Consider the following 104,733-nt stretch of genomic DNA (forward strand, 5'->3'; position numbering starts at 1 on the left):
GCTAAGGGGTTGACAACGCACTGCCGAACCCCGAAAACATACTGTAAACACTGAATTTCAATTTTTCACCAAAGTCGCCACGCGTTGGCAATCCCTCTTGAGCCGTTTGTTAGGCCAACCGATTGACAATGATACTTTCAAAACCAAGGAACAGGGCTTTTTACAAACTTTAAGCAAACTAAACGATTCATTTATAAACCAAAATTTCAAATCAGCAAAGAAACAAAAAAACTCAAATTGAGCGGTTTAGAAGAAAAGTGACGAGCGTAGCATGCTCGGCGGACGTTTGGATGCTGAAGGTTATTTCACCGCTAAACTCACAACGAAAAGCAACTCAACGCGATCAAGAAACAACAAATATGTGATGATTATTTATTGCTTAACTTAAGCCAGAAAACATGGAATTTACCGCTCAATTCCAACTCGATTTAGCTGATAAAAACTCACTTTGCCTAACGCCCGGCTAAGGGGTTGACAACGCACCACCGAACTCAAAAAACACACTGTAAACACTAAACTTCAATTTTGTACTAAAGTCGCCACGCGTTGGCAATCCCTCTTGAGCCGTTTGTTAGGCCAACCAATTGACAACGATACTTTCAAAACCAAAGAGCAAGGCTTGTTTGAAAACTGAAAACCAACTAAGCGATTCATTTATAAACCAAAATTTCAAATCAGCAAAGAAACCAAAAAACTCAAATTTAACGGTTTGGAAGAAAAGTGACGAGCGTAGCATGCTCGGCGGACGTTTGGATGCTGAAGGTTATTTTGCCGCTGAATTCACAACGCTAAACAACCCAACGCGATCAAGAAATAGCAAATATGTGATGATTATTTATTGCTTAAGTTAAGCCAGAAAACATGGAATTTACCGTTAAATTTCAACTCGATTTAGCTGATAAAAACTCACTTTGCCTAACGCCCAATTAAGGGGTGAGCAACGCTACCACCCAACCTAACGCATTGTACCGTAAACAATAAAATTGAAGTAGAAGCAAAATGCCAAGCGTTGGGAATCCCTCTTAAATTGTTTGTTATGTAGTACTTTACACCTTTATATACGAACCATATTTTCGTTTTACTTCTGCGAATCTTTTTTCAGCATCTTTTATCCTGTTATCGTATTCATCAATTTCAGACTGTTTGTCTTTCAAAAGTAAAGCCAGTTTTGCTTCTGCTAACTCCAAAGATCGATCTTCGATTGTGCGCTCTAATCTCGATTCTTTATTGCTCAACGATCTTTCATACTGATCAAGTTTAAATTGCCTTTGTTCTAGTGCTTTACCGTTGTCCTCAAGCCGAAGTTGCAAAGAAGACAGCCTAATGTCTTCCGCGTCAAGCTCACTCTCTCGTTTGTTATTGGACGCTACAACAGCCTCGTGCCATATAACATGTTGCCTTTGATTTTCTTCAAACATATAAACTTTTTGAAGCGCTGAATTATGCTGTTCAATGTTGCTTTCACAATCTACAAGTACAGACTTAGCCTGCTGAACCTTATGGTTGATTTGTTTTAACTGTCTATTTGTATACTCATTTTTGGCTTGTGCGGAACTTTCAGAGTTTGTAAGCACTTGGATGTTACTTTGTAAAGTCGCGAGTTGACTTTGGAACTTGGTTTTTTCGGTTTTATATCGTTTATGCAACTCTGAAATTTGATGCCTGTTATGGTTATTGATTTTTGAAGCATAATTGCCAGTTGGAGCTACTGAAATCCAAGAACTCTCGGCACTATTAATCATTTCTCTTAGCTCATTCTTAGAAACAAACTCTCCTGCCACCTTATATCCTGACATATCTATTTCAAGGCAATTTTTATTACTTAATTTATAATCTCGTACTTTTGAGCTATCACATGAATGAGTAACAGCGACTTCAATATAAAACTCTTCACCGTCAAGTTCCGCAACAACGTCTGGTATGCGATTTCCCTGCCTGACTTCTAATATGACTTTATCAAACTTAATTAACTCCGTCTTAGGTTCAATTGTTCCGATTGGAACTAATAGACACTTGTCTTCTGCAATGATCTCTTTTGCTATTATATGAACCTCCGTTTCCGGAGCCCAAGAACAGTCTGATTTAAATTTGCTATTTGGGTCATGCGAAAAGTGAGCTGCACGATCCTCACCCTTTCTAGCTATTAAGGATGAGTTACATCCTAAACACGTGCAATTACAATTTTTGCCTCTTAATACATCGTCAATACCCACAATATTGCCAAATACATCGAATGCTCTAGACATTTTGACTCTTGTCATATCGTACCTCGAAGTTGACCGTGCTACATAACGCCCGGCTAAGGGGTTGACAACGCATAGCCGAACTAAAAAAACACACTATAAACACTGAACTTCAATTTTGCACTAAAGCCGCCACGCGTTGGCAATCCCTCTTGAGCCGCTTGTTAGCTGCTGCACTTTAGCCGGAGATTGACTACCCAACGGCCTAATTTAAAACACATTATTGTTTTCAAGCGACAAAGTAAAACGGACAACTGAGAAACTAAAACCTAATCCACGAAACGCACTTGGCAAAGAAGAAATAACAGTAAAACTTGACGAGCTTCTAGAACTTAAATTTACAAAGAATTCTTTCGAAAAAGCCAACGACCAAGTGCGCGAAATCCATTTAAGCGCGAAAGAGCCTCAAAACCAAAGAAGCCACACCAAAGAAATAAACAAACACACCACATCCCGTAAACAGACTTCGGTTAGTTCAACCACTTCACGAACAGTGCCACTGGCGAGATACACGGAAAAGTGCTGACTTTCAGGTGTAAAGCTAGAGCCTCAGACTAAGAAAAATAAACACGTAATTTGATGATTTTTCTTAACCTCAGCTAACGCCGCATTAAGGTGTGAGCGACGCTTGGCTATACTTGAGCGAAGCGAAACTGCCAAGCGTTGCGAATCACTCTTAAATGCTTTGTTATAGCTCAATTTTTACACACGTAATTATAATTTTCATTCTCACCGTTACTATATTGTTTTTTAAATGGCTCTAGATGAGAGTGGTATTTATACAATCCTCGATTAATCCCCTCGGAATAATCAAACACATCAAGTTTTCTATAAGATAGTACTTCTTCGACTACCGTATTCAACGTAATGATAAATCGGTCTTGATCATCGTTGTCTATTGGGATTTTGGCACCAGTAAAAGTGACAATATAGTCGCACTCATTGATACGATAGTTAAAGCAATACTCGTAACTTACTTCTCGCGCATAATCAACAAGAGTCTCATATATGGTGCTACATTTTTCTAAGTTACCCTCTAGTTTTGTTGAGCTAGCGAACATTTTTTGTTGCGCTAAAACTGCCTCTATTTGCTTCGTACAGGCTTTTGTTCTTTTTTCATAGCGTTCAAACATCTCATTGTATGCGCTTAAATCTGAATAAAGCTTATTTCTGCTAAAAAAAACTATGTCATGAGCACGTTCAAGACTGTCCAAAAGTGCAAAAAAGTGCTCTTTATCAGCTAAATTCTTTTGCATAACTATTTGATACTGAGATGCCTTAGCCGAGTTCCAAGCTCCAAACGCAGCGATCGCTGTCAATGAAGCCGTGATAATCGAAACTAAATCTCCAATACCCAAATCTACCACTTTTGATACTGCGGCTAGCAATAAAACAATTAGCGAGATTAGATATATAATCAATACTGGTACGAGAAGTTTATTGGGGTTTTTCAACTTGATTCCTATGTATACAAATTTATTGAGCTATAACGCTATCTATACAACAAAATGCGACCTAATTTACCACGCTACCGCCACTTATCATGAACTTTGATAATTAGAAATCTATCATATAAATCTTTTTTATCAGATAGTTAGTTGAATAAAAACTGCGTCAGACTTCACATTAGACGACTTTATGCAACTTAGTTTGTTGACTAAACCAAAAACAATAATACTGTATATAAAAACAGGCAATTTTGTTGGGAAAATATGAAATCACAATTTATTTTAAGCATTAAAGAGTATATGCAAGCGCGACACTATGCAAAGAAAACTATAGAGGCATATTTGCACTGGATAACACGATTCATCTACTTCAATAACAAAACACATCCAATGAGAATGGGTAGTAAAGAAGTTGAGATGTTTTTAACTGACTTAGCTGTTAATGGGAAAGTAGCCGCGAAAACACAAGCGTTAGCGCTAAACTCTCTCCATTTTCTGTACCGTGAAATCATTAAAGAACCGCTATCAATTAGCATGAATTTCAAGAAATCTCAACTTGCTCAAAAATTACCAGTAGTGATGACAAGAACTGAAATTAAGCGGTTTTTAGAACATATTGAGCCACGATATCAATTGCAAATTATGCTCTTATACGGATCAGGGCTGCGGCTGATGGAATGTGTCAGACTCCGAATACAGGACATTGATTTAGATTATGGTGCGGTTCGGGTATGGCAAGGAAAAGGAGAAAAAAACCGCACCGTCACACTTGCTAAGGAGCTTTATCCACAGCTAGCTGAGCAACAAGCATTAGCTAAGCGTTACTATGATAAAGATATGCAAACCAAAGGTTATGGAGGAGTCTGGTTACCCAATGCGTTGAGAGAAAAATATCCTTCAGCTCCTTATGAGTTTAATTGGCACTACTTGTTTCCATCTAATTTACTTACCTTAGATGAGAATAGTGGGTTGAAACGAAGGCACCATATTAATGAGTCGGCATTGCAGCGAGCAGTTCGGAAAACCGCTCATGATGCTGAGATACAAAAGTCAGTTTCATGTCATACGCTAAGGCATAGCTTTGCGACACACTTGCTAGAAGCGGGAGCGGACATCAGAACAGTACAAGAACAATTAGGGCATAGTGATGTAAAAACAACTCAGATTTACACTCACGTACTGGATAGAGGCGCCAGCGGTGTATTAAGCCCACTGTCGCGCTTATAAATAAGCGCAATAAAAAAGGAGAGCATACTTGCCCTCCTTTTCTTTAAACCTTCACTGCTAAATTAAAGAGCAGTTTTTGCTTTTTCAACAAGCACTGCAAATGCAGCTTTGTCGAATACCGCGATATCAGCAAGGATCTTACGATCGATCTCAATAGATGCTTTCTTAAGACCGTTAATGAAACGGCTGTAAGATAGACCATTTTGACGAGATGCTGCGTTAATACGCGCAATCCATAGCTGACGGAACTGACGCTTTTTAGTGCGACGGTCACGGTAAGCGTATTGACCAGCTTTGGTTACAGCTTGGAAAGCTACGCGGTAAACACGTGAACGTGCTCCGTAGTAACCTTTAGCTTGTTTTAGAACTTTCTTATGACGTGCACGAGCTTGTACACCACGTTTTACGCGAGGCATTATGCTTCTCCTAAACTAAACGATAAATAAACTAAAAAGAATTAAGCGTATGGCAACATGCGCATAACACCAGCCACTTCACATTTTGGAAGGATTGAGTTAGGGCGTAGTTGACGCTTGTTCTTAGTAGTACGCTTAGTCAGGATATGACGTTTTGTAGCGTGCTTAAATTTAATACCGCCAGCAGTTTTCTTAAAACGCTTAGCTGCACCTTTGTTGGTTTTCATCTTAGGCATGATGAATAACTCCGCATTGTAGTAGTTTAAATAACATGTAATTAAGGCGAATAACACCCCACCGTCTTTCAACGGCGAGGTCTCATTACTTGTAAGCCGTTAATTACTTCTTTTTAGGGGCAAGCATCATGATCATCTGGCGTGCTTCAATTCGACTCGGGAAAGACTCAACTACTGCAATTTCAGCAGTATCCTCTTTCAAACGATGAAGAACATCGACACCGATGTCTTGGTGCGCCATCTCACGGCCACGGAAGCGAATAGTAACTTTCACTTTGTTGCCTTCTTCTAGGAAACGGGTCAGGTTGCGTAGTTTTACCTGATAGTCTCCAATATCAGTCCCAGGACGGAATTTAATTTCCTTAATCTGGATCTGTTTTTGCTTCTTCTTCTGCTCTTTAGCAGTCTTGCTCTTTTCAAAGAGGAACTTGCCATAGTCCATCACACGACAAACTGGTGGCTCGGCGTTAGGGCTGATCTCTACAAGATCCATACCAGCTTCTACAGCAGCTTCTAATGCTTCGTTGATTGATACAACACCAACGGATTCACCATCTGCGCCAGTTAAACGAACTTCACGAACGCCACGAATTTCACCGTTTAAACGGTGCTGGTTTGGTTTGGCCGGCTGTTGGCCACGTCTTCCGCCTTTAATAGTTTATTCCTCCAGATTGAGCTTACGGCTAGAAACTTCGGCTTGGATATACGCAATAAAGCCATCCAATTTAAATTTACCTAAGTCCTTGCCCCTGCGGGTACGTACTGCGATCTCTCCGGCTTCCATCTCTTGGTCACCACAAACAAGCATATACGGTACACGCTTTAAAGTGTGTTCGCGGATTTTAAAGCCAATCTTCTCATTTCTCAAGTCTGCTTTGGCTCTAATTCCACATTTTTGTAGTTTTTGTGCTACTTCCTGAGCGTAAACTGACTGTTTATCAGTAATGTTCATAATTACCGCTTGTTCCGGCGCTAACCACGTAGGGAAGAAACCTGCATACTCTTCGATAAGGATACCGATAAAGCGCTCAAGTGAACCCAAAATTGCACGGTGAATCATAACCGGAACAAGACGCTCGTTACTTTCGCCAACATATGTCGCGCCTAGACGAGCAGGTAAATTGAAATCCAGCTGCACTGTACCACATTGCCACGCACGATCTAAGCAATCATGCAAAGTAAATTCAATTTTAGGGCCGTAGAATGCGCCTTCACCTTCTTGAATTTCAAATGGGATATCCATTGCCTGCAGTGAAAGCTTTAATGCTTCTTCCGATTTATCCCAAATTTCATCACTACCAACACGTTTTTCTGGGCGTGTAGACAGCTTAACAACGATGTTATCAAAACCGAACGTCGTGTAGGTGTCGTAGACCATCTTGATACAAGATGTCACTTCTTGTTGAATTTGATCTTCGGTACAGAAAATATGGGCGTCATCTTGAGTAAAGCCACGAACACGCATAATACCATGTAATGAACCTGATGGTTCATTGCGGTGGCAAGATCCAAACTCAGCCATACGCAATGGCAGATCACGGTATGATTTCAAACCTTGATTAAATATTTGAACGTGGCCTGGGCAGTTCATCGGTTTAATTGCATATTCACGGTTTTCAGATGACGTCGTGAACATGGCATCCGCATATTTATCCCAGTGACCAGAACGCTCCCATAGAACTCGGTCCATCATTAATGGACCTTTTACTTCTTGGTAGTCGTACTCACTGAGTTTTTGGCGAATGAACACTTCAAGATCACGGAATATAGACCAACCGTTATGGTGCCAGAATACCATCCCTGGAGCTTCTTGCTGCATATGGAATAGATCGAGTTGCTTACCAATTTTACGATGGTCACGTTTAGCCGCTTCTTCTAAACGCGTTAAATGGGCTTGAAGTGCTTTCTTGTCATGGAATGCCGTACCATAGATGCGCTGTAGCATCTTGTTATCACTGTTACCACGCCAGTACGCGCCAGCAATGCTAAGCAGGGTAAAGTGTTGGCAGAAGCTCATGTTAGGTACGTGAGGACCACGACACATGTCAATGTATTCTTCATGATGGTATAGACCTGGTCTGTCATCACGAGCCACGTTCTGATCCAAGATTTCCATTTTGTATGTTTCACCGCGAGCTTCAAAAGCATCACGGGCTTCCTGCCAACTGACTTTCTTTTTGACAACTTGATATTTTGTCTTGGCAAGCTCTTTCATGCGCTTTTCGATTTGCTCTAAATCATCTTGCGTGAGTGATTGCTCAAGATCGATATCATAGTAGAAGCCGCTGTCGATCGTCGGACCAATCGCCATTTTGGCTTGTGGATAAAGTTGCTTTAATGCATGGCCAAGTAAGTGCGCACAAGAGTGGCGTACGATCTCTAAACCATCAACTTCATCTTTTGTCGTTATAATTTCAAGGCTAGCATCATTTTCGATAAGATCGCACGCATCGACGCGCACACCATCGACACGGCCTGCGATCGTTGCTTTTGCAAGACCAGGGCCGATAGAAGCTGCAACTTCCATTGTCGATACTGGGTGTTCAAAATGACGTTGACTGCCGTCAGGAAGAGTAATAATAGGCATGTATAATCCTTACAGTGGTGTTGCATACCAAGCAACACGTGTTGAGTTTGATTGAAAATAACCCATCGAAGCTCACTCGGTAACACGAATACCGGAACTTCAATGAAGTGAAGATTTTAACTAGCTCACGCTAGAAATGCAAAGATCGAATTATATAAATCAAAAGAAAAAGCCCATGATAAATATCACGGGCTTTGGAGTTTCAATAATTGATTATGCTTCAGCGCGACGAGGACGACTTAACGTACCCGCATTGGCATTAGCACTAGCATTGCCGTGACCACGTTCACCACGGAAGTTACCACGATGGTCGCCACCACGGTTGCGGTCAAAACGACGTTCACCATCACGACCAGTCGCCGCTGCACCGTCACGGTTGCCACGGAAGCCACCTTCACGGCCACCACGACCTGCGCCAGCCGCAGGAGCACCGCCTTCACGATTACGGAAGCCACCGTTTCCGCCTTCACGACGGGCACCACCACCGTTACCACCTTCACGACGACCACGAGACTCGCGGAAGTCATCAAAGTCACATACAACAGCACCGACTTCTTTTTGGCGAATACGCAGTTTACGCAATTTGCCTTCAACATCTGAAGACATTGATTTAGGAAGCTGTACGAATGTATGGCCTTGAGCAAGTTTAATTGCACCAATTGAACCTTTGGTTAAACCAAGTTCATTAGCTAAAGCACCAACGATGTCTTTCACTTGCACGCCTTGCTCACGGCCGACTTGTAACTGATAAGTATCCCAGTCATTGCTCGCAGTACCATATTCGCGGCGACCTTCGCGTCCATCACGGCTATCGCGACCGCCTTCACGGCGTTCACCACGCTCACTACCCTCTTTACGATCACGACGACGTGATTTTTCACGCTCGATCGCGTCGACCATTGGATCTGGGCCGACATAGAACAGTGGACGATTGCCTTGTTGGCGCTTCAGTAAAATGGCCGCCAGTGTTGTGGCATCAATCTCTAGGCTTTGTTGAAGTTTTTCAATGAGCTCAACAAATTTGTCTAAAGCAGTATGACCTTTGTCAGCTTCTAGCTCTGCACCCAGTTTGATGAGACGAGCTTCAGCAACTTTGTCACGCATTGGAAGTTGAATCTCTTCCATTTGAGAACGAGTTACGCGCTCAATCGTACGCAACATACGAATTTGGTTCGTGCGAACTAAAAGGATCGCTTTACCTTTGCGTCCAGCACGGCCAGTACGGCCAATACGGTGGATGTATGATTCTACATCGAATGGGATATCATAGTTGAACACGTGTGTAATACGTGGCACATCAAGACCACGAGCAACAACGTCTGTCGCAACAAGAATGTCGATTACACCCTGTTTGATATGATCAACCGTGCGCTCACGCAGTGATTGCGGAATATCACCATGAAGCGCTGCCGCTTTAAAGCCACGAGATAATAACCAATCAGCTAAACGCTCGGTGTCTTGACGAGTACGTACAAAGACGATTGACGCATCGGTTTCTTCTGTTTCAAGAAGACGAGCCATCGCTTCATCTTTTTCAACACCTTTAACAACCCAATATTGCTGCTCTACTTTCGCAACAGTTTGGTTTGAACCTGCTACGTCAACACGAGCTGGATCACGTAGGTAACGGTCAACAATCGTCTTCACCATAGGAGGCATAGTCGCAGAGAACAGCACGCGTTGAGCGGTGCCAGGTGCTTGTTCCATGATCCAAGTTACGTCATCAACGAAGCCCATTTTGAGCATTTCGTCAGCTTCATCAAGAACGAAAGTATGACATTCGTCTAAATGAAGGCGATCACGAGTGATCAAATCTTTTACACGACCAGGTGTGCCAACCACAATATGAGCACCATTTTTCAGAGCGCGCATTTGGTCAACAATAGAAGCACCGCCATAGATCTCAAGTACTTTAAGGCCTTGAATCTTTTGGCCAAGGTTTTTGATTTCTGCCGCAACTTGGATAGCAAGTTCACGAGTTGGTGCCATCACAATTGCTTGTGGCTTGTGTTGAGAAAGGTTTAATTTGTTCAGTAGAGGTAGAGAAAACGCAGCCGTTTTACCTGTACCTGTTTGTGCTTTACCTAGCGCATCTCTTCCTTCAAGAAGAAATGGAATAGCAGCAGCTTGGATAGGAGTTGGAGAAACGAAACCCATTTCATTTAGAGCAGAAAGGATTGAGTCGTTTAGGGCTAATTCACTAAATTGAATTACAGAGTCTTGCATGGAGATCCCACTAGATTAATTAACAAAAGGTCCCACGTGCTCTACCAATTCCAATACCGATCCATTAAAAAGAGCTGAGTTCCGTTCAGATGCGGATAAGTCTTAAAACGCATCAAGCCGCTAGGGACATATAAGGGACGCGGATTATTCCCTAAAAGCATAAAAAAAGCTAGTAAAAATTGAATTACATCACAAAAATTCGTCATAAATGACCATTAAGCTCATTAATTCACCCAAAACGAACACAGAAGCTGCATTTACAGCGCACTGTTAAAGCAGACTAGCAAAAATAACGCTTTCGGTAGTAATCATCCCGCTCAATGATTATAGTGTGCCCAATCGCATTTGTTAGAAAAAGAAACATGTTTCAAGATAATCCGCTCCTTGCTCAACTCAAGCAACAAATCCAAGAGAACTTGCCTAAGAAAGAAGGCACGATAAAAGCCACTGAAAAAGGCTTCGGCTTTTTAGAAGTTGACAGTAAGAACAGCTTCTTTATTCCGCCTCCGTATATGAAGAAATGCCTACACGGAGATAAAGTGGTGGCCATCATTCGCACCGAGAATGAGAAAGAAGTGGCTGAGCCTCAAGAGCTGCTTGAGCCTTCACTAACTCGCTTCATTGGCCGTGTAAAGCTGTACAAAGGTAAGCTGAATGTCACGCCCGATAACCCGCAACTAAAAAGGCAATCGCTGAAAGCCAAGGTGCAAAAAGGATTAAACCCTGAACATTTCTCTGAAGGTGATTGGGTTGTTGCACAGCTTATTAACCATCCACTGAAAGACGATAACGGTTTTATGGTTGAAATCACCCATAAAATTACGGATGCCAACGATAAGATTGCGCCTTGGTGGGTGACTTTAGCTGAAAATGACCTGCCTAACAGTGAGCCGGCTGGTATTGAACATTGGCAGTTCAAAGATGATGCCGACCTACAACGCATCGATATGACCCACCTTCCTTTCGTGACCATCGATGGGGCATCAACTAAAGATATGGATGATGCACTGTTCGCCCAAAGAACCGAGAACGGTGACTTCACATTAACCATTGCTATTGCAGACCCAACCGCATACATCACGCCAGATGACGAGATGGACAGTGTCGCGCGTGAGCGGGGTTTCACTATTTATCTCCCTGGCCGCAATATCCCAATGTTGCCACGTGATTTAGCCGATGATTTGTGTTCGTTGATGGAAAATGAAGTTCGCCCTGCCCTTTGCTGTGCCGTAACAGTGACTAAAGAAGGTGTGATTGGCGATGACATTACCTTTTTTGCGGCCAACATTAAATCGCACGCTCGATTGGTTTATGATCATGTATCAGATTGGTTAGAGACGGGCACTTCTGCCGATTGGCAACCAAGTGACCAAATCGCTTCCGTTGTGCGTGATTTGTATGATTTTTCATTAGCGCGCGCACAATGGCGCGAAACATACGCGGTCGTGTTTCCTGATCACCCTGATTATCGATTTGAACTGAGTGAAGACAACGACGTAGTGGCAATTCATGCGGATCTTCGCCGTAGTGCTAACCGTCTTGTTGAGGAAGCGATGATAACCGCGAATATCTGTGCGGGAAAAACGCTCAAAGCGCATTTTGGCCAAGGCGTGTTCAATACGCACGCGGGGTTCAAACCCGAAAAAATTGCCGATGTTGTCGAATTAGTCAACCCAACGGGTGAGCTTGAATACACTGCCGATAACTTAGCGACTCTAGAAGGCTTTGCCTCTTTACGTCGCTGGTTATGTAAGCAAGAGACCCGCTATCTGGATAATCGTATCCGCAAGTATCAAGCTTACAGTGAAATAGGAAACCAACCTCTTCCGCATTACGCAATGGGTTTGGATATCTATGCCACTTGGACTTCTCCTATCCGTAAATATGGCGATATGATCAACCATCGTATGTTGAAAGCACATATTTTAAACAAAGAGCCCGTACAAACACCGGATGAAACCGTTGGTGAAGAGTTGGCACTACACCGCAAACACCACAAAATGGCCGAACGTAACGTAGGCGACTGGCTCTATGCTAGAACGTTAGTAAACGAACCTAGCAAAGGCACCCGTTTTACGGCTGAAATCTTTGATATCAATCGCGCTGGCATGCGCGTACGTCTTTTGGAAAATGGCGCAGCCGCATTCATTCCTGGTTCTTTAATCTTAGACAACAAAGAACGTATTGAATGTAATGCGGAAAGTGGAACGCTGCTTGTCGATAAAGAAGTCGTCTTTAAGCTCGGTGATACGCTCGAAGTCGTGCTCGCAGAAGTGAATATGGAAAACCGCAGTCTGATTGCAAAACCGACTCAGGTTTTCGAACCGTTACCTATACCTTCAGAAGCTAATACCACTACCCAAGGGGAGTGATTTTAGCAGCATAGACATTTCTATCAGGCATTCTTCGGAGTGCCTTTTTATTGCTTATTGATCACCAAAAGTAAGATTTAGGATCTTTTTCAATTTCGCGGATCAACGCCGTCAAATCCGTTGTTTTAGGGAGAAAAGGATACGGCAACCAATCTTCAATTTCTTTATCGGGATCCGTATTGGGAATATACAGCGCCCATTTAGCTTCTTCCCAAATCACTTTCGCCACGATACTTGAATAGTCGCAATGCGTTGAATCTAATTTGTAATGGTGTTTGATGAAGTGCACACCGTTAACGATCGGCTCAAAACAGGATTTGCCTAATTCAACAGACACACTTTGGTTACGATTATGGCAAACAAGCTCTGCTCTTCGTTCTAGTTGACGTTGCAACAAATTCACTACCGCCATTTTACCCTCGCTCAAACACGGCTTCCTGACATCTCGACTATAGCTGACTTCGCTTATCTCTGATATGAAAAACCGTAAGGCTACAAACCACTTACCTTTGTGGTTCACAAAAGTGTCATCTATACGACATATTATGGTGGCTCAATTTTTCTAAATAACCATATTGGAGCCACTATGTTTCGAGTCGCGCTTGCTACACTGCTTTCAACTTTGCTACATACCCAGTTTGCCTTCGCAAGTGAAGTTAATATTTCTGGCTCGACCTCGGTCGCTAGGATCATGGAAGTATTCGCCGAGGACTACAATACCGCACACCCTGAAACTTATATCGCGGTTCAAGCCGTAGGTTCGAGTGCTGGCATCACATTACTGAAAAAAGGTGTCGCAGATATCGCCATGAGCTCGCGCTACCTCACAGAAAGTGAGCAAGATGAGACGATGAACACCCTACCGATTGCCTATGATGGGTTGGCTGTTGTAATCAATCGCTTAAACAGTATTGAAAATCTGACTCGTGAGCAGTTATTTGATATTTATAAAGGGAAAATAACCAACTGGAAACAAGTCGGTGGTGCTGATCAAAAAATCGCAGTTGTAACCAGAGAAGCATCATCAGGTTCCCGCTATAGCTTTGAAAGCTTATTAGGCCTGACTCGTGTGATTAATGATCGCTTAGTGTCAGACATCAGTTCCAATAACTTAGTGGTCAATAGCAATAGTATGGTTAAAACACTGATTAACCATAACCCTCAAGCGATCGGTTTTATCTCTACGGGATCGGTGGATAAATCGATTAAAGCGATAAAATTTGAGGGAGTAGAAGCCACTGCAAAAAATATTGTCACTCATGAATATAAACTTTCCATGCCATTTTTAGTGGTCTATTACCCTGAAAAAATCACTAAAGAGACTCAAGCTTTCATTGCATCTTTAAAATCAGCGGAAGCAAAGGCTCGCATAGAAGAATATGGTTATATTCCTTTGAAAAACAAATAAATACAAAACAGGAGAGTGATCGACTCTCCTGTTTCTATGCCATTTTTCTAAAATTAAAAATGGAGTTGGATCACTGACACCACGACACAGCCTGGGCGACGAATACCTTCAATCTCCACTTTAATTTCTCTCTCGATCTCCAAACCTTTTTTGATTGGCGTAACTTTCAATAGAGTACTAATGGCTCTTACTCTGTTTCCTGATTTCACTGGATATGGGAAACGAACTTCATTTAAACCGATATTCACCACCATTTTTGCGGTCGGAAATATTGGTTTGTCAGGATCAACGCTATCCGTCAATTTAGGTAACAAGGCCAAGGTCAAAAAGCCGTGCGCAATTGTGGTCCTAAATGGAGAATCAACTTCCGCTTTTTGAGGGTCGGTATGAATCCACTGCATGTCCTCGGTTACTTGACCAAACTGGTTAATGCGCTCTTGATCAACCACCAGCCATTTACCCGTATGAATGACTTCACCAATCTGAGTCTGGAGCTGTTTATACAGACGTTGCGCTTCAGGTTTGAGTATCAAGGGTTCGGCAATAGGAGCATCTTCATTCACTGCTGGTTGGTGAAAATCTCTAACCCAAGAAAACAACTGGCGACTGTTTGTTTTATGTAGAAGCTCGCCCCAGTACTCACGTACTGAAGGTGATACCCACTGCATAAGCTCAGAGGAGTACTTGTTCATTGAATCGCCACGATGCTTAAAAAGATTCTCGACTTTCATCTAAACCTCGGTGATTAGTTAGAATGCCCTTGGATTGAGGTAATTTTGAAGTACTTCACACTTAGCTGCAAACACTTTCGAGCGTACAACCGTTCCCTGAAACACACAAATTACATATAAATCAATCAAATAAAAATAAAACACCATTTTATTAGATAACTAGGTTGTAGAGTATATAGCTCATAAAATCAAGGGAAGCGGTAAAAACAGTGCTTTACTGTAACTGAAAACGTTATTGCGGTTAGCCAAACCGAGTCGATGACTCAACTTATTGCTTTACAATATTATGGTGGCTATCTATTATGCGCACCACACGGAGAGATGGCTGAGTGGTTTAAAGCACCGGTCTTGAAAACCGGCGATGGTTAATAGCTATCCTAGGGTTCAAATCCCTATCTCTCCGCCAAATATCAAGAAAAAGCCTTTGATTATCAGAGGCTTTTTCTATTTATAGCATTTGGAAACTTTAGATGATTAAAAACTCATGTGTCTGGAAGATGCAATCATGTTTGGTCATCGCCTCTTCCTCAATACATCAAGAACGAATCACACGAATACCGATAGGTAAGAAGACATAGCCCGCGCACTATTCGTTTCAATCAACCGTAGAAGAGACCGAAGCCAGCAAATCTGTTGGGCTAGTCCATGTATAAACCCACTCTTTAATATCTTGCCCACAGGGAGACCGCCATAAACGCTCTCCTTTAGGTCGACCAGCTAAGTAGTCGTAAAATTCGATGGCTTGCTTATTGTCTGCCATCACTTCCAAATACACACCGCTATTAGGGAAATACTGCTCAAACCATGCCGCCATCTCTTGAATCAACTGGCGACCAATCCCCCTTCCTCGATAATTTTCATCAATGTGCAGAGACTCGATAATGCTGCCTTTGTCAAAATCGTGGTTACCAAAGGCGCAGATAAACCCACACAGCAGCCCTCCCTCTTCAATCAGTAGGACATGTTGATTAAATGGTGGATTGATTAAGCGAGTTTGCCAAATCAGTAAACGGTCTTCTAGAACGTCGTTATCAAGGTACTCTTTGCCTAATATGCCTTGGTAGTGAGTTCGCCAACTTTGAGCGTGTAGCTGAGCAATTCTTTCAAAATCGCAATATTCAGCTGCTTTTATTTCCATATTCTAGTCCTTATTACTTCCTGTAAGGATTAACATCGTCTTTCATACTATTCGGTTCAAATAGAAAAGCAAAATATACTAGTCACAATCCCTTAAAAGAATCATTAAACCTCTTTGACTTACAGTTGTTCGCTGATATTCTAGCGAACAACTGTAAGCTCAAGGATTTTAATCATGAAATCGGCATCAAAACCACCACTTATCTGGATAAACATCGTCATTTTTAGCTTCAGCTTGGGCTTAGCGACGATTGCAGCCCCTTTGTATGGATGGCAATTTGGCTACGGCATGGAGCATTGGCTTTGGCTGATGATTTGTTTTTCCTTTTGCAACCTTTCCATTACCGCGGGCTATCACCGTTTATGGTCACATAAAGCCTATGAAGCACATTGGGCACTGAGATTATTGTTTGCATTAGGTGGGGCGTTTGCACTGCAAAACAGTGCGCTACATTGGTCTTCTGATCACCGAGTTCATCACAAGCATGTAGACAATAATGACAAAGATCCTTATTCAGCCAAACGTGGATTCTGGTTTTCACACATAGGTTGGATGCTGCGTCACTACAATAAAACCACGTACGATGACTACTCCAACTGCCGTGACCTGCAAAAAGATAAGATCGTCATGTGGCAGCATAAGTATTATGTGCCTTTGGCACTCGCAATGAACTTGGGCGTTCCTCTGATCCTTGGTTTTATTTATCACGATATACTGGGCATGTTACTGATCGTGGGTGCACTGCGTTTGGTGCTCAATCATCACACGACATTTTTCATCAATTCGCTGGCTCATATATGGGGTAGCCAGCCGTATACTGATAAAAATACAGCCCGCGATAACGGTATTTTGGCTTTCTTCACTTTTGGCGAGGGCTACCACAATTATCACCATATTTTTGAAAACGATTATCGTAATGGGATTTATTGGTGGCAATACGACCCAACAAAATGGCTGATCAAGCTGTGCTCGTGGCTTGGGTTGGCTGGTAAACTGCGCACTTCTCCTCCCCTTAAGGTAGAAAAAGCGAAAGCGTTAATGGTATTAAGCCATGCGCAAAAACAGATCGCCGCGTTGCCCAATCAGCAACTCGTTATGGCCAGCATACAACGTGAATTTGACGCTTTAGTCATGCAGTTGCAAGAGTATTATGAATTAAAGAAACAGCTGCTCGAAAGTAAAAAAAACAATATGGTTCGTAGATATGAACACTCCCTATTGATGCTGCGCTATCGACAAGTGAAGCAACAATTAGCACTACAAAAATCCAATTGGCAGCTCATTGTGCGTCAGTACTCCTAAATTCATACTTTACAGATTTGATGAAGCCATGCCTTAAGTGGCTTCATTTTTCTTAGCTTAAATCATCCCCCCCTCTAACAGAACTTCTAGCCGCATATTTGCTAAATGAATAGTTAGAACGACTAAAACATATTCAAAGTTAAAGAATTTTCAACTAGGTTATCAATTGATAATTTTATTGTTTTAGATCATCTAAAGCTCAACTTGCTCTCGTGCTACAGCATTCTTTTCGGTAAATTCCTTGTCATAAATTGATACACGTTTTTGCAATATTGTTCATAATTTCAGGAGACTTAAATGCTAGAGCTTTTAATTGGCTTGGCGGTAACAGTAGCGGTGGGTTATTTCATTGTTAAAGGTTACAAGCCAGCCGGTGTGTTACTCACCGCAGGTATCGTTTTACTGCTATTAACTGGCGCACTTGGCTATTCAGTGCTGCCAGCCAAAGTACCCTCAACCGGTAACACGGTAACGGATGCACTCGAATTCGTGAAATACATGTTGCGTTACAGTGGTGGCGGTTTAGGCATGCAAATTATGTTGCTGTGTGGTTTTGCTTCGTACATGACACACATCGGCGCCAACAATGTGGTTGTAAAACAGTTTTCTAAACCTCTTTCGGTTATTACATCCCCTTATATCTTGCTGGTTGCTGCTTACATTGTGGCATGTTTGATGTCTTTAGCGGTGAGCTCAGCAACGGGTCTTGGCGTACTGTTAATGGCCACTTTATTTCCGATGATGGTAGCGATGGGGATCTCTCGTCCGGCCGCGGTTGCGGTATGTGCATCTCCTGCTGCGATCATCCTTTCCCCGACATCCGGTGATGTGGTTATTGCGGCGGAAAAATCAGGCCTACCTTTACACGTTTTTGCCGTGGAAACGGTTCTTCCTGTTTCGATCTGCGCCATTATCGTCATGGCGATCGCGGCCTTCTTCTGGAACAAATATCTCGATAAGAAAGACAACACACCGATGGAAAAAATCGATGTTTCCGCCATCGAAGTGAAAGCACCGGCTTACTATGCGGCTCTTCCATTCTTACCTATTGTGGGTGTGTTCTTATTCAACGGAGAAACCATTCAAGGTTTGAGCCTTGATATTTACACCATTGTGGTCGGATCCATCTTCATCGGTGCATTGGTTGACTTCGTGACGAAGCGTTTTAAAGGTAAAGAGACGTTAGAAGATCTAGAATCGTGCTACGCAGGCATGGCCGAAGCATTCAAAGGCGTGGTGATGTTGTTGGTTGCTGCGGGCGTATTCGCACAAGGTTTGATGTCGATTGGAGCGATTGATAACCTGCTTCATCTTGCAGAAACCGCAGGCGCAGGCGGCATAGCCTTGATGCTGATTTTGACAGGCCTTACCGTAGCAGCCGCTATTGCGACGGGTTCAGGCAACGCTCCGTTCTACGCCTTTGTTGAGTTAGCGCCATCGTTGGCGGCTAAATTGGGCGTGAACCCAGCCTTTCTCATTATCCCGATGCTGCAAGCTTCAAACCTTGGGCGCACCATTTCTCCAGTATCAGGCGTCGTTGTAGCAACAGCTGGTATGGGCCAAATCAGTCCATTTGAAGTGGTAAAACGTACTTCCGTTCCTGTCATCCTCGGCTTAATCACGGTCATTATTGGTACAGTAATCCTTGTACCGATGACAGCATAACGTTGACAAACAATCAGGGCGTTCAACAGGACGCCCTTTTTTCAAACCGCTATTTCCAAATAGGTGTTATTTACTCTCGCTATAGCGCTCCAAGTATAAAATCGTTGCTGCCGTGCGCGATGGGACGCGTAGCTTCTTCAGCAAACTCTTCATGTGCACCTTTACTGTCGACTCAGAAATGAACAGACGATCCGCAATTTGTTTATTCCGATACCCTTTCGCGACCTCTTTTAAAATCTGAGTTTCACGGTCGGTTAATGCCTCAAAAAGATCTTCATGCGTATGACGTTCGGCAAGGTACTGAGTAACAAACTCGCTGTACGCTTTTACACCCGTCGCGGCCTGTCTAAGCAGTTCCACCAGCTCATCTGGTTCTGTATCTTTAAGAAGGTAGCCATCAGCCCCCGCTTTCACCATAGCTTCAATATCGAGCGCACTGTCTGATACGGTTAAAATAACGATGGTGGCGGTTGATTCATCCGCACGAAGCGCTGCTAACGTATCGAGCCCTGACATGCCTTTCATATTCAAATCAAGCAGAATGAGATCCGGCTCGATGTCATGCGCCAAAGCAATGGCTTCACTGCCGTTACAAGCTTCAGCAACCACTTCAAAGTCATCTTCAAAACTCAATAGCTGGTTGATACCACGTCTCATCAAAGGATGGTCATCTACCAGCATTACTCTACATCTCGTCAAAATTTGTATCCTTTGAACGTTTATATTTCAATATAACTTCACACCCAGCATTGGGTGCGGAGGTTACTGACACTGCGCCATGCAGCCGCGCCGCTCTTTCTTGCATAATGCTTAATCCATAGTGATTGAGCCTAGCACGCTGTTGATCAAAGCCAACCCCATCGTCTTTGACCGTCACCATCACCTGATCATCTAATTCATCACAGTTGACTTGAATAACATTAGCTTGAGCGTGTTTGATAGCATTGATAGTCGCTTCTCGGATCAATTGCAGTAAATGCACTTGTTGATGCGCATCTAAATCAATCGATGACAAATTATTATTAAGCACTATCTCCGCCGTAGTTTGCTCGCCAAGTTCCTCTAGCATGCCCTTGAGCGCTTGACCAAAATTGCCTTCTTTAATCGTTAGCCTAAAGGTGGTTAATAGCTCTCTTAACTGGGTGTAAGCGCCCGACAAACCTTGATCAATATCTAAAATGATTTGCTCTTTTTTCTCTGCGGCATGCGGGGTCTCTGCTCGGCCAATCACGCGCTTTAATAGTGATACTTGTATCTTCAGATACGAAAGCGATTGAGCCAACGAATCATGCAGTTCCCGTGCGATGGTGGCGCGTTCTTCCATCAAGATCAACTGCTCGGCTTGTTTCTGCGCTTGATTATAATAAATAGCACGCGACAATATTTGTACGAAGTTATCAATCAAGGCGCTATTTGGACAAGGCAAGCTGTATTGCAAATACAAGTAACCCAGTTGCATCCCATCTAAGCTCAGCAAAAGCGGAGAAAGGGAGAACCCATTGCTCTCACCTTCGGATAAGCGCGTACTTTTACCCGCGTCATCACCAATTTCTAACTGGGCAAATGTGACCCCTTCAATGGTGACCAAGTGTTGCAAAATCGCTTGGAAATTATCTTGGCTAATGCGCGACGCGGTTAACTCTTGTGAGCAGTCATACAGCACTTGCAGTGCTTGATTGGCATTTTGCAACTTATGGGTTTTCTCATTCACCGCTTGCTCTAAACCGAGGTACAACTTACCAAGATCGGTGGCCATTTTATTAAACGTGCGGGTTAAGATCCCCATTTCATTATGGCTGGTGACATTGAGCGATACATCAAATGAACGGTTTTGGATCTGCTCACTGGCGGTCACTAGCGAACGCAATGGCCCCACCACTTCCTTACGAATAAAATGCACCACAAACAATGAGATACATAACACACCACCCAACCCCATGCCGCCAAACCAAGCCAGTTGGATCAGCTTTTGTTCTGAGAAGTGCTGCAACTTAAAGACAAAACGGTCGATTTGGCTGACAAATTTCGCTACCTCATCAAGATAGCGGTCTTTGTTCTCACTATTTAACAAACTTTTCAGTTCGTGCCAACGAATGATCAACTGATAATAATCTTTGGTGATGTCGTTTGGCACAGGCCAACGCTGCAATGCTTTCATCGATGGTGAATAAAGCGAACGTTCAAAAAGATAAATGTGAGATGAATAATCCACCGAGTTACTTTGAATATCATGTGCCAATCGATAGCTTTGCATACGCATTGAACCAGCCACGTTCACCGCTTCCGCATCATTGAGTGAGGAAGCGAGTGTAAAAATGGCGTAGCCTGTGATGGCAACCGATAACAGTAAAATCGACACCATGGCTTTGGCAATGGTGCTGGTGACCGACTGTTTGGATCGTTTTCTCAAAACATCTCTCCGTGAACCTCTCCTTGCCTATTGTATCTGATTGGGCGCCGCTGTCGTTAAAGCCATTCAATATGTGATCACTCGCGCTTGAATTTATTGATCTAAAACAACATGACTAGCCAATTACCTCCTTGGGGGTATTTATAGAAATAGGACAAAAACTACAATTTGTGTATGGATAAATGAAGATTTGTTAACAAATACAGGAATGCACTTTGGTTGATCTCTCGAAAAGGCGTTTTTTTTCTCGTAATCAGGTCGATGACACCATTGTCCGCTTGCCTTGGATTGCTCACCCCCTCTCCTTTTCAGATGAGTGCACTCGCTGCGGCCGCTGCCTAGACGCGTGCGAAACAAAGATCATCACCTTAGGTGATGGCGGCTTCCCAACCATAGATTTTCATATTGATGAGTGCACCTTTTGTTATCAGTGCGCGCAGAGCTGCCCAGAGCCAATTTTCGCACCGCGCTCAACACAACCGTGGCTGGCTAAAGCAAAGATCGAAGAAAGCTGCTTGGCTAAACGCAATGTGGAGTGTCGTAGCTGCGCTGAGTCATGTGAAGTCAGCGCTATAACGTTCAATTTAGTGATCGGAAAAGTGGCGCAACCGAATGTCGATCTTGATGCCTGTAACGGATGTGGCGCGTGCGTTTCCATCTGTCCAACCTCAGCCATCCGTGTGAGCAATATTAATAATAATGAGAGATAAACATGTCACTCAATGAAGTACATATTTCAAGTTTGATCGTTCACGTCGTACCTGAACATTTAGCAGCGCTCAAAGCGACAATCGAATCGTTTGAGAACGCCGAAGTGTATGGCCAAAGCAACGAAGGGAAAATGATCGTCGTTTTGGAAACGGAAAATCAAGGCTTCGTTACTGACACCATCGATGCGATTAACAACTTACCACATGTTCTCAGCACCGCTTTGGTTTATCACCAAATAGAAAGTGGGCTGGATGACACGGATACCAACACTGGAACACAACATTCCCACATTGAGGATGACGTATGAAAATGACAAGACGCGCGTTTGTGAAAGCAAACGCAGCCGCATCCGCAGCCGCTATCGCTGGTATTACTCTACCCGCCAGCGCTACAAACTTGATTGCCAGCTCAGACCAAACAAAAATCACTTGGGATAAAGCGCCTTGTCGTTTCTGCGGTACGGGCTGTTCAGTATTAATCGGCACTCAAAACGGCAAAGTGGTTGCCACACAAGGTGACCCTGAAGCGCCCGTTAACAAAGGGTTGAACTGTATTAAAGGCTACTTCCTTTCAAAAATCATGTATGGCAAAGATCGCTTAACACAGCCACTGCTGCGCATGAAAGATGGCCAATATCATAAAGATGGAGAATTCACGCCAGTGTCGTGGGATCAGGCTTTCGATGTGATGGCTGAAAAGTGGAAACAAGCTCTAAAAGCGAAAGGGCCAACCAGTGTTGGCATGTTCGGTTCAGGCCAATGGACCGTGATGGAAGGTTACGCCGCCGTTAAACTGATGAAAGCGGGTTTTCGCTCTAATAACATTGATCCAAACGCTCGCCACTGTATGGCTTCAGCCGTTGTTGGATTTATGCGCACCTTTGGTATTGATGAACCGATGGGCTGCTATGATGATTTTGAACACGCTGATGCCTTTGTGCTTTGGGGTTCAAACATGGCTGAAATGCACCCGGTTCTTTGGACTCGTATTACCGATCGTCGTTTAAGTCACCCACACGTTAAAGTAAATGTCCTTTCGACTTATTATCATCGTTCGTTTGAGCTGGCCGACCACGGTTACATTTTCCACCCACAAAGTGACCTTGCCATCGCCAACTTCATCGCCAACTACATCATTCAAAACAATGCGGTGAACTGGGATTTCGTCAATAAACATACCCACTTCAAGCAAGCGACTACGGATATTGGTTATGGCCTGCGTGACGAGCACCCCCTGCAAGTTAAAGCGAAAAATGCCAACTCCGGTGATGTGACTGCGATTGACTTTGAAGCTTATAAAGCCTCGGTTGCACCTTATACGGTTGAAAAAGCCGCGCAAATGTCAGGCGTTGCCGAAGATAAACTGATCGCGCTTGCAAAACAGTACGCTGACCCTAACACCAAAGTGATGTCACTGTGGACTATGGGCATGAACCAACATACTCGCGGTGTTTGGATGCAAAGCTTGGTCTACAACCTGCACTTACTGACGGGCAAAATTGCCACACCTGGCAACAGTCCATTTTCATTAACAGGCCAACCATCCGCTTGCGGCACGGCACGTGAAGTCGGAACCTTTTCTCATCGCTTGCCTGCTGACATGGTGGTGGCTAACCCCAAACATCGCGCGATTGCTGAAAAGACATGGAAGCTTCCGCAAGGCACCATTCCTGAAAAACCGGGCTTTCACGCCGTACAGCAAGACCGAATGCTCAAAGATGGCAAACTCAACGCTTACTGGGTGCAGTGTAATAACAACATGCAAGCAGGCCCGAATATTAACGAAGAACGTTTACCGGGTTATCGTAACCCAGAAAACTTTATCGTCGTGTCTGACCCGTATCCAACAGCCACAGCGCAAGCGGCCGACTTAGTGCTCCCTACCGCAATGTGGGTGGAAAAAGAAGGTGCTTACGGTAATGCTGAACGCCGCACTCAAGCTTGGTATCAGCAAGTTGGTACTGTGGGCGAAGCAAAATCAGACTCATGGCAAGTGATGGAGTTCTCTAAACGCTTCAAAATGGAAGAAGTATGGCCAGAAGAATTGCTCGCCAAAGCGCCACAATATCGCGGTAAAACCCTGTTTGATGTGCTGTTCAGAAACGGACAGGTTGACCAATTCCCGCTTGAAGAAGCGCGTGAGCTGAACGATGACGCACATCACTTCGGTTTCTATGTACAAAAAGGGTTATTTGAAGAGTACGCCAGTTTCGGACGCGGTCACGGCCACGACTTAGCGCCTTATGACACATACCATAACGTTCGCGGCTTACGCTGGCCGGTTGTGGATGGCAAAGAAACGTTATGGCGCTTTAAAGAAGGCTCTGACCCTTATGCGAAAAAAGGATCTGATTGGGATTTCTACGGCAAACCGGATGGTAAAGCGTGGATCATCTCCGCTCCTTATGAAGCGCCGCCGGAATCACCTGATGCCGAATTTGATATGTGGCTGTGTACGGGCCGCGTGTTAGAACACTGGCACACCGGTACTATGACGCGGCGCGTGCCTGAACTTTATAAAGCCGTACCCGATGCGCTCTGTTACATCCACCCAGATGACGCCAAAGCGCGTGGGTTACGACGTGGTGATGAAGTATTGATTTCCAACAGACGCGGCAAAGTTCGTGTTCGTGTGGAAACGCGCGGCCGAAATCGTCCACCGCATGGTTTGGTCTTTATCCCATTCTTTGATGCTCGCATTTTGATTAACAAGCTGATTTTAGATGCCACGGACCCACTGTCGAAGCAGACAGACTTCAAAAAATGTCCGGTAAAAATCACTAAAGTAGCGTAAGCCAGTTAATGAATGCATCGGCTGCCCTATGGGGAGCCGATCTCAGAATGAGCCATTAGGCGGAGAATTTAAGATGAAAAAACTACTGATCGCCCTTTTATCTTTTGGGGCTTTATTTGGCCAAACCGTACAGGCGGAACTGAATAACCCCGGCGGCAACGGTGGGCTGGAATCGCTGCGTGGCGCAACGCAACTTGAAGAGACTCGTCCTGCAGACGACTTTAAGAAGTATCCAAGAGATCAAGCGCTTGAAAGCGAATATGTCTATCAGCCACCTTTGATCCCGCATAACATTCGTGGCTACGAAGTGTCGCTAAACGCCAATAAGTGCCTTGCTTGTCACAGTTGGAAAAATGCCAAAGAGATGGGCGCAACCAAAATCAGCGTGACCCACTATGTTAACCGTGAAGATGCGGTGCTAGCTGACGTCTCACCGCGCCGTTACTTCTGTTTACAGTGCCATGTACCGCAAGCCATTGCGAAGCCTTTGGTGGAAAATGAGTTCAAATCCGTTGATTCACTTCGCTAATCGTAGCCAGATAATAACTGAAGAGGCTATTTATGAAATTATTAAAAGCGTTTTGGAAAAGGCTCACAAGCCCAAGTAAAGCGGCCGTTGGCATCGTATTGTTCATGGGGTTTGCAGGTGGTCTGCTATTTTGGGGCGCATTTAACACCGGTATGGAAGCAACAAACTCAGAAGAATTCTGCTCAGGCTGTCATGCACCGATTGTGGCTGAGATCCAAGAGACGATTCACTATTCTAACCGTTCCGGAGTACGTGCTATCTGCTCTGACTGCCATGTTCCTCATGAGTGGACAGACAAGATTATCCGCAAAGTGCAAGCCTCCCAAGAGTTGTTTGCTCATGTGGTATTAGGCACCATTAGCACACCCGAAAAGTTTCAAGCACGTCGAGCACATCTCGCGGAGCGTGAGTGGTCACGATTGAAAAATAATGACTCATTAGAGTGCCGCAACTGCCATGAGTTCGAATACATGGATTTTTCAGAGCAAGGTCCACGCAGTGCCAAACAGCACTCTACCGCCCTTGCTAGTGGTGAAAAAACCTGTGTCGATTGCCATAAAGGTATTGCACATAAACTGCCAGACATGCAAGGCGTTGAAGGCTGGCAATAGGAGAATTAACCCATGAGTACATTAGAATCGGTGATTTGGCATATTCTTGGTTACAGCGCGATGCCTGTTATTATCTTCGGCGGCTTTGCGGTGGTTGCCGCCGTTTCACTTTGGTTGCTGTCATTGAGTAAAGATAAAGAACTCTAAATTACACTTCCTACCGTAATTTATAGTCAACTACCAATAAAAATCCGCCTGTGCATAAGGCGGATTTTTTTACTTCACTTTAAATGACATGCGCAGAAATACTAAGGCGCGGAATCCACCACCACAGGCAAGTAATGTTTAGGTTCAAGTTTCAACCACTCTGGTAACACAGTCCCGATTGAGATTGAAGACCAAGTTCCAGAAATAATACCGATGAACATTGCAATAGCAAACCCTTCAAGCGGCTCCCCGCCCATTAACCACAATGCGGAAACGGTGAGTAATGTCGTACCCGAAGTCACCATAGTGCGTGAGAAAGTCGCAATCACGGCTTGGTCGGTAATCTCTTTGGTTGGCGTACTTTGCTTGGCCACGAGCAGTTCACGAATACGGTCGGCAATGATAATGGAGTCGTTCAATGAATAACCTAATACCGCCAGTACCGCCGCAAACACGGTTAGGTTGAACTCCATCTGTGTCAGAGCAAAGAAACCGAGCACTAAAATAACGTCATGCAGCAAGGCCAACAACGAGCCGCTCGCTAAACGCCATTCAAAGCGGAAACACAAGTAACCTAAGATACACAGTAAGCAGATCATCAACGCTAAACTACCTTGCTCCACCAGATCTTGTCCCACTTGCGAGCCGACCATACTGTTGCTCACCACCGTCACATGTTCAGAGACGTCGCTGAGCAAAGTGGGAATGTTAGGCGTCTCTTGATCGCTTTCAGGAAGCGCGTAGCGGATAACCCAACGCCCTTCTTCACCTGCTTTGGTGAGCATCGTTGAATCTCCTAATGTAGGTTTCAACGCTTGCAGTAACTCTTTGTTGGTGAGGGTTTTATCGACCGTGACTTCGGTGACCATCCCACCAGTAAAATCCAAACCCATGTTGAGGCCTTTCACACCAAACGCCACTAATGAGATCAGCATCAATGTCACAGAGAGTACGCTCGTGATGTAACGAATTGGACGAATATGGTTTTTCAAATAATCAATCATGTTTATACCCTTACATCACGACGAGCATCTCGTCCCCAAATGAGATTGATAACCGCACGCGAAGCAAACACACCGCTGAACATACTGGTCATAATGCCGAGCCCTAAGGTCAGGGCAAAGCCTTGGATTGGACCATTACCGATCGAATACAGAATCACGGCGGTGATCATAGTGGTGACGTTGGCGTCAAGAATGGTGCTAAAGGCGCTGCTAAAACCTGTATCAATCGCTTGCGCAAAGCTGCGACCTTCCGCGATTTTGTCTTTGATGCGTTCAAAAATTAGCACGTTGGTATCGACGGCCATGCCAACCGTCAAAACTAGACCTGCAATCCCCGGCAAGGTCAGTACAGCACCCGGCAATAAGGCAATCAGACCAATGAGACACACCATGTTAAACAGCAACGCCGCATTCGCCACCCAACCTAAACGGCGATACCAAAGCGCCATAAAAGTCAGCGTTAATGCCATACCTAAGGCTAATGCGGCAAAACCATTTTGAATGTTTTCTGCGCCCAATGAAGCGCCGATGGTACGCTCCTCTACGATAGTCACAGGCGCGGTTAATGAACCAGCGCGCAGCAATAAAGCCAGCTGCTGTGCTTCTTCCATCGAACCTGCACCAGTGATTCTAAATTGGCTACCCAACTGCGATTGAATGGTCGCAACACTGATCACTTTTTCGCTACGCTCTGTTTCGCCACGAGCATTGGTGGTGTATTCACGGTACACGGTCGCCATCGGTTTACCGATATGCTTGGATGAAAAATCACTCATGATTTTGCCACCAGCGTGGTCAAGCGAGATGTTGACCTCAGACATTCCCACTTGGTCAATACCTGCGCGCGCATTAACAATGTGATCGCCGGTTAATACAGGGCGTTTAGTAAGTACAACATTGCGGCCATTTTCATCTTTTAGCACAATGTCTTGCGACGTAAACGCTTCACTGGGTGATTTCGCCTCATAAAAAGCCAGGCTCGCCGTCGCACCAATCACGTTTTTCGCTTGTGATGGGTCTTGCACGCCCGGTAATTCGATACGAATGCTGTGCTCGCCTTGGCGCTGAACCATGGCTTCAGTGATGCCCAGCTCTTCAATGCGATCACGCATAATCTTGAGGTTCTGTTGCAGCGTCGTTGATTGGAAATCGACTCGATTCTGTTTTGAAGGCTTGATCAGCAGTTGATCAGAAGAGCGTTGAATATCCCACCCTGAGTAAGTTTCTTTGAGGAATGCATTGATTTTATTGAGATCTTCCGCTGAATTGCTCATTACTTTGAAGCCATCAATACCTTCAGAGTTAACTTTCACGCTGCGAAGACGCTCGTCACGCAGCTTATCTTTCACGGTATCGATCATGCTGTCACGTTGCTCTTGGAACGCTTTATCCACGTCAACGTTCAGCAAAAATTGCACACCACCACGCAGGTCCAACCCTAGTTTAATCGGGTTAAAACCTAAATTTGTCAACCATGTTGGTGCAACCGAAACGTAAGAGAACGTAATACTGTCTTCTTTTTCAATCATGCCATCGAGTAATTCTCTGGCGTGTGTTTGCTGGACTTCATCAGCAAAAACTAAGGTCGTTTTCCCACCTTGCTGCTGTATGTTTTGTACCGCAATATCGTTTTTTTCGAGTAGATGAGTCAATTCCACGACTGAATTAAGCGTCTCATTTTTAGCTGAGACTTGCAGTTGAATCGACGGCTGTTCGCCATACCATGTGGGTATAGCGCTCAAGGCAAGCACAACCAAAGTGGCTGCCAATACGATATACTTCCACGCAGAATAGTGATTAATAAGACGTGCTGACGCCTTTTTATTATTTGTTTTTCTCATACCAATCCTCTCAGCAAAGCTGAGTTGTTATTACTTTAAATAAACAAGTTAAATGAACAAGCGAGTGACTTTGTCACTTGATATAAAGTAAGAAGGATCAGTACTGGCTATTTAACGCCACATACATGGCATTGGTTTCTTTCCAGCCAGAAATTCTGTGGTGAGAACTATAGGGGCGAGCTTGCCATGCCGCCAACTCAGCGACAGGAAAAAGATAAAGCCTAAAGGGAGCGACGGTGACGTCGTAATCGGGCGTGTTATCGACAAAAGTGGGACCATCGTATTCAACAACTCGAGAAGTTACCCCCCAACGAGATGCGGTGACGATTGCAGCAGAAGTGTCTGAGTGAAGCGATTTTGATACGGGTGGAGCCGTTTGTTTATCTTGTTGATCAGATATTGATTGTTGATCAGAGATAGGTTGTTGAATAGCGATAGCTTGAGGCAATGTTTGCTGGTGAACAATCGCCGTGAGCGACGTTTTTTCAGCATCACGTTGCAGGCTGACTTTAGGTTCAGCGTGGCTGTGCGTTTCACTTTCAATTAAACAGCCTAACGCTTGCGAAGGCAAAACCACCGCAAGAAACGTAAACCAGACATATTTAATAAAGTGCCAATGCATGAAAAAATCATTCCTCTCAACTCAGGCAGGCATCATATTCCTGACAACCATAAGCCTCAAGTAAAAAGATCTAAATGCTCTTACCACTTTAGCTAATGAGAAGCGTAAAATACCTCTTTGCTTTGTGTATCAAAGTAAATTTTGTTGGCTAACTTGCGGCCACCACAATACACAAAATAAACCTCACGTTCTTGATATTTGAGTGACTTAACCCAGCCACCAAGCTCTTCAAAATCTTCTGGTACGCAGGTTTCATTTTTCAGCAACTCATCGGTTTTCTGCACAAAAGCCGTTTCATAGAGTTTAAAATCATCCGAATTCGCAATGTACTGCGTGACCGTTTTACGGCGCTCCTCTGCACTGATCACCGGAGGCTGCTCCACTAAACCATCCAAAGGTATCCACTCCGCGACTTCAGGCCCGTTTTCCTTATAGACAAAATAATCGGTAATGCGGCCAAAACCTGCTTTGCGCTCCAAGATTTTAACCTTATCACCACGGTATAAAACCCGCTCAACAAACGCTTGTGCATCGGGCTTTTCTCTCACCCCGAGCTTGGCTAAATCGACATATAAATCATTAACAAGCGGTTTTGCTGGCAAGGCCGTTTTAGGGGAAGGCTCATCCGCTGGAACTTGCTCTTCATCGTTCGAACTCGACGAATCGGCCTGCAGTGCTTCTTGCTCGGGAAGATAATAAAGAAAGTAATAGCCAGCGCCTGCACCCGCCAGCCCAAGCAGCAATAATAGAAACATCAGCATTTTTTTCATCTTGCTGCTCATTCCTTTCTTGTTGTGCGCAACCTTGTTCGGCACGGCACGCTTTAATTGTTCGTTAATTATAGTTGAAATCTCCGAATGTCATTTTTACTCACTATTCGAACCCATAGCGATACTAACGACAGCCTAATCCTGAACTTGATGCTATGCGTCAATCTTCTGCAAAATCAGTCCCTTTTATTGGGTGAAGCTCCCACTATCATCATGAACCATATCATTATCAAGCTCATGAATCGTACCGATACGACAGCGCTTTTCTGGAGCTAGTTTTTCATATTCGGTGAGATAAATATCGCTATGTATATGCTCTGCAATCATTTTGACCAACAGACGATTATTAGAATACAGACCCAACGCTTCTTGACGATGAGAAAACATTACTGCTTGTTTCATATCCACAACCAACATAAAACGATGCGAGGGATAACGTTGCTCCTGCTGGTCGGAGCGAGAATATAGCTCCACTTTAGGATGTGGTACCGATAATTTATTAAAGGAAAAGGTAATGACACGAACACCTCTTTCGATAGCATCACAAATTTCTTTTTCTAATAGCTCTAGATGAAAGTCAGTATTTAGGTACACCTCCACCTGCGCGAGTGCCAGCATCTCTCTCGCTTTTTGAATGAGGTTTTCAAAACCCGTCACGTTATAAATAAACTCTTTCTCCTCTTGGAGCATCATGCGCGATAGCTCTTTTTTAAGGATCTGAATATTGTCGATCGTCTGTCTTTCTATTTGGCTGAAAATGAGTTCGGGCGATTTCGCTTCATACTCTTTTGTGTCTCCATCCGACATAAAAATACAACCATTTTTGTATAAATTATCGATTGAAGAATAAACCGATGAGCGGGACAAAGAGATATCTTTGGCAATCTTATAGCCGCTTGCTCGACCATTTTTAAGTAAATTGATGTAAACCAATGCGTCTGTCTTAGTAAATCCAAACCCCATCAATTTCGTTACCAGTTCAGTCACAGGTTCTCCTCGCTTTTTATTCACAGTTGAATTCCTAAATGTACCTACACCATTTGAGGCTGCCGATAGCTAACAAGTGAAAAAAGATCACGAGCAAACCCAACGAAAAACCTCAAATTGGATAGGTATAGAGATTATCACTCCTTACGCAGTGAATGTAGACGAATCTATTGAGATTCAGGGTGAACTAAGCTTATCGCCACCAAGCCTAAGCGGTGCCTAAGCCCAAGATGTTAAAATCGAAAGCGGTTAAATGCATAGGCTGCTCTTGCCACATAAACGAAATAGCACTATCACTGTTATTAATAAAAAACGTTTGCTCACCTCGGGAATAGGCCAATACCGAAGGATGCTCGACGGTATACCAATTAAGTGAAGGTTCATTCCAGTGTGGATGATTTTTACGCAATTCAATAAGCCACTGAATAAAGGCTTTGAAATCGAGATCTTGTTCAGATTCATCCCAAATCATACACTTCCGATTATCTTCTCTACCCATACCTTTACGCCCATCCATCCCTATTTCTCCACCATAGTAAATACAAGGTGAACCAACCTGCGTGAACATGAATAAATAGGCTAGCTTAGCTTTATGCTTATCATTGGCACATAAGCTAAGTAAACGAGTCGTATCATGGCTTTCTAGTAAATTAAACATCACTTCGTTGACGTTTTTAGGATACGCAAGATATGAACGAGTCACTGCATACATGAAGGTTTCTTTATCATAAGCCTGCAGTGCAAAATAATCCGTAGTGGCCTGAGTCAGTGGGTAATTCATTAAAGAATCGTATTGATCGCCACGTAACCAAGGCATACCCTCGTGCCAAATCTCGCCCAAAATGTAGCAATCAGGTTTTATACTTTTCACCGTGCGACGAAAATCCCGCCAAAACTCATGATCGACTTCGTTTGCAACGTCTAAGCGCCAACCATCAATGTCAAATTCTTCAACCCAATGCTGTGCCACACTCAACAGATACTGGCGACATTGTTCGTTTTCGGTATTCAATTTGGGCATTTCGATTACATTACCAAACGTTTCGTAATTGAAATCCCAAAAATCCCACTCTTCTTTCGGTGTATCTGGATAGACAGGGAAGCGGTTAATCCAAAACCAATCTGCGTAACGCGACTGAGCTCCATTTTTAACCACATCTAACCAAAATGGGTGTTGATCCCCAACGTGGTTAAACACTGCATCTAACATCACTTTCATATTGCGGCGATGTGCTTCTTTGACCAAAGCCCGAAATGCCTCATTACCACCAAAATGTGGATCCACATTAAAATAATCAACAGTGTCGTATTTGTGATTCGCATTAGCAGTAAATACTGGACAAAAATACAACCCATTCACCCCCAGTTCTTGGAGATAATCCAGTTTTTCAATCACACCCCATAGGTCGCCCCCCATAAAGTTATGCGGACTAGGCTGGCTACCCCACGGCTGAACATCGCAAGGAGAAATATCCGGCATTCCATTATGGAAACGTTCAGGAAAAATTTGATACCAAATAGTTTCTTTGACCCAATTTGGCGTGCGTAACACATCTCGCGGATTAAGGTACGGGAAACAGAAAAAATTGCTCAAGTTACTTAATTCCATTTCCGCAATATTAGGATCACGGATATCAACACATCGCTTTTCTCCAAACAGCAGTTTTTCACCTTCACGACCATGAAGAATGAAGCCATAACGACTTCGACGTTTCGGTGGCTGAAACTGTGCAAACCAATGGTCGTGATACTCCGTTTGTCCCTCAAATAACATAGGCACCGTGTTACCGCCAACCCAACCATGTGCATCACTGCCGCCTAAGTTACCGCCGTCTAAACCACCTTCAGCCCAGTGATATGGGTCACCAATCCACAAGGAAACATTATCCACCTCTCCTTTGGCCGTACGGAAACGAATATGTAAAGTTGCATTGTCATAAGCGTAGCTATCTGCACTCTTTGCGGAATGCATCAGTGAACTTTTTGTGATCATACTAAATGTACCTAAGAATTATTCTTTTACCGCGCCGCTAACAAGGCCCGTGGTGATGTGTTTTTGAGTTACTACGAAAAGCAACGTGATAGGTATCGCTACCAATAAAGATCCTGCGGCAAACAGCGTAAAGTTCTCGGCTGAGTTTGATGAAATCCAACTGAAGATCCCAATGGCTAAGGTCATTTTTTCTTCACTACGCAAAATCAACGTCGGCAAAATGAAATCCATCCAAGGCCCCGTGAATGATACCAAAGCAACGAACACTAAAATGGGGCGGGCTAATGGCAGGATGATTTCCAGAAAAATCGTCATGTGCCCTGCTCCATCAATTTTTGCCGCTTCATCTAATGAGGTTGGTAACGCATCAAAATACCCTTTTACGAGCCAAGTCATAAATGGTAACGACCCGGTTACATACACAAACAGTAACCCAGCGTAGGTGTCAATTAAGTTCATTTTTGATAATAGAATGTAAATTGCCGTCATCGATAAAAATGCGGGGAACATTTGCAGCACTAAAATCCCCATCATTACATTACGTTTACCTTTAAATCGATAACGCGAAAAAACATAAGCCGTCATGGTGACAATAATGAGTGAAATTCCCATATTGGCGGTGGCTAATATCAACGTATTGATATACCAATCTAAATAAGGTGTATCAGTAAATAACGCACGATAATGGTCCAGCGTAAACGTAATATCACTAAATGAGGTACTAAAGAGATTATTGCCACGCTTAAACGATGCGAGAATAGTCCAGGCAACCGGCCCTAACACTAACAAAGCATTCAGTAACAAGAACAGATAGACCAATAGCGTCCCTAGTTTTTCAGCAAGTCGATTCATCGTTACATCCCCACATCATCTTTAAAGGATTTCATTCTGCGGAACTGCCAAATAGCAATTACGGACAGGAATAGGAAGATTACAATCGAAATAACAGAAGCAATCTGGTATTGCTGGAAGTCCAAGGTCAATTTGTAAATCCAAGTGATCAAAATATCGGTATGTCCAGCAAAACGGTATTCAGGATTGATCGGCCCGCCTTCAGTCAACAAGAATATCGCTCCAAAATTATTGAAGTTATGAGCAAATGTCATGACTAGTGAGGGGGCGACTTGGTGCAATACCATCGGCAACGTTATCTCTTGAAACTGCTGGAATTTACTTGCCCCATCGACTTCACTGGCTTCATAGAGATCACGAGGAATGTTGGTCAATGCCCCAGCAATCAACAGCATAAAATAAGGCGCCCCAACCCAGACACTGACGGCAATTACTGTTATCTTGGCGGTAAATGGATCAGATAAAAATGCAATAGAATCGAATCCCCAACTATTTAAAGTGGCGTTTACCGGGCCAATTCCATTCAGTAATAAGCGAAACATTAGTAAGGTAACAAATGCGGGAATGGCATAAGGGAGAATAAAGACAAACCGCCAGAGTTTTTTCGCTTGAATGTTCCGATTCTCTAAGGCGAGAGCGAGCAAGAAGCCAAAACCGCAAGTACAAATTGTTGCAGCGACTGCCCATCCAACCGTCCATAAAGCAACACCAAAAAATGTATTTGACCAAATTTTCAGCTCAAACAATGTCCAAAAATTTCTTAACCCTACCCAGTCCACTAAATTCTTAGGGGGGATATGATGAGGTGCTGAATAGTTCGTAAATGAAACCAGTACCGTAATTGCGATAGGCAGAATAATAAACGCAATAGTCACTATCAAAGCGGGAGAAAGTACGATGAATGCAAAATGTTTATTATAAATGGATTGAATTTGCCCACGAATATTCAGCTTACACAATGTACAAGATTGAGCATCTTTGACGTTCAGAATATAGGTAGTAATGAAACAGAGCATCAGAATGACAGCAATAACACCTTCCACCAACATATGAATGGAGTTATCGCCTTGGATAACTTGAAAACCTTGCCGAACTTGTACCACATCGCCTAAAGAAACCAAACCTTTGAGCGCCAAAATAAGGTTAGGCAGCGCAAACAAAAACAACACATTAACCGTAAAAAGAAAGATGCCTTTCACCCAATGTTTATGTGCAAGTTGCGTTGTACCCATGATCAACATTGAACTGAGGAAATGGAGTCTATTTTGAGTTTTGGCTAACAACATGCTTACTCCTGAAATGCAATCTGCTCTTCAATTATTGCTCGAGCATGGTCCAGCACTGACTTTGGCTCTTTACCATTTACCCACATTGCGGTGATAGCACTGGCCATGGGAGACCACAAATAACCCATTTCAGGAATCGATGGCATCGCATCGGAATAGAATCCCTGAGCGATGATGGCGTAAGTGGCTTCATCTGCATCGACAATGATCTCTTCCATTAACGATTGAACGGGTGGAATGGATTTCGTCATCTCATATCGCTTCATCAGCATCTTGTCAGACGCAATGTAATCAGCAAACAGTTGCGCTGCTTTTGGGTATTCACTGTATGTCGATACCACTGCAAGCCTAACTGTTGAAAAAGTACGTAATTGCTGACCTTCTAGAGTGGGAATCGGCATGACCCCATAGTTTACGCCGCTCGCGGCATAGCCTTGAATTGCCCAAGGACCATCAATAATTGCGGCCACTTTACCCTCGGAAAATAAACCACGGCGAACTTGCGGGTTACGCATATCAATCGGGTTTGAACTATTAGCCGCTTGCAATGTTTTCATGGCCAAAAGACCTTTTTGCGCTAATTCAGAATTGATCCCGATATCTTTAGCATCTGTCCCTTTATTCCCAAATTCATAAGCGCCATAAAGGGTTAAAAACATTCGAGATTCATAATAATTTTGCACATCCCACAATAAAGCGTATTTGTTCTCTTTTACATTATTAAATATCTCGCCAAAGCGAATCAGTGCTTCAAATGTTTTGGGTGCTTCAGGTAACAAATCTTTGTTATAAAAGAGCGCCAACGTCGCATAACTGACAGGGAAACCATAACTGGCTCCACCATATTGCATTGCAGAAATAGCATTTGGCATAAAGTTATGTTTCATACGATCAACTGAAACTAAGTTTTCCATCGCCCCACCAGCAACTACTAACCTTCCTAATAAGTCATGCTCTATTTCCGCCACATCCGCAACGCGTGCGGATCCGCCGTCTTGAATCATTCGCGATGCAGCGTCTATCGGAGCTAAACCACGAAATGTAAATTTAACTTTGTAACCAAAATCTTGATTGAATTGGTCGGCGGCATATTTCATATAGTCGAGCGTCGTGTTATCTGTCCAAATCAATAATTCAGAGTCTATTTCCGGCGTAATCGTCTCAGCAGAAACAATAGAAGCTGAGCAAATCAAAGTTGCAGCTAATACTGTTTTCATCCATCTATTTCTCATATCAACACCAATGGTAGTACAAAAGATACTACTAGGTTAAATGTCGCCGATTTTAAGTCAACCACTATCATCTTCATACCACAGGAAATTGTGATTTCAATCACCAAACCTTATTTAAAAACACTTGAATGGGCGTATGCGAAAACCTAAACAAGACGTCACCAAGTAGAGCCACAAGGCAAAAACGCGTAAAGACCTCCCTTAAACTAATCGACAAAGAAGTAAATTCGTGATCTAAATCTCTATAATAAGCAATTAAAAGTGACCAACTTCTCACTTATAGAATGCTTAGGAGGAAAAATTTATTAATATGCAGAACAATATTTAGGCGTTCACAGTGAACTACTAAACATTCATCTATATTATAACTACGATTTACAACCTTAAATAGGTTGATAAGGACCTATCGTGAAAAGAACGTTACTTGCTATATCCGTAGCAACAGCAATCGCTGTTTCTACTCCCGCTTTCGCTGCCAGTGAGCATGGTTTAAACCCTGAAGATAGCTTTTTTGACCAAGCGCTTCAGTTTGGAGGCCATGTAGGAACTTCTCTTGAATACGAAGACAAAATTACCAATGGCTTTACTGGCATAGATAAAAAGGAAAAAACGACCACCCATGAAGCCTTTGGCGTGTACTACAACAATGCCAAATGGAATATGACCGCTTTGTATGCCCTTAAAATAGAAAATAGAGAGCAACATGAGGGCAGTTACCACGAAAATGAAGATGGATTAAAGCATCTATTTTCACTCAATAAGGGTTACGACTTAAGTAACGGTTGGGCGACAGGCTTAATTTATGAATTGGAATATACAGACAGCAAAGTTTATTCACCTTATGTAAGTGGTTTACGTAAAAATTTAGCAGAACACAGTTTACGACCTTATTTGACCTACTGGAATAATGAATACAGTTGGGGTTTTTATTCAAATTTGGAGTATCTCTATAGCAAAGAAGATAAAAGCGAATGGGGTGAACGAACAGAAACTGGGTATAGCATTTTATTCAGACCCTATAAACGGTTTGGTAACTGGGAACTTGGCTTGGAAATGTACTACCAAATCAAAGATAATGAGGATTACCAATCTAACGGAAATATCAATGAGATCAGTGATTTTACCGAGAAATATATTGAACCCGTCGTACAATATAGTTTTGATGACGCAGGCACGCTCTATGTAAGAGCTCGTCTCGGTGACAATGAAACCAATAATGCCAGCAACAGCGGTGGTGGGAACGCTAATGTTGACTACTTCAAAGATATTCGTAAAGCCACTTTAGGCTATGAACAAGCTGTAGGTGACAGCTGGTTAGTTAAAGGAGAATACGAATTTGCTAATGAAGTAGAAGAAAAAAGTAAACTGGCGGGTTGGGAAGCAAAAAATGAAAGCGAGCTAACACAGCACACTATTTATCTTCAAGCTCTATATCGTTTCTAATCCATTCAAAGAGGCTAAAATGATCCATGTTTCAGAAATTGCGCAGTTGATCTCCGGTAAAATTGAAGGTGATGCGTCTATATCGATTGATACAATTCGACCAGTAAATGCGCCACAGATAGCTGGCGGATTAGCGATTGTTTTTTCTAAAAAAGACATACATTCAATTTCTGAAACTACAGCAGATGTTTTAATTGGTCCGGCCGCGATTTGTAGCAGCACTGTCAAAACCAAAATTATTATTGAACATTTAGATGCAAATACTCTCAACAAACTGCTGCGTTATTATAAAGTACAGATGTATCAATTATTTGATCAAGGGAACACCGCAACCATCGACGATGTCTATATTGGAAAACATTGTCAAATTGGTGAAAACTGCCATTTCATGCCTGGTGTGAAGATTATGAATGGTGTGACTATCGGTAATAACGTCGCTATTCATGCTAATACAGTGATCAAAGAAGGCACAATTATTGGAAATAATGTCACTATCGATTCTAATAACTCTATTGGCAATTTCAGTTTTGAATATATGGCAGTGAAAGATGGAGCCTACCAACGCGTTGAAAGCATCGGCAGAGTAGTTATTCACGACAACGTAGAAATTGGTTGCAATAATACCATTGATAGAGGAACACTCGGCGATACCGTTATTGGCCAAGGAACCAAGATCGATAACCAAATCCAAATTGGGCATGACTGCCAAATAGGTAAACATTGTCTGCTCATCTCACAATCTGGATTTGCAGGGCATACCACTCTTGGTGATCACGTCGTGGTTCACGGCCAAGCGGGTACTGCTGGGCACGTCACCATTGGCAGCTACTCAGTAATTAAAGCCAAATCTGGCGTAAGTCATTCTTTTCCAGAGAAAAGTGACTTATTTGGTTATCCCGCGAAGGAGGCAAAAGCCTATTACAAGAACCTTGCGGTTCTCAATAAAATAACCCAGCACTTTGAAATTCATAAATCTAAATCAACACACCGAGGTTGGCTTTCTAAATTACTGCAAAAAAAAATCTTATGATCATCTGTCACTCAAATATTTTACATTACCAATGAAGGCATTTACGATGAAAAGCTCTCTACTTATCGCAGCAACACTGGCTGTATTGCTCGCTGGTTGTGCCAGCACCACTACCCAACAAAACGACTCAGTACAAAATGTAGACCCTAGATTCTCTCAATGTGACTTACCTACATTAGAAGAACGAGGCCCTATCCGCCCATCCATATTTGTTGTTGGAACCTTTGCTGATGGGCAATGGCTTCATATGGATAACCGCCAGATGGGTTACAAAGGTGACGGCATTTATCAAGTAGTAAGTAACGAAAAGGCAGGAAACGTGAGCTTGCAATTCGCCACAATGAGCTGGAACCCTCAATATACAGCCGCAGGATTAACGCTAACGGTAGGGCAAGTCAAAGAACTCAAGCGTGCTGGCTTTGCCAAAAATACAGTCGTCATGCTACCGAAAGATGGACAATACGTATGGACGGTACAAATAGCCGACGATAAAACACCACGTTTAGTCATGATTTCTGAATGTAAATAACTGCTTGCACAATACAATACACGGAGAAATTCATGGCTACTGTTAGCTTACGAAAAATAGAAAAAGAGTATGAGAACGGCTTTAAAGCCGTTCACGGAATTGATCTAGATATCCATGATGGCGAATTCATGGTGTTTGTTGGACCATCAGGCTGCGCAAAGTCAACCACACTCAGAATGATTGCCGGGTTAGAAGGGATTAGCGGTGGGGAGATTCGTATCGGTAACCAAATTGTTAACGATTTACCCCCTAAAGAACGTGGTATCGCTATGGTGTTTCAAAATTACGCCCTATACCCTCATAAAACAGTTTTTGACAATATGGCCTTTGGATTAAAAATGCAAAAAAGGCCTAAAGATGAAATTAAACAAAGAGTAGAAGAAGCGGCAGAAAAATTAGAAATTACCGAATTGCTCTATCGTAAACCCAAAGAAATGTCGGGTGGACAACGCCAACGAGTAGCAGTAGGGAGGGCAATCGTTCGCAAGCCTGATGTTTTTCTTTTTGACGAACCACTATCCAATTTGGACGCAAAGCTTCGGGTTTCAATGCGTGTGAAAATTGCCCAATTGCATCAATCACTCAAAGAAGAAGGCACACCCGCAACGATGATCTATGTCACTCACGATCAAACTGAAGCCTTGACGTTAGGTGATAGAATTTGCGTATTAAACCAGGGCCGGATTATGCAAGTTGATACGCCAGCCAATCTTTATAATTATCCAGCCAACAAGTTTGTGGCCAGTTTCATTGGATCACCTGCCATGAATTTAGTCGACACTGTGATTCGCTCAGAAAACGAACAGCTTTATATAGACATTGCCGCCAATGTTCGCATGTTTATTCCACATGAGAAGCAAATCGCCTTACAACAATATATCAATAAACCTGTCTGTTTTGGCATTCGCCCTGAGCATATTCATTTAGCAGCAGAACACGACACTATCAATACCGTTGAAGGCACATTGACGGTTGTTGAAAATATGGGGAACGAAAAATATCTCTATTTTACTGTGGCAGGTAAGGAGTTGATAGCAAGAGTCAACGATCAAACCATTACAACTGCTCATATTGGAAAAACAATGCGTTTTAACCTCAATACCACATTTTGCCATATTTTTGATTTCTACAGTGAACAGAATTTGACCAATATTTAAAACCCCTAATTTTAAAACATCATGGTACTTAACAATCTTTTCTCCATAGCTAACACCAGCTATTTGGCTCCTTTTAAAACAGGAGCCTTTTTTCTTAGATATGCCTAATTACAATCAAGCCACATTCCACCATTTTAACCAAACATCAGCACATCACCATGTTGAAGCACTTCTAATTTAGGACCGAGTAAATGGATGGTACCCGGCAATTCTGGGATTCGCTGACCGTCAAATTTAAGTGTTACATGCCCAAGCTCCGCAAGATTTTGGTTCGCCACACTGCCGACTGCCGTCACAACAAAACCGAGATCCCCAATTAATAAAGTGGTGTTGTGGTCAATCAATCCATACAACGAAGATCCCGAGTGTATGAAGCAATATTCTTTCACCGCATCAGGGGCGCTCGAGCCGAATAAAATCACCATATCATCATGCAGTGAGTCTTTAGCATAATCGCCAGCGGACAAAATCGTCGTTTGATACTGAAGCATATGCCCTCACTGATAAATGAAGAATGAGATAAGCCAAGCAATCAACACCGTTGGCGCACCTGTAAGAAAACGAGAGTAAAGTACCGAAGGCACACCGACCTGTACCGTTTCGGGCTTAGCTTCTGCAAGGCCAAGCCCTACAGGGATGAAATCACAAGCAGCTTGAGCATTTATGGCAAACAAAGCGGGTAATGCTAAGTGCGGTGGGATATTTCCCATACCGATCTGAGTCCCGATAAGTACACCGATCACTTGCGCAATCACCGCACCTGGTCCAAGAAAGGGTGACAGAAACGGAAATGAGCAGATCAAGGCAATCGTCAGTAAACCGATCGGGTTCCCTGCTAATGGCTCCAAAGTATGAGCAATGAAATCACCTAACCCAGACGCGAGAATAACCCCAATCAACATTGAAACAAACGCCATAAAAGGCAGAATGGTTTTAAGTACGGTATCAATGGTTTCACGCCCAGCCTGATTAAAGGTCGCCATCACCGAGCCCATACCGATCCCCACTTTAGCCAGTAAGCTATCTGTTTGTTGGCTAAGCTTCTTCGTCGTGTCAATGGATTGGGGCTGAGATAGGATTGGCTCACAAAACGTGGTTTTGTGATCATCTACCAAGGAAAAACAACCACTGCGTATGCCAGATGCATAAATATCTTCCTGAATATATTGTGCCAAAGGGCCACTTTGACCTGTAGCATGGATATTTAATGTCGGAATACCTTTTTTGGGATAAAGCCCACAACGCAATGTGCCACCACAGTCAATCACTACACAAGCGACTCGTTCATCGGGAACAAAATGTTCAAAGCCGTTAACCGCTTGCATGCCCGTCAACGCCACTATCTCATCAATAAAATGGGGACGAGTCCCTGCTGTGATGTAGATGATCTTCTTGTCAACCTCAACCGGAATGAATAGCGGGCCACCCCATCCACCCTGCCCTCGGTTTACTTTCAATACCGTCATCATTTTTCCTCAACCACGTTAAGATCGACTTTATCACTGAATACTACACCTTGTTGTCTAGCCACAAACATAGTCGTCATATCGGTTACCCAACCGCGTAAAAAGTTGGTCACTAAGCCAACCAGCAAATAGGAAATAGCGAGAGGACCGAGCGATAAGCCCTGTTGAGTGATCCCAGCGGCAATGCCTAGATAAATAAACAATTCACTAGGATTTACATGAGGGAACATACCATTCATGGTGTGGCAACTGTAGGAGGCAGAGGCATAATAAGAAGGTTTGTACTTTTCAGGTAAGAAACGCCCTAGGCTGAGCACCATGGGATTACAAAAAACAAAGGTTCCTACTGTCGGCAAGAGCAAATAGCGAGATATAGGATTAGACGCACTTTTCTGAGCTAACACTTCTATGCGCTGTTGGCCAATAAAACGGATCAGCGCATTCATGGCAACTAATAAACAGATCAGCACTGGGAGTACTTGTGCCACCATTTCGCTAAACACTTCACCGCCTTTCTCAAACAGACCAATAAACCATTCCGCTCCCTCGATTATCCAATCCATACCTTCGGCTCTTAAATTATGTGGGGATAGTTGGAGTGTTTCCGTTATTGATATGTTGAAAAAGAGGCAAAAGAGAAAAGCGTGAATTCAATCACCGATAACTTTTATTTTAAAAGTAAAAAATTGAAATCGGCGACAAAATAAAAAGAAAGCCAACTGGCCTCCTTTCATAAATGGGGTTTATGGAGTGACTTAGGAGCCAACGGTGATCACTTGGATACCTTTCTCTTCCAAATACGTCCGATCCTCTGCTGCGATAAGGTTATCTGTGACAACTATATCGATTTTATCTAGCGGAACCACCACGTTAGGACTACGACGGCCAAACTTACTTGAATCGGTCACGACAATGATCTGATTGGCTGCTTGGCACATCGCCTGGCTGACTTGATACGCTTCGTTGTAGGTTGTTGTTCCCTGCGCGAGGTCAAAACCATCAGCACCAATAAAGAGTTTATCGAAAGAAAACTGTTTAAATGCTTGCTCTGCCAGCGTGCCATGGAAAGACGCTGATTTTCGGCGATACGTTCCGCCCGGAACCAATACAGTATGTTCCGCATCCAAATTCGCTACTGCGTTTACGATGTGAATACTGTTCGTCATCAATGTCAGTGACATCACCTGTTCAAAATGCGGCACCATCTGCAGTGTGGTACTGCCACAGTCCAGAATGATCGAATCCCCATCCTTGACCAGTTGTGAAGCGGCTTTAGCGATTAAGCATTTACGTTCAAGGTTCACCGTCTGCTTTTCATCCATCGAACGGTCTTCCAAAATGACACTATTAGCGATACAAGCTTCAGCTGCTCCGTAACGGCGAATAACAAGCCCTTCTTCCTCTAACGAACGTAAATCACTGCGTATTGTAGCTCCGGATGTTTCAAAAGTATCGGCCAGATCATTCACTGACGTTTTCCCATTAACACGCAGATAATCCAGCAACTGCGCTCTTCTGTTATCTAAATTCATAGCATCAACTTCATTATTAAACTGATAGCAGTTTACAATAGTTCCCTTTCAACTTAAAAGGAAAAGGGGGAACATTCTTTCATTACTGCCTAGAAATTGCGACGTTTAACGCTTCTTGAACATTAGAATCCAGTTGAAATATGAGTGATTCAGGGATAGGTAGTGATTGACCAATGAGTTGATCTAGTGTCTTTGGTCTAGCAAATACAGAAATACCCTTCATCACTTGGGCATCTACAACATGCTGATCTTCATCTTCAACCAACACCAGTACGGTACGCGGTTTCCATCGGCTTTGGGTGCGGCCTATCTTGACTTTCCCTTTATGAGTCATAGATTGAAGCATCCGATTAAAAGATCGAATCTGCAAATAACCTAAGACGATCTGTATCATCCAAGCTCCTGCAGCAAAATAAATAAGTACAGTTGTTGAGTCCATCTCATACCTCTTGTCAAAAAGGGGCAAGCATAACGCCTGCCCAATATAAGCTGCCCTTATTCTAGGAGCATAGGGCTTAATCCATGGGGGATGGATTAGAACATTACCTGACCACCCGTGATATTGATCGATTGACCAGTACAATAGGCGGCTTCATCGCTGGCGTAAAACTTCAGTACATTAAGAACATCCTGATATTCACATCCTGCCTTAAGTGGTACTTTATCGATATAAATCTGTTCAACCTCTGATTCCGGTACACCCAATTTTTTCGCATACTGAGGTAGCAGTGATTGGAACATAGGGCTTTTCAACAAGTTACCCAACATCAAAGAATGCACCGTGATTTTGTGTTCCGCTAAATCTAACGCAAGTGACTGAGTCAGGCCAACCCCACCAAATTTGGCCGCTGAGTAACCACTGTTATGCTTTGAACCCACTTTACCCGACTTTGAGTTGATCTGAATAATGCGCCCACCACGTTGTTCACGAATCATTACTTTTGATACTTCTCGTGCACAGAGGAAATACCCCGTTAGGTTTACGTCAATCGATAGCTGCCAAGCAGTCAGTGGAAAACCGTCAATCTTGCCAGCCTGAGCTACGCCAGCGCTGTAAACCAGCAGATCAATCCGTCCAAAAAATTCATCTATTTGCCTAACCATATTCACTACACTTTGCTCTTTGGTGGCATCTACCTCCACACCCTGTGCTGTAGCCTGGCCGTATTCTTGATTAATTCTATTAGCCACCTTTTCAGCACTGCAACCATTTAAATCGGCGACCGCAACTCGGTAACCTTCATTAGCCAAACCTAAGCACAGAAATTCACCTAGAGTCTGACCACCACCAACCACTAACGCAACTTTACTCATAACTTACACCTTACTTAGAGGGTGCCCCATCGTAGGCATAGAGCACCCATACTGACTATTAATTTAAAAAGACAATTTCATCACCGCAGCGCACTTGCTGAGGTCGTTCACCATTGACATGAAGACAACCCGGATATTCAGCTTCAACTAAGGCATCAAACCGTATGGTAATGTGCCCAAGTTCTGCAAGGTTTTGATTGACCACCTCACCAACCGCTGTAATCGGATACTGATACCTTCCCAATTGCATCACACCACCGGGTTTGATATTCCCCTTGAGTGCGTCATGCGAGTGGATGAAGCAATACTCTGCCGCATCTTTTGGGGCAATATTACTGAAGATGATCATCATATCGTCTTCCAACGCACTATTGGCAAACTCACCAATGCTCTCGATCTTGACTTGATATAGTGGCGACATTGCTAACCCCCTATTGATAGATAAATAGAGACACAAACCAAGCCAGTAGAACGGTAGGTGCGCCAGTAAGGAAGCGTGAATACAGTACCGAAGGAACACCTATTTCAACGGTTCTCGGCTTAGCTTCTGCCATACCCAACCCAACCGGGATGAAATCACAAGCCGCTTGAGCATTGATGGCAAATAAAGCGGGCAACGCGAGATGTGGTGGTATATTGCCAAGACCAATTTGGGTGCCGACTAATACACCAATAACTTGAGCGATAACCGCACCGGGGCCAAGGAATGGAGAAAGCAACGGGAACGAGCAGATCAACGCGAGCGTTACTAACCCTAGTGGGTTTTGCGCCAAAGGCGTCAATACATGCGCGATCACATCGCCCAAACCAGAGGCAATGATCACCCCAATCAGCATGGAGACGAATGCCATAAACGGCAAAATCGTTTTCAAAATGGTGTCAATGGCTTCACGCCCAGCTTGGTAGAAAATCGCCATCACCGAACCCATCCCAATGCCGATCCGAGCCAACAAGCTGTCACTTTGCTGAGTTAGTTTTTTACTCGTATCGTATTTGTTTGTCGCCAGATTCTCGTTCGAGAGTTCATCTCTTAGTGGTGGTGGTTGCATTGATCCCCCCTCGCTGCCTACTAGCTGAATGTCACGCTCACGCACACCCGATACATAAATATCTTCGGTGATGAATTCAGCCAATGGTCCGCTTTTACCCGTAGCGTGAATATTAACTGTCGGTATCCGTTTTTTTGGATACAAACCGCAGCGCAATGTTCCACCACAGTCGATGACCGCAACACCAATTTCTTCATCGGACACACTAGTTTTGAAACCATCAACCGCTTCATAACCGGTAAGCTCAACAATACGGTCGACAATCGCAGGGCGAGTACCACCCGTAATGTAAAACACCTTTTTATCGGCTTCGATCGGCAACTCCAATGGGCCACCCCAACCGCCACTACCTTTCTGTATACGTAATACTTTCGTCATTTTTATTGCCCCATTAACCTACGTGAACCTGACGCTCTAACTGAACACCCTGTTGACGTTCAACCATAGTTGTAGTGAAGTCAGTGACCCACCCACGGAAGAAATTCGTCACCATACCAACCAACAAATAGCTAACCGCAAGAGGTCCAAGCGGCAGACCGAGCGTTGTCAGGCCACTAGCAATACCTAGATAGACAAACAACTCACCAGGGTTAATGTGCGGAAACAAACCATTCATCGAGTGACAGCTATATGAAGCCGCCGCGTAATAGGAAGGTTTATAACGTTCAGGTAAAAAACGACCGAGACTCAATGTCATCGGGTTACAGAAAATGAAGGTGCCGATAACTGGCAATATCAAATAGCGAGAGATTGGGTTGCCAGCACTACTCTGTGCCAGTTTCTCCACTCGTTCTTGACCCACCAATCGGATAAGCGCATTCATCGCCACCAGCAGTGTAATTAGTAAAGGTAAAATACCGGTTACCATCCCCGTAAACACCTCTCCTCCTTTTTGAAATAGTCCGATAAACCATTCCGCTCCGTGAATTATCCATTCCATAATCAAACCTCATTGTTGTTATTGGCTTAGTGTCAAAGTACGTATTTATACTTCCACTTTGTATTTCAAATTAAAAGAATTCACTTTCATTTTAATGACGGTGATCACGAAATAATTTTCACAACGAAAACAAGAACAACGAAATAACAAGGGATGAAAACGAATTAACAACCAAGAGGCATCACCCATTCCTGAGCTACTTTAAACACTAAAAATCAATAACCCCAAAATCCGAACCAAACATAACTCATTGTATTTAATAGACATTAAACACAATAAGCTTTTATTAGGCCGCATTCGACAGGTATTATCTGACCGTAAAAACGCCACGACTCATCAGTATCATGATTAAAATAACTACAGACAATCCTTAAAGCAGTTTAATCAGAGCCACGCACTAATTTTCAAACCAAAAGAAACAACAGGAATATCACAAACCTGCTTTCAGTATAAAAACCCATAAAGCAGGCTGTAAGCGCTACAGAATCACGCTTTCCATTTTTTGAGACGGTGGATCGATAACAAACAGGAAGAACCAGAGGGCAGGACAGAGTTTTGGTAGGGAAATTGATTAAAAATTTAAACTGGCCTTAACCTCTCATTGACACTACCTCAACTCGTTTTTGTCACTCTGCACACCACCAATAAAGGTGATAACAAAAAGAGGATGGACTATGGTGTTTAGCGAAGAGGATCGCCAAGCCTTATACAATGTATGGATGTCACAAAAGGCTAAAATGCATTTGACTCAGATGGAGATGGCTAAGCGACTTAACCTTACTCAACTTGAGTTCTCACATCTTTTACGAGGGGATAGCTCTTTATCGATGACGTTTATCAGTCAATTCTGTCGTCATCTACATATTGAGCCTCACAGGGTACTACCGAGTTTGAAACAGACCGCCACCAGCGAGGTAAAAGCGATCTGTTTAAAAAACCGAATAAGTGTTGATGGTGATATCCAGCATGTTTCTATAGAAGGTAATCAAGTGATCATTGAATACATTCATGATGCCTAATTATTGCTCTACAGCGACTTGTTCTTGCACTAACGGCTCAGAGCGGTAATTCTCACCGGCTAAAATATCGTAATGAATCACGGTGTCATTATTGAATTTCGAGAAATCGTAGTAGACGGTGTAGGCGTTGAATTCTTGATCTTGGCTTTTTTTCTTACCATCAATGTAGTAATAACAACCAAAACCATTTGTCCATCGATTGAACTTTTCAGAGTAATATGGCTCACAATTTTTTGCCTCGATAAAAGTACTAAATGATAAAGGCTTTTCGTTATTTTTATTAGTCTTATAAAGACGCAATTTAGCAAAACCAACTTGGTCAAAATCATTTTTTGCTTCGACTTCTATTTGGTGTAATTTCATATCACAACCCGAAGAGATAAAATTATGAAAAGGAAGCCTTAGCTCATAGCTATCATTACTTTCCGAAAAGTTATGTTCAAATAATATATCTGCTTTTCCACCTTTCCTTTTCTTACCATCCGAGGCACTCCAAGAAAATGATTTACATGTTTCACCACCGCCAAAAAATGTACCATAAGCGGTTATATGTGCATCTAACGGTTTTTTCCCTCGAATCACAATATATTGATCTTCTGAAGAGGATCCAAACGGTGGCTGACGACTTTCATACCATTCAACTAGCGGATAAACCACGTAAAACATCAGTACAAAGAATAAAATTAGTGTAAGTATGATTTTAGTCATCACTTTCACTATTTCGGCCCTTGCTCTTTATCTAACGGCTCAGAGCGGTAATTCTCACCGGCTAAAATATCGTAATGAATCACGGTGTCATTATTGAATTTCGAGAAATCATAATAAGCGCTGTAGGCGTTGAATTCTTGATCTTGACTTTTTCTCTTACCATCAATGTAGTAATAACAACCAAAACCATTTGTCCATTGATTGAACTTTTCAGAGTAATATGCGCCACAATCCTTTGCGACAATTGATAAATCAGGCTCAATTGCTCGATTATAATATTCTTTTCCTGCCTGTGAAACGCGCAACTGAGCAAAGCCAGCACTGCCAAATGAGTTATAAGCCTGAATAGAAAAATCTCTTAATTCCACTATACAATTTTGTGAATTTTTATACGTTTTAAAAGGGATCCTAAATTCATAGTTTGAATCATCTTTAGCAAAATCATGCGTAATTTTCTGGCTTATCTTTCCTCCTTTATGGGCTTTTTGACCAAATAAATCGTAGGAATAAGCCTCACACTCATCTCCTGTCACCCAAAAATGAGTCCAAACTTCTAAATAAGCATCTATAGGCTTTTTGCCTGATATAGTAATATAGGACTCATCAGGTTCATCGCCCCAAATATTCGGTTGAGAAGTCTGGTAATAATCATACCCAAGAAAAAACAATGCGATAAATAGTACAACAATTGATATTCGCTTTTTCATTGTGAGGTTATTAAATAACTTCATTGTAGTTGTTCCTTTATTTCATCAGGCAATGTTTGTTGCGCTATTAATAACTTCGCTAGAGGTAAGCGCTGAGGGTCAAAGACTATCTGCTTGAGCTCTCCTCTTATTTTATTGCGATTCTCTATTAGTTTATTTATAGAATTCATCTCATTCATCAAACGTCCGATGCTCAACGTTGGTGTAGCATTTCCTAAAGATTCAGCCCAAGTTTGTTTAACGGTGAGATAATTTTTCTGTAAAGTAGCAATTTCTTGATCGAGAGCTGATATTGCTTGTTGGTAATGCACCATTAAACTTTCATTACTTAAAGAATACATTTGTTGCCACAAATTAGGGATATAATATTCCATTCCATGTTCTGCAATTGAAGCATCGGACAAGCTATTTACCAAAGTAACAGAATCATTGCTGGCTAATTTTGCCAGATCTAGCATAGTGATTTGTGTTTGCCTTGGCGTCAGTAAAATCTGGTCAGAATCATTATAAGTTAATAACTGCGATAAATGACCATGGTGCAGATAATTATCATCATCGTTATCGGTGAGCATTTTCTTAATCAACGTTATACCGCTACTAAATACATCCCATCTATTGAATCCCTCAGTCAAATCAGTATTCGTCCAAATCATCGGTATCTGTGGTACTAGATCATGGTTATTAACGTGGCGGCAATGCTGAATATCTTGGTAGCGAGTAACAAAACTGCGCGTTCCCGTACGTGGCATTCCATATGTATATAAACGCAATACTGAAGGATGATAACGATCTTTAATCAGTGCACTTAGTAATAATGCACCAGCACCACCTAAACTATGACCACAGAGATAAAATCGTTTAGTAGAGTGATTTTTTAAAATATCATCAGCTAGTAGTGTATTTTCCCACAACGCCATCGAATATTGATAAAACCCTCGATGGACATACGTTCCACCAAACTCTTCGGGGGCGATTTGCGCAGCATCAAGGTCCGTTATAATAAGGTCTTTCATTCCTGGTGAATCGGTAGCACTTTCTATCTTATCCGCAATCACAGCCGCCATACCTGAAGCCGCTTTTATAATTTTAAATTTAGTGTTGTCAACAGGTGGTTTCTTACTCTGGAAATAAGGCTCTGTACCTCTCACACCTATAATCGCCAATTCATCGTTAAAGATGATGTAACCTTCACTGCCGACATCATCCTCAGCATAATATTGAGCACTTAAAGCTCTGCTGTATGGTATTTCTTCTAGTAGCCATTTCGCCTGTAAATCCCCAGAATAAGTTGGTCTTTCTTTGCGCTTTAACTGAGAAATTACCGTACTAATCGCACCCTGATTATCTGTTGTCTTACCATCATCCCTATTAAAATCGTTAGTCGCATAAGCAAGTTTCGACAACAACGCAAAGGTATAACTATTCACCAAACTAAATTCATCGGTATCAATAATCACTGGCATATAACTGCGCAGTGCTTTGATTTCGAAAACGTAACTTTGGTTGTGGCTAAGGCTGAACCCTGCTTTTTCCGCAGAGGCATTGGTATCTATCCCTTTATGATGCTCTTGCAAAAACTCATCTTGCGGGGCTTCATCCCAAAAATCACCTATGGTGGTGCTGTGATACCGTTTCGGGTTTTGCTCAGCAGCATCCAGCTCTGCCGATGCACGGATTTTCACTGGCGACTCTTGCCCTTCTTTACGGCTGGCATACTTTTCGACTTCGCTTAACAAAGAGGCTTGGCTGACAGAAGCGCGCCATTCACCTGCGGCAATATTTGCAAATAATACTTTACCGGCGCTGGTGGTTTGCGTGTGTGTGTTGGAGGTAATTTTGTTCGTAATGGTGACGGCAAGGCCATCAATCGGTTCATCGTTTTCACTCATGAACTCCAGTTCCAACCAGTTTTTCTCGGGGTTGCACTGCACGCAATGGTTAAATGAATCCATGATTATCCCTCATGTTGTAATTGGCGACTTAAGGCATGCAGAGCGTATTTAATCTCTTCATTTTGATTGTCTTTGATCAGTTCTATCATGCTAGGCTGAGCCAAGTATTCGTTGCCCATAATCGCCGCGATGGCCGCGTTCATCACACGATACGTTAAGGTTTGCTCAGCAGCAGAGATAAACGGTGTGAGCATGGAAGCGATATCACGCCCTTGCGTAAGATGCTGGTCCATTGCCTTGGGGAAATGCTGCCATAACCAAGATTCAAGGTTAGCTTTTAACAAAGGTAAGTTCTCTTGTTTATCAAGATGATGCGCTTTTATTACCCACCAAGAGCCTTGCTGAGCATTAAATGGCGCGTGCGAGGTGTTGTCAAACGTGACTAAGTGGCCTTGGCCACCATTATCTAATGCAGCCAATTGATTGATATTACCCAAAAACTGGTTCACTTCTGATTGGTCCATTCGCGCTAACATAGCAATAATGACCGACCTATCGTAAAAGCGAAACATCACTTCCTCGCCTTCTAATCCGGCAATTAATAAACTGCGAAGATGCTGCAAAACTTCATCACCCACGGCATGGCTTGACAGCCCAATACCCTGTTCAAGTAACGCTTCAGGGAGCGACAATACCGATTCAGAAACAGGGATTAACCATGGAGAGAGTGGCATCACCTCAGTAAACATTGCACCATAAAACAGAGGCACGGCTTCTTCAAATCCAAAGCCCCCATTTTGCTGTAAGGCCTGCTTGTGAAGCTTGCGATCAACTAACCAATAGCGATGGTTTTGCTGCTGTTGAAACCAAGAGAGGATCATGACGGTTTCCCCTGCGTAGAGCATAATCTTACGGCTGGCATATGGGCTTGCTCTGCGTTTAATAACGCTTGGTAAGAAATGGTTCGAAGAGCGGCTGACATGGTTTGGTCCTTTTTCGTGAATCGCATCGCATAATGTAATGCCTCACTAAGCAAAAGCAATGCCAGTGCTAAATCATTACATTTCAATTGGTTACATTGGGACTTTTGACTGCTTGAGCAATAAATTGCTCCGCTGGGCAAAAACTTGCTTAACCAAGCACGATCTGACCGAATTTTTGCTCGGCTCAGTACTCTCTCACCGACAAGAGATGTAACTGCACGAGCGTCGTCAATCCTAAGCCATCTCATCATTGACAGAACACGTAAAGTTCACCGCACAGCTTAGATTCCAGCCTCGCCAATTAAATGTTAACATCATCACATCTAAAACTGCGGTGGTTATCAGTAAACCTTGTTGATGATTCTCATAAACATCAATAAAAACTCTCTTCCTCCACCAGCAGAATTTTTACATTAAAAGGCAGTTTTCAAATGGTTAACAACACAATTCAATGGTTTCCGGGACACATGCATAAAGCACGTAAGGAGATCGAAGAGGTCATTCCGCAAGTTGATGTGATTATCGAAGTGTTGGACGCTCGTATCCCGTTTAGCAGCGAGAATCCACTTATCTCCCATTTGCGTGGTAATAAACCGTGTGTGAAGGTACTCAATAAACGTGACCTAGCAGACCCTGAAATGACGCAATTGTGGATCGACCATTTTGAGAAAGAACAAGGGGTGAAAGCAATGGCGGTAACCACGTCTAACCCTCAAGAAGTGCATAAGATCATGGAGCTTTGCCGTAAGTTGGCACCACATCGTGAAGAAGTGGGGAAAAATATTCGCACCATGATCATGGGTATCCCGAACGTCGGTAAATCAACCATCATCAATACGTTAGCCGGTCGCGCTGTGGCTCAAACAGGTAACCAACCCGCCGTTACTCGCCGCCAACAACGTATCAATTTGCAAAATGGCATTGTGCTGTCCGATACTCCGGGAATTTTATGGCCTAAAGTGGAAAACCCGCACAGTGGTTTTCGCCTAGCCGCAACGGGGGCAGTAAAAGATACTGCAATGGAATATGAGGATGTAGCCTTTTATACTGTTGAGTATTTAGCGCAAGCTTATCCTGAGCGTTTGCAAGAGCGTTATCAAATCGATGAGCTACCTCAATCTGATGTGGAATGGATGGAAGAAATTGGCCGCAAACGTGGTGCTCTGCGCCCCGGTGGCCGTATTGATCTGCACAAAGCTTCGGAGATCCTACTGCATGAATTGCGCCAAGGTATTCTCGGCCAAATTACTCTTGAACGCCCTGAAATGATCACCAAAGAGTTAGTGGAAGTGGAAGAACGAACGGCTAGAGAAGCCGAGGAAAAAGCAGCCAAAAAAGTAGAGCGTCGTAAACGTTATTTGCGTAATAAGCGCTAAATTCCTCTCGGATCCCTTCTACGCTACACCTCATTTCTACTATTACCATCAGGGCGGTCAATGATCGCCCTTTTCATCAGAACAGACAACTGCATGCTGTTTGCTATTTCTAGCTGACATTATCATGACAAATCAATACAGGTTTTTATGCGCTACTTCTATAGCATGAAGGAACCTTCTGATGACACTCAAGTCATACCACCATTGTTTATTTTCTCCTTGATATGGAATTGTTCATGAAAAAGCGTTGGGCCATCGCGGTAATTAGCGCCGCCTTAATCAGCGGGGGCTATTACCTAACTACCAATAGCAATGAATCTCTCTCGGCTTTCCCCACTCTGACGGTCGAACAGGGAAATATTGCCAAACAGGCAATCGCTGTTGGCCAAATCGTGCCAGCTCACTCGGTATCTATAAAATCGCAAATTGAGGGGATTGTCGGTGAAATTTATCATCGGGTCGGTGAACAAGTTACCTTGGGCACGCCTTTGATCAAAGTGCGTCCAAATCCAACACCGCAAGCGTTAACCGACGCAACCACTGCCTTAATGCAAAGTGAGGCGAGCTTAGATTCCGCCAAACAGACGCTGGCAAACTTGCAGCAGTTAGTTGAACAAAAGATTGTGCCGGAAAACTACGGTGAGCTAATCCAAGCAAAATCAGAGCTGAAATCAAAACAAGCCGAAGTGCAACAAAAAAGGCAGAACCTTGATCTGATCCGCAGCGGTGAAGCATCGGTTGGCGATTCGAAACTCACGTCCACACTCGTCGCCCCCATTGATGGCACCATTTTAAACCTAAAAGTGGAAGTAGGAGAGCCGATCATCTCCACTGCCTCAAGCCAAGCGGCAACTGAAATGATGTCGATTGCCGATATGAATGACATGATTTTCAAAGGCAGTGTCAGTGAACATGATGCGGCACAACTCGCCGCAGGGATGGCCGTCAACTTAACGTTAGCACCGTATCCAGAAGCAGAAATCAGCGGCGTATTAAGCAAAGTTGCGGTTCAATCTGATAAGTTGAATAACCCTAGTGATACTAAAACGACTAGCTTTGATAATGGATTTGAAGTGGAGATTAACCAGATTCGCTTTCCTGACAATATGGTGATTCGCTCGGGCTTTTCTGCTACCGCACAGATCACATTAAAGAGCGTGGAAAACGTCATCACCATTCCAGAACGCGCATTACGATTTAGCGGTGAAAAACCTGAAGTCTTGATCCCAGATCAGTCAGAACAAGGTTACCAAGTGCGCGCCGTAACCTTAGGTTTGTCCGATGGCATTAATGTGGAAGTGATTGCGGGTTTATCAGCGGAGGATGTGATCATCGACAACAGTTTATTCGGAGGCAAAGATGACCACTAAGCGCCCTTTTCAACGTAATGCGCTAGCAGCCGCGCTAATGACGTTCTGTGGCGCGGTGACTTTTTCAGCTCACGCCATCACTATTGAACAAGCTTGGCAAGCCGCCAAAGCTTTTGACCCTACTTATTCACAAGCACAGATCCAATCTCAAATCAGTGAAACAGAGGTCCGAAGTACCAAAAGTGCCTTGCTGCCTTCTTTTAGCCTCAGCGCGGATACCTCATGGGATGACGATGGCAACAACACTAAAGGCTATGGTGCCACATTAAATCAAACCATTTGGGATAGCGCTAATTGGGCACAGCTCGACCAATCTCAAGCAAGCTATGTGGCATCACAATTAAAAGTGAAGACTGCACATAATGAGCTGGCTGCAACATTACTGTATGCCTATCTCGATCTCGCCAGCGCACAAGGCGATCTACAACTTGCTGAGCAAAAGTTCGTAGAAGGTGCAAAACTGCTGAAGATTACCGAGCAGCGCTACAAAGCAGGAAAAATTCGATCAACGGCATTGGAAGACATGCGTGCTAACCACGTCGATGAGCAAGCCGATATACTCAGTGCGCAAGCCGCTCTAGAAGAGAAAAAGTCAGCCCTTATCGCGCTCATCAATCAAGACCCACAGCACATTGACCAAATTAAAACGACCGACCTCATTGAACCGCCAATGCAAGTCAGCAGCGAAACTGAATGGTTAAAGCTTGCGCAGAATAACAGCCCTGAGTTATTGGCTGCCCAGCAGGAAGTCGCCGCTTCTGAATTTGGCCGAGATGCAGCCAAAGCCAAATATTATCCCACCTTATCTGGCAGTGTTTCTTACCAAGACAATGATCAGGGTCGAGATGGGGATCTCAGTGCAGGTTTAAGCTTAAAAATTCCGTTGGATTTGAATGGTTCCACGCGCGCCACGGTCGATCAGGCTGCGCTGCAAGTCTTAAGCGCCAAGCAAGTACTGCGCAAGGTAGATATCGAGATTAAACGCAAAATTCAAAGTGGCTTTAGCCAAATCCATCTGGATTGGCGACAAGTGGAGATGGCTCAGTTACAAGTCCGCTCAAGAGAGCAAGCTTTAAAAAGTAAACAAACCGTTTATGAGTCAGGAATGACTGAAGCTTCTGATTTGATTGACGCCCATAACGCTCTGTTTAACAGTAAAAACAGTCTACAACGGCGATTGTACCAATATTGGAAGCAGCGGATTGGCCTGCTGCAAGCTGCTGGGCAGTTAGATGATGACGTGATCGCTTCGCTCTCTCAGGCTCTGCACTCATGATCTCAAGCCTACAACAAGTCGTGCAAACGCTGCTTGCCCATCGGCTACGCAGCGCCCTCGCGGTCATTGCTATCGTTTGGGGTATTGTGTCGGTTTTAGTGCTCGTTGCCTTAGGTGAAGGATTTTATCGCGTCAATACACAATCTTTCGCGCTGTTAATGAGTGACACACAAATGGCTTTCCCCAGTCAAACCACCAAACCATGGCAAGGCCTTGCGGCAAGACGAGCGATTACCCTTTCAGAGCCGGAAATGCGCGCTTTGGCACAGCACCCAAACATCAGTGCCTTATCAGTTATCTACGGAAAATGGGATGCTAAAGTGACGAATGTAAAAGGCCGAATGCTTCCCGGTTACGTCAGCGGGATCGACTCTCAATTTTTAGCATTGCGCAACTTGCAACTGACCGCGGGGTCACGCGGCATTCACGCCAGCGATCAGAAAAACCATTCCCGAATTGCGGTGGTTGGTTGGCAGTTGGCACAAGTTGGTCAGCTATCTATTGGTGATACGATCAAAGTCAATACCATTCCCTTCTCGGTTGTCGGTATTACTCAGCAGCAAGAAGGGGGCATTTCTATAAACAATGAAAACAGCCAAGTGATGATCCCAAGCAGCGCTTTTACTGATCTTTGGCAAAGTGAACCTGAATTTTTCCTTGTGCAGCCCGCCGCAGGGATACCAGCAGCGGTATTGCGCATGAACATCCTATCTTTCTTCGCCAAACAGAAACATTTTGATCCGAGCGATACTGAGGCCATAAACCTACCTGACTTCAGCAGCGGCGCTCAGTTTTTCAATGCCTTGTTTCGAGGTATACAGCTGTTCTTAGGGGCAAGTGGAGCGATGACGCTTGCGGTCGGCGCTTTGGGCGTCGCCAATATCATGTTCCTTTCTGTCACGGAAAGAACGCGGGAAATTGGTGTGCGTTTAGCCATTGGCGCAACACCGAAGATCATTTTGCACCAGTTTATTTTAGAAGGTGGGTTGCTAGTGGCATTAGGTGCAGTGATTGGAATGCTCCTCTCCTATCTGGTGGTGCTATTACTGAATTACATCGGCTTACCTGATTGGCTCGGCGAACCAGTCATCACTGTGCCGGCTCTAGGCTGGTCACTGCTCGTCACTACGTTGTTTGCACTGCTGGCCGCTTATTTCCCAGCAAAGCGCGCCGCCAATCTCACCCCCGTCATCGCCTTAAGTGCGAGGGCTTAATAATGATGTTACCTATCAGGCAAATTTATCAAGAGATGGCGGCCGAAAAACTACGCTTGCTACTCACTATTTTAGCGGTGGCTTGGGGCACACTTTGCATCGCCACCATGCTCGCAACAGGCGAAGGATTACGCCAAGGGCTGACACGCTCATCACAAAGTGGCAATGGCAATTTACTCTATGTGACCGGGGGTTATGCCAGCCAGACCGCCGGACGCTTTTTTGAAGGGAAAGCCCTCTCTTTGCAAGCGGATGATGTTGAGCTTGTTCGCGCACTGCCCTTTATCCAACGCGCTGAAGTCAGCGCACAATGGGATAAACGCGTCAGCAATCAAGACAATGGCACCTGGCAGCGCCCACTAGCGGTTAACCCAGAATATCAGTCCTTAACTGGTATTGAGATAGCCAAAGGAGGGCGATGGATCAACCCGCTCGATAATCAACAGCAGCGTAAAGTGGTTGTACTCGGTTATAACGCCGCAGTGCAATTGTTCAATTCTGAGGATGGTTGGAGTTGGCTGGAACCCCAGACGCTGAGCATAAACCCCGTAGGTCAATTGATAAAAATAGGTGATGAAAACTTTACCGTTATCGGCGTGATAGCGCAGACAAGTGCAGAGGTAGAACAAGGAACCCCTATTGACTACGCGGTATTTGTGCCTTTTCGCACTTGGCAACGTTTTAACCCCAACGCAGCGATTGCAGCGATCAATGTGCAGCTCAATGCCACGGTTGATCGCGAAAAAGCCGCGCAAGTGATTAAGCAAGTGATCGCCAGAAAGTACGGTGCCAGTGCTTCAGACACGCAGCTCTTGCAAGTCGAAGACATGCTATTGAGGCAAAAAAGCATGCGCCGTTTCTTATTCGGTCTACAAGGCTTTTTGGGCATTATTGGGCTTATTACCCTCGGCGTCGCAGGCATTGGTATTGCAAATGTCATGTACGCCACGGTAAAACGATCCACACGAGACATCGGTGTACGAATGGCCGTCGGAGCTACGCCAACCACCATCAAACTCCATTATTTAGTGCAAGCCTTGCTCACGATGTCGCTTGGCGGTTTAGCTGGCTTAGGATCCACTTACGGGCTGATCACCTTATTAAGATACGCTCCCTTAGAAGGCAACATGCTGTTTGAGCAATTAGGGAAACCCTTACCCGAACTGTCGTTTTCGATTGTCTTTCTTGTGATCGCGGCGCTGGCGATTGTCGGTGTGATTGCCGCGTGGTTTCCCGCCAATCGCGCGGCTAGCATTACGCCATTAGAGGCATTACAAAGTGAATAAACAAAACTTACCGAACCTTGTTCAATTGACCAATATCAGCAAGCACTATCGCAGTGGTGAAGAGTTGGTCAAAGCATTAGACGGCGTTTCGCTATCGATTCAAAAAGGCGAATTTCTCTCTATTCTAGGGCCATCAGGCTCGGGTAAATCAACCTTAATGAATATCCTCGGTTGCCTAGATGTTCCTACATCGGGTGAATATCAGTTGGACGACAAGGCGGTCGCCTCGCTCAGCAGCCATCAATTGGCTCATATTCGTAATCAAAAAATTGGCTTTGTTTTTCAAAGTTTCAACCTGCTCGAATACGCTAATGCTCTCGATAACGTCGCCCTACCCTTGGTCTATCGCGGAGTAAAATTAAAAGAGCGCCGAGCACGTGCAGCAACACTATTAGAAAAAGTGGGGCTTGGCGATCGCATGCAGCATAAGCCCAACCAGCTCTCGGGGGGGCAAAAACAGCGGGTGGCGATTGCACGCGCGTTGGTCAATGATCCGCAAATTATCTTAGCCGACGAACCGACAGGGGCGTTAGATTCAAAATCAGGCGCTGAAATTGAAGCCCTGTTCAATGAGCTTCATCAAGAAGGACGAACGCTTATTGTCGTCACTCACGACCTAGCATTAGCGAAGCGAACTCACAGAATAGTGAATATCAAAGATGGGCAGATTTTATCTGATGAACGCGTTGATCACGCAACAAGACAGCCATAAATAGCTCAACGCATTATAAGAAGTTATAAAGTGAACGAGAAAGACGAAGCCGTTCCAGTTCGCCTTTCTTAGTTCATTTTTTCTTTGTTCTTTCTTTGTTGGTTTTTTCTTTGGATCCTATTGAGAGATACCCGCCAATTTCAGCAATACCGCTTCGAGTTGATCCCATGGCATGAGCTGTGAGTCAATCACTTCTAAGCGTGATTCAAACCCTTCTAAGCTCATCTCATTCACTGAAACGACTCCTTGGTTGATGTTGAAGGCGTAGCATCCTTTATCGGTATTGACGACCGCCTTAACACGCTCAGCGGTCAGGGCACTCAGCATAGAAAAAAGCTCATCAAAATCAAAATGGTATTCAGCGCCGATTAACCAACCACAACTGAAATAACCTTGGCCCCGATTTTCTTTGCGCACAAACGCTTTACCCGGCTGTAACGCAAACTGTGGTTCTAACGAAGCATGATGATGGTGATGCGCTTCAATATGAGTAGAAGCTGCGCCGTGAAGACGTTCAATATCTAATAATTCTAAAGGCAACTCACCTTGCTTGACTAACTTGCTAAAAATCTTCGCGGGTGATTGATCAGTCACCCAGTCATTAAACGCATCCACATCAGCACTAGTGCATTGATCCACTTTATTGCCAATCACCACATCACCACTGGCCAATTGGTCATTAAAATTTTGGTTGGATGTATATTTTTCATTACGCAAGTTGCGCGGATCCACTAAAGTGATCGTGGCTTTTAAATCGACATACGGTGCATATTGATCAGAAGTTAAAGTTGCCACCACTTGCTTAGGGTGCCCAAGCCCTGTTGGCTCAATTAATAGACGATCGGGCTTTTGCCTAAGTAAGGCGTTAATTCCAACAGACATAGGAACACCCGCGGTACAGCACATACAGCCGCCCGGTACTTCTTTGATCAGCGCGCCTTGGTCAGACATCATCGCCCCATCAATACCAATTTCTCCAAACTCATTGACCAACACCGCCCACTTTTCATCAGCAGGTTTATTCTTCAATAAATTCAAAATGGCCGTCGTTTTTCCTACACCAAGAAAACCGGTAATAATGTTAGTTGGTACTTTTTTTGTCATGTCAGCACTCCTTTTGCGGCAGTATATACCGAAATAAGAAGCCAGTGCATGGTTTGCCAGTTAGAGAGGAACAATGAGCCGAGGTACATAAACGACAAAAGGCGCACTACGGTGAGCGCGCCTTTCCCCTCGTAACTCAATCGTGAGTTCGCGAATCGGGAGGACTATAGATGCAACCCGATCATAAACGAGGACATAGAATTGAAATATTGCTGATTCCATCCAAATTGTAGGTAAGGCTTGAATTCCTCCCTGTACGATATCTGAATCTGCCTTACGCTTTAACTATGGTTCATTTGGCTGGCTTAGCAAGGTTCAATCTCTGTTTTTTAACTCATTTTTAACTCAGATCTCGTTTTTAGTAGAGAATCTCTCCATCTTCCAGATATGGAAATCAACATTGCAGCTTTGACGCTATAGTTAATCACTTTGGCGCGTATAATTCTGTAACAAAATATGTTCACATTTTACCAATCGAGGCCCTTTTTTACATGACCAAAAGAGAGAGATTGAAACAGTCACTGCTTGCAAAAGTTCCAAAAGATACGATTAACCAATTTCTCTCTAAGGACAAAACACCACTCTCAATCCTTTTTCTTTCGCTCATTGTCGGTATTCTTGCTGGGATTGTTGGTACTTACTTTGAAGCCGCTGTGCACCTGGTTTCTGAAACACGCACCGAGTGGTTAAAAAGTGAGATTGGTAATATCTTACCCTTGTGGTTGGCCGCTTTTCTTATCAGTGCAGCGTTGGCGTTTATCGGTTATTTCCTTGTGCACCGGTTTGCGCCCGAAGCCGCCGGTTCTGGCATTCCTGAAATTGAAGGCGCGATGGATGGTATGCGCCCCGTTCGTTGGTGGCGAGTACTGCCTGTGAAGTTTTTTGGCGGTATGGGTGCCTTAGGTTCTGGTATGGTTTTGGGACGTGAAGGGCCCACGGTTCAAATGGGGGGAGCCATTGGCCGAATGGTGTCGGATATTTTCCGCATCAAAAATGACGATACTCGCCACTCACTCTTAGCGTCTGGCGCAGCTGGAGGCCTAGCTGCCGCATTTAATGCGCCGCTGGCGGGCATCATGTTTGTGATAGAGGAGATGCGCCCGCAGTTTCGCTATACCCTCATTTCAGTACGTGCCGTCATTGTCTCTGCGGTGGCGGCAAATATCGTCTTTCGCGTGATTAATGGCCAACATGCTGTGATCCAAATGCCGCAATATCAAGCACCAGAGCTGGCTTCACTGTGGCTGTTTCTGCTACTTGGGGGACTGTTCGGTATTTTCGGTGTGCTATTCAACCGTTTAATCACACTATCACAAGATATTTTTGCCAGAATTCATCGCAATGATCGTAAGCGATATTTACTCACGGGTTCACTATTGGGAGGCTGTTTTGGCTTAACTTTATTGTATATTCCAGAATTGACTGGGGGTGGCATCTCACTGATCCCTAATATCACCAATGGTGACTATGGTGCCGCTATCTTGCTGCTTTTGTTCATTGGCCGTATTTTTACCACCTTGATCTGCTTTGGTTCTGGTGCTCCGGGCGGGATTTTTGCGCCAATGCTGGCATTAGGCACGCTGTTTGGCTACGCCTTTGGCCTGATTGCGCAAGAACTGTTACCACAATTAGCGATTGACCCAGGAATGTTCGCCATTGCAGGCATGGGTGCACTGTTTGCCGCAACGGTTCGCGCACCCATTACAGGTATTTTATTAGTTATTGAAATGACCAATAATTATTATTTAATTTTACCGCTGATTATTACTAGCCTTGGCGCGGTTATTTTCGCTCAATTACTTGGCGGCCAACCCATTTATAGTCAGTTGCTCCATCGCACCTTGAAAAATGCCAAGCTGCAACAACAAGATCTTCCACCAAAAGAGTAATCGTGAGACTCATGAATATTGACTCCGCTGCGAATTGTTATGTCTAAGTAACAAATTAGAAGGTGAGATGTTGCACCACAACTCGATAAACTTGATAATGCGCTCGTTTGCTGGCTGCTAGAAATACATTATTCATTTTCTAGAGCAAATGATGACATGGAGTTTATCGTTGAACTGGAAAAGGTTAATTCAAGTACAAAGCACACCGCCCTCTCAAGCGGCGCTAGCATTAGGTGTGATCAGCCTCGGGCATGCGTGGGCGCTTTATATTCCCTCGGTCGGTCTCATTATTCGCCCCTATTTGGCACTGCTCGGTGCATTATTACTGCTGCCTGTCTTGCTAAAATACCTCACCAGCTTCAAGACATTCATGGAGGACATTCGCCACCCTCTTTCAGGTAGCTTGATGGCTCCAATGAGCATGACTTTACTGATCTTAAGTGATTATCTCGCTTTAATTTCACCGCTCATTGCTTATCCTATTTGGTTTACCGCGCTCTTGCTGCACTTCACCATGATGCTGCTTTTCTTTAGTTTTCAGGCCATGAACTTTAAAATCAGCCATATTGTACCAAGCTGGTTTCTTTATCCGGTTGGGTTAATCAGTAGCTCGCTCGCTGGCACGCAATTTGGCCACACTGTCTTTTCAGAAACACTCGTCTCTGTCTGTATCGCTATCTATTTTTTTATGCTGCCGTTAGTGTTATATCGTTTGGTGTTTGCTGGAATGTTACCTAAACGCGCACGCCCAACACTCGCGATTATGGCTGCACCTATTAACCTCACCCTCGCGACGTATTTGGTCAACTTCCCTCATCCTGATCCAATATTAACAGGCGCACTGGCTGGCATTGCCATCACCATGACACTGCTTATTTACCTTTGCTATATCCGTCTGCTCAGGCTCAAGTTTCAACCGTCTATTGCTGCTGTGACCTTCCCTTCTGTCATCAGTGCGATCGCCATGCATCGTTTAACCACCTTCTTTGAAGGACAGTACCCGCAATGGCACTGGTTACATCAATTTGGGTTATTTGAATTGACTATTGCTACTTTCTTAGTCGTTTGGGTTTCTATTGGTTATATAAAAATGTATTGGCCTGAATTATTTGCTAATAAATAAAAACCTAATATTTATCTTTAATTAAAAATTAATTAGGGCTGGATAAGCCTAGGCAATGACGAACAATATAAAAGACACTATACCTTAATTTGCAATAGCAGCCAAAATAATAAAAATTCACTCGTGACAATTTTAAATTAATATTCAATATATCCTTTGTCAGCTGGCATTTAATTAAAAACATATAAAGGATATAACCATGAATTCACGTAAGTGGAAACACGAACTACCGGCTTCTATACAATCTAGAATTGACTATTTTATCAATGATTTGATTAATGCAAATGCTAACGGAAAACACCTAGTCCTGGGGAAAAGGCCAACAAAAAACGATATAGTGTTACAAAGTAATGATTATTTAAGCTTGGCTGATCATCCATTAATTAAAGCACGGTTGAAAAACGCCATCGATAAAACACATGATAGTGTTTTTATGTCCGCTATTTTTCTACAAGATGAAGAGTCTAAACCTTCATTAGAAACGAAATTTGCAGAATTTGTAGGCTTTGATAGTTGCCTTCTTTCTCAATCAGGATGGAATGCTAATACAGCCTTGTTGCAAGCTGTGTGCGGGCCACAAAGTAACGTCTACATTGACTTTTTTGCTCACATGTCAATGTGGGAAGGTGCTCGTTATGCTAATGCCAATATTCACCCATTCATGCACAATAATTGTGAGCATTTACAAAAACTGATCGCTCGACACGGCCCAGGGCTCATCGTGGTTGATTCGATTTACAGCACTATCGGTACGATTGCACCACTCACCGATTTGGTCACTATCGCCAAAGAGTATGGATGCGCCATTTTAGTTGATGAGTCGCATTCACTTGGCACACATGGCGAAAAAGGTGCAGGACTTGTCAGTGAATTAGGGTTAACTGCAGAGGTTGACTTTATTACAGCTAGCCTTGCGAAAACATTCGCGTATCGCGCTGGCGCTATTTGGGCGAATAATAATGTGAATCACTGTATCCCTTTTGTGGGTTATCCCGCTATTTTTAGTTCAACTATTTTGCCTTATGAAGTCGAAGCGTTAGAAGCGACATTGGACATTATCAAATCAGCCGATTCTAAAAGAACTCAGTTGCACCGCAATGCACACACACTGCGTCGTGGACTAAATAGTATAGGGCTAAGCGTACGAAGTGAGTCCCAAATCATAGCGCTAGAAACCGGAGATGAACGAAATACAGAAAAAGTTCGCGATTATTTAGAAGAGAATCAAATATTTGGTGCTGTTTTTTGCAGGCCTGCCACTTCAAAGAATAAAAACATTATTCGGCTTTCGTTAAATAGTAATGTCACTGACTCACAAATTGACACCATATTAACCGTGTGTGAAAGGGCCCAAAATGATAGCAGTCTCTATTTCAAGTAAGTCACGCATCGACATACTAAACCAATGGTGCAATCTCAAATAAGAAGGATAAGGTAAGGAATAACCCTAGGGTTTACCTAGGGTTATTAAATCCAGTGACTTAATTTTTTTAACAATAGCGTTTTATCCGCTGGTTTTAAAACGTAATCATTCATTCCTGATGTACGGATTTTTTCTATCGTTGAAGGGCTATTGTCACCCGTGTGCCCAATAATAGGCACTTTACTGTAAGAAGCGGTGGATGAACGGATAGATAAAGTGGCCGAAATACCATCCATAATCGGCATTTCAATATCCATTAACACCAAGTCAATTGAATTATTGGCCAACATTTGTAATGCTAATTCCCCATCGCTCGCTTGCAGTACTTCATACCCTTGCTTTTCTAGCAACAGAGCGGTGAAGCTACGTAAGGAGTGGTTATCATCGACCAACAAAATTCGTTTTTCATAATCATATTGTTTTAACGGGATAACATTTTTATCGGCAATAAGCTCTTCCGTTTCAAAGAGTAGTTCATCAATAATCGCCGATCCATCCAATAACAATTTGTGCTTTTCAATTGGGTAAATGGTTAAATGACGCTCCATCGTCAGCGCGTAACGCTGATTTTGGTCATATAAATAGCAAACTTTTGCTTGTGTAAAATGCAGTTTAGGTTCCAGTTTGGTTAAGTAATCCGGCGTTTCATCCAACGTTTGCAGATCCACAAAGATCAGATCAAACTCAAATTCAAACTCTTCTCGACGCAAAGCACTCTCAGCCTCTAAGACATTAAGCTGGAAACCAAGATAGAACGATTTCTCACTGAGATAACGATTCACTATGCTCGTTTTGCCAATATAAAGCAGAGATTTCGCCTTCATTAGATCGAGTTTAATATTAGCAACGGCTTGCGAATCATACTCGGGAAACGTTAAGGTAAACTCCGTCCACTCTCCAAGTTCAGAACGGCAGATAATATCCCCTCCAAAAGCATGCATTACTTTACGGCAAAAGGGTAACCCCAGACCATAGCTGCCATTTTTACCGAAGGTATAAAAGTCTTTAAAAATATCGTCCAACAAATGAGGTTCAATACCAACACCATTGTCTTTCACTGTAATTTGGTGGCAATTCTCACTTGATTTCAAGGTGATATGGATATTAAACATATCGTTATTTTGATAGTAGAACGCATTCTTGAGTAGATTATAGAGCACGTATTTTAACAGTGTACTGCTGCCTAAAAAATCAAAGTCATCCACCACCTTAAGAGTCACTGCCTGCCTGTCTTCTGGTCTTTTATAAGAAAAACTGCGCAGTGCCTCTTCTATAACAGGCTTTACAGCATGCTTTTTAAAGGTCGATGTTGAGACCCTATTTTGATCAATCGAAGTTAACAGCAAATCAATGGTCTCATTACCGGAGCGAATGACTTCATCAGCATCTCTTAATAGCCCAGCAATCAGCTCTAAATCTTTAGACGGTAGCGTATAAGATTCTGATTTGGATGCCGTAGGATTGAGCAATACTGAACCCATTACTTCAATTGACGCTTTTAACGCACTTAATGGATTTCTCATTTCATGCGCAATCCCTGCGCCAAAAGACTTGGCAATTGATACCTTCGCTTCATGTTCAATTTGGTTACGAAAATAGAACAGGTTGCCAAAAATGTAAGTAAATAGAAAAATCGGTACGTACGGCCATTCCACCATCACTCGCAGTTCCGCGTCCATTACGCCATAAGTCACAAAGTAAGCACATGCTAATGCAATGGCGGCTTGAATCAGCATAACTTTTGTTTCGTGGACTAAGAGGATATGGAGGAAAATAGACGCCATGAACGACATCGCCCAGATCGTTGACCAATCGTTCATCAGCATCATGTAGCCAAAAAAGAATGGCAAACAAAATCCTATTGAAAACAAGTAATAGTAAGGTAAGTAGTGCTGTAAATGTTTCGGCGTTGAATTGCGAAAAATAATCCCCGCAAATAAAATGGCGCAAATCGCCCGTAACTCCATACTTTCATAAGGTTGTGGAAAGAGATAAGTCCACACGTAATAATAGAGGGGAAAACCAATGAACCCCATCCATCCCACAAGGGTGAGGTTCGGCTCAGCGTACTGGTATATTTTTTTTACTACGTCCATGCAACCTTACCAAACTGATATATTCATTTTTATAATCATCATTATGCATAACCTGGTCTTTTTAAACGTCGAAGTGAGTCACACTCGCCACGCTATGCTTATTAATAACTAGCACAAGATAACCTACATTCCCATTCATTATGCAACAAGTCTTATTGAACTGCCGTTGTTTCTCGCCACATCGACATCAATGCGTAAGGCTATTTGCTCTTTCAGCTCGCTCACGTGAGAAATGATGCCGATCGTTCGGCCTCCTTGTTGTAAGTCGACAAGGGTTTGAATCGCCAAGTCCAATGACTCAGGATCTAAACTGCCAAAACCTTCATCGATGAACAATGTATCCAGTTTAATACCGCCGCTGTATGATTGCACCACATCCGATAACCCCAGCGCTAATGACAACGCCGCCATAAAAGATTCACCACCTGACAAGGTCGCCACATCTCGCCATTTTCCGGTGTAGCCATCTTCGACCATCAGATCAAGCCCTGAACCCACATTACCTTTGGCGCGATCTTCTTTACGCTTGAGCAGGTAACGCCCCTTACTCATGATCTGCAGCCTCATTGAGGCTTGGATCAGCACATCATCTAACAGCACGCCAAGAACAAAGCGGTGTAAACTCACTTTAGCGCCTGTTTTGCCGTTGGCGATATCGCTCAAAGTCCCAAATACTTGGTACTCTTGCTCTAAGGCTTCATTTTTTATATGTAAAATAGCGATTTTTTCTTTCACACTGGTTAAGGCATCCATTTTAGACCGTAACGTGCTCCATTGATCCAATGCGCTTTGCTGTAACATGGCTACAGCCTCGACCGCGCTTGCATACTCAGCAAGATTGGGCTCACTTTTTTCACTAAGCTCACTGGCTAATGTTTGAAGCTGGGCGTTTAACGTCGTACTTCTTTCATCAAATTGTTTGATCTGCTTTTCAAGCTGCTCGATCTGCTGCGAAGATAAACGCGCCTGTAAATAGTGCTCAGTATCGTCGAACTGGCTCTCAATCAGCGCACTGTGCCACTGCTGCTGTGACTGCGTAAACGCATTTTGCCAATGTATCTGGTGTTCGACCGCCGCCGCCAACGCCGCTTTCGCACCAGAAAAATCGGCGTTCGCTTGATTGAAGCGCGCTTTGGTTTCCGCATCTAAACGGTTGAGATTAGCCAATTGCAGCTCTAACTGGGTTAAAGATTGGTGCAAATGCAAACTGTCTTGATACGACTCCGGGATCCCTTGGCTTAAGGCAGAAACTTCAGTCTGCTCTTTGGCAACCGTCAGGGTGGCTTGTTCGACTTTATGCTGCTGCGTTTCAGCATTTTGCTTAGCTTGTGCTAACTGCAATTCTAATTTTGCCAATTGTTGAGCTAATTGCTCTGGATTGAGCGATTCAAGATGAGCAATGGAATGTTCAAGATCGCTTTGAGCTTGCTGCAGTTGTACTAAACTTTGCGTATTTCCAGATAATGACTCCCTCAAACTTGCCATCTCTTGCTCAAGCCGTGCGTATTGGGTCGCTCGTTGCTGTTGCTGTTTTAGCGTTTCTTGCTCTGTGGTTAGTTTGTTTTGCTGTATCGCTCTCGCCTGCTGCACTTGCGCCTTAGTCACCGTTTCTCCGGTATAACGCGCTAATTTAGGATGATCGCAACTGCCACACACCGGGCACTCGTCGCCTTGCTCCAAGGTTCGAGCCAGCTCTGCGGCTTGATTAGTGTGCCAAATCAGCTCTAATTTATCGGCTTGCTGTTTCGCGTCCAATGTTGCGCGCTGTGCCAAATCAAACTGCTGCTGACTATGGCTCAGTGCAGCTTGCTCTGTGGCTAAACGCTGTTCAAGCTGCTGCAGCTTTAATAAGCGATCAATCTGCTGTTTGATGGTTTCAAGCTCTAAGCGCTGGCCTTTTAACTCAGCCAACTGCTGGCTAACTCTTTCGCACTCTTGACGCTTAAGCATAATTTGCTGCTCAAACTGCTCAACAGCGGTGCGCAAGTTGTGGCGATTTTGCGTCGCGAGCTCCACTTCACGTAAGGCTTGTTGCAGCGCTTTTTGATGATGTTCTCGCTCAACAAGCTTAGTTTTGATTAGGTTTAAGTCATAAATTTGTTGCATCAGATTCGGCACTATTTTGACTTTTTCTGCCGCGTCTTCTTGAGCCGCTTTAGCTTGTTGCCACTGCTGTTGTGACTGTGTAAGCGCTTGTTCTTTTTCGACTTTTACTTGGTTGGCCGCTTCTAACTGACGTTGTGACGATTGTAATTCGTAATAGGGTGAATCTAAGCGCGTAGCTTGCAAGGCTTGATGCCTTTGAGCTTTTACCGCATCGATGACTGACGATTGTGCATCGTGATCGGCTTTAAGTTGCACGAGTTGACGCTGCTCTTGAAATTGTTTAGCAAGGGTTTGCGCCGCTTTTTGCTCGCTGCTCGCTGCATCCAACCTTTGCTGGGCATCTAGGTACGCTGCGTGAGCGGCCGTTAATTGGGGTGACAGCTCAGCAATGCACGCTTCAAGGTATGACTCGCTAGTTGCGTTCACGACGTCCAATGCGCCTTTAATTTGGTGATCAAATTCTTCTTTCGCTTTGCGGATCCCCGCCGCTTTCTCAAACAGCGCTCGTTCAATTTGGCTATAAATGTAAGTTTGAAACAACTGACCAAAGATTTGCTCCCGCTCTTTGGAGTTGGCAGTCAGTAATTCACGAAATTTCCCTTGGGGGATGACCATCACTTGGCGAAACTGTTTTACATCTAAACCGATCAATTCCACCATGGCTTTACCGACGGGATTGGGTTTGTTAGCAAGCAATTTCATTTCGCCATCGACCCATTCAAACAAGCTCGCGGCATGGGATTTTTTTGTTGAGCCTTCACCGCGTTTTTTCGGCACTTCTTGGTCGGGCGAGCGATCAACTTGGTAGATTCGCCCGCCAAGCTCGAACTGGTAGCTGATTTCGGTGAGCGTGTGCGGGGCCGCGTAGTCGCAGCGCATTTGATCACCAGTACGCTCACTGCCTGTCGTTTCACCATACAAAGCGTAGCAAATGGCATCGAGCAGTGAACTTTTGCCCGCTCCGGTTGGACCATTAATCAAAAATAGCGGCGAGGCTCCCAAGGCGGTAAAATCCACCACTTCTTTATGAGCAAAGGGGCCAAATGCTTGCAGAGTCAATTGTATTGGACGCATTAGACTTGGGCTCCCGGCTTTAGTGCTTGAATGACGTCGATCATCGCTTGCTCTTGCGCTGCGGTTAACGCTTCTTGCTTAGCTTCTAAGAAAAAATCGCGGAACATATCAACCTCACCGCGTGCCAAACGTGCACGCCCCATTGCTTGATCAACTCCCACCAACATGCCCGGTTTTTCTAAATGCAGTACGTTGGGGTAGGATTGACGCAGTTTTTCCATCGGGTCCAGTATCGCGTGTTTGTCGGTAAGACGAACCAACAGATAATCGTGGTTGTGTGGGTCTGTTTTGCCTTGCTCTATGATCTCCAGCAACTCACCTTCAATAATACGCATGCTATGAGGAGCAGTCAGTGGCACATGCGTGGCGCTGGCAAAACCTTGTTCATCAAATTCAACCAAGGTCGCTCCTTTCTTGTGGTGCTGCTCTGAAAAGCTGTATTTCATTAGAGAGCCAGAGTAACGGATATACTCTTCCCCCTTTTTCTGCGGTTGGTGCAGATGGCCGAGCGCAACATAATCAAAAGGTACAAAGTGTTGATGACTGACACGATCAGAGCCGCCAATGGACAAAGGACGTTCAGAGTCAGATTCGATAGCGCCATCAACAAAGCAGTGGCCAATCATAACGTGACGTTGTGACGGATTCCACTGCGATATAATCTTCTCAATAAGGTATTGATGGGCTTCATCATGGCTGGTTACGGACTCTCCAAAGTGGTGGCGAACGACTTCAGGGTCGTTATAAGGCATACCATAAAATGCCACTTCACCAGCAGTGGCTGATTTTAGCACCACAGGCTGCATCATCTGTTCAAAATTGCTAATAATGTGCAAGCCCGAGTGTTGCATCTGCTTGGCCGCAAAGCCTAAACGCTTCGCCCCGTCGTGGTTACCGGGGATCATAATTAAGGGGATGGAAAGCTCGTTGCACACCCGGTTGACTATATCATCCATCAATTCAATGGCTGCAGTCGGTGGAACTGAACGATCGTAGATATCTCCGGCGACGATTAAAGCATCCACCCGATTACACTGCAGATACTCAATCAACTGATTGAGTACTGCGCGCTGATCATCCAATAAAGAAACGTTGTGAAATTGTCGACCGAGATGCCAGTCAGAGGTGTGAAGAAACTTCATTCCAACCCTAAAAATATCGAAAATCAAAGTGCTTCATAATACGCGATTAACCAAGAAAAGCGACGTAAGATCGAGAAAAACAGAGCTTAGGTTACGTGAATTTTCTTGATGACTTTATAAAAATTAAGCTAAAAAGTGACCATCAATAGATACGAACTTTCAGTTTACGAGGCACCAATTCGATCCCAGCTTGATAACGTTTTGCCGAAGCGTTGAGTGCTAACGCGAGTGCGCTGTCGGCAATCAATTCAAACTGCTGCGGCAACGAGTTGATTTTAATCGGCAAGAAATCAAGTAAACGATTATCACCAAATGTCGATAACTTCACACGATTCATCAAGCTTGGGTTTTCAAACAATACATCTAAAATCCCTTCAAGCAGGGTGTAGGAAGTCGCGACGATCGCATCTGGCATGCTGTTGTTGGCGATCCATTCATTCACCACTCGTTTGCCCTCTTCTCGATTAAAGTGCGCGCCATAACCGATAACACTGTGCACAGTTTTCGCTCTTAACGCGGCTTCAAAACCCAACTGGCGCTCTTGCGAAATATTAAGCTCTGGTAATGCACCGACCAAACCAACGGTTTTAATCTCCGGCGTTAATAGAGAGTGAGTCAATTCAAACGCGGCGTTGAAATCTTCACTGATCACACAGGCGAAAAATTCATCATCTAACGGGCGGTCAATCGCAATAACCGGAGTGCCTGAATGTTGCAACTTGAGATAAAACTCACTGGCGTGAGGAATCGCGCTGGCGACAAATAGCGCATCGATGCGGCGTGAGACCAAGGCATCCACCACCGACATCTCGGTATGCGGGTCATCGTCCGAACAGGCGATGAGAATTTGGTAACCCGCTTGGCGAGAGTTCTGTTCTAACAATTTAGCAAGACGCGCGTAACTGGTGTTCTCAAGATCAGGGATGATGAGCCCAAAAGAGCGGCTATTTCCTGCTCGCAAAGCAGAAGCGGCGTGATCGGGACGGTAATTATGAGCATCCACCACGGCCATCACTTTCTGCTGGGTTTTTTCACTAATGCGGTACTTCTGCGCTTTGCCATTGATTACATAACTGGCGGTGGTTTTAGAGACTCCCGCTAACTTCGCTATCTCATCTAGTGTCATATCAACCACTCTTGTTCTGTGCGTCGGATCATAGAACTCATTTTTTGATCCTTGATGAAGTTGAATTATACGCTGAATCGATTCAGTATAAAAGCTGAAAGGATTCAGCAAAATTACAAAATGATAACTAAGGCTACATTTGACCATCACTTCATCGATGTAAAGATCACCAAATGTGAGTGTTATAAAAAATGAGCAGTGCGAGTAAATTGAACAGCGCCATTTTTCGTCAAAAATAGGTTTGCTGAATTTTTTTGGGAAAAAAGCTGAAACGATTCAGCTTGAATCAATCATATTAATAAACTATCACTTAGGTGAAATCTATACTTCAAAGTGATAACGAATTATGCCGTAAGGCAAAGAGGCCAAAATGCTGCAACTCAATTCCAACAATATTACTTTGGGCCAATCACCCACGAACAAGCAAGAGGCGATTCGAGCTATCGCAGCGGATCTAACCAACAAAGGGTTCGTCGAAGCAGGTTATGTCGATGGCATGTTTAACCGTGAAGCTCAGAATTCGACCTTTCTTGGTAATGGTATCGCGATCCCACACGGTACAACCGATACACGTCAACTGGTTAAGCAAACGGGTGTTGCCGTTCATCACTTCCCTAACGGCGTTGACTGGGGTAACGACGCAACGGTTTATGTCGCGATTGGTATTGCCGCGAAATCCGATGAACATTTGGGCATTCTGAAACAACTGACGCAAGTGTTGTCCGCCGATGGCGTTGAAGAGAAACTGAAACAAGCGTCCAGTGCCAATGATGTCATTGCACTCCTCAATGGCGAAGTGCAATTTGAGCCTGATTTTGATGCTTCGTTGATCCAACTGCTTTTCCCTGCCAGTGATATGGTACAGATGAGCGCCGTCGCTGGCGGTTTGCTACGCAATACCGGCTGTGCCGACAATGAATTTGTTGCCGAACTGGTCACGAAAGAGCCAACCCACTTAGGCAAGGGATTGTGGTTAATCAGCAGTGACAAAGCGGTCAAACGCACGGGCATTTCGTTTGTGTCAACCGCCAATGCGTGTGAATACAATCAACTCAACGTCAAAGCCTTGATCGCAATTGCCGCTTGTAATAATGCTCACCAAAACATTCTGGATAAGCTCACGCAGCTTGTGCTTCAGCAACAACAAGAAACCTTGCTCAATGCGAATGCTGCCCAATTATTGGCTTTCTTCAGCAATGACAATGAGCAAACTCCAGCAAATGATGAGAGCGCAGCAAGCAAGGTCGCGGTATTCAAAATCAAAAACGCACATGGTCTGCACGCTCGTCCAGGAGCGATGTTGGTGGCCGAAGCGAAGAAATTTGAAGCCAATATCAAAGTGTCTAACTTAGATGGCGACGGAAAAACAGCCAACGCGAAAAGCCTGATGAAAGTCATTGCGCTGGGCGTAAAACATGGCCACCAGCTTCAGTTTTCAGCTGAGGGGGCAGACGCCGAGCAAGCATTAGAATCGATCGGTAAAGCGATTGCTTCTGGTCTAGGTGAAGGGTGAGGATTAAGCCATGACAAATAAAGTCGTCACTATCACGCTAAACCCAGCGCTTGATTTAACAGGTAGCTTGGATGTGCTGAATGTTGGCTCAGTGAGCCTAGTCAAACAAGGTTCACTTCACGCCGCAGGTAAAGGGGTTAATGTTGCGAAAGTACTGAGCGATCTCGGTGCAAAGGTGACTGTGACCGGCTTTCTTGGCCGTGATAACCAAGAGTTGTTCTGTCAGCTATTTGATCAGATGGCCGCAATTGATGAGTTTGTTCGTGTTGATGGTGCAACCCGTATTAACGTGAAATTGGTGGAGCAATCGGGTGAAGTGAGCGACATCAATTTCCCCGGAGTTGAAGTGACGCCGCTTGCCATTGAGCAGTTTGAACGCACTCTCGAGAGATTAGCCGCTGATCACGACTATTTTGTGCTCGCTGGCAGCTTGCCACAGGGCATCTCCCCAGCATTATGTGCTTCGTGGATCGAAAAACTGCACTCCATGGGTAAAAAAGTGCTGTTTGATAGCAGTCGTGATGCCCTCAAAGCGGGTCTTGACGCAAAGCCTTGGTTGATTAAACCAAACGATGAAGAGCTTTCTCAGTTTGTGGGGCGTGAACTACACACTCCTGAGCAATGCCAAGCTGCCGCCGCGCAACTGGCCGAAAAAGGCATTGAAAATATCGTGGTGTCGATGGGAGCAAATGGCGTGATGTGGTTGAACCAACATCAATGGCTGCATGCAAAACCACCACGTATGCAGGTCGTTAGCACTGTTGGCGCAGGCGATACTTTAGTCGCGGGCCTTTGCTGGGGACACATGCAGCAGATGGAAAAAACAGAACTGCTTACTTTTGCCACCGCCCTCTCTGCGTTAGCTGTTACGCAAGTCGGCGTGGGTATGTCAAACCGAAAACAACTCGAAACCCTACAACAACAAATCCAATTACAACCCGTTAGCTTAAGCGCTAACTCATAAGGACAGAAGGTCGTAACTATGAAGATTGCTATTATTACCGCATGCCCCAGTGGCGTTGCAAACAGCATCATTGCTGCCGGGCTGCTTGAACAAGCGGCAAAATCGCTCAATTGGACCGCTGTGGTTGAATGTCATTCCAGCATCATTCAAGGCCATACGCTCTCTAGCAGTGAAATCGACAACGCAGATGTGGTGGTTATTGCTCGTAATACACCAATAGATACCACCCGCTTTATCGGCAAAAAAGTGTACCAAAGTGACATTTCAGCCTGCACGTCTGATCCCGTTGCTTTTTTAAACAGCGCGATAAATGCAGCGACTATCCTAACTGAGCAAGAGGCAAAAACGGTGTCTGCGCCAGTCGTAACGCAAGCCGCTAAAAAAATCGTGGCTATCACCGCTTGTCCAACGGGTGTTGCACACACCTTTATGGCGGCAGAAGCGCTAGAAAACCATGCAAAACGCCTTGGCCACCAGATCAAAGTAGAAACACGTGGTTCTGTGGGCGCGAAAAACCAACTCACGGCGCAAGAGATTGCTGATGCGGATTTAGTGATCATTGCGGCCGATATCGAAGTGCCACTCGATCGTTTCAACGGCAAAAAACTGTACAAAACCAGTACTGGCCTTGCACTGAAAAAAACCGAGCAAGAGATCACCAACGCGTTTAACCAAGCGTCTATTTATACGCAATCGTCAGCGTCTAATAATAATCAAACCGAAGAGAAAAAAGGGGTGTACAAGCACCTGATGACTGGGGTATCTCACATGCTTCCTGTCGTAGTCGCGGGTGGTTTGATCATCGCACTCTCCTTTGTGTTTGGTATTGAAGCGTTTAAAGAGCAAGGCACATTGGCGGCAGCGCTGATGACCATTGGTGGCGGTTCAGCCTTTGCATTAATGATCCCTGTCATGGCGGGTTTTATTGCGTTCTCGATTGCTGACCGTCCGGGGCTTGCTCCTGGTTTGATTGGCGGGATGTTGGCAAGCTCTACCGGAGCCGGTTTTCTTGGCGGTATTGTGGCCGGTTTCATTGCAGGTTACGCCGCTAAATTCATTGCAGATAAAGTCTCCTTACCTCAATCGATGGAAGCGCTAAAACCAATCCTCATCATTCCATTTGTGGCGAGTCTCTTTACTGGCTTGGTGATGATCTACATCGTCGGTGGCCCTGTATCGAGCATCATGGCTGCAATGACTGAGTTCTTAAACAACATGGGCTCAGCCAACGCCGTACTTCTGGGTGTAATCCTAGGCGCGATGATGTGCTTTGACTTAGGTGGGCCGATTAATAAAGCAGCGTATACCTTTGGTGTTGGTCTACTTGCTTCGCAAACTTACGCACCAATGGCCGCTATTATGGCTGCGGGTATGGTGCCAGCGTTAGGTATGGGCCTTGCGACTTTCCTTGCCAGAGACAAATTCGAAGCCGGTGAACGTGAAGCGGGTAAAGCCTCATTTGTACTAGGTTTATGCTTTATCTCTGAAGGGGCAATTCCATTTGCAGCGAAAGATCCAATGCGCGTTATCCCAGCTTGTATGGCAGGCGGCGCGTTAACGGGTGCACTGTCTATGCTGTTTGGCGCGAAATTAATGGCTCCGCACGGCGGCTTATTTGTCCTACTGATCCCAAATGCGATTACACCTGTACTGATGTACCTAATCGCGATTGCGGCTGGTACGGCGGTGACTGGCTTTGGTTACGCCTTCCTTAAAAACCGCGCAAAAGCGAGCGAGAGCTCAACCGCGGCAGCAATATAATTTGCATCATTAATATTTAACTATCATGAGTGAGCAGCAGCGCTGCTCACTTTTTCACGCTTTTCCAGGGCTAAAATTCCTTTACACGCACCGCTGACACGCCGCATACTCACCCTCAGTTTAAGTAGCCTCGCGATAGTTATGATCCAGTCATTGATGTTTGCCTTCTTGTTTAGCTTATTGAGCCTGTTCTCCTCGCTCAACCTCAATGCTACACAAAGCTTTTCGGCGAGTGAGTCTACGACAATCCAGCATGTTCATTTTTCCAGTCATCCATTTTTTGTTGATCGTGATGCAGCGATATTAACCACAAGGCATGAGTCGCCACGAGTCAGTGGGCTTCGGTTAATCTCAGATGACGACGAAGAGACGAGCGCAGAAACTACCCTACTTTTTTACACTCTCAGTACCACTGCGTTTGTCGTCATTTGTTCTCTGTATATAGGTCAATCAACTCACGTTTTTGTGCGTAAAGCACTGCAATTTTCCAACCTGTATTCACGCTTCGCCCACGCTTAACACCTTTTTCAATCGGACCAATTATTACTATTTACTGATTGAGGAAGCTTGTTATGAATACTTTTTTGTCTATTTTCTCTGCCTTATGGCATCAAGATCTGTTTGCGCTACAACAGGTCGATCTGTCGTTACTTTACCTCTGCATTGGGTTACTTATCTTCGTTGAAAGTGCATTTATTCCAGCAGCGCCGCTGCCTTGCGATAGTGTGATTGTACTGTGTGGTAGCCTTGCGGCCGTTGGGGTACTCAACCTGTATGCCATTATTGGCGTGCTGGTTTTTGCTGGTTGGCTGGGCAGTGCGATCGCCTTTTATCAAGGTCACCAGCTTAAAGAGTGGCGATTAGTCTCAACTTGGCTCAACAAAGTCTCAGAAAAACAGTGGCGCACTACCGATAACTTGATCCAAAGGTATGGGCTACTGGCCATGTTCATGGGGCGCTTTCTGCCGGTAGTTCGTTCTTTGCTGCCTATGGTAATGGGGCTGCGTAATGCAGTAACACCAACACGCTTCCTGCTCGTCTCACCACTGAGCGCGCTGGCGTGGATTCTGTTTTTGGTCGGCTCAGGCTTAGGTATTTCTCTTTTGCCCGACAAGCTTGCCAAAATAGCCAATCATGCGTTGATATTAGCACCACTGATGACACTGTTGATCGCTATCTCAACGGTACTGGTGGGTTGGTTAATGCGTAAACGTTCACTGCAAAAAGCCCCTCGTATCAGTGAAGAAAGCCAATTATAGCGGCCTTACGCCACGGTTCAAATGGCCGTGGCGTTCGTAATCGAATGAGCATAGCAGCGAGCCTCGCTGACAATAGATAAAAAAAGGGCTCAAAAGAGCCCTAAAACAGAATAATTAATTATAAATGTAAAAAGCTTGCGCTCCTTACAAAACGGCTAAAGATGTGTGTATTTGTTACGTGCTCACTAATCCAATATCTCGCAAAACATCCCACTAACATTTCACGCTGGCTCTGCCTGAGTACTTAACCGATATTGAGTCTAACAAGCGCTTCGTATAGATGCTGTATGGATAGCAAGGCTCGATATAAAGATTTTATAAAGTAGCCTAAACCGCAAACGGGTCTGATTCGCCTTCTACCAACCGGTATCCTACCCCTGTTTCTGTAATAATATGTTTAGGTTGGGCTGGATTTTCTTCCACTTTATGACGCAACTGGGCAACATGAATACGAACATAATGATGATGTTCAATGTAGTTACTGCCCCACACTTCTTTTAAAATTTGCTTATGAGTCAAAACCTTGCCCATATTTCTCACCAAAAGTTTTAAAATATTGTACTCGGTTTTGGTCAGTTTTAACGGTTCACCACTTTTAGTCACTTGCTTAAATGCCAAGTCGACAACGATCTGGCCGAATTGGTAGCAAACCGACTCTTGAGGCTGAGGTTGGCTCAGTTGGCGTAACGCGACACGTATTCGCGCTAGCAGTTCTTCACTACCAAATGGTTTAATCAAGTAATCGTTGGCTCCCGCATCAAGTGCTTGAACCTTATCTGATTCCTTATCACGGGCCGAGATGACAATGATTGGCGTCTGCGTCCAACCCCGAAGCTCTTTGGTGAGTGCAATACCTTCCATATCTGGTAAGCCTAAATCCAATAAAATCAGATGCGGATTCCAGTTTGCGACTAAGGCTATCCCTTGCTCTGCTGTTCCAGCCGTTTTGACTTGATACTGATAACCGCTGATCAACACGTTGAGAAAACGTTGAATCGGTGCTTCATCTTCAATGATCAAGATTTTAATTTCACTGTTCATACAGTCCCTTTAAATCGTAAAGTCGGCATGGTATCGCCACGGTAAAACTAACACCTTGGCTTTCACGGTTGCGAGCAACTATCGTACCGTGATGTGCGGTGACGATCACTTGGCATATCGCTAAGCCAAGCCCTGTGCCATCGACTTGGGTATGGTTGAGTCGATAAAAACGCTCAAAAATTCGGGTTAATTCTTGCTCAGGAATACCGGGGCCATTGTCCGCTACTGTTAAAATAAACGCCTCATCGCGGTATTCTATCTGGATCTCTATCTCACTTCCTTTAGGTGTATATTTGGCTGAATTTTCAATCAGGTTAGAGATAACCTGTTCAATCAATAAACTATCGAGTTCAACCAACATTGGTTCACTTTTTAAATTCACATGATGGTAACGCAATCGTCGAGATAAACGGCTCAGTGCACTGCCAAGCACTTCTTCAGGTTCGACCCAATCCAACTTAGGTACGAGGGCCGCGCTAGTGTAACGCGTGATATCAAGCAGTTTTGTTAAACTACGATTGAGCCGTTCACCTTGCTCAGCGATCGATTTCAATAGCTCATCTTGCACCTCTTGATCCAGCTTCAACCCCGCATCGGTCAACGTCGTTGCCACGCCAATGATCGTCCCTAATGGTGTTTTCAAATCATGAGATACTGATGCTAATAACGTGCTACGCATGGTTTCTAATTGATTAGCCGTTTCCACTTCCGCAAGCGCTTGGTTAGCTTGCGAACGTGCCAGTGACAAACTGAGTAATGAAATGACCCACGGGGTAACTTTGGCCTGTTGATCTTTTTCAACCGCTAATACGCCCAATACTGTCTCTCGATCTTTAAGCCAGTGAATGGTGGTGGTCGCAGGTACATGACGGCCATCAAATTCTTCTAGCTGGACATACGGAAACGAATCGTTTTTTGCAAGCAGATGCCAGTGAGGGTGAGCAGATAAAATCGCGCTCGGCAAGCTCAGCTCTTTATTAAGAAATTGCACGGTCGCCTGCGCAATTTGCTCACTGGTTCGCAGTGCCGACAAGTGGCAAGCAAGCTGATAATAGGTCTTATGGCGCATCTGGAGGTGCTTATTTTTCTGTATTTGCTTTCTCTGTGACTGTGTTATATTGATCGCGAACATCCCACTGAACACCATCACCGAAAAAGTAATCACATGCTGTGCATTCTTAAAACGGAACGAACTGTAATCCGGCAATAAGAAGTAGTAATACACTATGACGCCCATAATGGTCATGAGGTATGCATTGCGTGGACGAAGTAGTGAAGCACTAACAATGTTGAGCAATAAAAACAGCATTGCCATGTCTGTTTCTAAGATATTTTTTCGGTAAATCACGCCCACCGTAGTAACCAACACATACAGGCATATCAATAAGATGACCCGTTGTGTCTCGTTTACTCGCGCCATGTTTAGCGTCTTAACCATCTTTGTTTCTCGTGATTTTGTCACCTTAGTGACGGAATCATACATCTTCAGACGTAAGTCGCAACGATTGCGATAAACACAAGAGGTTTCCAGAGTAATGAATTGGATTACTGATGCTAATACTGCGGTAGCAAATATAGCCTATCAATTAAGTGAAGTGATTGCCGTATACCCGATAACGCCAAGTACCACCATGGCCGAGTGCTGTGAAGCATGGTCGGCAAAACATCAGCTCAATATCTTAGGGGAGACACCCGAGGTAATTGAGATGCAATCTGAAGCGGGAACCATTGCGGTTGTGCATGGCAGCGCCATGAGCGGTGCATTAGCCACGACGTTTACTTCTTCGCAAGGATTATTATTGATGATCCCCACTTTATATAAATTGGTGGGAGAGCTGACTCCGTGCGTGATCCATGTCGCCGCACGCAGTGTCGCAACCCATGCCTTATCGATTTTTTGCGATCACTCAGATGTGATGTCGATTCGGCAAACGGGCGTTGCCATGTTATGCGCAAGCAACGGTCAGCAAGCACAAGACATGGCGTTGATATCGACCATGGCTTCACTGCGCAGTCAGTTACCGTTTGTCCATTTTTTTGATGGATTTATCACCTCTCATACCTTAACTAATATAGACATGCTCACCACCGAGCAGGTAGCGCAACTTTTTCCCCATCGCGCATTACTTGAATTTCGTCAGCGCGCCTTAACGCCCGATCGCCCAACCTTACGCGGAGCAACGGCAGGTCCAGATACTTATTTTCAATGCCGCGAAGCGCAAAACCGCTATCAACAGCATGCACCCGATGTTGTCCAAACCTGTATGGATGAGTTTGCGCAGCTCACTGGACGTGCCTATCACTTAGTAGAGTACTGTGGCCATCCACAAGCTACACGAGTAATCATCGCTCTTGGCTCGGTCAGTGAAACACTCAACCAATACGTTCAAAGCAAGCCAGATGAGAGCGTCGGTGTTGTCACCGTTCATCTCTATCGCCCTTTTCCTACTCAAGCATTACTCAACGCCTTGCCTGAATCGGTACAGCAGATCAGTGTGTTGGACCGCACTAAAGAACCCGGAAGTAGCGGTGAACCGCTGTATCTGGATGTGCTTGATGCCATTTACCAAAGTGGTCGACCCATTGAGTTATTCCGAGGCCGTTATGGTTTATCGGGAAAAGCTTTCTTTCCAGAAGATGCGCAGCACATTTTCGCTATGATGCGAAATGAGCACGGCTGGAAAAGAGAATTCGTGGTAGGAATCGATGATGACGTCACTCATCTTAGCCTACCCGTTACCTCACAGCCTGAACGAGAAGAAGCGCTGCAAACGGTGTTGATGTACGGCTACGGTGGTGATGGTAGCATCTCGGCAGGAAAAAACGTGCTCAAAGCTCTTGGCAAGCAAAACCACTGGTATGTGAATGCTCAGTTCGAGTACGACTCGAAAAAATCACGCAATCTTACGACGACGCACTTGCGACTCTCCGAACAACCGATCCAAACTCCGTACCCGATCCGACAAGCCAGATTAATTTCGCTCAGTCAATTAGGCCTACTGAAAGACATCGATATCACGCAGCGATTTTGTCAGCGCGCGCTACTATTGATCAACACATCGCTTACAGGGCAAGCACTGTGGGATTCTCTGCCATTTGCATTGCAATCGACTATTCAAGCTAAACAGATCAAAGTGGTGACGATCGATGCCGATAAGTTAAGCGCTCAGCATCAACTCAAAAACAAAGCCAGCGTCGCTATGCAAGTAGCGGCGACTTTACTGCTCAGCCCAAGCCAAGAACCTTCTCAACAGCGTGCAACTTTGCTGGTTCTGCAAGCAATGTGCAAAACGCAATTACAAGGAAAACCTGACGCACTTATCGAGCGTAACCTCGCGTGCATTGAGGCAGCAGCGCACGAGATAAACGACTCACCTTTCACCATCACCGCACAAACCTCGCAAACATCATTTGCGATCAAAGAGCGCAGCCAACCCGCTTCTTTGGTGGAACGGTTACTCGCTGGGAAAGGAGGAGATTTACCTGTCTCTGCCTACCCTGCTGACGGGATTTGGCCAACCAATACTTCTTCTTTAGAGAAACGAGATATCTCCGAACAATTACCAGTTTGGGATCCGGATCTCTGCACTCAGTGCGGTTACTGTGTATCGATATGTCCGCACTCAGCAATTCGTGCTCGGGTGTTCGAACCCAACGAAGCACATCAAACATCGACCGCGCTTAAAACCATGCCTTATCGCTCTCGTCATCAACAAGATGCGCAATACACATTGCAAGTATCGCCCGATGACTGCACTGGCTGCCAACTCTGCGCGCAAGTTTGCCCAGCCAAAGACAAGCGCGACCCTGAGCAGAAAGCGCTGACTATGATCAGTAAGCCGCTTTGTTATGAACAAGAACAGCAGCAGTTTGCCCAGTTTAATACGCTGCCAATACAAAACATCCACCAACAGAGCCGTATTGATGTCAAAACCATCCAGCATGTTGAGCCTTATTTCGAATACCCTAATGCTTGCGCTGGGTGTGGTGAAACACCTTATATTCGGATTTTGACCCAGTTATTTGGTGACCGACTTTATATTGCTAATGCCACCGGATGCTCTTCCATTTTTGGTGGCAATTTGCCCACAACACCCTACAGCCAAGATGCTCAAGGAAGAGGACCTGCATGGGCAAATAGCCTATTTGAAGATAACGCGGAATTTGGGCTGGGAATGCGATTAGCCGTCAAAGCCTTAGGGGCGCGAGCACAAACGGCCTTTGCTCAACACTCCCTTCACGGCAGCAATGAGTTACTCACTGACATTGATGAGCGTCGACAACAACTGAGCAAGATAAAATCAAGCTTAACGTCAGACACTCAGCATGCCGAATTAAAGCTATTACTTGATTATTTGATTGAAAAACAGGTATGGCTGATAGGTGGCGATGGCTGGGCTTATGACATCGGTTTTGGCGGCCTTGACCATGTGTTACGCAGCGGTGAAAACATCAATATCTTAGTACTCGATACTCAATGCTATGCCAACACTGGTGGGCAAAAATCCAAATCAACCCCACAAGGAAAAACAGCCAAACTGTGTAGTTTACCCAACCCAAATCCCGCCAAAGATTTGGTTGCTCTTTACCAAAACCTGCCCGGTATCTATGTGGCAAGAATCGCTTTAGCGGCCAATATGAACCACACGATCAAAACGCTACAAGCGGCTGGGGAACATAAGGGGCCATCATTGGTTGTCGCCTATTCTCCATGCATTGAGCACCATTATGATCTTGCGCAGAGCGCTGAATACACCAAGGCACTGGTTAAGCAAGGTGACTGGCCACTGTATGCGGCGCTTGGCAAAAACGTTGAATAACACACCTTAACCCTGCTAAGAAATAAGCCGTTCCTTGATAAAGAAACGGCTTATTTCTACGTGAGTTGATGGATCTTACTTTAAGCTCAATGAGTCGGTGCGCTGAACCGCAACACAATGCAATCAAGACATTAAATTTCTCGATAGACGCCCATCTCAATCAAACGATCGGAAGGAATATTAAGCCGCTCTGCCGTACGCAGCGCATGTTTGCTCATTAAGATAAATAACCGCGCTTTGAAGTCATGCCATAGGCCCACTTTCTGCGCCTGAATACGCTCAGCAGAGAGCAAGAAAATAGTCTCATTGGGATGTAAATGCAGTCCTTTAAGCGAACAGGAGTGCATCACTTGTTCAATATCTGGTACTTCCTGATAGCCCGTATGGATGATCACTTGCCAAAACGTTTCTGACAACTGCTCGATCTCTGCTCGGCGACAAGGATGCACTTTAGGCTGTGATTCATACTGAAACGTCATCAATATATTACGCTCATGAAGCGTTTTATTGTATTTCAAATTATGCACCAAAGAGCGAGGGACATGATGGCTGACACGCGAAAGGTAGACGGCATTACCTTGGGTACGACGAAATGTTTCCCCTTCAAGAGAAGCAACCATGGCAGAAAGCGACAAATCACTGCCCGACACGTCAAGTAAACGCTGCTTCTGCTGCTGCCAAATAGACATCACAGCAAAGATAAGACCACCTAGCGAAATCGGCAACCAACCACCATCACTCAATTTGGTCGAGGTTGAAGTAAAGAGAAAGGCATCTAGGCTAACAAAAACCGTCCCCAGCAACCAAACATGTGCTCGCGGCCATTGCCAGTAATAACGTGCCACAATCACTATCAGTAACGACGAAATTGCCATGATCGCCGTTACGGCGATGCCATAAGCGGCGGCTAAGTTAGCCGATGATTGGAAACGCATCATCACAAATAGCACAGCGACAAACAGCAACACATTGGCTGCTGGAACATAAATTTGCCCTTGAGAGTGCTCTGACGTATGGGTAATTTTCAATGGCGGGAGATAACCATAGTTCATTGCTTGACGAGTTAATGAAAAGATCCCTGAAATCACCGCTTGTGAAGCAATCACGGCCGCTAAGGTAGCCAAAATGATCACAGGCCATAGCCACAGATTAGGCACTAAACCAAAAAAGGTTTGACCTGTAACACCTTGAGAAACCAACAGATAAGCCCCTTGCCCAAAATAGTTAAGCAATAAACTGGGTAACACAATCATAAACCAAGCAAGACGGATTGGCTTAATACCAATGTGTCCCATATCGGCATACAAGGCTTCAACGCCAGTCACTGACAGCACTACAACGCCAAGAATGATCAACGTATTTACCCCCTGTTCGGCGATAAAATGAAACGCGTAATAAGGATTGATTGCGACTAATACCTGTGGTTGCTCAATGATAGCGTTAAACCCTAAAACGCCCAGCGAGAGAAACCATATAACCATTACCGGCGCAAAAAATCGCCCAATACGTTCGGTGCCTAATGCTTGAATTGCAAACAGAATCACGATAATTCCTACTGAAATCGGTAGAACGAATGGTGCGAAATCTTGCTCCACCACCGCGATACCTTCCACAGCAGACAGTACTGACATAGCCGGCGTTATTACCGCTTCACCAAAAAAGAACCCGGTGGCTAATAACCCAAGTAATAACACCAAAGGCTTTAGTGAATCTGGGCAATGCTCTTTAGCAATTGCAGATAAAGTTAAAATACCACCTTCACCATGTTTATGCGCACGAGTGATGAGCATTAAATATTTCACCGAGACGATCAACACAAATGCCCAAAACACCAAAGAGAGGATGCCAAGTACATTCAATGAATTGATCGGTAATGGGTGGTGACTAAAAAACACCTCTTTTAGTGCATATAACGGGCTAGTGCCAATATCGCCATAAACGATACCTACGGCTAATAGCGCAAGCGAAGCGGTACTTTTTTGTGGTTGTTTCATTTCAATATTGCCCTAAATGGGCATCCTATTTAACTATGCTCACCTCATAGTAATCAGATAGATTTAAAGAAAATGTATAAAACCAAGGATAGGCATATAAAAAGTATAAAGATTCAATCCCAGATTGAGCAAAATGTAGTAATAGTGGTCAAACTCGTTTCAATCCACATCACTCTGTTAACACTTAAATTACACAATGTAATTAATAACATTCATTGTTACGAAAAAATTGAAACTTCTTTCTCAAAACCTGAGTTGACAGTCACATTCCCCAAAATAATTCAAACCTCATGACGTATATTGCCACCAAATACATGTCGAGGTTGTTATGAAAATATATCGTCTACTATTCGTTAGTTGCTTATTTCTGTTGGGATGTGCTTCAAATCAAGCGTTCACTCCGATCAAAGAAGATCCCTATTGGGCGAGCGCCGAGCTGGCCAATGGCATGAAATACCACATTTATCCCAATCAAAAAGAACCCGTTTCCATCCGCTTGATTGTTCACGCAGCCGCATTTCAAGAAAACAATCAGCAACAGGGCTACGCTCATTTTCTTGAGCATATGGCTTTTAATGGCAGCGCTCATTATGCCGGAAATGATGCGATCAAAACCTTTGAGCAATCAGGTGTCAGTTTTGGCCCTGACATCAATGCTTATACTGCTTATCAAGAAACGGTTTACAAACTGGATTTACCCGATAACCAAGCGGTAGAGCCAGCTCTGGTCTGGTTTAGAGATATTGCCGATGGTATAGAGCTTACTCCCACATCGGTTGAAAATGAAAAACGCGTGATCATGGGCGAGTTTCGTTTTTCACGTAAAGAGGAGAAGAGCTACGCTCAAAACGTTTATGAGCACATGATTGCTAATACTTTATATGCACAACATGATCCCTTGGGCACCAAAGAAAGCGTGAACCAAGCGACACCCGAAGGGATTGCCGATTTTTACCGCACTTGGTATCAGCCACAGCTTACCGAAATCGTTATCGCTGGCAATATCACATTAGAACAAGCCACGGCATTGATAGAAAAACATTTCGCGAGCTGGGAAAAAGGCAGCACGCCAATGCCGACTAGAAATCACAGCATTACGGCCAATAATACAGATTTTGTGGGTTACATTGGTGCCAATGACTCACCGAACATTAGCCTATTCATCGACCGTGGCGAGCAAAAAATAGCCAGCCGTGAACAACAAGCCCAGTGGTGGCTCGATGATATCGCCCAGCAACTGATACAACAGCGGTTATCCAGCAATTTTAGTGATGCCAACCTTCCGGCACTTTGGATTTATTCCCAAACTATCCCGTTTGAAACCCAGCGCTATTCGTTTGCAGAGGTCGGGTTTCCAGTGGACTCAAGAGAAGCATCGCAAAATCTCTTCTTCTCCACACTTGCTGCACTGCGTGATCATGGTGTGAGTGAGCAAGAGTTTCAGGCGATTTTCCGTCAGTATCAAGAGATGCTAGCGAACTTCGATAACAATTGGCAAAAAGCCACCGCGATAGATTTAGTCGAAGAAAAAACGCTGGCGCGCACGTTAGATCAACCGATCCAATCACATTTAGACCGACGGTCGACGTTAACCGAATTTATCTCGACCACCAACAGTGCCATGCTCGATAAACACCTTCGCAAATTATTGTCTAGCAACTACCAGATCAATATTGGGCTGGATAAAAGTGAAGACAAAGAATCCGTCGTCGCGACACTGCCAACACTCAAAACCCTGTTTGCCCAAAAAGGACAACCACCGCTATTGCAAGAGGTCAATCAAGCTTTTGTGACACCTACGCAAATAGGTGCCATTTTATCGGAATCTCAACCTCAAGAGCCGATGGATATCACCACTTGGACGCTAAGTAACGGTGTTGAAGTGTGGTATCGCAGAGACACTAACGCAGGGGAACAAGTGTATGCCTCTTTGGCAAGCCTTGGTGGTAAAACAAGCTTAGAGCCCGATTTGCGTAAAGCTTCTGAAGTGCTTATTCCGAGTGCCATACGCGGTGGAATTGGTAACTTTAGCGGCTCTCAGTTGGATAATCACCTGAGAAGACACGGCATCATATTGAATCCCTACATCGACTTTACGTCGCATGGTATCAGCCTTGAATCATCTAAAGATGAGTTAGCCGAAGCGTTTGCGGCCCTTTATACGGCGATGACAGCCATCAACATCGACGACAGCCATCTGCAGTTAACAAAACAAGAGTTTAAGCAAAATCGAGATACTTTTCTTCGCTCACCCATTGGCCAGATGGCGCTCGCCATTAATCGCAATAGCTATCTGCCGAACACCACTCATTGGTTATACGAAGGATCGGACATCAATACGGTAAGTGTTGAACAACTGATGCAAACCCATAATGATCTCTTTAAGAAAAATAGAGGCTTTAAACTCTTTATTACCGCAGACATTAAACCTGCCGAACTGAAACCGCTATTGCGTACCTATGTAGCGTCATTAACCTTCAGCTCTGCACCTGAGGTCGATTATCGCATTGATTATCGCGCAGACTTTCAACCTCGAATCGACATGGCGATCAACGATGAAAAAAGCAGTGCCTATCTTGCCAGAGTGATCAGTAACGACCCGGAACACAAATCGGCTACTACTATCTTTATGGATGATATGTTGTGGCGTGTGGCAAACCGCCGCATGGTGAGTCAGGTGCGTGAACAGCTAGGGTTGGATTACGCTCCCAATGCTTTTTCGGTTTCAGCCGATAGTGAACCACACAACGATTGGCTATTTAGCGTGGACATTTCATCCAATGATGTCGATACCGCAGAGCAAGCCATTGATAAGCTGATTGACGGTTTGTCCGTCGAAATAACGGAAGAGGAAACGCTCACCGCAGCAAAACAATTGATTGCCGATCTCAAACCACTCAAAGACGACCCCAAGCAGATGAATTGGTTTATTCAACGTTATTCACTGCACGGGTACGGCATCGATGCGTTGTTTAACATAGAGCAAATGGCAAACCGAATCACCGCACAAGAGATGACGTTGAGAGCCAAGCAAATTTTTAATCACCACAACAGACGAACCAAAATTATTATGCGCCCGAAAGCGAAATAACAGCAGTAGAGTCAACCCTAGGATACTCAAACTGCCACCGCTCTCCTCCTGAGGGGCGGCAACAGTTTGAGTATCAATCAGAACACGTACCCCATTTTGAGTGGCAACATAATATTTAGGCACCTCTGCCCCTGTAAGAACGCGCTGAATCCAGCTCTGATAATCATAAAGCTCCGTAAATACCGAGGTGATCGGTTGGTTAGTATCGCCACATAGTGAAGGCCCAAAGCTGGTTAAACCAATTTGAATGTATTGCGAGCCATTAAACCAATAGACAGGCCCACCGGAATCGCCAGAACAGGTGGAGTTTTTATATGCACCGCTTACCGCACCATCAAAACAGATCTGCTTTGAGGTCAGTGCCGAGCCATAAAAAGCGCTACAGACGGCATTACTAACAAAAGTGAGGGTCGTTTCTTGCAACTGCTTATTAGCATTCGGGACATTACCCGCCACGTAGCCATGCCCAATCGCTTTGTAATTATTGCCAGCAGGGTAATCATTATTTAACTGAGTATTGAGTAGCGCAGAATAGTCCGCCACATTGAGCGGTGTTTCGAGCTTGATAATCGCAATGTCATCACGCCAGAGTGCGCTAGACGAATTGATGTAAGTACTGGGGTAATAAAAAGCCGCCGCGCGCGATATCTGGATATTCCCGTAGGGGAAATCGGCCACATTATCCAACTGAGGCACTACCACTGTGTAAAGCATGGTATCTTTTTTACCGTAGATACAATGAGCTGCCGTCAAAATAAACTGTGAATTGATAATACTCGCCCCACAAAAACTGTTGGTACTATACTGAGCGCTGCTTTGATATAAAAGGCTAGCAAAAGAAGGGTAAGTGGCACTGCTGGTATCCGAACCATTCACAATGTAAGGCTGGAAATCAACCGCATAAGCATTTGCTGATAGCATCGCACTGAACAGTATCCATTTGTACATCCATCACCTCGTCACTCATCTAGAAAGATACGCGTGTATCACTTTCAAGTTTAGCGCCCTAAGTGGAACCTGCTCAAAAAAGGCAATAAAAAAGCGACCTAAACAGGTCGCTCGAAATCAATAAGGGTTCAACGTCTACGAATGAAAGGAATAAACATCAACAGTAAAGACCACCAGCCGAATGAACCGCCACTGTCAGAAGGTGGGTTTAAATAAGCTTGGCGTTTCGTTTCTGTTGCGACAAATTTTGGTGGTTCAGAACCAAGCAGAACACTCTCAATCCAAGTAGAATAGTCAAGGATTTCTGTAAATACAGACGTTGAACCAATTAGCGGATTAGGGTCTCCACACTTGGTAGTTGGCCCGAAGCTGGTTATACCAACTTGGATATAGTTACCGCCAATATGCCAAAATAACGGCCCCCCAGAATCGCCCTGACAGGTTGCATTTTCAAGCCCCGTAGAACCTATCACTCCTTCCATACATAAATTAGTGTCCGTGGTGGAAGTGTAATTGCAATATACATTAGGCACATAGGTTAAATTAGTTTTCTGTAGATACGTTTTAGTATCAATATTAGAAGAGGTATTACCATGCCCAACGGCAATAAAGGTTTCACTTGATGAACGATAAGTACTATCAGAATTTGCGGTAGGCCGCGTTAAGTAGTCAGCAGACGACACCATTGTCAAAGGTGTTTCAAGCTTGAGGATCGCAATATCATCCAATAAAGTGGTGTTGTTATAAGTTGATGGGTAATAGATCTCCGCCACTCGCGCTTTTTCTAATATGTTGTATGGAAAGTTTGTTTCAATTTGCAGCTTAGGTACAACAGAGGTGAAAAGCTGATTTGCACTATTACCATAAACACAGTGCGCAGCCGTCAATACGTATTGGTTATTGAGCAACGAAGCACCGCAATAGCTTCCTCTTCCATACGAACCGTTATAATCAATTTGGTCAAAAAACAAGCTCGCTATAGAAGGAAACTCCGTCACGCTTGCATCCGTACCGTTTACTATGTAGGGCTGAGCATCAACGGCGAACACATTGCCAGAGACGACGAGCGAAGAAAAAAGTACTACCCATTTGTTCATCATGTCATTCCTTATCACTTTGAACCCAGATAGTACTTAATCCGTTATCGATATGAAACATCTTTAAATGCACTTTTATTACATTTTATGATGCTTTAGCCGCGATAATAACGCTGAGCCACAAACGGCATTTTCTCAACCACCATTGGCAGCATTTTTCCGCGCACATCAGCAAAAATTTCTGTGCCTATCGCTGATAAATCAGCTCGGATATAGGCCATAGACACGGGCTTGCCAGCCGTCGGTCCTGCTGTACCACTGGTCACTACGCCTATATGCTGGCCATCGGCATCAAATAGCTCAGTGCCTTCACGTACTGGCGCTTTAGTTAACCCCACTAAACCTACACGTTTACGTGCAACATCTTTGCTTTCGATCTGCCCAAGAATGATGTCTGCACCCGGGAAACCACCCGCACGCTCACCTTCAGCACGACGCACTTTGCTTATCGCCCATAACAAGCTCGCTTCAACTGGCGTTGTGGTGGTATCAAGATCATGCCCGTAAAGGCACAAACCGCACTCTAAACGCAGTGAATCGCGCGCGCCCAGACCAATCCATTCCACTTCTTCATAAGAGGTCAGTTTACGCGCCAATGCTTCGGCCTGCTCTGCTGGTACAGAAATTTCATAACCATCTTCACCGGTATAACCACTTCGGCTGACAATGCACTGGGCTCCATCGATGTCCATTAGCTGAATATCCATAAAGTGCATCGTCATCACTTGCGGTTGCAGGCGAGCTAGCACTTCAGCGGCTTTTGTCCCTTGCAGAGCTAACAGCGCGCGATCGTCAATGACTTCGAGCTCAACACCTTGTGGCAAATGTGCTTGTAGATGAGCAATATCTTGTGCTTTACAAGCCGCATTAACCACAACAAACAGATGATCACCCAGATTAGCGACCATTAAATCATCCATAATGCCGCCTTCTTTATTTGTGAAAAAGGCGTAACGCTGCTTACCTGCTGGTAAATCAATAATATCGACCGGAACCAATGACTCCAATGCTTGCGCGGCATTGGCTCCATGCAAACGAAGTTGGCCCATATGCGAAACATCAAACAAACCAGCCGCCTCGCGAGTATGCAAATGCTCTTTCTTTACCCCTAATGGGTACTGAACGGGCATGTCATAGCCAGCAAATGGCACCATTTTCGCTCCAACTTCGATGTGCAGCGCATGTAAAGGAGTAGTGAGTAATGTTTGATTTGCATGTTCTTGAGTCATTTTTATCTCCATTTCAGCCGACCCAGCAGGGAATTCACCACCAAATTTTGGCTATTATGTCCAAAGAAGAGGAAACCATGTTTCCAATAGTGAACAAGAATGCGCCCGTTCGGACGGATTAACAAGTTCAAAACAAGATGAATTGTCAAAACTAACAACCCAATCACAATTAAAAGTCGCGATATGCTTAGCATCGCCTGAGCTAAAAGTGATTAAAAACACACTACGGAGGGCAAAGCCAACAAATAGCAAACGATTGCTGTCACTATAAGAAACTTCGCGTTTCACACTCATTTTGCCGTAACCCACAAAATCAATGCATCCTCTTCGCTGACAGAGACCAGCATGTGCCCCATATTAGCGTCGTAATAAACGCTATCACCTTCCGCCAATCGAACCGGTTCATAAAATTCGCTATAGAACAAAACTTCACCCGTGAGGATCAACAAAAACTCCTCACCATCGTGACGAACCCAGTCACTGTACTCTTCAAAAGCACGAGCTCGCACTCGGCTTTTAAACGGCATCATTTTCTTATTAGAGAGCTGCGTGGCGAGCAATTCATGCTCGTAAGTTGGGGTGGGATGCGGCTTTCCCTGACCAATACGAGAAATATCCCTACGACCTGTTGCCACAATTTTCTTTGGTGGCTCAAATAGTTGAGGCATATCTATCTGCAATCCATGAGCGAGTTTTTGCATCGCTTGGTAGGTTGGAGAAATCTGTTCGTTTTCGATTTTACTCAATGTAGATCGAGCTAATCCTGTCCGCTGGCTCGCCTCTTCTAGCGTAATCCCAAGCTTAGAGCGGATCTCTTTAATACGTTGCCCAAGCTTAAGCGGTTCGATCGTTTGTTCACCAGTTTCCTTGGCCAAGGTCAACGATGGGTACTCATCATAAATGTCTTCAGACATGCTTTCCCTCGATTGTTATCTTCCTGATTTCGGCCATCATTGTGGCATAAAGCCAACGCAAGGTTAAAGAGGCTGAACGTAAATAAAGCGTGCTCTTGCTTACAAAAAAAGAAACCATGTTTCCTATAGGAAATTTTTGATTGATTGTTTATAAGTCAAAGAGTATGTTACTGACTTGTTAGATAAAGAGATGCGGTTTACCACTTATTGCGGTTAGGGATTTAACAAGGTTTAAGTGGCTTTTCACCCCGTATTGTTGGGGTTGCAATCCAGTTTAAGGATAACTGACACTCTGCTTTTTTGTTGTCGCCTAACGGCTTAACGATAAGGCAGCCACTAAAAAGGAATGACGGAATGTTTAGCCAATCCGTCGGATTATTGGAAGGTCATCTACCATGAATGCCAACGTGAACAAAAGTTACCCCAACCACTGCCTTGAGAGCTTTTTCTCAACCAACCTTGCTGCCACTGATGACGCTGTCTTTGCGGGTATTCAAGCCGAATACGTGCGCCAAAATGAACAAATTGAGCTGATCGCCTCAGAAAACATTGTTTCAAAAGCCGTTATGCAAGCGCAAGGTACTTGTCTCACCAATAAATATGCAGAAGGCTACCCCGGCCGTCGCTATTACGGTGGTTGCGAACACGTTGATACCGTCGAAACCATTGCGATTGAACGTGCAAAATCCCTATTTCATTGTCAATACGCCAACGTGCAGCCACATTCAGGCGCACAAGCCAATGGCGCGGTGATGCTGGCTTTACTGCAACCGGGTGACACAATTTTAGGTATGTCTCTGGATGCCGGTGGCCACCTCACTCATGGCGCTCGGCCTGCCCTCTCTGGTAAGTGGTTTAATGCTATTCAATATGGTGTCGATAGCACGACCTTAGAAATCAATTATGATGATGTACGCAGCCTCGCGTTAGAGCATCAACCAAAAATGATCATTGCGGGCGGCTCTGCCATTCCTCGCGTGATTGATTTTGCCAAATTCCGAGCCATTGCTGATGAAGTGGGCGCGCTCTTAATGGTCGATATGGCGCATATTGCCGGATTAGTCGCCACTGGTGCTCACCCAAGCCCATTGCCGCATGCCCACGTTGTCACGACCACCACACATAAAACCTTGCGCGGCCCACGAGGCGGTATGGTTTTGACCAACAGCGAAGAGATCAGCAAAAAAATTAACTCGGCGGTTTTTCCTGGCCTGCAAGGTGGCCCGTTAATGCACGTAATTGCGGCCAAAGCGGTAGCACTAGGCGAAGCGCTGGGCCCTGAGTTTCATCGTTATATTGATTCGGTGATCGATAACGCAAAAGTTCTCGCCGAAGTATTGCAAACTCGCGGTTGTGACATTGTGACTGGCGGGACTGACACTCATCTCATGCTTGTTGATCTTCGCCCTAAAGGGCTGAAGGGGAATATCGCCGAACAAGCATTAGAGCGTGCAGGGATCACATGTAACAAAAATGGCATCCCATTTGATACCGAGAAGCCTATGATTACTTCGGGTATTCGTTTAGGTACGCCAGCTGGAACCAGCCGTGGTTTTGGTCGTGAAGAATTCAAACTCATCGGTGAGTGGATTGGCGATGTTCTCGATGGCCTTGTTGTGAGCCCAGAAGGAAACAGTGATGTTGAGCAACGTGTGCGCAAACAAGTTAAAGCGCTGTGCCAACGCTTCCCACTCTACCAATAGCCTTTTTAAATTAAACACAAGTTCAAATCAATACGATACTTTTTTGGAGATAAAGCAATGGACAATACACTGAAGTTTGCAGATAGCCACGAGTGGGTGCGCGACAACGGTGACGGCACAGTGACCATCGGTATTTCTGAGCATGCGCAAGAGATGCTTGGTGACGTCGTGTTTGTTGACCTACCTGAAGTAGATACAGAAATTGATGCTGGAGACAGTTTTTCTCTAGTTGAATCTGTCAAAGCCGCTTCAGATATTTACGCACCGATTACAGGTGTCATCGTTGAAATCAACGAAGAGTTAGAAGATAGCCCAGAACTCATCAACGAAGAACCGTATGAAGGTGGCTGGATTGTGAAAGTGAAGATGTCTGATGCTTCTGAACTCGACAATCTAAAAAATGCAGAAGAGTACCAAAACTCTATCGAAGAAGATTAATTAGCCCATCACGGATCAAAGCTGCCCAGCATGGGCGGCTTTTTTTTAAGGTCGCACACGATCTTTGAAAAGGTAAAGGAAATGACTGAATTACTTCACAGCCCACTGCTTAGCCAGTTAAGTACTGAAAATGAGTTTGTTGCACGCCACAACGGACCCAACCCAGCCGATCAACAAAAAATGCTCAACGCGATTAACGCCGAAAGCTTAGCCGCGTTAATCGAACAAACCGTTCCTGCGCAAATTCGTTTAGAAAGCCCAATGTCCCTTGCTGCGCCTAAAAGCGAAGCCGATATGCTCAGCGCGATGAAAGTATTTGCCAATCAAAACCAGATTAAACGCACGTTCATTGGTCAAGGTTACTACAACACCTTCACGCCGAACGTCATTTTGCGTAACGTACTGGAAAATTCGGGCTGGTATACGGCTTACACACCCTACCAGCCAGAAATCTCTCAAGGTCGTTTGGAGTCGCTGCTTAACTACCAACAAATGGTGATGGATTTAACAGCAATGGATATTGCCAACGCGTCGCTGCTCGATGAAGCAACGGCCGCTGGCGAAGCAATGACACTGTGTAAACGCGCAGGAAAAAGCAAAAGTAACGTCTTTTTTGTGGCGGACGATGTTCATCCACAAACCATTGAAGTGGTAAAAACTCGCGCTGAATTTATCGGTTTTGAGGTACAAATCGGCGCACTCGACTCATTGCCTGAACAAGATGTGTTTGGCGCGCTACTGCAATACCCAAGCACCACAGGTGAAGTGCGTGATTTAAGCGACCTGATTGCTAAAGCGCAAGCCAATAAAATCTTGGTTACTGTTGCCACGGATTTACTGGCCAGCACCTTGCTGAAACCAGCAGGTGAAATGGGCGCGGATGTCGTGATTGGCTCGGCTCAACGTTTCGGTGTCCCTATGGGTTATGGCGGCCCACACGCCGCCTTTATGGCCACGCGTGAAGCGCACAAACGCACTATGCCCGGCCGCGTGATCGGAGTGTCGATTGACGCCAAAGGTAATCCAGCACTGCGCATGGCAATGCAAACTCGCGAGCAGCACATTCGCCGCGAAAAAGCGACCTCGAACATCTGTACCGCGCAAGCTCTGCTGGCTAATATGGCCTCATTTTATGCGGTCTATCATGGCGCAGAAGGGTTGCGCACCATTGCGCGCCGTACTCATCATATGACTGCAATTCTAGCGGCAGGCTTAACTCAAGCGGGCTACGAATTGGTGCATAACAGCTTCTTTGACACGATTACCTTAAAGAGTGCCACTCAAACTCAAGCTCTGTACGCAAAAGCGCAGCAAGCCGACATCAACTTACGCCGATTTGATGACCAATTAGGCATCAGTTTGGATGAAACCACCACCACAGCTGATCTTGAAACCCTGTTTGCGGTTTTCGATATTAAGCAATCGGTAAGCGCGCTGTCGGCAGAAATTGCCGCCAACGAATTTGCAGCGATTCCAGAACACTGCCGTCGTCAATCTCGCTTCCTAACGCATCCTGTGTTCAACACCTATCACAGCGAAACGCAAATGATGCGTTATTTGAAAAAACTTGAGAATAAAGATTTTTCATTAACTCACGGCATGATCCCGCTTGGCAGTTGCACCATGAAACTGAACGCCGCAGCCGAGATGATCCCTGTCACTTGGCCAGAATTTGGTTCAATCCACCCATTTGCACCGAAAGAGCAAGCCGCAGGTTACGCCGCTCTCGCTAAGGATTTAAAAGAAAAGCTCTGTGAAATCACAGGCTATGATGCTTTCTCGCTACAACCAAATTCCGGTGCTTCTGGCGAATATGCAGGGCTTGTGGCGATTCAGCGCTACCACAAAAGCCGTGGTGAAGAGCACCGTAACGTCTGCTTAATTCCGAGCTCAGCACACGGCACCAACCCTGCAACCGCTTCAATGGTTTCGATGAAAGTAGTGGTCGTGAAATGTGATAATAACGGTAACGTTGATATCGCAGACCTCGCAGACAAAATTGAGAAGCATAAAGAGAACCTCTCTAGCATCATGATCACTTATCCTTCAACGCACGGCGTTTACGAAGAACAAGTTAAAGAAGTGTGTAACATGGTTCACGCCGCGGGCGGCCAAGTTTACCTTGATGGTGCCAACATGAACGCGCAAGTTGGTTTAACCAATCCGGGCTTTATTGGCTCTGATGTTTCTCACCTCAATCTGCACAAAACATTCTGTATTCCTCATGGCGGTGGCGGCCCAGGTATGGGACCGATTGGTGTAAAATCTCACCTAGCGCCTTTCCTACCGGGACATATTGAAGGGGGAGTTGAAGGCAGCGATCACGCCGTATCTGCGGCCGATTTAGGCAGCGCTTCTATTTTACCTATCTCATGGGCTTATATTGCCATGATGGGTGCAGAAGGCTTAACCACGGCTACTCAAGTCGCTATTTTAAATGCTAACTATGTGATGGAAAGACTGCGCCCACACTACCCTATTCTTTACCGTGGTAGTAACGGCCGTGTAGCGCACGAATGCATTATTGACATTCGTCCGCTTAAAGAAGCGACAGGTATCAGCGAAGAAGACATTGCTAAACGTTTGATGGATTATGGCTTCCACGCACCGACGATGTCATTCCCTGTTGCTGGCACCTTGATGATTGAACCAACCGAATCGGAAGACTTAGCCGAATTGGATCGCTTCTGTGAGGCAATGATTGCGATTCGCGCCGAAATGGAGAAAGTTCAATCAGGCGAATGGCCATTAGCCGACAACCCGTTAGTGAATGCGCCGCATACACAATCGGATCTCGCGAGTGAAGCATGGGCTCATCCATATTCTCGTGAAACGGCTTGCTTCCCATCCGCTCATACTAAGGCATCAAAATACTGGCCAACCGTGAGCCGTGTCGATAACGTATACGGTGACCGTAACCTTGTCTGCTCATGCCCAAGTATCGATAACTACCAAGAGTAGGTGCTAACGTTGATAGCTCGTCGTCACAATTTATGATCATCTTTTAGGTTGTGACTGACTTTGTTATCAATATTCAATAATAAAGGCGAACTGAGAAGTTCGCCTTTTTGTTATGCTGTAAAACGATTTTTGGACAAAGGTGAGTTACGAAGTGCCCACAGTGAAGGTTCTGGACAAAACTGTTTTAGCAAACTTCATCCATTATCATAAATGACATACACCCAACGCTCACGAAACTAATTCCCTCTTATCGTGGAGAACCACACTTAATACGACCTCAGGTCGTACGGACAGAAATGGGGTTACCGACACGAACTATTTTCACTAAATTCGCATAATTTAAACTATAAAGAATATAGGAAATAGCTTCGACCTCGAGGGTTCACCTAATGATCTTCTTGAAGTTGGCTATTGAAAAAAAATTATTCAGAAAATATTTAGTCCAAAGATATCTTTAACATCAAAAAGTACTTCCGTTGTTTTATCTCTAGAGATTTTGCTTCCCTTCACTAAAATATCAACCAGTTGAGCCTTATCACTTAAAAACTCAGCTCTTCTTTCCCTTATTGGTCTGAGCATATCTTGTAAGCATTCCTCTAATACTTTTTTTGTTGTTCCATCTCCAAGTCCGCCACGTTGATAATGTTCTTTTAGTTGGTTGATATGATTTTGATCAGGGTGAAATGCATCGAGGTAAGTAAATACGATATTGCCTTGAATAGCACCAGGATCTTCGATTCTTAGGTGGTTAGGATCGGTATACATAGACTTTACTGCAGCAGAGATCTCTTTTTCAGTAGCGCCAAGATTAATGGTATTTCCCATCGTCTTAGACATCTTATTTTTACCATCTGTGCTAGGTAAACGTGATGCGTTGCTTAACAAGGGTCTACACTCGTTCAAAACGATTCGTCCTGCTAATAAATTAATCTTTCTAACTATCTCATTAGTTTGTTCAAGCATTGGCAACTGGTCATCCCCAACTGGAACCAATGTTGCGTTAAAGCCAGTAATATCAGCTGCTTGAGATACAGGATAGGTTAAAAAGCCAGCAGGAATTGATCGTTCAAAGCCTTTGCTTTGTATTTCACTTTTGACCGTTGGGTTTCGCTCTAATCGACTGATTGTCACAAGATTGCTGTAGTACATAGTCAATTCAGCAAGAGCAGGGAGTTGTGATTGAAGACAAATTGTAGTTTTACAGGGATCGATACCAACAGCGAGATAATCCGCGACGACATTAAGAATATTAGATGATACTTTCTTCGGATTGTGAGCATTATCAGTAAGACCTTGCATATCAGCAACAAGAACTGTTTGCTCGTGAATATCTTGTAAAGCGACCCGTTGTTTTAAAGAGCCGACATAATGCCCCAGGTGCAATGGGCCAGTAGCTCTATCGCCAGTTAAAATTACTTCCGATTTTTCAGTGTATTGACTTGTATTCATTCATATATCTCCTAGTAAAAATAGATCGCTACTGGAGATACAAAAGAAATTACAGTCTCAGCTACCTTCCAGCAGCTTAAGAATGTAAAAATTCCGCGCCGCTCTAAATAGAGCGCCACCAGAAAAATAATGACGAAGGCGTTGAAATGTTTTTCATTTTTGCAACTTATCAACAATTCTTTTGAAAATCAACTTTATAGAAAAGCGGTTTCTTATCGATAAACTTAGGTAAACACAGTTATCAGAGAAGGAAATTGAAACGCTTTAATAAAAGTAGTGGGTTGCCTAATGTATAATCAAATGATTCTCTGCGCCCCTTGCCCTTGCTGATTAAGATTGTCTTCTGGATTAATTAGGTGACATTTCTTCATACTCAGGCAGCCACATCCGATACATCCTGAAAGATTGTCTTTTAATAATTGGATTTTTGCTATTTTATGGTCGAGGTCTTGCTGCCATTTATTTGCAACTCTCTCCCAATCTCGCTTTGTGGCCGCTTGATTCATTGGTAAGGTGCTTAACTCTTTTGCTATTTCTTCTAATGTAAACCCTACAGATTGAGCTACTTGAACGAGTGCAATTCTACGTAGCATCGAAGGTAAATAACGGCGTTGATTACCATTGGTTCGAAAGGAAGCAATTAAACCTTTAGCTTCATAAAAGCGTAAAGCCGATGCTGCTACACCACTACGTTCGGCTAGCTGTCCAATAGTTAGATAATCATTTCTGCTCACAGTTATTTCAACTTTTGTCAAATTATCGCTTTACTTCAAGTTAACTTGAACTTTTATACTCCTGCTTACTTTTGAATTCAACGTATAAAAGGTCATTATTATGCTAAAACTAAAGCCAGTCTTCCATAATCCACCAGCGATTTTTAATCCAGCACCATTTGGTTTTTGTCATACAGTGAAGGCACCAAGCAAAGGAGAGCTAGTTTACATTTCGGGCCAAAGTGGTGGTGAAGGTATTAAACATAAGCTTAGTAGTGATTTTCTTCATCAGACTTGCATTTTATTATCAAACCTAGAGATTGCGCTTAATGCCCATGAGCTTAGTTTTGAGGATGTTCTAAAGATCACTGTCCTTATTGTTGATCATGATAGTGAAAAGCTGAATATTTGGAGTAAAGAGATGCAAGAACGTTGGCCGTTAGATACGTTGCCCGCAAGCACCTTAATTCCAGTACCTAAGTTAGCTCTTGACGGCATGCTAATTGAGGTTGATGTTATTGCATTTAAGTCAGCTTGACTATAGCACTATATTTAAGAGCTCTTTTTTGACACCGAAAGCTTATTGATTGTATTGGGATTTTACTATGCTTAAAAACTACTTAACTCTGCTCGCCATTGGGCTGATTTGGGGATCACAATTTATTTTTCAAGAGAATGCACTAGAGGCATTCAATCCAGTATGGATAGGTACATTGCGTGCAATATTCGGTGCAATCACTTTGTTTATTATCTGTCGGGTCATGCGAATTAGTGGTGATAGTAAACAGTGGCTACTTTATGCTGTTATTGGTTTACTTGAAGCAACGATTCCTTTCATTCTTATACCTTTTGCTCAAAAAGAGTTGAGCAGTTCAGTAACAGCGATATTAATGGGTACACTACCTTTTTATGCACTGCTTCTTGCTCCTGTGTTTATAAAGAATGCTAGGATTAGTAAAGGTAATCTGCTAAGTGTCATCGTGGGTTTTAATGGTTTAGTTGTCCTTTTTTACCCAGATTTAATGTCAACATCTTCGAGAGTTAGTCTCATTAGCATCCTAGCAGTATTATTTGCTGCGATATGCTTTGCTATTGCTTTGCTCCTGCTCAACCGAGTTAAAGAAGAACATCCCCTGATAGTGGCAAGAAATGTTCTTTTTATGGCGAGTATTCAATTAATTATAATTTCTCTCACCACAACGATGACACTGACACAAAAATCGCCACCTTTGAGCGCCTTTACTGCTGTGATCTATCTTGGTGTGATGTGTGCGGGAGTGGTTTATTATCTCTATATGATGAGTATCAAGAATGCAGGCGCTGTTTTTACTTCGATGACTAATTATCTTGTGCCTGCGATAGGCGTATTAATCTCCGCTCTGGTTACTAATGATAGTATTCAGACTACATCATGGCTGGCTCTTGGGATCATTTTATCTGCTCTTCTAATGAATCAAATGGCTGCAAAGCATGACCAGAAAATGTAGTCAGAGCCTTTGGAATAGATATAGAGCCGTGAATAAAAAATGGACCATAATAATTCACAGTCAATAGAGGGGCAGACTGAGCGCTAGTAATGATCCATTACAATGTGGTTCTTATATAATTGAAAACGTACTTATTATTAATCTAGTGCTACCGTCGTCTTGGTCATCTTTGCAATTAAGCTGCCGACTATTGCCAACAATAATAATTACTTATTTACTATTACATACCATAGCGAAATGCCTTTCCCATTGATACCATCTCACGATGTACTGGATTCAATGCTTGAGCATAACTGGCAAGTAATTTCATTGTATACTGATTACGTTGATGCATGGTTTGGTCAGTACATCTGTGGTCAATAGTGAGCAATTTTTCTACATTGCGAAAGATTAGGTGATCCGGTAAAAAGCACGCGTGGTTGTTCTTGCTGCCTGTCATGCGCAGCTCACTGATCGGATATACGCCATTTACGCCCGCTGATACGCTTACTAAGAGTACCGGCTTATGTGCAAGCTCTTCATCGGTAGACAATAGCAAAAAATTCTTAAGTGCTGGAGTTGCCATTCCATGCCACTCTGGTGTAATAAGAATCACTGCATCCGAGTGTTTAAGTATCTCGGAAATTGGCGTCCATAGCTCCCACTCTTCACTTTGTTTCCAAACCCCTTCATTCCAAAACGGAAGATTAAGTGAGTGCAAATCCAAAATATTTGTTGTATCGAAATGATCTAAAGAAAGTGACTCTAAATAACGTGCAACTGATAAACTTTGCGAGTTTGCACGCTGGCTGCCAGATACAATTGTAATCTTCATATTAGTTCCTTTTTAAAAGTAAATTATTAGCTTTATCAGATGACGAATTTGTACGAGGGGCTGCCAAAGCGATAGCAACTAGGACAAACATTGCCCCTAATAATTGAAGCCACGTTAAGGTTTGATCGAGAATGAGATAACCCAACACACATGCAGATACGCTACTGAGAAAACCGAGAAAAGAAACGGTAACCGGTGGCAGCTTTTCTATTCCTCGAAACCATAAGGAGTAGCCCAAAATTGCGCCTATTACACTCAGATACAGATATCCAATATAATTTGACAAACTTAAATGTTCAGGAAGCCCTTCAATCCATAAGGCTACTGGCAGCAGCATGAACCCACCAAAAAGCAGTTGCCAACCGGTGAAACTCAGTAAAGTTATCTCTCTAGGTCTTTCCCATTTTTTTGTTAATACAACCCCAGAAGCCATACTTAATGTACCAATAGAAGCAACAACAACTCCTAATAAATTGATCTGTACAGCACTGTTGATGACCAGCAAGACAATACCTGAGATTCCAACCACACTAGCCCAAATTTGACGCGATGATAGCTCTGATTTTAGCCACTTCCAGCTTAGTAGGAGTACGAACATAGGCTGGATAGACATCACTATCGACGCCATCCCCCCAGGTAGATAAGTTGCAGCAAAGAATAGACAGTAGAAAAACAAGCCAATATTTAAAAAGCCAAGTAACGCAAGACGGCTCAGCCACTTGCTATCAGGTAACGTCTTGCTAATTAAGACTAGAAACAAACCTGCCGGCAAAGCTCGAATTGTTGATGCAAGCAACGGTGACTCCGCTGGCAACAACTCAGTGGTAACAATATAAGTACTTCCCCAGACAATCGGCGCTATAGCGGTCAAACCGATTGTCCTTATCTGATGTAATCCTTTCATAATTATTCCTTAAAATTAAAAATATCTCTTGTGAAAGATACTTTCTTTAAAGTAATGGATATTTAACTTATGATCAAGTATCTTTTTAGTAAGATATTTATAGGAGAGATAAAATGTCATTGGATAATGTCGATTCCATTTTGATTCAGTGGAAAAGTGTCAGACCCGATCTGGACTGTTCTTCTATGGGAGTCATTGGACGTTTACGTCGAACCAGTAATGTCTGGAAGAATAAAATGGATAAGGTGTTTAAAGAACATGGGTTAAGCAGCATCGAGTTCGATATTTTAGCAACGATGCGTCGAAGCGATCCTTCCGGTATTACACCAACAGAGTTATATAAGACACTCATGCTTTCTTCAGGCGCTGTAAGTACGCGTTTAGATCAGTTAGTAAAAAAAGGATTGGTAGGGCGTATTTATAGCGAACACGACCGGCGAAGCTGCAAAGTCACTTTGACCTCAAAAGGTGTTAAGTGTGTTGATACTGCGTTAAACGATCATGTTGAAAATATGGATAAAATGCTGAATGTATTGACTAAAAAAGAACAAGATCAGCTTGCAGATTTACTACGAAAGGTATTGATTTATGAGGAAAACGAATAAAGAGAATTTTGGGGGGTTGTAGTGGATATAACATGTTTCAGCAAACTATATCGCTCATCATAAATGGCATACTCTCAACGCTCACGAAACTAATTCCCTCCCCTTCAAAGGGAGGGGTGTTTCTTGGTTGATTGCTAGCAGCACCCCCTCCTAAC

At 44.1% G+C, this 104,733-nt stretch carries 88 protein-coding genes, 1 tRNA gene and 1 pseudogene; 40 read left to right on the forward strand and 50 right to left on the reverse strand.

What is annotated here, in order from left to right; translation table 11 throughout:
• The first annotated feature begins 623 nt into the window (after positions 1-623).
• Complete coding sequence (locus tag NB504_RS08700) at positions 624-851, forward strand: hypothetical protein (protein ID WP_258428656.1); 228 nt, start codon at positions 624-626, stop codon at positions 849-851.
• 195 nt (positions 852-1,046) lie between these two features.
• Here the strand turns inward: NB504_RS08700 and NB504_RS08705 are convergent, their stop codons facing one another.
• The gene (locus NB504_RS08705; RefSeq protein WP_258428657.1) at positions 1,047-2,246 is read right to left on the reverse strand and encodes a hypothetical protein; all 1,200 of its coding nucleotides are present in this window, start codon (positions 2,244-2,246) and stop codon (positions 1,047-1,049) included.
• A gap of 692 nt (positions 2,247-2,938) precedes the next feature.
• Positions 2,939-3,697 (reverse strand): hypothetical protein, encoded by a 759-nt coding sequence (locus NB504_RS08710; RefSeq protein WP_258428658.1) that lies wholly within the window; start codon positions 3,695-3,697, stop codon positions 2,939-2,941.
• A 258-nt stretch (positions 3,698-3,955) separates the two neighbouring features.
• Between NB504_RS08710 and NB504_RS08715 the strand changes: the two genes are divergently transcribed.
• Complete coding sequence (locus NB504_RS08715; protein ID WP_258428659.1) at positions 3,956-4,918, forward strand: integron integrase; 963 nt, start codon at positions 3,956-3,958, stop codon at positions 4,916-4,918.
• Between the two features lie 62 nt (positions 4,919-4,980).
• Here NB504_RS08715 and rplT read toward each other — a convergent pair whose 3' ends face one another.
• The 5 genes from rplT to NB504_RS08740 form a co-directional block, all read right to left on the reverse strand.
• Positions 4,981-5,334 (reverse strand): 50S ribosomal protein L20, encoded by a 354-nt coding sequence (gene rplT / locus NB504_RS08720; protein WP_010319590.1) that lies wholly within the window; start codon positions 5,332-5,334, stop codon positions 4,981-4,983.
• Between the two features lie 41 nt (positions 5,335-5,375).
• Positions 5,376-5,570, reverse strand: a complete 195-nt coding sequence (rpmI, locus tag NB504_RS08725) for a 50S ribosomal protein L35 (RefSeq protein ID WP_010319591.1) — start codon at positions 5,568-5,570, stop codon at positions 5,376-5,378.
• A 103-nt stretch (positions 5,571-5,673) separates the two neighbouring features.
• On the reverse strand, positions 5,674-6,225 hold the full coding sequence (gene infC, locus NB504_RS08730) for a translation initiation factor IF-3 (RefSeq protein WP_080569453.1): 552 nt from the start codon (positions 6,223-6,225) through the stop codon (positions 5,674-5,676).
• A gap of 3 nt (positions 6,226-6,228) precedes the next feature.
• The gene (gene thrS / locus NB504_RS08735; RefSeq protein ID WP_258428660.1) at positions 6,229-8,157 is read right to left on the reverse strand and encodes a threonine--tRNA ligase; all 1,929 of its coding nucleotides are present in this window, start codon (positions 8,155-8,157) and stop codon (positions 6,229-6,231) included.
• A gap of 213 nt (positions 8,158-8,370) precedes the next feature.
• Positions 8,371-10,383 carry a DEAD/DEAH box helicase gene (locus NB504_RS08740; protein WP_064626716.1) on the reverse strand — a complete coding sequence of 671 codons (2,013 nt, stop codon included), beginning with the start codon at positions 10,381-10,383 and terminating at the stop codon, positions 8,371-8,373.
• Positions 10,384-10,745: 362 nt separating this feature from the next.
• Here NB504_RS08740 and rnb point away from each other — a divergent pair, with 362 nt between their 5' ends.
• A complete protein-coding gene (gene rnb / locus NB504_RS08745) occupies positions 10,746-12,755 on the forward strand; it encodes an exoribonuclease II (protein ID WP_258428661.1) in 2,010 nt (669 codons plus the stop codon).
• A 61-nt stretch (positions 12,756-12,816) separates the two neighbouring features.
• On the opposite strand, the gene NB504_RS08750 is transcribed toward rnb, so the two are convergent.
• The gene (locus tag NB504_RS08750; RefSeq protein WP_026027345.1) at positions 12,817-13,167 is read right to left on the reverse strand and encodes a DUF3024 domain-containing protein; all 351 of its coding nucleotides are present in this window, start codon (positions 13,165-13,167) and stop codon (positions 12,817-12,819) included.
• A gap of 174 nt (positions 13,168-13,341) precedes the next feature.
• On the opposite strand from NB504_RS08750, the gene NB504_RS08755 reads away from it, so the two are divergent.
• A complete protein-coding gene (locus NB504_RS08755) occupies positions 13,342-14,163 on the forward strand; it encodes a phosphate ABC transporter substrate-binding protein (RefSeq protein ID WP_172859062.1) in 822 nt (273 codons plus the stop codon).
• A 53-nt stretch (positions 14,164-14,216) separates the two neighbouring features.
• Here the strand turns inward: NB504_RS08755 and NB504_RS08760 are convergent, their stop codons facing one another.
• On the reverse strand, positions 14,217-14,894 hold the full coding sequence (locus NB504_RS08760; RefSeq protein ID WP_013868538.1) for a MaoC family dehydratase: 678 nt from the start codon (positions 14,892-14,894) through the stop codon (positions 14,217-14,219).
• A 315-nt stretch (positions 14,895-15,209) separates the two neighbouring features.
• On the opposite strand from NB504_RS08760, the gene NB504_RS08765 reads away from it, so the two are divergent.
• Positions 15,210-15,300: transfer RNA gene (locus NB504_RS08765), tRNA-Ser, on the forward strand.
• Between the two features lie 189 nt (positions 15,301-15,489).
• On the opposite strand, the gene NB504_RS08770 is transcribed toward NB504_RS08765, so the two are convergent.
• Positions 15,490-16,032 (reverse strand): GNAT family N-acetyltransferase, encoded by a 543-nt coding sequence (locus NB504_RS08770; RefSeq protein ID WP_013868537.1) that lies wholly within the window; start codon positions 16,030-16,032, stop codon positions 15,490-15,492.
• 174 nt (positions 16,033-16,206) lie between these two features.
• On the opposite strand from NB504_RS08770, the gene NB504_RS08775 reads away from it, so the two are divergent.
• Positions 16,207-17,334, forward strand: a complete 1,128-nt coding sequence (locus NB504_RS08775; protein WP_258428663.1) for a fatty acid desaturase — start codon at positions 16,207-16,209, stop codon at positions 17,332-17,334.
• A gap of 297 nt (positions 17,335-17,631) precedes the next feature.
• Positions 17,632-18,999, forward strand: coding sequence for an anaerobic C4-dicarboxylate transporter DcuC (dcuC, locus tag NB504_RS08780; protein WP_019281627.1), 1,368 nt, complete (start codon positions 17,632-17,634; stop codon positions 18,997-18,999).
• 66 nt (positions 19,000-19,065) lie between these two features.
• On the opposite strand, the gene NB504_RS08785 is transcribed toward dcuC, so the two are convergent.
• Together NB504_RS08785 and narQ are read right to left on the reverse strand one after the other, a co-directional pair.
• A complete protein-coding gene (locus NB504_RS08785) occupies positions 19,066-19,698 on the reverse strand; it encodes a response regulator (protein WP_258428664.1) in 633 nt (210 codons plus the stop codon).
• A complete protein-coding gene (narQ, locus tag NB504_RS08790; protein WP_013868533.1) occupies positions 19,685-21,409 on the reverse strand; it encodes a nitrate/nitrite two-component system sensor histidine kinase NarQ in 1,725 nt (574 codons plus the stop codon). The genes NB504_RS08785 and narQ overlap by 14 nt, the downstream gene beginning before the upstream one ends.
• Positions 21,410-21,624: 215 nt before the next feature.
• On the opposite strand from narQ, the gene napF reads away from it, so the two are divergent.
• From napF to NB504_RS08820, 6 genes are all read left to right on the forward strand, one after another.
• Positions 21,625-22,119 carry a ferredoxin-type protein NapF gene (napF, locus tag NB504_RS08795; RefSeq protein ID WP_258428665.1) on the forward strand — a complete coding sequence of 165 codons (495 nt, stop codon included), beginning with the start codon at positions 21,625-21,627 and terminating at the stop codon, positions 22,117-22,119.
• A 2-nt stretch (positions 22,120-22,121) separates the two neighbouring features.
• Positions 22,122-22,427 (forward strand): chaperone NapD, encoded by a 306-nt coding sequence (locus NB504_RS08800; RefSeq protein WP_013868531.1) that lies wholly within the window; start codon positions 22,122-22,124, stop codon positions 22,425-22,427.
• Positions 22,424-24,913 (forward strand): periplasmic nitrate reductase subunit alpha, encoded by a 2,490-nt coding sequence (gene napA, locus NB504_RS08805; RefSeq protein WP_258428666.1) that lies wholly within the window; start codon positions 22,424-22,426, stop codon positions 24,911-24,913. Before NB504_RS08800 ends, napA begins: the two co-directional genes overlap by 4 nt.
• Before the next feature lie 73 nt (positions 24,914-24,986).
• Positions 24,987-25,442 (forward strand): nitrate reductase cytochrome c-type subunit, encoded by a 456-nt coding sequence (locus tag NB504_RS08810; RefSeq protein WP_013868529.1) that lies wholly within the window; start codon positions 24,987-24,989, stop codon positions 25,440-25,442.
• Positions 25,443-25,474: 32 nt separating this feature from the next.
• Entirely contained in the window at positions 25,475-26,053 is a 579-nt protein-coding gene (locus NB504_RS08815; protein ID WP_258428667.1) for a NapC/NirT family cytochrome c, read from the forward strand.
• Between the two features lie 12 nt (positions 26,054-26,065).
• Positions 26,066-26,200: a TIGR02808 family protein gene (locus tag NB504_RS08820; protein ID WP_013868527.1), complete on the forward strand. Its 135-nt coding sequence runs from the start codon at positions 26,066-26,068 to the stop codon at positions 26,198-26,200.
• Between the two features lie 101 nt (positions 26,201-26,301).
• On the opposite strand, the gene secF is transcribed toward NB504_RS08820, so the two are convergent.
• The 9 genes from secF to NB504_RS08865 all read right to left on the reverse strand — a co-directional run bounded on the left by secF (position 26,302) and on the right by NB504_RS08865 (position 36,787).
• Positions 26,302-27,204 (reverse strand): protein translocase subunit SecF, encoded by a 903-nt coding sequence (gene secF / locus NB504_RS08825; protein WP_017045371.1) that lies wholly within the window; start codon positions 27,202-27,204, stop codon positions 26,302-26,304.
• Positions 27,205-27,206: 2 nt separating this feature from the next.
• Positions 27,207-29,045 (reverse strand): protein translocase subunit SecD, encoded by a 1,839-nt coding sequence (secD, locus tag NB504_RS08830; RefSeq protein WP_258428668.1) that lies wholly within the window; start codon positions 29,043-29,045, stop codon positions 27,207-27,209.
• 97 nt (positions 29,046-29,142) lie between these two features.
• Positions 29,143-29,667 (reverse strand): hypothetical protein, encoded by a 525-nt coding sequence (locus tag NB504_RS08835; RefSeq protein ID WP_258428669.1) that lies wholly within the window; start codon positions 29,665-29,667, stop codon positions 29,143-29,145.
• Between the two features lie 92 nt (positions 29,668-29,759).
• Positions 29,760-30,437, reverse strand: a complete 678-nt coding sequence (locus tag NB504_RS08840; protein ID WP_258428670.1) for an SH3 domain-containing protein — start codon at positions 30,435-30,437, stop codon at positions 29,760-29,762.
• Positions 30,438-30,623: 186 nt separating this feature from the next.
• A complete protein-coding gene (locus NB504_RS08845) occupies positions 30,624-31,424 on the reverse strand; it encodes a TrmB family transcriptional regulator (protein ID WP_161437690.1) in 801 nt (266 codons plus the stop codon).
• A gap of 208 nt (positions 31,425-31,632) precedes the next feature.
• The gene (locus NB504_RS08850; RefSeq protein ID WP_258428671.1) at positions 31,633-33,417 is read right to left on the reverse strand and encodes a glycoside hydrolase family 13 protein; all 1,785 of its coding nucleotides are present in this window, start codon (positions 33,415-33,417) and stop codon (positions 31,633-31,635) included.
• A gap of 18 nt (positions 33,418-33,435) precedes the next feature.
• Complete coding sequence (locus tag NB504_RS08855; RefSeq protein WP_258428672.1) at positions 33,436-34,269, reverse strand: sugar ABC transporter permease; 834 nt, start codon at positions 34,267-34,269, stop codon at positions 33,436-33,438.
• A 2-nt stretch (positions 34,270-34,271) separates the two neighbouring features.
• On the reverse strand, positions 34,272-35,555 hold the full coding sequence (locus NB504_RS08860) for a carbohydrate ABC transporter permease (RefSeq protein ID WP_258428673.1): 1,284 nt from the start codon (positions 35,553-35,555) through the stop codon (positions 34,272-34,274).
• Between the two features lie 2 nt (positions 35,556-35,557).
• On the reverse strand, positions 35,558-36,787 hold the full coding sequence (locus NB504_RS08865) for a maltose ABC transporter substrate-binding protein (protein ID WP_013868518.1): 1,230 nt from the start codon (positions 36,785-36,787) through the stop codon (positions 35,558-35,560).
• A 408-nt stretch (positions 36,788-37,195) separates the two neighbouring features.
• On the opposite strand from NB504_RS08865, the gene NB504_RS08870 reads away from it, so the two are divergent.
• The 4 genes from NB504_RS08870 to NB504_RS08885 are packed head-to-tail and all read left to right on the forward strand — an operon-like array spanning position 37,196 to position 40,946.
• Entirely contained in the window at positions 37,196-38,230 is a 1,035-nt protein-coding gene (locus NB504_RS08870; protein WP_047691245.1) for a porin, read from the forward strand.
• A gap of 19 nt (positions 38,231-38,249) precedes the next feature.
• A complete protein-coding gene (locus NB504_RS08875; protein ID WP_094125752.1) occupies positions 38,250-39,260 on the forward strand; it encodes a UDP-3-O-(3-hydroxymyristoyl)glucosamine N-acyltransferase in 1,011 nt (336 codons plus the stop codon).
• 46 nt (positions 39,261-39,306) lie between these two features.
• Entirely contained in the window at positions 39,307-39,789 is a 483-nt protein-coding gene (locus NB504_RS08880) for a glycosidase (protein WP_047691240.1), read from the forward strand.
• A gap of 32 nt (positions 39,790-39,821) precedes the next feature.
• Positions 39,822-40,946, forward strand: coding sequence for an ABC transporter ATP-binding protein (locus NB504_RS08885; protein ID WP_064626698.1), 1,125 nt, complete (start codon positions 39,822-39,824; stop codon positions 40,944-40,946).
• A 134-nt stretch (positions 40,947-41,080) separates the two neighbouring features.
• On the opposite strand, the gene NB504_RS08890 is transcribed toward NB504_RS08885, so the two are convergent.
• The 9 genes from NB504_RS08890 to NB504_RS08930 all read right to left on the reverse strand — a co-directional run bounded on the left by NB504_RS08890 (position 41,081) and on the right by NB504_RS08930 (position 47,247).
• Positions 41,081-41,437 (reverse strand): PTS glucitol/sorbitol transporter subunit IIA, encoded by a 357-nt coding sequence (locus tag NB504_RS08890; protein ID WP_258428674.1) that lies wholly within the window; start codon positions 41,435-41,437, stop codon positions 41,081-41,083.
• A 6-nt stretch (positions 41,438-41,443) separates the two neighbouring features.
• Entirely contained in the window at positions 41,444-42,415 is a 972-nt protein-coding gene (locus NB504_RS08895) for a PTS glucitol/sorbitol transporter subunit IIB (RefSeq protein WP_309303441.1), read from the reverse strand.
• The gene (locus tag NB504_RS08900; RefSeq protein WP_017045367.1) at positions 42,412-42,975 is read right to left on the reverse strand and encodes a PTS glucitol/sorbitol transporter subunit IIC; all 564 of its coding nucleotides are present in this window, start codon (positions 42,973-42,975) and stop codon (positions 42,412-42,414) included. The genes NB504_RS08895 and NB504_RS08900 overlap by 4 nt, the downstream gene beginning before the upstream one ends.
• 192 nt (positions 42,976-43,167) lie before the next feature.
• Positions 43,168-43,944, reverse strand: coding sequence for a DNA-binding transcriptional repressor (locus tag NB504_RS08905; RefSeq protein WP_013868510.1), 777 nt, complete (start codon positions 43,942-43,944; stop codon positions 43,168-43,170).
• An 82-nt stretch (positions 43,945-44,026) separates the two neighbouring features.
• Entirely contained in the window at positions 44,027-44,383 is a 357-nt protein-coding gene (locus NB504_RS08910; RefSeq protein ID WP_013868509.1) for a transcriptional regulator GutM, read from the reverse strand.
• Positions 44,384-44,478: 95 nt separating this feature from the next.
• A complete protein-coding gene (srlD, locus tag NB504_RS08915) occupies positions 44,479-45,258 on the reverse strand; it encodes a sorbitol-6-phosphate dehydrogenase (RefSeq protein ID WP_105976839.1) in 780 nt (259 codons plus the stop codon).
• Between the two features lie 58 nt (positions 45,259-45,316).
• Positions 45,317-45,679: a PTS glucitol/sorbitol transporter subunit IIA gene (locus NB504_RS08920; RefSeq protein ID WP_013868507.1), complete on the reverse strand. Its 363-nt coding sequence runs from the start codon at positions 45,677-45,679 to the stop codon at positions 45,317-45,319.
• Positions 45,680-45,689: 10 nt separating this feature from the next.
• Positions 45,690-46,685: a PTS glucitol/sorbitol transporter subunit IIB gene (locus tag NB504_RS08925; protein WP_258428675.1), complete on the reverse strand. Its 996-nt coding sequence runs from the start codon at positions 46,683-46,685 to the stop codon at positions 45,690-45,692.
• Positions 46,686-46,698: 13 nt separating this feature from the next.
• Positions 46,699-47,247 (reverse strand): glucitol/sorbitol-specific PTS transporter subunit IIC, encoded by a 549-nt coding sequence (locus tag NB504_RS08930; RefSeq protein WP_309303442.1) that lies wholly within the window; start codon positions 47,245-47,247, stop codon positions 46,699-46,701.
• A 674-nt stretch (positions 47,248-47,921) separates the two neighbouring features.
• Between NB504_RS08930 and NB504_RS08935 the strand changes: the two genes are divergently transcribed.
• Complete coding sequence (locus NB504_RS08935) at positions 47,922-48,266, forward strand: helix-turn-helix transcriptional regulator (protein WP_258428676.1); 345 nt, start codon at positions 47,922-47,924, stop codon at positions 48,264-48,266.
• Here NB504_RS08935 and NB504_RS08940 read toward each other — a convergent pair whose 3' ends face one another.
• From NB504_RS08940 to NB504_RS08955, 4 genes are read right to left on the reverse strand one after another with little or no spacing between them, the layout of a single operon-like run.
• A complete protein-coding gene (locus NB504_RS08940) occupies positions 48,267-48,974 on the reverse strand; it encodes a hypothetical protein (protein ID WP_258428677.1) in 708 nt (235 codons plus the stop codon).
• A gap of 8 nt (positions 48,975-48,982) precedes the next feature.
• Entirely contained in the window at positions 48,983-49,705 is a 723-nt protein-coding gene (locus tag NB504_RS08945) for a hypothetical protein (RefSeq protein ID WP_258428678.1), read from the reverse strand.
• Positions 49,702-51,633: a lipase family protein gene (locus NB504_RS08950; RefSeq protein WP_258428679.1), complete on the reverse strand. Its 1,932-nt coding sequence runs from the start codon at positions 51,631-51,633 to the stop codon at positions 49,702-49,704. Before NB504_RS08950 ends, NB504_RS08945 begins: the two co-directional genes overlap by 4 nt.
• 2 nt (positions 51,634-51,635) lie before the next feature.
• Entirely contained in the window at positions 51,636-52,478 is an 843-nt protein-coding gene (locus tag NB504_RS08955; protein WP_258428680.1) for a DUF4123 domain-containing protein, read from the reverse strand.
• Positions 52,479-52,987: 509 nt separating this feature from the next.
• Here NB504_RS08955 and ylqF point away from each other — a divergent pair.
• From ylqF to NB504_RS08985, 6 genes are all read left to right on the forward strand, one after another.
• On the forward strand, positions 52,988-53,932 hold the full coding sequence (gene ylqF, locus NB504_RS08960) for a ribosome biogenesis GTPase YlqF (RefSeq protein WP_064626687.1): 945 nt from the start codon (positions 52,988-52,990) through the stop codon (positions 53,930-53,932).
• Positions 53,933-54,156: 224 nt separating this feature from the next.
• Positions 54,157-55,302 carry an efflux RND transporter periplasmic adaptor subunit gene (locus NB504_RS08965; protein WP_258428681.1) on the forward strand — a complete coding sequence of 382 codons (1,146 nt, stop codon included), beginning with the start codon at positions 54,157-54,159 and terminating at the stop codon, positions 55,300-55,302.
• A complete protein-coding gene (locus NB504_RS08970) occupies positions 55,292-56,578 on the forward strand; it encodes a TolC family protein (protein WP_258428682.1) in 1,287 nt (428 codons plus the stop codon). Before NB504_RS08965 ends, NB504_RS08970 begins: the two co-directional genes overlap by 11 nt.
• Complete coding sequence (locus NB504_RS08975) at positions 56,575-57,792, forward strand: ABC transporter permease (RefSeq protein WP_258428683.1); 1,218 nt, start codon at positions 56,575-56,577, stop codon at positions 57,790-57,792. Before NB504_RS08970 ends, NB504_RS08975 begins: the two co-directional genes overlap by 4 nt.
• Positions 57,793-57,794: 2 nt before the next feature.
• Positions 57,795-59,078, forward strand: coding sequence for an ABC transporter permease (locus tag NB504_RS08980; RefSeq protein ID WP_017046954.1), 1,284 nt, complete (start codon positions 57,795-57,797; stop codon positions 59,076-59,078).
• A complete protein-coding gene (locus NB504_RS08985) occupies positions 59,071-59,790 on the forward strand; it encodes an ABC transporter ATP-binding protein (protein ID WP_017045357.1) in 720 nt (239 codons plus the stop codon). The genes NB504_RS08980 and NB504_RS08985 overlap by 8 nt, the downstream gene beginning before the upstream one ends.
• Positions 59,791-59,907: 117 nt before the next feature.
• Here the strand turns inward: NB504_RS08985 and NB504_RS08990 are convergent, their stop codons facing one another.
• The gene (locus tag NB504_RS08990; RefSeq protein WP_010320211.1) at positions 59,908-60,894 is read right to left on the reverse strand and encodes a GTP-binding protein; all 987 of its coding nucleotides are present in this window, start codon (positions 60,892-60,894) and stop codon (positions 59,908-59,910) included.
• 491 nt (positions 60,895-61,385) lie between these two features.
• Between NB504_RS08990 and clcA the strand changes: the two genes are divergently transcribed.
• The 3 genes from clcA (at position 61,386) to cqsA (ending at position 65,287) form a co-directional block, all read left to right on the forward strand.
• Positions 61,386-62,783 carry a H(+)/Cl(-) exchange transporter ClcA gene (clcA, locus tag NB504_RS08995; protein ID WP_013868492.1) on the forward strand — a complete coding sequence of 466 codons (1,398 nt, stop codon included), beginning with the start codon at positions 61,386-61,388 and terminating at the stop codon, positions 62,781-62,783.
• Positions 62,784-62,931: 148 nt separating this feature from the next.
• Positions 62,932-63,906 (forward strand): TDT family transporter, encoded by a 975-nt coding sequence (locus tag NB504_RS09000; protein ID WP_013868491.1) that lies wholly within the window; start codon positions 62,932-62,934, stop codon positions 63,904-63,906.
• A gap of 199 nt (positions 63,907-64,105) precedes the next feature.
• The gene (gene cqsA, locus NB504_RS09005) at positions 64,106-65,287 is read left to right on the forward strand and encodes an alpha-hydroxyketone-type quorum-sensing autoinducer synthase (protein WP_013868490.1); all 1,182 of its coding nucleotides are present in this window, start codon (positions 64,106-64,108) and stop codon (positions 65,285-65,287) included.
• An 86-nt stretch (positions 65,288-65,373) separates the two neighbouring features.
• Here the strand turns inward: cqsA and NB504_RS09010 are convergent, their stop codons facing one another.
• The 4 genes from NB504_RS09010 to cra form a co-directional block, all read right to left on the reverse strand.
• Positions 65,374-67,425, reverse strand: a complete 2,052-nt coding sequence (locus NB504_RS09010) for a response regulator (protein WP_258428684.1) — start codon at positions 67,423-67,425, stop codon at positions 65,374-65,376.
• A gap of 138 nt (positions 67,426-67,563) precedes the next feature.
• Entirely contained in the window at positions 67,564-70,605 is a 3,042-nt protein-coding gene (locus NB504_RS09015; RefSeq protein WP_258428685.1) for an SMC family ATPase, read from the reverse strand.
• Positions 70,605-71,747 carry an exonuclease SbcCD subunit D gene (locus tag NB504_RS09020; RefSeq protein WP_258428686.1) on the reverse strand — a complete coding sequence of 381 codons (1,143 nt, stop codon included), beginning with the start codon at positions 71,745-71,747 and terminating at the stop codon, positions 70,605-70,607. Before NB504_RS09020 ends, NB504_RS09015 begins: the two co-directional genes overlap by 1 nt.
• 142 nt (positions 71,748-71,889) lie before the next feature.
• Complete coding sequence (gene cra, locus NB504_RS09025; RefSeq protein WP_170900860.1) at positions 71,890-73,020, reverse strand: catabolite repressor/activator; 1,131 nt, start codon at positions 73,018-73,020, stop codon at positions 71,890-71,892.
• A 223-nt stretch (positions 73,021-73,243) separates the two neighbouring features.
• On the opposite strand from cra, the gene fruB reads away from it, so the two are divergent.
• From fruB to NB504_RS09050, 5 genes are all read left to right on the forward strand, one after another.
• Positions 73,244-74,386: a fused PTS fructose transporter subunit IIA/HPr protein gene (fruB, locus tag NB504_RS09030; RefSeq protein ID WP_258428687.1), complete on the forward strand. Its 1,143-nt coding sequence runs from the start codon at positions 73,244-73,246 to the stop codon at positions 74,384-74,386.
• A 10-nt stretch (positions 74,387-74,396) separates the two neighbouring features.
• Positions 74,397-75,350 carry a 1-phosphofructokinase gene (pfkB, locus tag NB504_RS09035; protein WP_013868484.1) on the forward strand — a complete coding sequence of 318 codons (954 nt, stop codon included), beginning with the start codon at positions 74,397-74,399 and terminating at the stop codon, positions 75,348-75,350.
• A gap of 18 nt (positions 75,351-75,368) precedes the next feature.
• A complete protein-coding gene (gene fruA, locus NB504_RS09040) occupies positions 75,369-77,111 on the forward strand; it encodes a PTS fructose transporter subunit IIBC (protein WP_094163156.1) in 1,743 nt (580 codons plus the stop codon).
• 141 nt (positions 77,112-77,252) lie between these two features.
• Positions 77,253-77,630 carry a hypothetical protein gene (locus NB504_RS09045; protein WP_234912201.1) on the forward strand — a complete coding sequence of 126 codons (378 nt, stop codon included), beginning with the start codon at positions 77,253-77,255 and terminating at the stop codon, positions 77,628-77,630.
• A 53-nt stretch (positions 77,631-77,683) separates the two neighbouring features.
• A complete protein-coding gene (locus NB504_RS09050; protein WP_026027215.1) occupies positions 77,684-78,370 on the forward strand; it encodes a DedA family protein in 687 nt (228 codons plus the stop codon).
• A 327-nt stretch (positions 78,371-78,697) separates the two neighbouring features.
• Here NB504_RS09050 and NB504_RS09055 read toward each other — a convergent pair whose 3' ends face one another.
• Both NB504_RS09055 and NB504_RS09060 read right to left on the reverse strand, forming a co-directional pair.
• The gene (locus NB504_RS09055) at positions 78,698-79,411 is read right to left on the reverse strand and encodes a response regulator (protein WP_258428688.1); all 714 of its coding nucleotides are present in this window, start codon (positions 79,409-79,411) and stop codon (positions 78,698-78,700) included.
• A complete protein-coding gene (locus NB504_RS09060) occupies positions 79,401-80,831 on the reverse strand; it encodes an ATP-binding protein (RefSeq protein ID WP_258428701.1) in 1,431 nt (476 codons plus the stop codon). The genes NB504_RS09055 and NB504_RS09060 overlap by 11 nt, the downstream gene beginning before the upstream one ends.
• A gap of 115 nt (positions 80,832-80,946) precedes the next feature.
• Between NB504_RS09060 and nifJ the strand changes: the two genes are divergently transcribed.
• On the forward strand, positions 80,947-84,231 hold the full coding sequence (gene nifJ, locus NB504_RS09065) for a pyruvate:ferredoxin (flavodoxin) oxidoreductase (RefSeq protein WP_258428689.1): 3,285 nt from the start codon (positions 80,947-80,949) through the stop codon (positions 84,229-84,231).
• Positions 84,232-84,362: 131 nt separating this feature from the next.
• On the opposite strand, the gene NB504_RS09070 is transcribed toward nifJ, so the two are convergent.
• Positions 84,363-86,225, reverse strand: a complete 1,863-nt coding sequence (locus tag NB504_RS09070; RefSeq protein ID WP_258428690.1) for a potassium transporter Kup — start codon at positions 86,223-86,225, stop codon at positions 84,363-84,365.
• 448 nt (positions 86,226-86,673) lie between these two features.
• Between NB504_RS09070 and NB504_RS09075 the strand changes: the two are divergent.
• Positions 86,674-89,091, forward strand: a pseudogene (locus NB504_RS09075) (M16 family metallopeptidase); the annotation flags it as partial.
• 75 nt (positions 89,092-89,166) lie between these two features.
• On the opposite strand, the gene NB504_RS09080 reads toward NB504_RS09075, so the two are convergent.
• From NB504_RS09080 to NB504_RS09095, 4 genes are all read right to left on the reverse strand, one after another.
• The gene (locus NB504_RS09080) at positions 89,167-90,264 is read right to left on the reverse strand and encodes a trypsin-like serine protease (protein ID WP_258428691.1); all 1,098 of its coding nucleotides are present in this window, start codon (positions 90,262-90,264) and stop codon (positions 89,167-89,169) included.
• A 128-nt stretch (positions 90,265-90,392) separates the two neighbouring features.
• Complete coding sequence (locus NB504_RS09085) at positions 90,393-91,379, reverse strand: trypsin-like serine protease (protein WP_258428692.1); 987 nt, start codon at positions 91,377-91,379, stop codon at positions 90,393-90,395.
• A gap of 77 nt (positions 91,380-91,456) precedes the next feature.
• Positions 91,457-92,590 (reverse strand): glycine cleavage system aminomethyltransferase GcvT, encoded by a 1,134-nt coding sequence (gene gcvT / locus NB504_RS09090; RefSeq protein WP_258428693.1) that lies wholly within the window; start codon positions 92,588-92,590, stop codon positions 91,457-91,459.
• Between the two features lie 290 nt (positions 92,591-92,880).
• Positions 92,881-93,504 (reverse strand): helix-turn-helix domain-containing protein, encoded by a 624-nt coding sequence (locus NB504_RS09095; protein WP_010320321.1) that lies wholly within the window; start codon positions 93,502-93,504, stop codon positions 92,881-92,883.
• A 395-nt stretch (positions 93,505-93,899) separates the two neighbouring features.
• On the opposite strand from NB504_RS09095, the gene NB504_RS09100 reads away from it, so the two are divergent.
• The 3 genes from NB504_RS09100 to gcvP all read left to right on the forward strand — a co-directional run bounded on the left by NB504_RS09100 (position 93,900) and on the right by gcvP (position 98,606).
• A complete protein-coding gene (locus NB504_RS09100) occupies positions 93,900-95,207 on the forward strand; it encodes a serine hydroxymethyltransferase (protein ID WP_017043957.1) in 1,308 nt (435 codons plus the stop codon).
• Between the two features lie 57 nt (positions 95,208-95,264).
• Positions 95,265-95,645: a glycine cleavage system protein GcvH gene (gene gcvH / locus NB504_RS09105; RefSeq protein ID WP_013868476.1), complete on the forward strand. Its 381-nt coding sequence runs from the start codon at positions 95,265-95,267 to the stop codon at positions 95,643-95,645.
• An 81-nt stretch (positions 95,646-95,726) separates the two neighbouring features.
• Positions 95,727-98,606, forward strand: coding sequence for an aminomethyl-transferring glycine dehydrogenase (gene gcvP, locus NB504_RS09110; RefSeq protein WP_258428694.1), 2,880 nt, complete (start codon positions 95,727-95,729; stop codon positions 98,604-98,606).
• A gap of 426 nt (positions 98,607-99,032) precedes the next feature.
• Here gcvP and trpS read toward each other — a convergent pair whose 3' ends face one another.
• Both trpS and soxR read right to left on the reverse strand, forming a co-directional pair.
• A complete protein-coding gene (trpS, locus tag NB504_RS09115; RefSeq protein WP_222715546.1) occupies positions 99,033-100,055 on the reverse strand; it encodes a tryptophan--tRNA ligase in 1,023 nt (340 codons plus the stop codon).
• A gap of 296 nt (positions 100,056-100,351) precedes the next feature.
• On the reverse strand, positions 100,352-100,789 hold the full coding sequence (soxR, locus tag NB504_RS09120; RefSeq protein WP_094133852.1) for a redox-sensitive transcriptional activator SoxR: 438 nt from the start codon (positions 100,787-100,789) through the stop codon (positions 100,352-100,354).
• 100 nt (positions 100,790-100,889) lie between these two features.
• Here soxR and NB504_RS09125 point away from each other — a divergent pair, with 100 nt between their 5' ends.
• Both NB504_RS09125 and NB504_RS09130 read left to right on the forward strand, forming a co-directional pair.
• Positions 100,890-101,306 (forward strand): RidA family protein, encoded by a 417-nt coding sequence (locus NB504_RS09125; protein ID WP_258428695.1) that lies wholly within the window; start codon positions 100,890-100,892, stop codon positions 101,304-101,306.
• Between the two features lie 67 nt (positions 101,307-101,373).
• Positions 101,374-102,255, forward strand: coding sequence for a DMT family transporter (locus NB504_RS09130; protein ID WP_258428696.1), 882 nt, complete (start codon positions 101,374-101,376; stop codon positions 102,253-102,255).
• Positions 102,256-102,475: 220 nt separating this feature from the next.
• On the opposite strand, the gene NB504_RS09135 is transcribed toward NB504_RS09130, so the two are convergent.
• Entirely contained in the window at positions 102,476-103,069 is a 594-nt protein-coding gene (locus NB504_RS09135; protein ID WP_094133838.1) for an NADPH-dependent FMN reductase, read from the reverse strand.
• A gap of 1 nt (position 103,070) precedes the next feature.
• Positions 103,071-103,973 carry a DMT family transporter gene (locus tag NB504_RS09140; RefSeq protein ID WP_094147348.1) on the reverse strand — a complete coding sequence of 301 codons (903 nt, stop codon included), beginning with the start codon at positions 103,971-103,973 and terminating at the stop codon, positions 103,071-103,073.
• A 113-nt stretch (positions 103,974-104,086) separates the two neighbouring features.
• Between NB504_RS09140 and NB504_RS09145 the strand changes: the two genes are divergently transcribed.
• Positions 104,087-104,578 (forward strand): MarR family winged helix-turn-helix transcriptional regulator, encoded by a 492-nt coding sequence (locus tag NB504_RS09145; RefSeq protein WP_017045337.1) that lies wholly within the window; start codon positions 104,087-104,089, stop codon positions 104,576-104,578.
• The last annotated feature ends 155 nt before the right edge of the window (positions 104,579-104,733 follow it).

This window comes from Vibrio sp. RM-69-4 (genome assembly GCF_024743775.1).
GTDB classification, from domain to species: Bacteria; Pseudomonadota; Gammaproteobacteria; order Enterobacterales; family Vibrionaceae; genus Vibrio; species Vibrio anguillarum.

Coding starts and splice junctions, on each gene's coding strand:
- secF (WP_017045371.1), bottom strand. CDS start 27,204: ATGATTGATTATTTGAAAAACCATATTCGTCCAATTCGTTACATCACG.
- NB504_RS08875 (WP_094125752.1), top strand. CDS start 38,250: ATGATCCATGTTTCAGAAATTGCGCAGTTGATCTCCGGTAAAATTGAA.
- NB504_RS08970 (WP_258428682.1), top strand. CDS start 55,292: ATGACCACTAAGCGCCCTTTTCAACGTAATGCGCTAGCAGCCGCGCTA.
- NB504_RS08850 (WP_258428671.1), bottom strand. CDS start 33,417: ATGATCACAAAAAGTTCACTGATGCATTCCGCAAAGAGTGCAGATAGC.
- NB504_RS09125 (WP_258428695.1), top strand. CDS start 100,890: ATGCTAAAACTAAAGCCAGTCTTCCATAATCCACCAGCGATTTTTAAT.
- NB504_RS08980 (WP_017046954.1), top strand. CDS start 57,795: ATGATGTTACCTATCAGGCAAATTTATCAAGAGATGGCGGCCGAAAAA.
- NB504_RS09000 (WP_013868491.1), top strand. CDS start 62,932: ATGATGACATGGAGTTTATCGTTGAACTGGAAAAGGTTAATTCAAGTA.
- NB504_RS08800 (WP_013868531.1), top strand. CDS start 22,122: ATGTCACTCAATGAAGTACATATTTCAAGTTTGATCGTTCACGTCGTA.
- NB504_RS08905 (WP_013868510.1), bottom strand. CDS start 43,944: ATGAATTTAGATAACAGAAGAGCGCAGTTGCTGGATTATCTGCGTGTT.
- gcvP (WP_258428694.1), top strand. CDS start 95,727: ATGACTGAATTACTTCACAGCCCACTGCTTAGCCAGTTAAGTACTGAA.
- fruB (WP_258428687.1), top strand. CDS start 73,244: ATGCTGCAACTCAATTCCAACAATATTACTTTGGGCCAATCACCCACG.
- NB504_RS08910 (WP_013868509.1), bottom strand. CDS start 44,383: ATGGACTCAACAACTGTACTTATTTATTTTGCTGCAGGAGCTTGGATG.
- NB504_RS08705 (WP_258428657.1), bottom strand. CDS start 2,246: ATGTCTAGAGCATTCGATGTATTTGGCAATATTGTGGGTATTGACGAT.
- NB504_RS08750 (WP_026027345.1), bottom strand. CDS start 13,167: ATGGCGGTAGTGAATTTGTTGCAACGTCAACTAGAACGAAGAGCAGAG.
- NB504_RS08990 (WP_010320211.1), bottom strand. CDS start 60,894: ATGACAAAAAAAGTACCAACTAACATTATTACCGGTTTTCTTGGTGTA.
- NB504_RS08955 (WP_258428680.1), bottom strand. CDS start 52,478: ATGCTCTACGCAGGGGAAACCGTCATGATCCTCTCTTGGTTTCAACAG.
- NB504_RS08935 (WP_258428676.1), top strand. CDS start 47,922: ATGGTGTTTAGCGAAGAGGATCGCCAAGCCTTATACAATGTATGGATG.
- rpmI (WP_010319591.1), bottom strand. CDS start 5,570: ATGCCTAAGATGAAAACCAACAAAGGTGCAGCTAAGCGTTTTAAGAAA.
- secD (WP_258428668.1), bottom strand. CDS start 29,045: ATGAGAAAAACAAATAATAAAAAGGCGTCAGCACGTCTTATTAATCAC.
- fruA (WP_094163156.1), top strand. CDS start 75,369: ATGAAGATTGCTATTATTACCGCATGCCCCAGTGGCGTTGCAAACAGC.
- cqsA (WP_013868490.1), top strand. CDS start 64,106: ATGAATTCACGTAAGTGGAAACACGAACTACCGGCTTCTATACAATCT.
- NB504_RS08760 (WP_013868538.1), bottom strand. CDS start 14,894: ATGAAAGTCGAGAATCTTTTTAAGCATCGTGGCGATTCAATGAACAAG.
- NB504_RS08885 (WP_064626698.1), top strand. CDS start 39,822: ATGGCTACTGTTAGCTTACGAAAAATAGAAAAAGAGTATGAGAACGGC.
- NB504_RS08775 (WP_258428663.1), top strand. CDS start 16,207: ATGAAATCGGCATCAAAACCACCACTTATCTGGATAAACATCGTCATT.
- NB504_RS09100 (WP_017043957.1), top strand. CDS start 93,900: ATGAATGCCAACGTGAACAAAAGTTACCCCAACCACTGCCTTGAGAGC.
- NB504_RS09080 (WP_258428691.1), bottom strand. CDS start 90,264: ATGTACAAATGGATACTGTTCAGTGCGATGCTATCAGCAAATGCTTAT.
- NB504_RS09010 (WP_258428684.1), bottom strand. CDS start 67,425: ATGGACGTAGTAAAAAAAATATACCAGTACGCTGAGCCGAACCTCACC.
- NB504_RS08890 (WP_258428674.1), bottom strand. CDS start 41,437: ATGCTTCAGTATCAAACGACGATTTTGTCCGCTGGCGATTATGCTAAA.
- NB504_RS08740 (WP_064626716.1), bottom strand. CDS start 10,383: ATGCAAGACTCTGTAATTCAATTTAGTGAATTAGCCCTAAACGACTCA.
- NB504_RS09055 (WP_258428688.1), bottom strand. CDS start 79,411: ATGAACAGTGAAATTAAAATCTTGATCATTGAAGATGAAGCACCGATT.
- NB504_RS08755 (WP_172859062.1), top strand. CDS start 13,342: ATGTTTCGAGTCGCGCTTGCTACACTGCTTTCAACTTTGCTACATACC.
- gcvH (WP_013868476.1), top strand. CDS start 95,265: ATGGACAATACACTGAAGTTTGCAGATAGCCACGAGTGGGTGCGCGAC.
- srlD (WP_105976839.1), bottom strand. CDS start 45,258: ATGAGTAAAGTTGCGTTAGTGGTTGGTGGTGGTCAGACTCTAGGTGAA.
- NB504_RS08835 (WP_258428669.1), bottom strand. CDS start 29,667: ATGCATTGGCACTTTATTAAATATGTCTGGTTTACGTTTCTTGCGGTG.
- NB504_RS08930 (WP_309303442.1), bottom strand. CDS start 47,247: ATGGAATGGATAATTCACGGAGCGGAATGGTTTATCGGACTATTTCAA.
- NB504_RS09145 (WP_017045337.1), top strand. CDS start 104,087: ATGTCATTGGATAATGTCGATTCCATTTTGATTCAGTGGAAAAGTGTC.
- NB504_RS08925 (WP_258428675.1), bottom strand. CDS start 46,685: ATGACGAAAGTATTACGTATACAGAAAGGTAGTGGCGGTTGGGGTGGC.
- NB504_RS08855 (WP_258428672.1), bottom strand. CDS start 34,269: ATGAATCGACTTGCTGAAAAACTAGGGACGCTATTGGTCTATCTGTTC.
- ylqF (WP_064626687.1), top strand. CDS start 52,988: ATGGTTAACAACACAATTCAATGGTTTCCGGGACACATGCATAAAGCA.
- NB504_RS08715 (WP_258428659.1), top strand. CDS start 3,956: ATGAAATCACAATTTATTTTAAGCATTAAAGAGTATATGCAAGCGCGA.
- NB504_RS08820 (WP_013868527.1), top strand. CDS start 26,066: ATGAGTACATTAGAATCGGTGATTTGGCATATTCTTGGTTACAGCGCG.
- NB504_RS09060 (WP_258428701.1), bottom strand. CDS start 80,831: ATGGCGCGAGTAAACGAGACACAACGGGTCATCTTATTGATATGCCTG.
- NB504_RS08940 (WP_258428677.1), bottom strand. CDS start 48,974: ATGACTAAAATCATACTTACACTAATTTTATTCTTTGTACTGATGTTT.
- NB504_RS08860 (WP_258428673.1), bottom strand. CDS start 35,555: ATGTTGTTAGCCAAAACTCAAAATAGACTCCATTTCCTCAGTTCAATG.
- clcA (WP_013868492.1), top strand. CDS start 61,386: ATGACCAAAAGAGAGAGATTGAAACAGTCACTGCTTGCAAAAGTTCCA.
- NB504_RS09045 (WP_234912201.1), top strand. CDS start 77,253: ATGATCCAGTCATTGATGTTTGCCTTCTTGTTTAGCTTATTGAGCCTG.
- NB504_RS09070 (WP_258428690.1), bottom strand. CDS start 86,225: ATGAAACAACCACAAAAAAGTACCGCTTCGCTTGCGCTATTAGCCGTA.
- napA (WP_258428666.1), top strand. CDS start 22,424: ATGAAAATGACAAGACGCGCGTTTGTGAAAGCAAACGCAGCCGCATCC.
- dcuC (WP_019281627.1), top strand. CDS start 17,632: ATGCTAGAGCTTTTAATTGGCTTGGCGGTAACAGTAGCGGTGGGTTAT.
- nifJ (WP_258428689.1), top strand. CDS start 80,947: ATGAATTGGATTACTGATGCTAATACTGCGGTAGCAAATATAGCCTAT.
- thrS (WP_258428660.1), bottom strand. CDS start 8,157: ATGCCTATTATTACTCTTCCTGACGGCAGTCAACGTCATTTTGAACAC.
- NB504_RS09140 (WP_094147348.1), bottom strand. CDS start 103,973: ATGAAAGGATTACATCAGATAAGGACAATCGGTTTGACCGCTATAGCG.
- NB504_RS09135 (WP_094133838.1), bottom strand. CDS start 103,069: ATGAAGATTACAATTGTATCTGGCAGCCAGCGTGCAAACTCGCAAAGT.
- pfkB (WP_013868484.1), top strand. CDS start 74,397: ATGACAAATAAAGTCGTCACTATCACGCTAAACCCAGCGCTTGATTTA.
- NB504_RS08865 (WP_013868518.1), bottom strand. CDS start 36,787: ATGAGAAATAGATGGATGAAAACAGTATTAGCTGCAACTTTGATTTGC.
- NB504_RS08815 (WP_258428667.1), top strand. CDS start 25,475: ATGAAATTATTAAAAGCGTTTTGGAAAAGGCTCACAAGCCCAAGTAAA.
- NB504_RS08900 (WP_017045367.1), bottom strand. CDS start 42,975: ATGGATTGGATAATCGAGGGAGCGGAATGGTTTATTGGTCTGTTTGAG.
- NB504_RS09015 (WP_258428685.1), bottom strand. CDS start 70,605: ATGCGTCCAATACAATTGACTCTGCAAGCATTTGGCCCCTTTGCTCAT.
- NB504_RS08810 (WP_013868529.1), top strand. CDS start 24,987: ATGAAAAAACTACTGATCGCCCTTTTATCTTTTGGGGCTTTATTTGGC.
- NB504_RS09095 (WP_010320321.1), bottom strand. CDS start 93,504: ATGTCTGAAGACATTTATGATGAGTACCCATCGTTGACCTTGGCCAAG.
- rplT (WP_010319590.1), bottom strand. CDS start 5,334: ATGCCTCGCGTAAAACGTGGTGTACAAGCTCGTGCACGTCATAAGAAA.
- NB504_RS08920 (WP_013868507.1), bottom strand. CDS start 45,679: ATGTCGCCACTATATCAAGTCAAGATCGAGAGCATTGGTGAGTTTGCC.
- NB504_RS09020 (WP_258428686.1), bottom strand. CDS start 71,747: ATGAAGTTTCTTCACACCTCTGACTGGCATCTCGGTCGACAATTTCAC.
- NB504_RS08895 (WP_309303441.1), bottom strand. CDS start 42,415: ATGATGACGGTATTGAAAGTAAACCGAGGGCAGGGTGGATGGGGTGGC.
- NB504_RS08965 (WP_258428681.1), top strand. CDS start 54,157: ATGGAATTGTTCATGAAAAAGCGTTGGGCCATCGCGGTAATTAGCGCC.
- trpS (WP_222715546.1), bottom strand. CDS start 100,055: ATGAATACAAGTCAATACACTGAAAAATCGGAAGTAATTTTAACTGGC.
- gcvT (WP_258428693.1), bottom strand. CDS start 92,590: ATGACTCAAGAACATGCAAATCAAACATTACTCACTACTCCTTTACAT.
- NB504_RS08770 (WP_013868537.1), bottom strand. CDS start 16,032: ATGGAAATAAAAGCAGCTGAATATTGCGATTTTGAAAGAATTGCTCAG.
- NB504_RS09050 (WP_026027215.1), top strand. CDS start 77,684: ATGAATACTTTTTTGTCTATTTTCTCTGCCTTATGGCATCAAGATCTG.
- NB504_RS08945 (WP_258428678.1), bottom strand. CDS start 49,705: ATGAAGTTATTTAATAACCTCACAATGAAAAAGCGAATATCAATTGTT.
- NB504_RS08840 (WP_258428670.1), bottom strand. CDS start 30,437: ATGAAAAAAATGCTGATGTTTCTATTATTGCTGCTTGGGCTGGCGGGT.
- rnb (WP_258428661.1), top strand. CDS start 10,746: ATGTTTCAAGATAATCCGCTCCTTGCTCAACTCAAGCAACAAATCCAA.
- NB504_RS08950 (WP_258428679.1), bottom strand. CDS start 51,633: ATGGATTCATTTAACCATTGCGTGCAGTGCAACCCCGAGAAAAACTGG.
- cra (WP_170900860.1), bottom strand. CDS start 73,020: ATGGTCAAATGTAGCCTTAGTTATCATTTTGTAATTTTGCTGAATCCT.
- NB504_RS08880 (WP_047691240.1), top strand. CDS start 39,307: ATGAAAAGCTCTCTACTTATCGCAGCAACACTGGCTGTATTGCTCGCT.
- NB504_RS09130 (WP_258428696.1), top strand. CDS start 101,374: ATGCTTAAAAACTACTTAACTCTGCTCGCCATTGGGCTGATTTGGGGA.
- NB504_RS08975 (WP_258428683.1), top strand. CDS start 56,575: ATGATCTCAAGCCTACAACAAGTCGTGCAAACGCTGCTTGCCCATCGG.